Raw genomic sequence first — 114,609 nt, 5'->3', positions numbered from 1 at the left:
GGAAAACGCACAGCCTGTCGTAACTGGCGGGATCAATGCGGGCCGGGTAGAAACAGCACCGGGCGGGCATGGATATGATTCCACGGGCGGCGTGGCCCAGCCCTCTTCCGGGTTTCTTGGATTTGGCGGCAGCTAGGCCGCCACAACCTGCCCCTTAACGGGGCAGGCAGGGCTTTTTATCGGCCCTTAGCGCTTTGCGCGACCATTTGCAGGCTTTCCTGACGCAGCACATCCAACGGCAGCAATGCGCCTTCGCGCTCAAAGTGCCAGAATGTCCAGCCATTGCACGACGGCGCGTTCGTCAACTGCGCGCCCAGCTTGTGGATAGATCCACGATGCGTACCGCTCACCAGACTGCCATCGGGTGCTACAGTCGCGGTCAGGCGCTGTTTCTTGTCGCACACGACCGTTCCCGCCACGATCAGACCCTGCTCCACCAGACTGCCAAACGGCACGCGGGGGGCTTCGCGCCGATCCTGCGTTGTCTGCACGGCATCTTCGGGCAGAGGCTGCTCGCGTGCGATACGCGCCAGTGAGGCTTCGATATAATCGGGGTGGCGCTCAATCCCGATAAAATGCCGCCGCAACCGGCGCGCCATGGCGGCCGTGGTGCCCGAACCGGAGAACGGGTCCAGCACAACATCATCCACCGTGGTGGAAGACACCAGCACCCTGTGCAGCAGGCTTTCGGGCTTCTGGGTCGGGTGCAGTTTCAGGCCGTGCTCGTTCCGCAGGCGCTCGTTGCCGGTGCATAGCGGCAGATACCAGTCAGAGCGCATCTGCACATCATCATTCAGCGCCTTCATGGCCTGATAGTTGAAGCGATAGCGGCTTTCCGGCCCACGGGCGGCCCAGATCAGCGTTTCATGAGCGTTGGTAAAACGGCGGCCACGGAAATTGGGCATCGGGTTGGACTTGCGCCACACGATGTCATTAAGGATCCAGAACCCCAGATCCTGCAAAATAGCGCCCAGACGGAAGATGTTGTGATAGGAGCCGATCACCCAGATCGTGCCATCCTTACGCAGCAGGCGATGGGCCTCGGACAGCCAGGCGCGGGTAAAGCGGTCATATTCTTCCAGATCGGAAAACTTGTCCCACTCATCATCCACGCCGTCCACCAGCGTATCATCAGGGCGGCGCAGTTCACCACGGAGCTGCAGATTATACGGCGGGTCAGCAAAGATGCAGTCCACCGACCCGCTAGGCAGGCCGCGCATTACATCGACGCATTCACCACGGATGATCCTGTCGAGAGGAAGTTCCATGGGAACCGATTTTTTCATGCCGTTCATCACTGCCCTGCCGCTCCTGCCAGTTCCAATTGCCGCCTTACCGTACCGAATGTCTTCCTGTGGTGAGGTGTCACGCCCACCTGCACCAGTGCACGCCTGTGCGCCTGCGTGCCGTATCCTGCATTGCCGTCCCACCCGTATTCGGGCCAGCGCACATCCAGCCGCGCCATGATGCGATCCCGCACCACCTTGGCCACGATGGAGGCCGCGGCGATGGACAGGCTCAGCCCATCGCCCCCCACCAGTGCCTCCGCACTACAGCCGAAGGCTGGCAGCTTGTTGCCATCCACCAGCACGTGGTCGGGCATGGCGGGCAACCGCGCTACAGCGCGCTGCATCGCCAGATGGGCGGCGTGATGGATGTTCAGCCGATCCACCTCTTCAACAGAGGCGGCACCCACGCCGATTTCCACCCCCGGCACACCGGGCAGCCGGGCCGCAATGGCCTCACGCACAGCAGGTTTCAGTTTTTTGGAATCATCGATCAGGCTGGCCAGATCCTCTGGCACACCGGACGCGAACACCACAGCCGCCGCCACCACGGGACCGGCGAGCGGGCCACGGCCCACTTCATCCACCCCGGCGACACGTCCGCCATGCTGCTGTTCACGCCTGAAATCCGGCATTGCCCCTCGTTCCGTCCAACTGATCGCCCGTTTTGAGCGACTCGGCTAAAATAACCGAGTCGCTCTAACCGCGACTCCGTGGGGAAGGAGAAGCATTTTTTCACCTAGGAGCGCAAGAGTCCTGATGAAATGATTTTTTTCAGGAGCGTTTTGAACGCGGCGCCAGCAGCCAGCCCAGCACGATCCCGATAACGGAAACAACGCCCAGAGACAGCAGCGGTTTGTCGTGCACAAGCGTTACGACCTTTTCAACCACGCCTTCGCCTTCGTCATACAGATCAGCGAAATCCTGCTGCATGTGGCCAGCAAACTGGTCGAACTTGCCTTCCGCCTGCAGGCCGACATCGCCCGTCAGGCCGCCCACGGCATCTTTGAGGTGACCCTGCACATCCTTGGCGATGCCATCGGCCCTGTTTTCCAGTTTCTTGATTTTGTCATCAGCCATGACCATAGTCCTCCCTTATCCAACCGCTTGGTCCACGGTCCGCGCATTCGCGGCGTGATCCCGGCTTTACGGTTGTCTGAACCTATCAGACCGCAAAAACATAACGCTGACTAGGGTTCCCAAGCAGGCATGGTTTTTCCTACGCGTATCCAACTTACGGCACTGACTGTCTCGGCCATGTTCTTTATGGAACAACTTGACGGCACCATTCTCGCCACGGCTCTACCCGCCATCGCGCATGATCTGCATGTCGATACGGTGGCAACATCCGTGGCCCTGACTTCCTACATTATCGGGCTGGCCATTTTTATTCCCGCGTCCGGGGCGCTGGCGGACAGGCTAGGCAGCCGCACCATTCTCAGTCTGGCCATCTGTGTTTTTCTGGTCAGCTCCATCCTGTGCGGAATCGCACATACCCTGCCGTTTCTGGCTGTCATGCGTATGCTGCAAGGCGCGGGCGGTGCGCTGATGGTGCCTGTAGGGCGGCTTGTGGTCATACGCGACACACCACGCAAAGACCTTGTGCGCGCCATGGCGTGGATGATGCTGCCCGCAACCCTCGGCCCCCTGATGGGGCCGGTTGTGGGCGGTTTCATCACCACATGGTTCTCATGGCGGTGGAATTTCTATCTCAACATTCCCGTTGGCCTGCTGGGTTTGCTGATGACGTGGCGCTTTATCCCGCAGGTGCGGGAACCCTCGCCCCCGCCATTTGACTTCAAAGGGCTGGTGCTGGCCGGAGGCGGACTGGCCACCCTGTCCATTCTGGCCGAACTGTTCAGCCATAACGCGGCAGGCTGGCCGCTGCTCACAAGCCTGCTGGCAGGCGGTGTGGTTCTCATGGCCGTCTATGCCCACCACGCCCGCCAACTGGCCGAGCCGCTGCTGGATTTCCGGCTGATGCGCTTTTCCACGTTCCGCATCTCGCTGGTGGCGGGAGCCGCCACACGGATTGCCGTGGGGTCGCTGCCGTTCCTGCTGCCCACCTTCCTGCAGATCGGCGCGGGGCTGAACGCGGCCCAAAGCGGCATTGTCACGTTTGTCGGGCCGGTTGGCTCCATTGCCATCCGCCCTCTGGTGCCTGCCATCCTCAAACGCTGGGGGTTCCGGCGTGTGCTGATGATCAACAGTCTTTCCGCTGCGGTCATTTTCGCGCTGATAGCCGCCTACCGCCCGCCCCTGCCGCTCTGGACCATCTCTGTCGTGCTGGTTATGGCGGGCGCCGCACAGGCTGTGCAGTTTTCTGCTTATAATACAGTCGCTTATGCAGATATTCCGCCCAACCGCATGAGTGCGGCCACCAGCCTGTATTCCACCATGCAACAGATCATGCTCTCAAGCGGGATCTGTATCGCGGCAGGCACCCTGACCGTGCTCAACATCCTGTCCGGCCAGAGCGAGCCGACCCTGAACGATTTTTCCATCGCCCTGCTGGTTACCGGCGGTATTTCCCTGCTGGCAGCCCCCATCGCGGCGGCCATGCCGCCTTCCGCCGGAGCCGACATGAGCGGCAACCGCAGTTGATCTGAACATACCGCACGCTGGACAGACACAACGGAGCCCGCCACAATACCCCCGGCGGGCACTCCCGAGGCACTGCAAACCAGCGTGCCCCAATTTCGCCACAAGACGTACAATACAGTCCGCCAGCAACAGACCTTGCCCTCCTAGAGACACACGGTTCGCCCCATTTTATTTCTGTATTTCTGTCAGCCTTCCACAACCCCGGTCAAAAACGAGCAGCGCGCCTCATGGACGAACACAACACGGCACCTTCCACGCCCTCCTCTTCCACGCAGGCCCTCCCCCCATCCCGCACGCCTTCACGCAGGCGGCGGCTGGTGCTGATTGGCCTCGGCGTTGCTGCGGCTGGCATACTGGGCTTTGCTTTCCTGCGCCCCCATAGTGGCGATAACAGCGGCCATACCAGCCACCACGGCAGCGCCGCCAATGCAGAAAAACAGCCCGTTGCGGTGCAGACCGTCAAAGCCGGTGCCATGCCTGTTGTGCTGACTGAACTCGGCACGGTCATTCCCATTACCAACGTAACCGTGCAGACCCGTGTAGAAGGCTACCTGATGGATGTGCTGTTCAAGGAAGGACAGCATGTCCATAAGGGCGACCTTCTGGCCATCATAGACCCCCGCCCCTATCAGGTGCTGCTTGAGCAGTACGAGGGCCAGCTTGAACGCGATCAGGCCCAGCTTGATCAGGCCCGCGTGGACAATGCGCGCTACCAGAAGCTGATCCGCCAGGACAGTATCGACGCCAAGACCGCGCGTGACCAGCAGTTCATGGTCAAGCAGCTTGAAGGCACCGTCAAATCCGATCAGGCGCAGGTGGATAACGAAAAGCTCCAGCTCATCTACTGCCATATTACCGCGCCGGTTGACGGGCGTATCGGTATCCGCGCCGTTGACCGGGGCAATTATGTCGCGGCAGGCCAGTCCGGCGGATTGGCCGTGCTGACGCAGATGCAGCCGATCTCGGTCATTTTCACCCTGCCACAGGATCAACTCCCGCAGGTGGAAGACGAACTGCGGGCCCACAAGACGCTGTCTGTCGAAGCATGGAACAGCACCAATACGAGCAAGATCGCGGATGGCACAGTCAGCGCGCTGGACAGCGAGATTGACACCGCCACAGGTACAGTGCGCCTGCGCGCCATCTTCACCAATGAGGATGAGCACCTCTTTCCCAACCAGTTCGTCAATGCCCGCCTGCTGGTGCGCACGCTCGACAACGTGTTGCTGCTGCCCGCCACGGCCATACAGACCGGGCCTTCCGGCCTGTTCGTTTATGTCGTGAAAGCCGACGATACCGTAACGGTCAAACCCGTAACCACCGGCATTTCAGACGGCACCAACACCGTGGTAACAACCGGCCTGACCGCAGGCGACAGAGTTGTGACCGATGGCACAGACCACCTGCGTGAAGGCATGGCCGTTTCCATTCCCGCTGCTGCCACCAGCGGTGCCTCGCCGTGAACCCTTCGGCCCTTTTCATCCGCAGGCCAGTCGCTACCACGCTGCTGATGCTGGCCATTTTTCTGGCCGGATTGCTGGGCTACCATTTCCTGCCCATATCAGCCCTGCCACAGGTCGATTACCCCACCATAACGGTTGAGACCTTCTACCCCGGCGCCGGGCCGGATGTGATGGAAACCTCCATTACCGCGCCGCTCGAAACCCAGTTCGGGCAGATGCCGGGACTGGATCAGATGACATCGCGCTCATCGGGCGGGGCTTCGGTCATTACCCTGCGGTTTGACCTGTCCATGTCCATGGATGTGGCGGAGCAGGAAGTACAGGCCGCCATCAATCAGGCCAACTCGCTGCTGCCAACCGACCTGCCCGCCCCGCCGGTTTATGCCAAGGTCAACCCGGCGGATACGCCCGTACTGACGCTGGGCATCAGCTCATCCACCATCCCCCTGCCCGAGGTGGAAGACTATGTGGACACACGGCTTGCCCAGAAAATCAGCCAGATTTCAGGCGTAGGGCTTGTCACGCTTTCAGGCGGCAACCGCAAGGCCATTCGGGTTCAGGTCAACATTCCCAAGCTGACCTCCTATGGCATAGACCTCGACACCCTGCGCACCACCATTGGCAATGTGAACGTAAACTCCCCCACCGGCACATTCGATGGGGCGCACCGGGCGGCAACCCTGCGCGTAGACGGGCAGATTACCAACACGGACATGCTGCTCAATCAGGTCATCGCCTACCAGAACAGCGGGCCGGTACGCGTGCGGGATGTGGCGCAGGTCATTATCGGGGCGGAAAACACCCAGCTTGCCGCATGGTCGAACCTGACCCCCGCACTGATCATGAATGTCCAGCGCCAGCCGGGTGCCAACGTGATTGCTGTGGTGGACAATATCAAGGCCGCCCTGCCCACCCTGCGCCAGACCCTGCCGCCGGGGATCGACATCATACCACTGACAGACCGCACCACGACCATCCGCGCTTCCGTAGCTGATGTTCAGTTCGAGCTGTTTTTAGCCCTTGTGCTGGTGGTTGCGGTTATTTTCGTATTCCTGCGCAATATTCCCGCCACCATCATTCCCAGCCTGTCGGTGCCGTTGTCCATTATCGGCACGCTGGCAATCATGTATCTGCTGGACTTCTCGCTCGACAATCTCTCGCTGATGGCGCTCACCATCGCGACCGGCTTCGTTGTGGACGATGCCATTGTCATGATCGAGAATATCTCGCGCTATATCGAAGCGGGTGAAGACCGCATGACCGCCTCCCTCAAAGGGGCAGGCGAAATCGGCTTTACCATTATCTCGCTCACCATCTCGCTCATAGCGGTGCTGATCCCGCTGCTGTTCATGAGCGATGTCGTAGGGCGGCTGTTCCACGAATTTGCCCTGACACTGGCCACAACCATTGTCATTTCGGCCATTGTCTCGCTCACGCTTGTTCCCATGATGTGCGCGCGCATCCTGACAGAACGCGAGCACGACACCGAGGCCACCGGCCTGTTCGCCCGGTGGTCTGCCCGTATGGAACTCGCCACCGAAAAGCTGATTGCGGCCTATGACCGGATGCTGGATGTGGTGCTGGTGCATCGGCGGCTGACCCTGCTGGTTGCCGCAGGCACGCTCGTGCTGACAGGCGTGCTGGGCTGGATGATCCCCAAAGGGTTCTTTCCCGTACAGGACACCGGAGTGCTGCAGGGTATTTCCGTAGCCGCGCAGAACATTTCTTTCGACAATATGAAAGCACACCAGCAGGAACTGGCCAAAGTGCTGCTGCGCGACCCGGATGTGCTCTCACTCTCCTCCTTTGTGGGGGTAGACGGGCAGAACGCCACGCTTAATCAGGGCCGCTTCCTGATCAACCTCAAACCACATGACAGCCGCTCCACATCCGCAACCCTTATCGCCCAGCGGCTGGAGCAGGAAACCGCCTCGGTAACCGGGATCAGGCTTTACCTGCAACCCGTGCAGGATCTCTCGCTTGATACGACCGTAACCGCCACGCAGTACCAGTTCCTGCTCGAAAACCCGGACTACAACGCGTTCAAGATATGGGTACCCAAACTGCTGGAACTGCTGCACAAAGAACCGGCCCTGACCGACGTGACCTCCGACCTGCAGGCCGAAGGGCTTGTGGCGCGGGTGACACTCGACCGGCCAACCGGGGCGCGTTACTCCATCACCCCCCAGACAGTTGATAACGTGCTGTATGACAGCTTTGGCCAGCGGCAGATTTCAACCATCTACACCCAGTCCAACCAGTATCGCGTCATTCTGGAGGCCGACCCGCGCTTTCAGAGCAATATCAATGCGCTCAACCAGCTTTACCTGCCCGGTATCAGCAGCAACACAGGCGGCAGCACCTCCGGCCCCACGCGCCAGCCCACCGCCGGGCTGGTGCCACTGGCCAGCGTAACCTCCGTAAAGGAAGAAACCGCTCCCCTGCTGCTGACGCATTTCGGCCAGTTCCCGGCCACTACGATTTCCTTCAACCTGCGGCCCGGCTATGCGCTGGGTGATGCCACGGCGGCCATCCGCCGGGTGGAAAAGCAGATTGGCCTCCCCTCCTCCTTCCAGACATCGTTTCAGGGTACGGCAGCCGCCTTTGAAGGCTCGCTCAGTAACGAACTGTTTCTGGTCGCGGCGGCGCTGATTGCCGTCTATATCGTGCTGGGCATTCTGTACGAGAGCTTCATCCACCCCATTACCATCCTGTCCACCCTGCCATCAGCAGCCATTGGCGCGTTGCTGACCCTCATGATCGCAGGAACCGGTCTGGATATTATGGGCATTATCGGCATTGTGCTGCTGATTGGCATCGTGAAGAAAAACGCCATCATGATGATCGACTTCGCGCTGGAGGCGGAGCGCGAACACGGGATGGACTCCCTTCAATCCATCCGCACGGCGGCCACATTGCGTTTCAGGCCCATTCTCATGACCACGCTGGCCGCCATGCTCGGGGCTGTGCCCATGGTCATTTCGCACGGCACAGGGTCTGAGCTGCGCTACCCGCTGGGTCTGGCCATTATCGGCGGGCTGGCACTCTCGCAACTGCTTACACTGTTTACCACGCCGGTTATCTACCTCACGCTCGACACATGGGCGCAGCGGTGGAAAAAACGTAAAAATCCGCCCTCAGCCATTGAGCCTCATACGGCCTCCGGGCCTGTAAATCCGTGAACGTCAGCCGGTTTTTCATAGACAGGCCGGTTGCCACCATCCTTTTGGCCGTGGCCGCCATTTTGGGCGGCATTCTGGGTTACAGAACCCTGCCCGTAGCCGACCTGCCCAACGTGGACCTGCCGGTTATTCAGGTTACGGCGCGGCAGGCTGGTGGCTCTCCCGAGGAAATCGCGAGTTCCGTCGCCGCCCCGCTAGAGCGCAGGCTGGGTCAGATTGCCGATGTCACGGAAATGACCTCGCAATCCTCTCAGAACACCACGCGGATCACGCTTCAGTTTGCCCTCAACCGCGATATTAACGGCGCTGCACGGGATGTGGAGGCTGCCCTTCAGGCCGCACGGGCAGACATGCCCTCTACCCTGCGGCAGAACCCCAGCTACCACAAGGCCAACCCCAACGGCGCACCGATCCTGATCCTGAACCTGACCTCCGCCACCCATAGCCGCGCCCAGCTTTACGACTACGCCACCAACGTACTCATGCAGCACCTGTCCTCCATTCAGGGGGTTGGGCAGGTTGATATTACCGGCAGCGCCATGCCTGCCATCCGGGCGGAAATAAACCCTCTGCCGCTGTTCCACTACGGTATCGGGTTTGAGGATGTACGCGCGGCTCTGGCCTCGGCCAATGCCCATACCCCTAAAGGTATTATTGATCAGGGTGGGCAGCGCTTTACGCTGGATACGAACGATCAGGTTACCAAAGCACAAGATTACCGTGACCTGATTATTGCCTGGCGCAATAACCGCCCCGTAAGGCTGGCGGATGTAGCGGATGTGCGCGACAGCGTAGAAGACCTGCGTAACGCGGGCTATTACAACGGCCAGCCTTCCGTCATTGCCGTCGCTTTCGCGCAGGCGGGGGCCAACGTCATCAACACGGTCGATCAGATCAAGGCGCAATTACCCATGCTCAAGGCGGCCCTGCCCGGTGGGGTTGACCTGCATATCGGGCTGGATCGTTCCCTGACCATCCGCGCCGCACTGGCGGACACCCAGCTAACCCTGTTCATTTCCGTGGTGCTGGTCATTCTGGTGGTGCTGCTGTTCCTGCGCTCACCCCGCATGACCCTGATCCCCGCCGTAGTGGTGCCGACCTCGATTATCGCCACGTTCGGGTTCATGGCGCTGCTGGGTTTTTCGCTCGATAATATGTCGCTCATGGCGCTGACGGTCTCCACCGGCTTTGTGGTGGACGATGCCATTGTGGTGACGGAAAACATCGCCCGCTATATCGAACAGGGCATGGAGCCACGCAGGGCCGCCATTCAGGGCAGCAGCGAGGTTGCCTTTACCGTCATTTCCATTTCCATCTCGCTGATTGCGGTTTTTCTGCCCATCCTGCTCATGGGCGGGCTGGCGGGGCGGCTGTTCCATGAATTCGCCATGACCGTTGCCATCACCATCATGGTTTCACTGGTGCTCTCGCTCACCCTAACACCCATGATGGCCGCCATCCTGCTCAAACCGTCCAGCCCGGCCCCAGCTTTTTCCGGCACTGGGCGCTGGAGCCTTCTGGCACGCCTGCACCCCGGCAAACTGACCGAAAGCCTGCTGGTCGCCACACAGAGCTTTTATGTCCGCACACTCGATATTGCGCTGCGTCACAACCGGCTGGTGCTGTGCAGCCTGCCGCTGACACTGGTGCTGATCGGCGCACTGTTCATCCGTATGCCCAAAGGGTTCTTTCCCGTTGAGGATACAGGCATGCTCATGGGCCACCTGCAGGCCGACCAGTCCATTTCCTTTACCGCGCTCACCCAGAAACTGGCCTATGTACAGAATATCCTGCTGCATGACCGGGATGTATCGGGCGTCTCCTCCTTTATTGGCGGGCGCGGCACGGCCAATCAGGCCAACCTGTTTCTTGAACTCAAAGACAAGTCGGAGCGCACCGACACGCCTACAGACCTGATCGCGCGGGTAAACCGCAAGCTGCGGCATGTTATTGGGGCCGATTTTTTCCTGATCCAGCCCGGCGCGGTCCGTACCGGCGCTCGTGAGAGTAACGCCGCCTACCAGTACACACTGGAAAGCGACGATGCCTCATCGCTCTATGAATGGAGCAACAAGCTGCTGGCCGCGCTGCGCACTCACCCACAACTGACCAGCCTTTCCTCCGATATACAGGTGGGCGGCGCCGCCATCGCCACCAAAATAGATCGTGATACGGCAGCGCGTGTCAGCATCACGCCACAGCTTATCTCCAACACGCTGTTTGACGCCTTCGGCCAGCGTGCGGCCTCCGTCATTTATAACCGGCTCAACCAGTATCGCATCATCATGGAGGCTGACCCCGCCCAGTGGTCTACCCCCAACAGTCTGATGCAGGTGTGGGTCAGCGTTGCGGGTGGCTCGGCTGGTGGGGGCACAAGCTCGAACACCATCCGCGTGCGGGACAGCGCCAGCACACAGGCCACAAGCATGAGTGCGCTCTCCTTCCGCAACCAGATTGCCAATACGCTGGCAGGAGGCAATGGGGCCTCGAACGGATCGGCCGTCAGCACCTCATCCGAAGCCATGGTGCCACTGACGCTGGTTTCCACCCTTGTGCCGGGGCAGACCGCACTGGCTGTCAACCATCAGGGGCTTGTGGTGGCCAGTACCCTTTCCTTCAACCTTGCCAAAGGTGTCTCTCTGGGTGAGGCAACCCAGATCATTGATGCCACACGGCTGGCCCTGCACATGCCCGAAACCATTCACGGGCGCTTTGCTGGCAATGCCGCGCAGTTCCAGAAGGCGGTCAATAACGAGCCGCTGCTGATACTGGCGGCTCTGGTTGCGGTCTATGTCACGCTGGGTATTCTGTATGAGAGCTATATCCACCCGCTCACCATTCTCTCCACCCTGCCTTCCGCCGGTGTGGGCGCGCTGCTGGCGCTGCAACTGGCGGGGGAAGAGTTTTCCCTCATCGCGCTGATCGGGGTGATCCTGCTGATCGGTATCGTCAAGAAAAACGCCATCATGCTGGTCGATTTTGCCATCATGGCTGAGCGCGAACAGGGGCTTTCCCCTCTTGAGGCCATCCGCACTGCCTGCCTGCTGCGCTTTCGCCCCATTATGATGACATCGGCCGCAGCCGCTCTGGGTGCGGCCCCCCTGATCATTGCCAATGGTTATGGCTCAGAACTGCGCCGCCCGCTTGGTATCGCCATTGTGGGCGGGCTTATCGTCAGTCAGGCCATGACGCTGTACACTACGCCCGTTATCTACCTTGCTTTCGACGGGCTGCGCCTGCGTATCCAGAACATGCAGGCCCGGCTCCATTCCCGTTTCCACCGCACCGCCAAACAGGTTCGCTGATGGTCAAGCCTTTTTCCCGTCTCTCATCCACTGCACTCACGCGCCTTGCCCCCCTGCTGATACCGCTGGTGGCCACGGGGTGCATGGTCGGGCCGGACTACAAACGGCCCGCCGCCATCATCTCTCCTGCCTTCAAGGAACTGCGCCCGGCCCCTGGCTGGGATTATGCCCAGCCCCATCTGGCCGAACTCCCCAAAGGCAAATGGTGGGAAATCTACAACGACCCGCTGCTGAACCAGCTTGAAGAACAGGTTGCCCTCAACAACCAGACCGTGCGTGAATACGAAGCCCGCTACCGCAATGCGCGGGCGACCATCAACGCCATTCGCGCCCAGCTCTTTCCAACGCTGAATGGCTCGCTCTCTTTCAACCGCCAGAGTTCGGGGGTTGGCTCGCGCTCATCTGGCACAATCATCAATTACGGCCAGAGCGGCAGCAGCGGTAGTGGCGTAACCAACAACACCGAAAACACCTACGCCATGGGCCTGAGCGCCTCGTGGGATCTTGATCTGTGGGGCAAGATCCGCCGACAGATTCAGGCACAGGTGACAGAAGCGCAGGCCTCCGCCGCTGATCTGGCCAATGCCGCCCTGTCCTATCAGGCACAGCTTGCAACCGCCTATTTCAACCTGCGCTATCAGGATAGCCTGTACGATCTGCTTGAACGCAACGTGGCTTTTTACGAACGTTCCTACCAGATTACCAAAAATCAGTACGATGCAGGCACCGCCGACCCCACCAGCCTGATGCAGGCGAAAACCCAGCTTGAGCAAACCCGCGCTCAGGCCATTGCCACAGGCATCAACCGTGCGCAGTACGAACATGCCATCGCCATTCTGATCGGCAAGCCCCCGGCGGATCTATCCATCCCCCGGGGCGCCCTGCCCCGCACCATCCCGGCCATTCCGGTCAATGTTCCCGCATCCCTGCTACAAAGGCGGCCAGACATCGCCGCAGCCGAACGCCGGATGGAAGAATACAATGCCCAGATCGGGGTAGCGCTGGCCGCCTTCTATCCCGATGTGAAACTGACCGCATCCTACTCTTACAGCGGCGACCCCGTGGGCACGCTGGTGCAGGTTGTCAATCGTATCTGGTCACTCGGCGCTTCGGCCACGGAAACCCTATTTGAAGGAGGGGCCCGCACCGCCGCCGTGCGTGAGGCCAACACCAATTACGATTACTATACCGCCATCTACCGCCAGACCGTGCTAACCGCCCTGCAGAACGTGGAAGATCAGCTTTCCAACCTGCGTATTCTGGCCGATCAGGCCTCGCAGCAGGATATAGCACTCAGTGCAGCCAACAAAGCCGCCAGTATTTCCTTCAATCAGTATCTGGCCGGTACCCAGATTTATACAACGGTGATCACCGCAGAAGTCACGGCCCTGTCCAACGCCGAAACCGCCCTCCAGATCCAGCAAAGCCGTATGGTGGATTCCGTCAGTCTGGTTGAAGCGCTGGGTGGCGGTTGGAATGCAACCTCCCTGCCCAGCAAAGGCTCCATGCAGACGGACAACCCCTTCCTGCCAGACTTCATACAAAAAGACCGGAACTAACGCCTAGCGTCAGTTCCGGCCCTTTTCTTCCATTCCCGTTATCCCGGCAGGCAAAGCCACCGGGGTTCGGTAGTCATTTCATAACCGCGCGCCCGGCGAGCAGCGCCACCACCAGAAACACGACAAACAGGACAATGGCGATAAAGAACAGGATTTTAGCCATGCCTGCCGCAACCGAAGAAATGCCGCCAAAGCCAAACAGACCAGCAACAAGCGAAATAACTAGAAAAAACAAAGCCAGCTTAAGCACGTCCGCTCTCCTTATCCACCACCCCAGAATTACCCAAGACGCCGTATAAAAACACCAGCAAGCCCCGCTACGCCAGCGGCTAGTGCCAGCGTCATGACAGGTCGCTCAATCACCGTATCACGCACACAGTCCTTTGCCAGACTGCGCCGCTCCGGCCCGAGCGCATCATACCCGCCGACATGGCTGAAAATACCTTCCGCCCCGTCACGCAGGGGGCTGATGCCCTCCTCCAGACGATATGTAGCTCCTTCCTGCCTGCTCATACTTCTTCCTTTCCTACCTTTTGATAAGGTAACGCAGCAGACCCCCCAAAGGATGCCCAACCAGGACAAAACGCCCTCAAACCCGGCGTTACAGGTGCTATTTTCTAGTGTGCAATCAGTTCCCGCAGCCGGGCTGCACAGTGTGCAAAATCCTGTGTTTCCGGGTTTCTCTGCGCATCCGTGGGTCTGATTTCACCCACAATATGGGCAGGCGACCCACCAGCCAGCACGATAATGCGCGTAGCGAGGCGTAATGCCTCCTCAATATCATGGGTAACGAAAAGAACCGTTTTGCCGGTCTGCCGCCAGATCCGGCGTAGTTCATCCTGCAAACCTGTACGGGTAATGGCATCAAGCGCACCGAAAGGTTCGTCCATTAACAGCAGGTCAGGATCAACCGTCAGAGCGCGCGCCACGCCCACGCGCTGGCGCTGCCCCCCCGAAAGCCTGCGTGGCCACCGAGCGGATTCCTGCTCCAGCCCTACCAGCCGCAACGCCTCACGCGCCCTATTAGCGCGCTCCGCACGGTTCAGCCCCAGTCCTTCAAGGCCAAACTCCACATTACGCAGAACAGAGCGCCACGGCAGCAACCGGGCATCCTGAAACACCATAGCCCGACTACGCCTGCCGGGGTCTTGCACCGCAACGGCCCCACCCGTGCAAGCTACGCCGCCCACCTGTCCTTCTGTCGGCTGCACCAGCCCCATCAGCACACGCAGGAGCGTCGATTTACCAACACCCGAAGGCCCAAGCACCGCCACAAACTCACCACGCACCAGTGTCAGGCTGACATGCCTGAAAACAAAATGCGCACCACCATCATGCGAAAAGCCCGCCTGCTCCAGGCTTGCAACACACGTGCTGTCAGTCATGGCTGCCACTTGAGCAAATATCCCCGAACAAAGCCGAACAGAAAGTCGGTAATGGCGTAAAGCAGCGCCATCGTCAGCATGTAAACCACCACAACATCCGTGGCCAACAGGCTGGAGGCCTCCATCATGCGTGCGCCGATACCCGGCACCCCGAATAATTCTGCCGCCACAACGGACATCCAGCCCTGCCCCAGTCCGGTACGTAAGCCAGCCAGAATACCCGGCATGGAAGCAGGCAGCACAACCTTGAACAAACGCGCTGTAAATCCGCCATGGCCAAAGGCCGCCGCCAGTTCAAACAATTCCGGGTCAACACCACGCACAGCCCCGTAAGCCGCGTAGAAATTAATCCAGAATACCGAAATGGCGATAACAAATGTTGCACCCGCCGTACTGAGGCCAAACCACAGAATGGCGAAAGGCACCCACGCCAGTCCCGGCACGGGCCTGAGCAAACGGATAACGCCTTCCAGCAGGCTATCCAGCACACGGTTCATGCCACACAGCAAGCCCACCCCTGTTCCCAGGGCTGAACCAATCAGCAGTCCGAGGCAGTAATGCCCCAGACTATCCCGAATGGCCTGCTGCCAGAACCCACCCCGTACTTCAGACAACCATGCGGGGCCGAGATCCATCGGGGCTGGCACCATATTTCCCGGTAGCCAGCCGAGACGTACTGCCCCTTGCCAGCTCCCGAAAAAAACAGCCAGACCGAATACGCCAAGCCCCAGACGTAACCGCTTGCTCAGTCGCTCTTTCACTGTGTCTGCTGCCACAACGTCTGGTTAAACAGCTCACTCACCGGATCTGCCTTGTGCAGTAGCCCCAGTTCCACTTCAAAATCCTGCAGGGCCGTCACACCAGCCACAATCCGGGCAGGATCGCTGATGAAATACGGAGCCGAACGCTCAAGAGCCTTTTTCAGCACGGCATCATCCAGCATGCCACCACCCAGCGCCTTCTGCACATACGGCACGGCGTCATCAGGATGCTGGGCCAGCAGGGTTGTCGCCCGCACGAACAGGGCTGTCAGCGTTTTTGCCCAAGCCTGATGCTCCGGCGCATCTGGTTTCACCAGCGCCAGCACCGACCCCGGCTGGTCAGGCATCATATCATGCCCGCTTGCCAGCACCCGCAAATCTGGCACCTTGGCTTCCACCACCGTCAGTGCCGGTTCACGCAGCACAACACCATCCACCGCACCGGCCAGAAAGGCCTGCTGAGCCGCATCAATCCCGACCCCAACAATAGAGGCAGCCTTCGCGGGGTCAGCAAAGCCAAGCTGTTTTTTCAGCCAGTAGCGCAGCAGGGTATCGGGCACGGAGCCGGGCGGCTGCGCGGCAATACGTGGCGGGTGTCCCTGATCGGTCGTAAACTGTTCCAGAGCCGCTTTAACCGTTGCCGGTAATAGGGGTTGGCCATCATTCTTGGGCAGTTCTGAGGCCAGCTTGCCACGCGCCACAACGGAGAGTTCCTCAATCGAGGCTGCTGCCACGACCTTCACATCCACCCCATGGGCCCGCGCCTGCAGCAGCGGCAGCACCCCGGCCACATAGCCGTCAATCCGACCCGAGGTCAGCGCCTGAATGGCCTGTGGCCCGGATGTAAACCGCACCAACTCTACATCCAGCCCGGCCTCTTTAGCCCAGCCCTTGCCATCCAGCACAAACAAAGCAGATGAACCCAGCACCGGAATATAACCGATCCTGATCGTCTCTGCGGCCTTGGCCGGGCTGAAACCTGCTGCCATCAGCAGCAGCGCACCCAGCAGCGCACTGAAAAACCTACGCATCATATGATCCTCTCACTCCTACCCACGCAACAAAATCGTGCAAGGATGGAGCCTGACTATATGTTGCAATAATTAATAGTGAAATATTAATTCCACGAAATAGCACCCAAACGCATGGCGCTACCGCACAACCCAACCATGCACGCGTAAAAAAAGCTGGCTCCGTGAAGAGCCAGCTTTTCCGGTTCCGGGGCTGAATAAATTCAGGCCGCCAGTTCCTGCGAGTCATCCACCTGCGGGCGGGGGCCGCTATCCTGCCCCTTCGCGCTCACATCGCGATCAACCAGCTCGATAACTGCCATCGGAGCGGCATCGCCATAACGCACGCCAGCGCGCAGAACGCGGGTGTAACCACCGTTGCGGCCCTTGTAGCGTTCAGCCACGGCAGCAAACAGCTTGCGGACAATCACTTCATCGCGCAGCTGGGCAAAAGCCTGACGGCGGGCATGCAGGTCGCCACGCTTACCGAGCGTGATGAGCTTTTCCACCACAGGGCGAAGTTCCTTCGCCTTGGGCAGGGTTGTCGTGATCTGCTCGTGCTTGATCAGGGCCACAGCCATGTTGCGGAACATGGCTGCACGATGAGAAGAAGTAACGCCGAGCTTACGGCCGGCAACACGGTGACGCATGGTTCAGTTCCTAAATCGATGAAAAGTCAGCTCAGAACGGCTCATCAAGCCGCTTGGCCAGCTCTTCGATATTTTCCGGCGGCCAGGCCGGCACGTTCATGCCAAGGGCCAGTCCCATAGAGGTCAGGACTTCCTTGATTTCATTCAGGGACTTACGGCCAAAATTCGGCGTGCGAAGCATTTCCTGCTCGCTCTTCTGAACCAGATCCCCAATGTAGATGATATTGTCGTTCTTCAGGCAGTTGGCGCTACGAACAGACAGTTCGAGCTCATCCACCTTCCGCAGCAGATTGCGGTTGAACGGCAGGTCGTCTTCAGGCTCATCAGCCTGAACCGGACGCGGCTCATCAAAATTGATGAACAGCTGAAGCTGATCCTGCAGGATACGAGCGGCAAGAGCCACAGCATCTTCCGGCGTAACAGCCCCGTTGGTTTCAACCGTCAGCAGCAGCTTGTCATAGTCGGTTACCTGACCCACGCGGGTCGGATCAACCTTGTAGGACACGCGCTTGACGGGCGAATAGATCGCATCAACCGGGATCAGCCCGATCGGCGCATCTTCAGGCCGGTTCGCAGCAGCAGGCACATAGCCTTTACCCGTGTTGACGATGAACTCCATGCCCAGCTTCACGCCATCATCGAGCGTGCAGATCACGAGATCGGGGTTCATGATTTCAATATCATGTCCGGTCTGGATCTGGCTCGCACGCACTTCACCGGGGCCGGTGGCCGTCAGTACCATGCGCTTGGGCGCTTCGCCATGCATCCGCAGCGCAAGCTGCTTGATGTTCAGCACAATATCCGTGACATCTTCACGCACGCCCGAAACGGACGAAAACTCGTGCAGAACGCCATCAATCTGAACCGCCGTAACCGCCGCCCCCTGAAGGGAAGACAGAAGGATACGCCGCAGCGCGTTACCAAGGGTCATACCAAAGCCGCGTTCAAGCGGTTCGGCCACCACGGTTGCGATGCGCGCGGGCTCCACTCCGGATTCGACTTCAAGCTTTTCGGGCTTGATCAGAGATTGCCAGTTTTTCTGAAGGACCAACGTACCGGCCTTTCAATACGAAAAACCACTGCCTGGCAGCGATTTCTCTGAAGTGGACACAACGTCCACCCGACAGCCTTTCATTAAAAGGCTGTAAGGCGGATCAGGCGCTTAGACGCGGCGACGCTTGCGCGGCCGGCATCCATTGTGCGGAACCGGCGTCATATCACGGATGGACGTGATCGTGAAACCAACTGCCTGCAGGGCACGCAGGGCGCTTTCACGGCCCGAACCAGGACCGGACACTTCGATTTCCAGCGTTTCCATGCCGTGTTCACGCGCTTTGCGCCCGGCATCTTCAGCCGCAACCTGCGCCGCGTACGGCGTGGACTTCCGGGAGCCCTTGAAACCCTGAGCACCAGCGGAAGACCAGGAAATTGCGTTCCCCTGGGCGTCGGAAATGGTGATCATGGTGTTGTTGAACGTGGAGAGCACGTGCGCCACGCCGGAAATAATGTTCTTGCGTTCTTTTTTGCGAATACGCGGTGTTGCGGCTTTCGCCATGTCTTTTTACCTCAGTCCCTGCCCGCGCCAGCCTATGCCGGCCGGGCTTGTAGCTTTCAGGATTAACGCGTGGCTTTCTTCTTGCCGGCAATCGCAACAGCCTTACCCTTACGGGTGCGGGCGTTGGTATGCGTGCGCTGACCGCGAACCGGCAGGCCACGACGGTGGCGCAGGCCACGGTAGCAACCCAGATCCATCAGACGCTTGATGTTCATAGCCACTTCACGGCGGAGGTCACCCTCCACGCGGTAATCGGTGTCGATAACTTCGCGCAGCTTCTGCACTTCGTCATCGCTCAGCTCATTCACGCGCTTCGTTTCGGCAATGCCCGTGGACTTGCAGATTTCGGCAGCCCTGGTCGCGCCAATTCCATAAATATACTGAAGCCCGATCACAACCCGCTTGGTGGTCGGGACATTCACGCCGGCAATACGTGCCACGCTTTCTACTCCTGTTCGCCCGTCATGATAACGAACGACTCAACATGCCCTAGGTGCAGGGCGGATTTCATTCTGGTGGCCGCGAAATATACTGGCCACCGACACAAGTCAACGAAAACAGATCACTTTTGCGTGATCTTGGAGATTTCTCCAAGCGCCGCTTTAATTTCCGCCGTGACTTCAGCAGCCGGTAACATCCCATTAATGGAGTGCAAACGACCCGTTTTTTCATAGAACGGCAGAATCGGTGCGGTCAGTTTCCGGTATTCCTTCAGGCGCTCCACCACTGTTTCACGCTTGTCGTCTGCACGGCGCGTAAACTCATGGCTACCACAGGCATCACATGCACCGGCAACACTCGGCGGGTTGGACACCTCGTTATAGGTGCGCCCACAGTTGGCACAGGTGAAGCGACCAGAAATACGGTCAGCCAGAATGTCTTCATCGACATCAAGGAACAGCACCACATCAATGCTCTTGCCATCGGCCGTCAGCATCTCGTCCAGCGCTTCGGCCTGAGCCAGCGTGCGCGGGAAGCCATCCAGAATGAACCCGTTCTGACAGTCACCCTGAGCGATACGGCCTTTGAGCATGGCAATGATCAGCCCATCGGAAACGAGCTTACCCGCATCCATCAGGCTTTTTGCTTCCTGCCCTATGGCCGAGCCACGCGCCACTTCGGCACGCAGCATGTCACCCGTAGAGATCTGAACCAGTCCGTACTGATCTTCCAGTAGCTTGGACTGAGTGCCTTTCCCCGCTCCCGGAGGCCCGAGAAAAATAATATTCATCGCCTGATGATCCTCTGTTTCCGGCCACTCCGGCTCTTGCGCATCAACCCCTGATACTGGTGCGCCACAAGATGAGACTGAACTTGTGTTACCGTATCAATCGTAACCGACACGATAATAATCAGGCTCGTCCCGCCAAAATAGAACGGCACATTGTAGTGACTGACCAGAATTTGGGGCAGCAGACAGACCGCCACCATATACGCCGCACCGATCGTCGTCAGCCGCGTCAGGATCCGGTCAAAATACGCCGCCGTGGAAGCGCCGGGTCTGACACCGGGAATAAACCCGCCCTGCTTACGCAGGTTATCTGCCGTTTCTGTCGGGTTGAAGGTAACCGCCGCATAGAAATACGAGAAGAACACAATCATAACCGCATAGAACAGCATGTAGAGCGGCTGCCCCTGCCCCAGTTCCTGCCCCAGAAAGGACAGCCAGCCAGGAAGGTTCTTACCATTCATGATGCCCTGTAGCGTCACCGGCAGCAGCAGAACCGACGAAGCAAAAATCGGCGGAATGACCCCTGCGGTATTCACCTTGAGCGGCATATGGGTGGTGTCACCACCGAACATGCGCTGCCCGACCTGCCGCTTGGGATACTGGATCACCACACGGCGCTGCGCCTGCTCCATGAACACGATGAACATGATTGTGCCGATCGCCAGCACCAGAAACAGCAGCACAAAGAAGGGAGAAAGCGCACCGGTGTATCCAAGCTGGAACAGGCTCGCCAGAGCCTGAGGCAGATTGGCGACAATACCGGTAAAGATGATCAGCGAGATCCCGTTACCGACCCCACGCGATGTAATCTGCTCACCCAGCCACATCAGGAACATGGTGCCCCCGACGAGAGCCGTAACGCAGGTGATCAGAAACAGCGGTCCCGGGTTAACCACAGCCGTACCATCGTGAACATTTTCAAGACTGAAGGCGATACCATAAGCCTGCACAATCGCGATGATCACAGTCAGATAGCGCGTATACTCGTTCAGCTTCTTACGTCCCTGCTCACCTTCCTTCTTGAGAGCTTCAAGAGAAGGCAGGGCGGTGGACATGAGCTGGACGATAATGGAGGCGGAAATATACGGCATGATATTCAACGCGAATACGGTCATGCGTCCAAGCGCACCCCCCGTAAACATGTTGAACATGCCCAGAATACCACCCTGGTTCTGTGCAAGCAGTTGCCCCATGACCGTGGCATCCACTCCGGGAACCGGAATGTAGGTGCCAAGTCGATAGACAATCAGTGCACCGAGCGTGAACCAGATCCGCTTTTTCAGTTCAGTCGCCTTCGCGAATGAACCAACATTGAAATTGGCAGCCAGCTGCTCAGCCGCGGAAGCCATGCATCCGTCCTTTCACACAAACAGCGCCGCCACGAAACGTGGAGACGCTGGTATGATGGTCTGAAAAATTCCAGACAGCATTTCCAGTCGTACGCGACGAAGAGAGAACAGCTTTGATCACTGCTCTCTCCCCAGCCATACTCAGGACGCGCTGGCTTCCACTGCCACAGGCCCGAGCAGCTTGACGCTACCGCCGACCTTTTCAATGGCAACGCGAGCAGAAGCGGAAACACCCGACACCTCGAACGTCACACTCTTGGTCAGTTCACCTTCACCAAGAATACGAACGCCCGCGTATTTACCGGAGCCGACAAGACCTGCCTTCTTCAGCGCTTCTTCCGTCACCGGAGCAGCGGATTCCAGCTTGCCGTCAGCCAGGGCCTGCTCAATAGCGCCCAGATTGACCGGTGCATACACCTTACGGAAGATGTTCTTAAAGCCGCGCTTGGGAAGACGACGGTAGATAGGGAGCTGACCACCTTCAAACCCGTTGAGAGACACGCCCTCACGAGCCTTCTGGCCTTTTACACCCTTACCTGACGTCTTGCCCTTGCCAGACCCGATACCACGACCGAGCCGCTTCTTGCGATAGCGTGAGCCTTCGTTATCACGAAGTTCGTTCAGATTCATTTCAATCCTCCACCTTCACCAGGTGGGCCACCTTGCGGACCATACCCCGTGTGGACGGCGTATCTTCCAGAACCTTCTCGCGCCCGATCTTGTTCAGACCAAGCCCGATCAGAGTTTCCTGCTGGCCGGGTTTGCGTCCGTTACCGGACGCCACCTGCACAACCTTGAAGGTCTTTTTCTCAGACATCAGCGGCCTCCGCTCCGGCAGCCTGATCGCGCTTGCCAAAAATCTCGGCAACTTTCTTGCCACGACGGTTGGCCACTGCACGGGGGCTGGCACAACGCGTCAGAGCGTCGAATGTCGCCTTGACCATGTTGTGCGGGTTGCGGGTCCCGAGGGACTTCGCCACCACATCATTGATGCCCAGGCTTTCGAACACGGCGCGCATCGGACCACCAGCGATGATCCCGGTGCCTGCCTCAGCCGAACGCAGAACGACCTTACCGGCGCCGAAATGACCAGCAACATCGTGATGCAGGGTCCGGCCTTCCTTCATAGGAACGCGGATCATGCTGCGCTTAGCACGTTCGGTTGCCTTACGGATTGCTTCAGGCACTTCACGGGCCTTACCGGCACCATACCCAACGCGACCCTTCTGGTCACCGACAACAACCAGAGCAGCAAACGCAAAGCGCCGACCGCCCTTTACAACCTTCGCAACGCGATTGATGGTGACCAGCTTATCAACCAGCTCATCAGCTTCGCGCTCACGCTCACGGCCGCCTCGACCGCCTTCTCTTGGTTCACGAGCCATTGCGTGATCCTTTCCTCAGAAGGAGAGACCGCCCTCACGGGCCGCCTCCGCCAGGGCCTTGACACGCCCGTGATAAAGATAAGACCCCCTGTCGAACACGACCTGGGATACACCCGCTGCAACGGCGCGCTGGGCAACCAGCTTACCGACTGCACCGGCGCTTTCCTGCGTTGCACCGCTTTTGAGCGCGCTACGCAGTTCCTTATCCAGGGTCGACGCGGCGGCCAGGGTCACGCCCTGAGCATCGTCAATGACCTGAGCATAGATGTTCTTGCCAGACCGGAAGACCGACAAACGCGGACGGCCAGCAGCCTTGCGGCGAAGCTGGAAACGGAGACGCGCGCGCCGCCGGTTCCGCAATTCCTGCTGATTGCTCATTATTTCTTCTTGCCTTCCTTGCGACGAATGGTCTCCGTATCGTAGCGCACACCCTTGCCTTTATAAGGCTCCGGCTTACGGTAGCTACGAATGTCCAGCGCCACCTGGCCAACCCGCTGCTTATCAATACCTTCAACCACAACGGCGGTCGGCCGCGGGGTTGAAATCTTGATGCCAGCCGGGATCGGATAGATCACGTCATGGGAGAAGCCAAGGTTCATAACCAGATTGGAACCCTGCACCGCAGCACGATAACCTGTGCCGGTGATTTCCAACGTCTTGGAAAAACCTTCAGAAACGCCTTTGACAGCAGAAGCGATCAGCGCACGGGTCGTGCCCCACATCATACGGGCCTGACTGGCCGTACCGACGGGCTGCACAACAACCTTGCTTTCCTGCACTTCAGCCGTAACATGCGCAGAAATCGGCAGGGAAAGCTCACCGAGCTTGCCTTTAGCCTTAAACACGCCGTCAACGATAGAAACGGTGACCCCCGCCGGCACGTCAACGGGATATTTGCCTACACGTGACATGTATCCCTCCTTAGAACACGCGGCAGAGGACTTCACCGCCAACATTGGCGGCCCGTGCCTCTACATCGGACAGAACACCACGCGGCGTGGACAGGATGGAAACACCCAGCCCTGCACGCACCCGCGGCAGCTCTTTGATTTTGGAATAAACGCGACGACCAGGACGCGAAACGCGCTGGATTTCGCGGATAACCGGCTCACCTTCGGCATATTTCAGCTCGATGTGCAGCTGCGCGATGCCCTTGCGGACCTCTTCGCGCTTGTACCCACGAATGTAACCCTCGCGCTGCAGCGCCTCCAGAACGTTCACGCGCAGGCTGGAAGCCGGCGCAACGCAGGAGTTATGACGCGCACGCTGAGCGTTGCGAATACGGGTGAGCATATCACCCAACGGATCAGAAAGTGACATATCCCGCCCTTACCAGCTAGCTTTGACCACTCCCGGAATCTGGCCAGTCGATGCCAGATCACGGAAAGCGACGCGACACAGCTCGAACTTGCGGTAGTTACCACGAGAACGACCGGTCAGCTTGCAGCGCAGACGCACGCGAACGCGCGAGCCATTACGCGGCAGCTCAGCCAACTTCAAAGACGCTTCAAACCGATCCTCCACGGGGAGAGCCCGATCCTTCACGATATTTTTGAGAGCTGTACGCTTCTCTTTGTCACGTGCCGCCATGCGCGCGCGCTTCGCATTACGCAGGATGGCAGATGTTTTAGCCATACTCGATTACCTCCGGAACCCTTCGAAAACCTTCGACGGTTTTCCAAGATCACACAATAAAGCCAGCCTGATATCACCCAGCGAAGGGAAGATCAAACGCCTTCAACAGGGCCTTAGCTTCAGCATCCGTCTTCGCACTGGTCACGAACACAACATCCATACCGCGGACATCGTCCACTTTGTCGTAATCGATTTCAGGGAACACGATCTGCTCTTTCAGACCCAGCGCAAAATTACCACGCCCGTCGAAACCCTTGCCCGCGGGAAGACCACGGAAATCGCGGATGCGGGGCATCGCGATCGTGACCAGACGGTCAAGGAATTCATACATACGTGCACGACGCAGCGTCACCTTACAGCCGATCGGCAGACCTTCACGGATTTTGAAACCCGCGATGGCCTTTTTGGCCAAGGTCTTAACCGGCTTCTGGCCAGCGATCAGCGTCATTTCCGCTACAGCGGCGTCAAGCTTCTTCTGATCGCCCGCAGCTTCGCCCACGCCCATGTTCAGGACGATCTTTTCCAGGCGCGGAACCTGCATCTCATTGCCGTAACCAAACTGTTCTCTCAGCTTGGCACGCAGTTCGTTCTCATAGCGCTGCTGAAAGCGCGGGATGGAACGACTTTCGTTATTCGCACTCATTCCTGGTCTCTCAGCCTTCAATCACTTCACCAGTCGCCTTAGCGACACGAACCTTGCGGCCATCTTCCAGCACGCGGAAGCCAACTTTAGTGGGCTTCTTGGATGCGGGATCGACCAGCTTAAGGTTGGAGAGATGGACGGGCGCCTCACGAGCGATGATGCCGCCTTCCTCACCCATACGGCTGGCACGCTGGTGGCGTTTGGCCACAGCTACGCCACGAACAACCGCACGGTTTTCGGTCGGACGAACCTCAAGAACTTCCCCCTGCGTCCCCTTGGAGGAACCGCTGATGACGAGGACCGTATCACCTTTTTTAATACGGGCAGCCATTACAGCACCTCCGGCGCCAGAGAGATGATCTTCATGAACTTCTTCGCACGCAGTTCACGCACAACCGGACCAAAGATACGAGTACCGATCGGCTCCTGCTGCTTATTGATGAGCACCGCCGCGTTCCGATCGAAACGGATGGCGCTTCCATCAGGCCGACGGACCGGATAGGAAGTCCGCACGATAACGGCCTGGTGAACGTCGCCCTTCTTGACCTTCCCACGGGGAATGGCTTCCTTGACGGAAACGACGATCACGTCGCCGACCGAGGCAGATTTCCGCTTGGAACCGCCCAGCACCTTGATGCACTGCACCTGACGCGCGCCGGAATTATCCGCCACGTCAAGGTTGGTCTCGGGATGGATCATAACCTGATATCCTTACGTTAGGCCGACGCGCCAGCTTCCACGCCCACGGCTTCGCCGTTGCGGGAAATCACGGTCCACGTCTTACGCCGCGAAATGGGCGGGCATTCAACAATACGCACGGCGTCACCCACCTTGCAGAGATTGTCTTCATCATGCGCCGCATACTTCTTGGAGCGACGAATGAACTTCTTATACAGCGGATGCATGACGCGACGCTCGACAATAACCGTAATGGTCTTGTCCATCTTGTCGCTAGTCACACGCCCGCTCAGGACGCGCCTTGGCATCGGCTAACTCTCCTCAGGCATTGGCGGCGGATGTTTGCGCACCCGCCACTGTCTTAGCATTCTGCGCGGCAATCGTTTTGATGCGCGCAATTTCACGACGAACCGCGCGAACGCGGCTCTGCGATTCAGTCTGACCCGTGGCCTGCTGGAAACGCAGGTTCAGCTGCTCGCGCTTCAGCTCCACCAGACGAGCCTGCAGCTCGTCCGGGGTTTTTGCGCGCAAATCAGCCGGCTTGGCTGCCTTTACCATCTCACGCATCTCCAATTCGGGTCACAAACTTGGTCTTGATCGGCAGCTTTGCTGCACCGAGGGCCAGCGCTTCACGCGCCAGTTCGGGCGGCACACCTTCGATCTCGAACAGGATGCGACCTGGCTTCACACGGGCCACCCAGTATTCGGGAGAACCTTTACCGGAGCCCATACGCACTTCTGCGGGTTTTGTCGAGACCGGAATGTCAGGAAAAATACGAATCCAGACACGACCGGCACGTTTCATCGCGCGCGTAATGGCTCGACGGGAGGCTTCGATCTGGCGCGCCGTGATCCGTTCGGGCTGGAGAGCCTTCAGACCAAAGGTGCCGAAGTTCAGCGTGGTGCCACTTTTAGCAAGGCCGTGGATACGGCCTTTATGAGCTTTACGGAATTTTGTCCGCTTCGGGGAAAGCATTGTCTTTTATCCTCTCCTCAGCGCTGAGGAGCCTGTTCGGCCGCCCGGCGATCCTGAGCCAACGGATCATGGGCGAGAATTTCACCCTTGAAGATCCAGACCTTCACACCGCATGTACCATAGGTGGTCATAGCGGTTGCCGTGCCGTAGTCGATGTCGGCACGCAGCGTGTGAAGGGGCACGCGTCCTTCGCGGTACCATTCGATACGCGCGATTTCAGCACCACCCAGACGGCCGGAGCAGTTGATACGAATACCCTGCGCACCAAGGCGCATGGCGGACTGTACGGCGCGCTTCATTGCACGGCGGAACGCAACGCGGCGCTCCAGCTGCTGGGCAATGTTTTCTGCAACCAGGGTCGCGTCGATTTCCGGCTTGCGGATTTCAACAATGTTCAGCGCAACCTCAGTGCCAGCCATACGGGTCAGCTCTTTGCGCAGAGCATCGATATCCTGACCCTTCTTGCCGATCACCACGCCGGGACGTGCTGCGTAAATGGTGACGCGCGGCTTTTTGGCCGGGCGTTCGATCACCACACGGGACACACCCGCACCCGCCAGCTTGCGGCGCAGGAACGCACGCAGCTTCAGGTCTTCATGCAGCAGGCGGGAGTAGTCGGCGCCAGCGTACCAGCGGCTGTCCCACGTGCGGTTGATGCCGAGCCGCAGCCCGATCGGATTGACTTTATGCCCCATACTCAGGCCGCCTTCTGCTCGGAGGAAGCCGCTTCAGGCTCAACCGCCCGTTCGGCCACAACAATCTTCAGATGGCTGAAGAACTTCTCGACGCGCGCGGAACGACCACGACCGCGAGCATGAAAGCGACGCATCACAATGGACTTGCCAACTTCCGCAGCTTTCACCACCAGCTGGTCAACGTCCAGCTGGTGATTGTTTTCTGCGTTCGCAATAGCGCTTTCAAGCGTCTTCTTGACCTGCTGGGCAATGCGGCGCTTGGAGAATGTCAGCGTCGCGATCGCCTGAGAAGCAGGCTTGTTGCGGATAAGACCCGCCACAAGATTCAGCTTGCGGGGGCTGACCCGGATGTTACGCGTGACAGCTTGCGCTTCGGTTTCCGCGAGCGTGCGCGGATGCTTCGGCTTGCTCATCTTTGCTCTCAGCCCCGCTTAGACTTTTTGTCAGCACCATGCCCGTGGAATGTACGGGTGGGAGAAAATTCGCCAAACTTATGGCCAACCATGTTCTCCGTCACCTGCACAGGCAGGAACTTCTGACCGTTGTAAACACCAAACGTCAACCCCACAAACTGGGGGAGAATTGTCGAACGACGCGACCAGATCTTGATCACTTCGTTACGGCCCGATGCGCGGGATGCTTCAGCCTTGTTCAGCAGATACCCGTCGACGAACGGACCTTTCCAGACGGAACGTGCCATCTTCTATTGCCCCTTACTTGCCGGTCTTCCGGCGACGGATAATCAGGCTGTCCGTCCGCTTGTTGACCCGAGTTTTATATCCTTTGGTCGGCTTACCCCATGGCGTAACCGGATGACGGCCGCCCGAAGTACGCCCTTCACCACCACCATGCGGGTGATCGACCGGGTTCATGACGACGCCGCGGTTATGCGGACGACGACCCAGCCAGCGCGTACGGCCAGCCTTACCCATGTGCTGGTTCATGTTGTCGGGGTTGGAAACCGCGCCAACAGTGGCCATGCACTCACCGCGCACGACACGCAGTTCACCGGACTGCAGCTTGATCTGGGCGTAGCCCGAATCTTTACCGACCAGCTGAGCATACGTGCCAGCGGAACGGGCCAGCTTGCCACCGGCGCCCTGCTTCAGTTCGATGTTGTGCACAATCGTGCCAACCGGAATAGCAGACAGGGGCATGGCGTTGCCCGGCTTGATGTCCACGCGCGCACCGGAGATGACCGAATCGCCAACCTTCAGACGCTGCGGAGCCAGAATGTACGCCAGTTCGCCGTCTTCGTACTTCACCAGAGCGATGAAGGCCGTACGGTTGGGGTCGTATTCCAGACGCTCAACCGTGCCGACAACATCAAACTTGCGACGCTTGAAGTCAACGTAACGATAGGACTGCTTGTGACCACCCCCACGGAAACGGGAAGTGATACGACCGTTATTATTACGGCCGCCCGACTTATTCTTACCTTCGGTCAACTGCTTGACCGGCTTGCCCTTCCAAAGGTCAGCCCTGTCAATCAGAACCGTACCACGCATGCTCGGCGTGACAGGATTAAAGTGCTTCAGTGCCATTTGTTTCTACCCCTGCTCACGCCAGCTTGGCCGTAAGGTCAATGGACTGACCTTCAGCGAGCTGAATGAACGCTTTCTTCACGTCGGAACGCTGGCCCAGACGCCCCTTGAAGCGCTTGGTCTTGCCCTTCTGGACAAGGGTGTTGACACCAACAACCTTGACCCCGAACAGCGTTTCAACCGCAACCTTGATTTCAGGCTTGCTGGCTGAGATCGCAACCTTGAAAACCACCTGGTTCTTTTCCGAAAGGCCAGAAGCCTTTTCGGTGATAACCGGGGCGCGAACGATGTCGCACAGAGCCTCGCGAGACAGACGCTCGGCCTTCCTGCGCAGCGCAAGAATGTTGGTCATGCCAGGCGCTCCTTCAGTCCTTCGAGGCCAGCCTGGGTGATCGCAAGCACCTCATGGTTGAGAATGTCATACACATTCGCACCGATTGTCGGCAGAATGTCGATCCGCGGCAGGTTGCGGGCTGCACGAACGAAACCTTCGTCCACGGCACCGTCAACGATCAGCGCAGATACCAGACCAAGGCCCTTAAGCTTCTTGGCCAGCTCGCTGGTCTTGTTCACGCCGGAAGCAGACTGCAGAACGATCAGCTTGCCGTCCTTCGCCTTCTGCGACAGAGCGGAAATCAGGCCGAGGCGACGCACCTTCTTGGGCAGGTCATAGCCGTGGTCACGAACGACCGGGCCATGCACCGCACCACCGGTACGATACTGCGGAGCACGCAGCGAGCCCTGACGGGCGCTACCGGTACCTTTCTGGCGGTACGGCTTTTTGGTCGTGCCGGACACTTCGCCCATGCCCTTGACCTTATGCGTGCCAGCGCGACGCTTTGCCAGCTGCCAGTGCACAACCCGCGCCATGATATCCGCACGCGGAGCAACCGCAAAAAGTTCATCCGGCAGCGTAGCAGAGCCAGCCGTGCCGTTATCAAGTGTCTTGATTTCGATTTCCATGATCTCAGCCTTCCGCCGTCACAAGGCCGGCCGGATAGGGCGCGTCGCCATGGCGGGCTTTCTTGATCGCATCACGGATGAGAACGACACTGTTCTTCGCCCCAGGAATGGAGCCCCGAACCATGACCAGATTCTTTTCCGGATCGACCGCAGCAATTTCGAGGTTCAGAGTGGTCACGCGCTCATCGCCCAGATGACCAGCCATTTTCTTGTTTTTGAAGGTCTTGCCGGGATCCTGGCGGTTACCGGTCGAACCATGCGAACGGTGCGAGATAGACACACCATGCGTAGCTTCCAGACCGGCAAAATTCCAGCGCTTCATTGCACCAGCAAATCCCTTACCCTTACTGGTGCCCGTGACGTCAACCTTCTGGCCAACGACAAAATGAGCAGCAGACAGGGAGGCTCCGATTTCCACCGTAGCGTCGTCCGCCACGCGGAATTCCCGAACCACTTTTTTGGGCTCAACCTTCACGCGGGCAAAATGGCCACGATTGGGCTTGGAAACGTTTTTGACCTTGGCGTTGCCCATACCCAGCTGAACGGCAACATAGCCATCCCGCTCCTGGGTGCGGACATCAACCACCTGCACATCATCAATATGCAGAACTGTGACAGGCACATGTGTGCCGTCTTCCTTGAACAGCCGGGACATGCCCAGCTTTTTTGCGATCAATCCGGTGCGCATCGTCTGGACCTTAGAGTTTGATCTCGACATCAACGCCAGCGGCGAGGTCGAGCTTCATGAGAGCGTCCACGGTCTGCGGAGTGGGCTCAACAATATCAAGCAGGCGGCGATGCGTCCGAATTTCGAACTGTTCGCGGCTCTTCTTGTCTACGTGAGGTGAACGGTTAACCGTAAACCGTTCGATATGCGTCGGCAGCGGGATAGGACCCCGAACCCGCGCACCCGTACGCTTCGCCGTGTTAACGATTTCCTTCGTGCTGTTGTCGAGCACGCGGTGATCGTACGCTTTCAGGCGAATGCGGATGTTCTGGTTGTCCATTTGTTTCTTAGTCCAACACCTAACTTGTCCGGGGCAAACCCGGCCGCCAAGTAAACCCCCGACCGAACAACTCGGCCGGGGGCCACTCAGTCTCAAACCCCTTTATCGATTACTCGATAATGGAAGCAACAACGCCCGCGCCAACCGTACGGCCACCTTCGCGGATAGCGAAGCGGAGACCTTCGTCCATGGCGATCGGAGCGATCAGCTCGACTTCCATGGCGCAGTTATCGCCCGGCATCACCATTTCGGTGCCTTCCGGCAGATGCACAACACCCGTCACGTCCGTCGTACGGAAGTAGAACTGGGGACGATAGTTGGTGAAGAACGGCGTGTGACGGCCACCTTCTTCCTTCGTCAGGATGTAGGCTTCAGCCTTGAACTTCTTGTGCGGCGTGATGGAGCCGGGCTTAGCCAGAACCTGACCGCGCTCAACGTCTTCACGCTTCGTGCCACGCACCAGAGCGCCGATATTGTCACCAGCTTCACCGCGATCAAGCAGCTTGCGGAACATTTCAACGCCGGTAACGGTGGTCTTGACGGTGTCTTTCAGGCCGACGATTTCAACTTCGTCACCCACGTTGACAACGCCACGCTCCACACGGCCGGTCACAACCGTGCCACGACCAGAGATGGAGAACACGTCTTCGATCGGCATCAGGAACGGACGATCAACCGGACGCTCCGGCTGCGGGATGTAGCTGTCAACAGCGGCCATCAGGTCCAGAACGCGGTTCTCACCGAGCTCGGCATCGCCATCTTCCAGAGTCACCAGAGCAGAGCCCTTGATCACCGGAATATCGTCGCCGGGGAACTGGTAGGAAGACAGCAGTTCGCGCACTTCCATTTCAACCAGCTCGAGCAGCTCGGGATCGTCAACCTGATCAACCTTGTTCAGGAACACGACCAGAGCCGGAACGCCAACCTGACGAGCAAGCAGGATGTGCTCACGGGTCTGGGGCATCGGGCCGTCAGCTGCAGACACAACCAGGATCGCGCCGTCCATCTGCGCCGCACCCGTGATCATGTTCTTCACGTAGTCGGCGTGTCCGGGGCAGTCAACGTGTGCGTAGTGACGGTTTTCGGTTTCGTATTCCACGTGAGCGGTGGAAATGGTGATGCCACGAGCGCGCTCTTCAGGAGCCGCATCGATCTGGTCATACGCCTTGAATTCCGCGCCACCCTTCTTAGCCAGCGTCTTGGTGATAGCCGCCGTCAGAGAAGTCTTACCATGGTCAACGTGACCAATGGTGCCGATGTTGCAGTGCGGTTTATTCCGCTCAAATTTAGCCTTAGCCATTGTCTACTCCATACCCCAGAACAATCGGGATGCAGTTGTTACAAGCCAGCCCCACCACACGGGAAGAGGCAAACTTTCACGAGTTACCAGCGGTAGTGGCTGAATGCCTTGTTGGCTTCTGCCATACGATGCGTATCTTCGCGCTTCTTGACGGCCGCACCGCGGTTATTCACCGCATCGAGCAGCTCGTTAGACAGGCGATCCTGCATGGTGTTTTCGCCACGCTTGCGCGCAGCGTCAATCAGCCAACGGATTGCCAGTGCCTGACGACGGTCAGTGCGCACTTCAACCGGCACCTGATAGGTGGCACCGCCAACACGGCGAGAGCGCACTTCAACAGCCGGCTTTACGTTATCCAGCGCATTGTGGAACAGAGCGATCGGATCGGAGGCATTGCCACTCCGACGTGCCATGGCGTCAAGCGCACCATAGACGATCTTTTCTGCGGTGGATTTCTTGCCATCGAACATCAGCGCATTCATGAAACGCGTGATAACGATGTCTCCGAACTTCGGATCGGGAAGGATCTCGCGCTTTACGGCGCGATGACGGCGACTCATACCTGGACTTCCTCTTACTTCGGACGCTTGGCGCCATAGAGCGACCGACGCTGACGCCGCTTGGCGATACCCTGCGTATCGAGAACACCACGAAGGATGTGATAACGAACACCCGGCAAGTCCTTCACACGACCGCCGCGGATAAGCACAACACTATGTTCCTGAAGGTTATGGCCTTCACCCGGAATATAGCTGACCACCTCATAGCCGTTCGTCAGACGCACCTTGGCAACTTTACGCAGTGCGGAGTTCGGCTTCTTCGGTGTCGTCGTATAAACGCGGGTGCAGACACCGCGCTTCTGGGGGCAACCCTGCAGCGCGGGCACCTTATTGCGCTTGACTGCAGGCTTGCGCCCCTTGGCAATGAGCTGGTTGATGGTCGGCATGCGCCTTTCCCGATCCTTACACAGTTCGGTCGGCCAGCCTTTTTCCGGGCTGCCGACTTCCATTAAAAATATCCCAACCGGCAGATGCCGGAATGAGGCTATATTGGCATCCGGCTGTGCTTCCACCGGAAGCCTGCCGCATGCTGGAAACTCGTACAGAGAACCTGATTGCCCGAACACCACGGATGATGCTCAAAGCTGAGGGGTGCTAACTAACCTTCCCCCCCAACTAAGTCAAGCATTCCCTAGCGATTCTCTGTCAGGCATTCCCTCTACCCCATAAAAAAAGGACCGGCACGAGGCCGATCCTGTTTTTATACTGCATATCAAGAGAGTACGCGTTTACTCCGCAGCACTCCGCCCGACACGCTGGCGGTCCTGTTCGGCTGCGATTGCCCGCAAACGCTTCATGACACTGCCTGTGCCCGCAGGGATCAGGCGCCCGACGATCACGTTTTCCTTCAGGCCTGTCAGCCTGTCGATCTTGCCTGCCGTTGCGGCCTCCGTCAGCACACGCGTTGTTTCCTGGAAGGACGCGGCAGAGATGAAGGACTGCGTCTGCAGCGAAGCCTTGGTAATACCCTGCAGAACTGGCATGGCCAGCGCAGGACGTTCACCAGCGTTCAGGCACTTGGTGTTTTCCGCCTCGAACTCGATGCGATCAACCGTTTCACCAATCAGGTAGGTCGTATCGCCCGGCTCCAGAATTTCAACCTTCTGGAGCATCTGGCGAACGATCACCTCAATGTGCTTGTCGTTGATCTTCACGCCCTGCAGACGATAAACGTCCTGAATTTCATTGATGAGGTAATCGGACAGCGCCTCAACCCCCATGACCTTCAGAATATCGTGCGGCACGCGCGGACCATCGACCAGCGGATCGCCCTTCTCGACAAAGTCCCCTTCCTGAACAGAAATATGCTTACCCTTGGGGATCAGATATTCCTGCTCATCGCCGGTTTCATCGTTCTTCACGACAATACGGCGCTTGGACTTGTAGTCCTTACCGAATTCAACGCGACCTTCCATTTCGGCAATGATCGCATGATCCTTGGGACGACGGGCTTCAAACAGTTCAGCAACGCGCGGCAGACCACCGGTAATGTCACGCGTCTTGGAACCTTCACGCGGCAGACGTGCCAGCACGTCACCCGCGTTTACTTCCGCACCGTTCTCAACCGAAAGCAGTGTTTCGGGAGAGAGGAAGTAGCGCGCATCAGACCCGTTATCGAGCTTGATAACCTCGCCATTGGCGTCCTTCAGCTGCAGGCGCGGACGCAGATCAACACCTTTGCCGGCCTGCTTGTAGTCAACCACCACCTTGGCGGTCAGGCCCGTCACTTCATCCATACGCTCAACAAGCGTGATGGAATCGATCAGGTCCAGATACTCAACCTTACCGGCTTTCTCTGTGATGATCGGCAGGGTGTAGGGGTCCCACTCTGCCAGCTTCTGGCTGCGCGCGACCTGGGCACCGTCCGTCACCAGCAGTCGGGCACCGTAAGGCACGCGATAACGCGCCTTTTCCACACCGTTTTCGTCCGTCAGCAGAATTTCGCAGTTACGCGCCATAACAATCGGCACGTTCTGGCTGTTATGCACAACGTTGCGGTTACGGATCGCAATCAGACCTTCACGCGAGGCCTCGATCATCGACTGTTCGGCACCACGCTGCGCCGCACCACCGATATGGAAGGTACGCATGGTCAGCTGAGTGCCGGGTTCACCGATCGACTGCGCTGCGATAACACCCACGGCTTCACCGATATTAACCGGCGTGCCGCGTGCGAGATCACGACCATAGCAGTGACCGCAGACACCGATACGGCTGTCACAGGTCAGAACGGAGCGGATATGCACCGTTTCGACCCCGGCCTTCTCGACCCGCTCTGCATCGGCCTCATCAATCAGATGATTACGCGGCAGAATGACCGCACCCGTTGTCGGGTCGATAACATCGCTGGCAACTGTACGGCCCAGAATACGCTCGGATAGAGAGGAGACGACCTCGCCACCATCCAGAACCGCACGCACCGTCAGACCGCGCTCGCTACCGCAATCATCTTCAATGATGATGCTGTCCTGCGCCACGTCCACCAGACGGCGGGTGAGGTAACCGGAGTTAGCCGTCTTGAGCGCCGTATCCGCCAGACCCTTACGGGCACCGTGGGTCGAGGTGAAGTAATCGAGAACCGACAGGCCTTCTTTAAAGTTGGCAATAATCGGCTGTTCAATAATTTCACCCGATGGCTTGGCCATCAGACCACGCATACCGGCAAGCTGCTTCATCTGAGCCGGCGACCCACGGGCGCCGGAGTGGCTCATCATCCAGACCGAGTTGATGGGCTTGCCAACTTCCTGACGGGAAATTTCCTTGGTCATCGCAGCCTGGACTTCGTCCGTGCAACGCGACCAGGCGTCAACCACCTTGTTGTAGCGTTCGCCAGCGGTAATCAGACCATCCTGATACTGCTGCTCGAACTCCTTAACCTCGGTCGCTGTGCGATCAACCAGTTCCTTCTTTTCAGCCGGGATGATCATGTCATCCTTACCGAAGGAAATACCGGCTTTGGCCGCATGACGGAAACCGAGCGCCATCAGACGATCACAGAAAATGACCGCCTCTTTCTGGCCGCAGTGACGGTAAACTGTGTCGATCACGTCCGACACGGCTTTCTTGGTCAGCTGGCGATTGATCAGCGAGAACGGCACAGCCACATGCTTGGGCAGAATCTGCGCAATCAGCACGCGGCCCGGCGTTGTCACGGCCACTTCAACCCGACGGTTGCCATCGGCATCCACCTGCTCGAAACGCGCCCGGATCTTGTCGTGCAGTTTCAGCGCGCCTGCGCTGAGAGCGTATTCGACTTCGCTCACGGAGGCGAAAGACGGTGCACCTTCCTTGATCAGAGCGCCGGTTTCATTGTCGTATTCGCTACGATCAAGGGAAACTTTAAACTCAGGCGTTTCGAGGCTGAGGTAATACAGCCCGAGCACGATATCCTGAGACGGCACGATGATCGGCTTACCGTTAGCCGGGCTGAGGATGTTGTTGGTGGACATCATCAGCACGCGGGCTTCAAGCTGGGCTTCAAGGCTCAGAGGCACGTGCACGGCCATCTGATCGCCATCGAAGTCGGCGTTGAACGCGGTACAGACCAGCGGGTGAAGCTGGATAGCCTTGCCTTCAATCAGCACCGGCTCGAAAGCCTGAATGCCCAGCCTATGAAGAGTCGGCGCACGGTTCAGCAGAACAGGATGTTCGCGGATAACCTCTTCAAGGATATCCCACACTTCCGGGCGCTCTTTTTCCACCATACGCTTTGCAGCCTTGATGGTGGTGGCGTGACCGTATTTTTCCAGCTTGGCGTAAATGAAGGGCTTAAACAGCTCCAGCGCCATCTTCTTGGGCAGACCGCACTGGTGCAGCTTCAGTTCCGGGCCCACCACGATGACCGAACGACCCGAGTAATCAACGCGCTTACCCAGAAGATTCTGACGGAAGCGGCCCTGCTTACCCTTGAGCATGTCGGACAGCGACTTCAGCGGACGCTTGTTGGCACCTGTGATGGCGCGACCGCGACGGCCGTTATCGAACAGTGCGTCAACCGCTTCCTGCAGCATACGCTTTTCGTTACGCACGATAATATCGGGCGCACGCAGTTCCATAAGCCGCTTGAGACGGTTGTTACGGTTGATGACGCGACGGTACAGGTCGTTCAGATCGGACGTTGCAAAACGGCCACCATCCAGCGGCACCAGCGGACGCAGTTCCGGCGGAATGACCGGCACCATGTCCAGAATCATCCATTCGGGGCGTGAGCCGCTTTCCGCGAAGGCTTCTACCAGCTTCAGACGCTTGACCAGCTTCTTGCGCTTGGCTTCCGAAGTAGTTTCCTTCAGATCCTGACGCAGTTCGACCTTTTCGGCATCGCAGTCGATGCGTTCCAGCACCTTCTTGATGGCTTCAGCGCCGATACCGACTTCAACGCCTTCATCGCCATACTCGTCCATGGCGTCCAGATACTGCTCCTCGGTCAGCAGCGAATACTGCTTGAGAGGCGACGTACCGGGTTCAAGAACCAGATAGCTTTCGAAATAGAGAACTTTTTCCAGATCCTTGAGGGTCAGATCGACCATCAGGCCGATACGGCTCGGCAGGGATTTCAGGAACCAGATATGCGCAACGGGGCTTGCGAGCTGGATATGGCCCATACGCTCGCGGCGCACCTTCGCCAGCGTGACTTCAACACCGCACTTTTCGCAGATAATACCGCGAAACTTCATGCGCTTGTATTTACCGCAAAGGCACTCATAGTCCTTGATCGGGCCAAAAATACGCGCGCAGAACAGGCCATCACGCTCAGGCTTGAACGTACGATAGTTGATGGTTTCGGGCTTCTTGATTTCACCAAACGACCAGGAACGGATCTGCTCGGGCGATGCGAGCTGGATCTTGATCTGGTCGAAGGTCATCGCCTGGCCGGTCTGGCCAAGAATTTTCATGAGTTCATTCATGTGTCGAAGCCCCCAGCGGGAAACGGGAAGCCGGAGCGCACACTCCGGTCTTCCCTTTGAAATAACAATGGATCATGTCTGAGAAAGGCACCCTCAGTCGGCTCCCTGCTCCAGCTCCACGTTCAGGCCAAGGGATTTGAGTTCCTTGATCAGCACGTTGAAGCTTTCGGGGATACCTGCCTCGAAGTCGTCCTGCTCCCGCACGATGGCTTCGTACACCTTGGTACGGCCCGAAACGTCATCAGATTTGACTGTCAGCATTTCCTGCAGGGTATAGGCAGCACCGTAGGCTTCCAGCGCCCACACTTCCATTTCCCCGAAACGCTGGCCACCGAACTGCGCCTTACCACCCAGCGGCTGCTGCGTAACAAGCGAATACGGCCCGATCGAGCGTGCATGGATCTTGTCATCAACAAGGTGATGCAGCTTGAGCATATAAATGTAGCCAACCGTCGTGCGGCGTTCAAACGGCTCGCCCGTACGCCCGTCAATCAGCTGCGACTGCCCGCTCTTGTTGACGCCAGCCTTTTCCAGCATGGCTTCAATATCGGGAATGGAGGCACCATCGAACACAGGGGTTGCGATCGGCACGCCCTTACGCAGGTTGCCCGCCAGTTCTACCAGCGCCTCGTTGGTCATGGACGCGATGGAGTCATCATAGACTTTCTCGCCATAGACTTCCTTGAGGCGATCCAGCAGTTCCTGACGCTTTTCACCCGTTCTCTGGTACTCGTCCACCAGATCGCCGATGCCACGACCGATATTGGCACAGGCCCAGCCCAGATGGGTTTCGAGAATCTGCCCCACGTTCATGCGCGACGGCACGCCCAGCGGGTTCAGCACCAGATCAACCGGTGTGCCATCTTCAAGGAACGGCATGTCTTCAACAGGAACAACGCGGGAGACAACACCCTTGTTGCCGTGACGACCGGCCATCTTGTCACCCGGCTGAAGCTTACGCTTCACGGCGACGAAGACCTTGACCATCTTCATCACACCCGGCGGCAGTTCATCACCACGCTGGAGCTTTTCAACCTTGCTTTCGAAGCGGGCCTGAATGCGGGCGATAGCCGCATCAAACTCACGACGCAGGGTTTCAAGTTCCGCCATGACCGTATCGGATGCCACGACAATATGACGCCACACAGCACGGGGGTGCTCATCAAGCACATCATCCGTCAGAACCGTGCCCGACTTCACACCCTTGAACCCGGCGCCAGCCGTCTGGCCCAGCAGTTTTTCGCGCAGACGACCGAAGAACGAGCGTTCCTGAATACCACGTTCGTCGTCGCGATCCTTAGCCAGACGTTCGATTTCCGCACGCTCAATCGCCATCGCGCGTTCGTCTTTATCCACGCCACGGCGGGAGAAGACGCGCACGTCAACAATCGTGCCTGTGGTGCCGGGCGGCAGACGCAGGGATGTGTCACGCACATCGGAGGCTTTTTCACCGAAAATGGCGCGCAGGAGCTTTTCTTCCGGCGTCATCGGGCTTTCGCCCTTCGGCGTCACCTTACCGATCAGGATGTCACCCGGATTAACTTCCGCACCGACGTACACGATACCCGCTTCGTCGAGGTTGCGGAGCGCTTCTTCACCGACATTGGGAATGTCGCGGGTGATTTCTTCCTGACCCAGCTTGGTATCGCGGGCCATGACTTCGAATTCCTCGATATGGATCGAGGTAAACACATCGTCCTTGGCAATCCGCTCGGAAATCAGGATCGAGTCTTCGAAGTTGTAACCATTCCAGGGCATGAACGCGACAAGCACGTTACGACCCAGAGCCAGTTCACCCAGTTCGGTTGACGGGCCATCGGCAATGATGTCGCCCGCACGCACCTGATCACCCACGAACACCAGCGGACGCTGGTTGATACAGGTGGACTGGTTGGAGCGGGAGTATTTGCGCAGACGGTAGATATCAACGCCCTGCGTCGCACCATTGGTGTCGGTTGCCCGCACCACGATACGCGCACCATCAATCTGATCCACCACGCCATCGCGGCGAGCAACGATGGTTGCACCGGAATCGCGGGCCACAGCAGCTTCCATACCGGTGCCGACCAGCGGCGCATCGGAGCGCACCAGCGGCACAGCCTGACGCTGCATGTTCGAACCCATGAGCGCGCGGTTCGCGTCATCGTTTTCAAGGAACGGAATGAGTGCCGCAGCAACCGAAACAAGCTGCTTGGGCGACACATCGCTAGCGGTCACTTCAGTCGGGGGAACCAGACGGAAGTCACCATTCCGGCGGACGGAGATCAGATCGCCCGTCAGCGCGTTCTTGTCGTCAACCTTGGCGTCAGCCTGTGCAACGACGAGCTTTTCTTCTTCCATGGCGGAAAGATATTTCCAGCCATCCTGAAGCACGCCGTCCTTCACCAGACGATACGGGGTTTCAATAAAGCCGTACTTGTTCACCTTGGCATAGGTGGCCAGTGAGTTGATCAGACCGATGTTCGGGCCTTCCGGCGTTTCAATCGGGCAGATACGGCCATAATGCGTCGGATGAACGTCACGGACTTCGAAGCCTGCGCGCTCACGCGTCAGACCACCCGGGCCAAGCGCAGACAGACGACGCTTATGCGTCACTTCCGAAAGCGGATTGGTCTGATCCATGAACTGGCTGAGCTGAGAGGAGCCGAAGAACTCGCGCACAGCAGCAGCAGCAGGCTTGGCGTTGATCAGGTCATGCGGCATGACCGTATCAATATCCACCGAACCCATACGCTCACGGATAGCACGTTCCATGCGCAGCAGGCCGATGCGATACTGATTTTCCATCAGTTCGCCCACGGAGCGCACACGACGGTTACCGAGGTTATCAATATCGTCGATCTGACCGCGGCCGTCCTTGAGGTCGCACAGAACCTTGACCGTGCGCAGGATGTCTTCCTTACGCAGAACGCGTACGGTGTCCGGCACATCGATATCGAGGCGCATGTTCATCTTCACACGACCGACCGCAGACAGGTCGTAACGGTCGGGATCGAAGAACAGGCCCTGCAGCATCGTTTCCGCCGTTTCGGCGGTCGGCGGCTCACCGGGGCGCATGACGCGATAGATGTCGATCAGCGCTTCGTCACGGCTGGCGTTCTTGTCTACCGTCAGCGTGTTACGGATCCACGGCCCCTTGGCACCATCAATGGCCAGAACCGGCAGTTCCGTCACGCCAGCTTCTTCCAGAGCAGCCAGACGGGCTTCGGTGATTTCCTCACCGGCTTCGCCGTAGATTTCGCCAGTGTTCAGGTTGACGATATCATGAGCGATGAAGCGACCGATCAGATCGACTTCACCCACCAGAACCTCGCGGGTGGTTTCCGCGATCTTGCGCACCAGACGGGCCGTGAGCTTGGTTTCGGCATCCGCCACAACCTCACCCGTTTCGGCATCGACCAGCGGAGACAGCAGCTTGACGCCACGGAAGGAATCCGCATCGAACGGACGCGCCCAGCCTTTGGCGGTCTTGGCGAAATTCACCGTGTCGTAGAAGTAGCCAAGGATTTCGTTGGCATCCATACCACGGATTTCCATGGCATCGACATCGCCGCCTTCAGCCCGCTTGGCAGCGCGAGCGGCTACCGAGGAAGCCCCTTCCAGCGCGTAAAGCAGGGTCGTAATCGGCAGCTTACGCTTGCGATCGATACGGACGTACAGCAGATCCTTGGCATCGAATTCGAAGTCGAGCCATGAGCCACGATAGGGAATGACGCGCGCAGCAAACAGATACTTGCCCGAGGAGTGCGTCTTGCCCTTGTCATGATCAAAGAACACACCCGGCGAACGGTGCATCTGGCTGACGATAACACGTTCCGTACCATTGACGATAAACGTGCCATTATCGGTCATCAGGGGCATGTCGCCCATATAGACCGGTTGCTCCTTGATGTCGCGGATGGAGCGTGAGCCCGTATCTTCATCCACGTCCCACACGATCAGGCGCAGGATAACCTTGAGCGGCGCCGAGAATGTCAGGCCACGCTGAATGCATTCCTCGACGTCGTATTTCGGCTCTTCGAATTCGTAGCTGACGAATTCGAGACGACCGCGCCCGGCGAAATCGTTAATGGGAAAAACAGAGCGGAAAACTTCCTGAAGGCCAGTGGCCGTACGCGCGTCAGCCGATACATTGGCCTGCAGGAACGTCTCATAGGACGCACGCTGCACATCAATCAGATTCGGCATCGGAGCGATTTCAGGAATACGCCCAAAACTCTTGCGAATCCGCTTCCGTCCTGTGAACGATTTGGTGATTGCGTTCATCGTCGCTCCTGCCCCGCCTTAGTCTTCCAGACCATCAGGCCTGCGGCAAACCGCAAGCCTGAAAGTCTGAACGCCGTAACTACCGCCCTGCCCCGGATCATCCAGAAACAGGCAAACGGGCGGAGGCTGACACCTCCACCCGGTAACCCCGATCACGCGATCCCGACATATGCCGGGAACACGACAATCTTACTTCACTTCGACGGTCGCGCCGTTTTCTTCGAGAAGCTTCTTGATCTTGTCGGCTTCTTCCTTGTTCACGCCTTCCTTGACGGGCTTCGGAGCGCCTTCGACCAGATCCTTAGCTTCCTTCAGACCCAGACCCGTGATGCCACGGATTTCCTTGATCACGTTGATCTTCTTTTCGCCAGCGGCGGCCAGGATCACAGTGAACTCGGTCTGTTCTTCAGCAGCGGCAGCGCCAGCGCCAGCAGCCGGAGCGGCAGCAACAGCAACCGGAGCAGCAGCGGAAACGCCCCACTTTTCTTCAAGGAGCTTGGAGAGTTCAGCAGCTTCAAGAACGGTCAGAGCGGACAGTTCGTCAACGAGCTTAGCAAGATCAGCCATGGTTAGTCTTCCTAATATAAATACTGGTTAGCGGAACGCAACCCCCTGAACGAAGGCTGCGTGTATATCGTGAACACCCACCCCGAGGGGCGGCTGTTTTCAGGCGGCTTCGCCCGTCTTGGCATAGGCCCCAAAAACGCGAGCAAGCTGCGCGGCGGGTGCCTGCGTGACGGCCGCAATACGCGTTGCAGGCGTGGAGATAAGCCCCACGAGCTGCGCGCGCAGCGTGTCAAGCGACGGCAGCTCGGCCAGAGCCTTGATCCCGTTGGTGTCGAGCACCTGAGAACCAAGAGAACCACCAAGCACCACAAGCTTGTCATCGGTTTTGGCGAACTCAACGATCACCTTCGCCACTGCCACCGGGTCATCCGACCACGCGAGCGCGGTCGGGCCCTTCAGCAGCGGCGCGATGCCGCTGAACTGGGTCCCATCCAGGGCGAGAGTTGCCAGCCGGTTTTTAACGACTTTATAGTTCGCACCCGCTGCACGCACCTTGCGCCGCAGATCGGTCACGCTGGCTACGGTCAACCCAGCATTCTGGGTCACCACAACCATGGACGTCTGGGCGAAAACGGTGGCCAGAGAGGCGACTAAAGCCTTCTTTTCCGTACGGTCCAAATCCCGTCTCCTACTTGTTCCGTCCAGCTTGCGCCGAATGGAACGGGTTGCCCTTTGGGTGCTACGCATGCGCAACACCCGCTCGCCTGTCCTTGAAACGGAATCTGGGGCCACTGAAAAAATCAGCCTGCAACCAGCATCCCCGTCATACCACCCGCCAGCTTGCGCTGTTTAAGGCCGCCTAGCGACCGCGTGTAGTCTCGGACAGGTAACGGAAGACACCGGAGCATCTTCCATGCGTGCCGCCAGCCTCAGGCCAGCAGCACGACATTCTTATCTCAGACCGTGAAGGCCGAGACGTCAACCTGCACACCGGGCCCCATGGTGGAGGAAAGGGCGGCCTTCTTCATGTAGGTGCCCTTTGCGCCAGTGGGACGCGCCTTCTGCACGGCATCAACGAACGCACGTACGTTTTCAACCAGCTTGTCGGTGCCGAAGGAAGCCTTGCCAACGCCAGCATGGATGATACCGGTCTTTTCAGCGCGGTATTCAACCTGACCGGACTTAGCCGCTTCAACAGCGCCCTTGACGTCCATGGTAACGGTGCCGAGCTTGGGGTTCGGCATCAGACCACGCGGGCCGAGGATCTTACCCAGACGACCAACGAGGGCCATCATGTCAGGCGTGGCAATGCAGCGGTCGAAAGCGATTTCGCCAGCCTGCACCTTTTCCATCAAGTCTTCTGCGCCGACAACGTCAGCACCGGCAGCCGTGGCTTCTTCAGCCTTGGCACCACGAGCGAACACGCCAACGCGCAGGGTCTTGCCCGTGCCGTTGGGCAGGGACACGAAACCACGAACCATCTGGTCAGCATGACGGGGGTCGATGCCGAGGTTGAGGGCGATTTCCACCGTCTCGTCGAACTTCGCGGTCGCGTTTTCCTTCACGAGGGCGACAGCTTCATCCAGACCGTAGGCCTTGCCGGCGACAACCTTGGCCACCGCAGCGGTCAGACGCTTGTTCTTTGCCATATTCTCAGCCCTCCACCACATCGAGGCCCATGGCACGTGCCGAACCGATGAGCATGCGCACGGCGCCATCGATATCGTTCGCGTTCATGTCCTGCTGCTTCTGCTCAGCGATTTCACGCAGCTGAGCCATGGTCACCTTACCAACGGACGCGCTCTTGCCAACCGTGGAGCTGCCCTTGGAAATCTTGGCAGCCTTCAGCAGGAAGTACGTGTTCGGCGGGGTTTTGGTGATGAAGCTGAACGTGCGGTCCGCATAAGCGGTGATCACGACAGGAATCGGCATACCCGGCTCGAGGCCCTGGGTCTTGGCGTTGAACGCCTTGCAGAATTCCATAATATTCAGACCGCGCTGACCCAGCGCCGGACCAACCGGCGGAGACGGGTTGGCTTTACCAGCGGGAATCTGAAGCTTGATGTAGCCAACAACTTTTTTGGCCATATCCGGGACTCCTCTCTATTGAACCCGGACCGCGGTTCATACGATTCCACCTAGCGTTGCAACGCCCGGTAGAACCTCCCGCGTTCCGATCAGGAAAGGGGCGCTTACCGGTGGATACGCCCGCTGTCAAGTGGCTACGCCCTCCGGCCGCTCCCGCAAGGGGGGAAAACAGATACGAAAGCACGTGCCGCGTCCATCAGGCCCGCTTTCCACATGCACCTCTGCCTCGTGCAGATGCGCAATGGCGCAGACAAGACTCAGCCCCAGTCCGCTACCCGGCACATGGCGGCTTTTGTCGGAACGATAAAAGCGCGATAGCACGGCCTGCCGTTCTTCAGGGGCGATCCCGGCCCCTGTGTCGGTCACAGTCAGTTCCGCCTTACCACCCTGCCCGCTCACCCCCAGCATGATGCTGCCACCTTCAGGCGTGAACTTGATCGCATTATCCACCAGATTGGCCAGCAGTTCGATCAGCAGATGCCTGTCACCAAACACCTGCACGGGCGGCAGCGGCTTGAAGATAAGCAGGCGCTTGCTCTCCATCTCGGCAATGGGTTCGTACAGGTCAGATACATCCGCCACGAGGTCTCGGAGCGCCACCTGCCCGAACCCCGCCTTGCGCCGACTGTTTTCAAGTTCTGCAATCCGCAGCAACGCCGTAATGGTGCCCAGACACTGATCCAGATCATCCACAGCGCGGCTCATGGCGGCCTCAAGCTCATCTGGCCCCAAGCCGGCAGAAACAGCCCGCTCCAGCCGGGCGCGCACCCGTGAAAGCGGGGTGCGCAAATCGTGGGCGATGTCGTTCCCCACTTCGCGCATGCCGTCCATCAGTCGCTCAAGCCGGTCGAGCATGCGATTTACGCTACCCGCCAGCCGCTCCAGATCATCGCGCTCACGCGCGGCGGGCAGGCGTTCATGAATATCGCCCCCCATGATCCGGTCTATGGCCTCATGCATTTCCTTTACGCGGGAAAGGGCGCGGTGGCTGAGGACAATGCCCAGAAACAGCGCGAACAGGAAGGTTGGCACCGCCGCCACCAGCATGGCGTGGCGGAGCATGAGTTTTTGCTCGGCCAGCAGGTGAAAACTGCGCCCGAGCACCAAAATGGTGCCATTGGTCAGCGATACCGCCAGCAGGCGCAGCGGATAGGGTGCGCCCTCTTCAGGATAGATTTCGATATTATGCGGCTTGCCATCGGCTTTCAGCCCGTGCGGCCAGCTATGCAGATCACCCGCAATCAGGGCATGACCTGCATCGAACAGCCCCGCACTGCTGATGATCAGCCGCAGGTCTCCCGTGGCCCTGCGCCGGATGACATATTCCAGATGTTCAGACGACATCTGGGACAAAAGCTCGGCCTCGCCCTCAAGCAGTTCGGTGGAGCGGCGGGATTCCACTGCCTCCATCTGGGCATAGACAAGCCCGAACTGCATAACCATGACCCCCGCCATAGCGGCAAGCGCCATAAGCGTGATGCGAAAGGTGGCGGTACGAAAGAGTTCAGTCAGGAACACGCAACTGGAACCCCGTGCCGCGAATGCTCTGGATCAGCGGTTCCTCGCCGGAAGCGTCGATCTTGCGCCGTAGCTTGCCGATATGCACATCCACCAGATTGGTGCGGGGAATGAAGCGGTACTGCCAGACATCTTCCAGCAGCATCGAGCGCGTAAGCACCTGACCGGGCCTGCGCATCAGATATTCAAGCAGGCGGAACTCACGCGGGAGCAGTTCGATCTCGCGCCCGTCACGCCAAACGCGGCGTTCGATCAGATCCATTTCCAGCGGGCCGGTGCGCAGGCGGGTAGCCCGTACATCATCCGGCCTGCGCAGGAGCGCTTCCAGCCGGGCGACGAGTTCCTCCATAGCAAAAGGCTTGGTCAGGTAATCATCCCCACCCGCTTTCAGCCCGGATACCCTGTCATCCACCGCCGACAACGCCGACAGCACCAGAACCGGCGTGCGTACATCCTGCTGGCGCATGGTCTCGATAACGGACAGACCGTCCGTGCCAGGCAGCAGCCTGTCCACCACCATGACATCGGCCTCGCCCAGCAGGGCGGCCTCCAGCCCGGCATCACCCGTGGCCTCGCGCCGCACCCGAAAACCGCGCGCGCGCAGTTCCGCTGTTATTTCCTCGGCAATGGTGGTGTCATCCTCGATCAGAAGCACCATCCTGTCTTCATGCGGGCTTTCGGCAGAAAACCCGTTTTCAGGCAGTCCTTCGTCACGGACATCACCCTCATGCGGGAGAAATGTGGCGTCCTCTTTCGTCATGTCCATATCCCTGCTCATCCCAACCGTGATGCAGCCCCGTCCTGCGCCGTTCCAGTAAAATCGGTTTCAGACTCTTCCTCCGCCCCCGCCTGAGCGTCTTCCGGGGAGACTTCGAGGTCTTTCAGCCGTTTACCCACGGCCCGTGTCCGCCTGCGGGCCTCCTCAATCGAGAAGGACATGGCCTGAGCGTTTCTGGCCAGTTTTTCCAGCACGCCATCCATCCGCAGCATCTCCTGACGCGTGGCCCCCAAAAGCCGGGCAATGCTCTCGGTTCGTTCTTCCAGCGCCAGAGTGACATAGCCCAGATGAATTGTCCGCAACATCGCAGGCATGAGGGCAGGCCCCATGATCAGAACACGATACTGCCGCCCCACTTCATCCATCAGCCCCGGAATACGGGCCACCTCCGTGTACAGTCCGTCTGTAGGCAGATAAAGCACAGCGAACTCGACGGTTCGCGGCGGCATAATATATTTTGTAGCAATTTTACGTGCTTCGAGCTTCACCGTGGTTTCCAACGACTTGCGCGCGGCCTTTTCCGCCGAGGCATCACCAGCCTCTGCCGCGTTCAGCAGTCTTTCATACGCCTCGGTGGGAAACTTGCTGTCCAGCGGCAGCAGAGGCGGGCTGGCCGAGCGCACGGGCATCTTAAGCGCGAACTCCACCACATCCGCCCCGCTACCGAGCCTGACATTGCTCTCATACGAACCGGGCGGCAGCACATCATCCAGAATGGCGCGTAACTGCGCCTCGCCCCAGCCACCGCGGGTTTTGACATTACTGAACAGGCGCTTGAGATCGCTGATCTGGGCTGTCATGGCGCGTACTTCGCCCATGGCTTTCTGCATGGCGGCAAACTGTTCCAGCACGCGCTGGAAGGATGTCTGCATCTGCTTTTCCACCGCACTGTGGAGTTGCTCCGTCACGGCCTGCCGGATCGAGGCAAGTTGCTGGGCGGAGGTTTCCGCCAGGGCCTGCAAAGCCTCAGCCTGAGCCGCGCGGGCCTCCGCCTGCTCGCGCCCCATGGAACCTGACAGGGTGCCAAGCTGCTCGGCCAGTGCCGCGCGCATGCGCTCCGTTCGCTCTCCCATGCCGCGTTCGGTCTCAGCCAAAGCGCTACGCAGGCCCGCCGTTTCCGAACGCACCATAGCTACCTCGCGCTCGACCATTACATACAGGCGGGCCAGCAGATCGGCATCCGCGCCGCCCGAACGGCCACGCCCTACCAGCCAGCCCAGCACGCCCCCCAGACCCAGCGCGCCACACGCCACACACACAAGAACAATTATGGAACTCATGCCGCTGTTTTGTCGTATGTTCGGCTTGGGAGCAAGGGCCAGCCGCACCGACACATCACGGAAGGCACACCGTTTCGTGATGGCATGATTGTACCGCGAATGATATGGCCCATTCGTTACCAACAACAGAACCGCGCACCACAAGCGGCGGCACGCCAGACACCGGAGGAACATCCCTTGAACACGGCACAGCGTCTTCGTGGCATACTGGCGGGATCGGCGGGGAATCTGCTCGAATATTTCGACTGGTATGTTTATTCCTCTTTCACCATCTATTTCGCCCATGCCTTTTTCCCACATGGCAATGCCACGGCTGAACTGCTCAACGCGGCTGCGGTTTTTGCGGTCGGTTTTTTCATGCGGCCTGTTGGGGGCTGGATTTTGGGCGTGGCGGCAGACCGTTACGGCCGCCGCAGTGCGTTGACCATCTCCGTGCTGGCCATGTGCCTTGGCTCTCTCGCCATTGCCCTATGCCCGACTTACGCACAGATCGGCCTGCTCTCCCCCACCATTCTGGTCTGTGCCCGGCTGGCGCAGGGGCTGAGCCTTGGGGGCGAATATGGTGCCTCGGCCACCTATCTGGCTGAAGTCGCCACCCCGGAACACCGTGGGTTCTGGTCGGGCATACTGTATGTCACGCTGGTTATGGGGCAGCTGCTTGCGCTGGTGCTGCTGCTGTTCATGCAATATGTGCTGCTGACACCGGCCCAGATCGAAAGCTGGGGCTGGCGCATTCCTTTTCTTGTCGGGGCGGCGGGCGCGCTGCTGGTTTTCTGGCTGCGCCGGCATATGGACGAAAGCGAAAGCTTCAAGAAAAACCGCACCAAGGACAACAAGGGTGGTGTGCGTGTGCTGCTGCAATACTGGCGCGCGGTTGCAACCGTGTGCGGGCTGACGCTGGGCGGCACGGTGGCGTTTTACACCTACACCATCTACATGCAGAAATACCTTGCCAACACACTGGGTTTTCCAAAGGAAAGCGCCACACTCATTTCAGCGCTGAGCCTTGTGGTCTTTGCCGCCATGCAGCCCGTATTCGGCGCACTGTCAGACAGGTTTGGCCGCAAGCCGCTTTTGCTGTTCTTTGGGTTTGGGGCCACATTCGGCACGGTGCCACTGTTGGGTGCGCTCTCGCACGCCACCTCCGGCTGGATGGCGTTTGGGCTGATTGTGGCCGGGCTGTTTGTGGCATCGGGCTATACGTCTATCAACGCCATTGTCAAAGCCGAGCTGTTTCCTACGCGTATCCGCGCACTGGGTGTTGCTCTCCCTTATGCCCTGACAGTCTCGATTTTTGGCGGCACCACGGAATACATCGCCCTGTGGTGCAAGCAGGCCGGGCATGAACACTGGTTTGCCTATTATGTCTCTGCTGCCGCGGCCGTAACGCTGCTGACTGTCCTGCGCCTGAACATGACCGACCGCATTACCGCAGAAATGGCCACCCAATCGCAGCCGGACTGACAGGCCATAAAAGACCTTTGATAAGCCCTGAATTTGCCACATGCGCGCTCATACTGATGTCCATGACAGGAACGATGGAGCAGTCCCTTACTGCTCCGGGGAGATAAAATCAGATGCGCCGTTTGAAACAGATTCTGAGGGTGCTGCCCCTTGTTGCGGGGCTTGGCGCCGTCACGCTTTCCGCAGCACAGGCCCATCCGGGTTGGCATGGTGGTTGGGGTGGTGGCCCCGGCTGGCATGACCGCGGGGGCTGGGGCGGTGGTGGCCCTTACCGCCATCATGGCAATGGTGGCGCTATTGCCGGGGCGATCATCGGCGGGCTGGCGGTCGGCGCTCTTGCCGGGGCGGCCTTTGGTGGCGGGCCTGTCTATGCCGCACCGCCTCCTCCGCCCCCTCCGCCGCCGCCCATGTATATGGTGCCTGCGGTGCCGGTAGCGCCGCCTCCACCAGCCTATTACTACCCGCCGGGTGGCTATTACGCGCCGTGGTAAGGCCTGCGGGTGATACAGATGGCATAATGGCAATCAGCCCCCGGCCTGACAAAGTTCAGGCCGGGGGCTGATGTTTTTTGTTCACAGGCTACGGGCTGTTTCCATCACCGCATCCACGTGTCCATCCACCTTCACCTTGCGCCACACGGCGGCAACCTTGCCCTGTGCATCAATCAGATAGGTGCTGCGCTCAATCCCCATATGGGTTTTGCCATACAGGGTTTTTTCCACCCATACGCCATAAGCCTCGGTCACGCTGCCATCGGCATCGGAAGCCAGAGGAAATGTCAGGCCGTATTTTTCGGCAAACGCATCAAGCTTTTTAACCGGATCACGCGAGACACCAATAACCGTGATGCCCTCTGCCTCAAAGGCCGCCAACGCCTCGTTAAAACCGCAGGCTTCCTTGGTGCATCCGGGCGTATCCGCCTTGGGGTAAAAATACAGCACAAAGGGTTTACCCTTCATGTCCGCCAGTGCAACCCGGCGGCCCTTACTGGCCTCCATGCTGAAAGCCGGAGCCTGATCCCCCACACCGGGGCCTGTTCCTGTTGCTGTCGTAGTCATAACGTGCTCTCCCGCTGTTATGGTTTTTTCTCTGGATCAAGCGGGCCAACCAGCCGCCCGAAACACTGCTGCACGCCCCGCGCAAGGGCGCTGGATTTTTCGATCAGGGCGGCAAGGTCTGACATCCCCATCCCCCTGAGCAAGACATCGAGCGCCGTGGGAACCAGATCTTTTTCCAGATCCTGAGGGGGAACCGGCCCGCACAACAGGCGTAGCAAAGCCTGTAAACGGCGCCAGAAACCTTCAGCTTCGATCAGCGCCGCACCATCCTGCGCACTCAGTTCTCCCGCACGGATCAGACGCCCGAGAGCGAGACGGGTTTCCGGGCTGCGTGCAGCGGCGCGCCCTGCACAGAGCTGTAGAATCTGGGCGATAAATTCCACCTCCATCAGCCCGCCAGCCCGGCGTTTGACATCCCATATTGATGTCGGCGGCAGTTCCCGCGCGAGGCGGGTACGCATGGCACTGGCATCAGCCAGCAAGGTGGTGCGTGCAACCCGCTCTGGCCGGAGGGAGCCATCGAGAATACGGGCAAGATCGGCACGGAGCAGTCGCCCTATCGCCACAGGGGCCGACACAATGCGCGCGCGCGTCAGAGCCATGCCTTCCCATGTCCAGGCGGTTTCGGTGTGGTAGCGCAGGAACGCATCACGCGAGACAGCCACCGGCCCGGCTGCTCCCGAGGGACGCAGACGCATATCCACGGCGTAAAGCGGGCCTTCCGGGCCGGGCGCTGTCAGGGCGGCGATAAAGGTATGGGCCAGCCGCGTGTAATACGCACCAACCGCCAAAGACCGCGCCCGGCCCGGATCACGGACAGGCACCACACTGGCCTGAATATCCGGCGGGTGGCTATAGACCATCAGCAGATCAAGATCAGAGCCGGGCATCATTTCACGCGAGCCTGCCTTGCCCAGCGCCACCACCGCCATACCTCCGCCGGGCACCCGCCCGTAGCGCCGGATATGATCATGCTCCACAGCCTTGCGCAGCACGATCATGATGGTATCGGCCAGCAGGGTTCGGGCGTGCTCGGCGGCATCCTCGCTCAGTCGCCCTTCCAGCAGAGCGACTGACAGGCGGAACTCCTCACCCCGCAACAGGGGCCGCAGAACGGACAGAAGCCCTTCCACATCCTCGGCCTCTTCCGCCAGATGCAAAAGCCTGTCCACCACGCCGCGATTTTCCTCGGGGTCTGAATCCAGCAAACCCTCCAGAGCCGAAGGCGTATCGGCCAGATGGTCAGCCAGAAAAGCTGAGGCATCAAAAATGCTGGCGATGCGGTCGATCAGTTCCGGATTACGCTCGAACAGGCTGAGCAACTGCACCCCGGCATGCTGGCGCGTCAGCAGAGCATCGAACCGCCGCAGGCAGGCCAACGGGCTGCTGCGCTTGCCAAAGCTGGCCAGAAAGGACGAAAGCTGCGCCCGCAGGAGCGCATGGGCGCGCTCGGAGCGTAAGGCCCGCAGGCGGTTACCGCTCCAGCGCGCCAACACCTGCGAGGCTTCGGCAATTTCAGATTCAGGAAAACCGTGGCGCGCCAGCAACTCCGCCATCTGGTTGCCTTCGGCCGCACCTTCCTCAGGCACGGGCACCAGCACGCTCCCGGCCTCGCCCCCCTGATCGGGTGGCTGAATAACAAAATGCCGTTCAAAAATACGCCGTGCCTCGCGCATGCGCGGCAGCATATCCAGCGCCAGCGCCTCGCCATCGGGGTAGTTCATGAATGCGGCAAACGCCTCGAAACCTTCCTCCGTATCGGGCAGGCTGTGCGTCTGCTGGTCGGCACGCATCTGTAACCGATGCTCCGCATCACGCAGGAAGCGATAGGTGCGCGCGAGAATCTCGGCCTCCTCGCGTGGGAGCCTGCCCGAGCCGACAAGCTTTTTCAGCGCGCCAAAGGTGGTGCGCTCACGCAAAGCTGGCTCACGCCCCCCCCAGACAAGCTGGATGGCCTGCGCAATAAACTCGATCTCGCGGATACCACCCTGCCCAAGCTTGACATTATGGCCTAGCAGCCATGCGCGGCTGGCCGCCGGGTCTGCCAAAACAGCATCAGGCAGCAGAGCCAGATCCGTGCGCCCCGCCTTGCGGTAACGGTCGATACGGGCCTTCATGTCATGGATGTCGTCTATAAGCGTGAAATCAAGGTGCCGCCGCCAGATAAACGGGCGGATAGCCGCCATAAACCGCCGTCCCGCCGTCATATCTCCCGCCACCGGGCGGGCCTTTATCATGGCTGCGCGCTCCCATGTCTGGCCCAGACTTTCGTAATACAGAATGGCCGCCTGCACGGTCACCGCAGGGGGGGTGGAAGACGGGTCGGGCCTTAGCCGCAGGTCGGTACGGAAAACGTAGCCATTCGCATCGCGCGCTTCCATCAGGCTGACAAGATCGCTAGTCATACGCACAAAGACACGCCGTGCCGTGTCGGGCTGACTGTACACTGCGGGATCGTAAAGGACCACGAGGTCGATGTCGGATGAGAAATTGAGTTCCCGCGCGCCTAACTTACCCATGGCCAGCACCACCAGCCCGCAGCCCTGCGTTGGGCGTTCGGGATGAGGCAGCACGATCTGTCCGGCCTGATGCGCGCTCCACAGCAGATGCCTGACCGCCATATCCAGCGTGGTTTCGGCAAGGCGGCTCAGGGTCGCGGTGACCTCCTCCAAAGACCAGAACCCGCCCAGATCGGCCACGGCACACAAAAACGCCACGCGCTTTTTGATTTTTCGCAGGAAAGCCGCGACATCTTCCCGCCCCAATGTCGTGTCAAACGCTTCGCAGGCGGCAAACGCTTCTTCCGCGCAGCGTTCGGGCCCCTGTTCGAGCAGGGCGATAAAGCCCGCCACATCCTCGCGCGCAAGGTCGGACAGATACGGGCTGTTCCCTCCCAGGCTGGCCAGCAGCGCCACAGCACCCGGTGGCGCGAGGCTGCTGAGCGGCAGGCCGGCCTGTGTGGCCAGCGCGTGCATATCCTCGGAGAAAGCCTGCGCCGCCGGAAGGCTGGCCGGACGCGGCCAGTCCGCCCCCGGCCATGTTCGCAGGCTTTGCCCGCGTGGCTGGCGGACATCGCGAAAAAGAAACTGTTCTGCCTGTGTCATGAAAAGGCCTGTTGTGAACCCTACCCGTACCGTAACCTGTAAAGGCTTGCTGTGTTGATTACCCCCGGTCAAGAGACAGCCGCGCCAAAACGCTCCAAAACCTTACGCCGGGTTGTGGCTGTGGCCAGTGCCTGCGTGCTGCTGCCCCTGCTTTGTGTGGCGGCTGTTCTGGCCCGTGTTGCGTTTGCGCCGCTTGATATTGCGCCGCTGGCACGGCACTTCCTGCCGTTTACACTCATCCGTGATCCGCTCAGCCATAAGCCCGCAGCCCGACTGGATACGGGGGCCGTCATTCTGTCATGGCCGGTTCTGACACAGGGTACTGCCGCCCCCATTACCCTGACCCTGAACGATACCCGCCTGCTGGCAGCCGATGGTCATGAAGTCGCCCATGTCAACCGGGCGGACACAACACTGGACCCCTTTGCTCTGGTGCATGGCGGGCTTGACCTGCACACGCTCACCCTTAAAGGCGGCAGGCTATCCCTGCGCCGCACACGCCAAGGAACTGTGGGGCTGGATATAGACCTGCCCCAGACCAATAGCCCGCCAAACAGCATGGCGCTCGACCTGCGCATGCTCGGCCATGTGCGGGTTGATGACATCGCCATGACCCTGAACGATGCACAAACCGGCGCGGTATGGACACTCTCGCCCCTGCATCTGAACCTGAACAGCCATCGCGTGGGGCGTTACACCGGGCTGACCGGCACGCTGGCCTTCAGCCTTGCCGCCACAAGCGGTGGGGGCGATAGCAACACCGCCCCCACCCGCCTACAGGTCGATGCCCACAGCGAGCTGACAGACACGGGCGTAAACTGGCTGATACGGCTTGACGGGTTGAACCCCGCCACACTGGCCCCTGCCCTGTCCGCCACGCCAGACCCTGCGTTAAGCGCCATTGATATTCCGCTCAGCCTCAACGCCCGCCTGCGGCTGGCTCCCGGCCGCTCGAAGTGGCTCATGCCCGACACACTCGATATTCAGGCCAATCTTGGCCCCGGCCATGCGGTGGCGGCGGGTTCTCCTTTCATACTGGATCATGGTTCACTCGATATCGGGCTGGCACTCGATACCGCGCCCCCCAAAACGCACGGCCTGTCAGGCCCGCCCACGCTCACGCATGACATCCCCGCCCGCCTGACCCTGCGCGATGCCAGCCTGTTCCTGAACAACCCCGAAGCCCCGCACGATGCCACCCGCGCGCTCGAAGCCCATGCCAGCGGCTGGCTGGCGGTTTCAGACATTGCCAAGCCAAAACAGATCACCGGGCAGGTTGAAACCAGCATTCCCCGCGTAGCCTTTGCCGATCTGGGCCAGTACTGGCCCACACAGGCAGCCCCGGGGGGCAAAAAATGGGTCAGCACCAATATTCCCGCAGGCATCGCAACGGGCCTGAAAACCAGCCTGACCCTGAAAGGGGATGCAGGCTGGAACAGCCTTGATATATCGGGGGTGGACGGCAGTCTGGACGCCACAGGGCTGGAAGTGCACTGGCTGCGCCCCATCTCCCCCCTGCACGCCATGAATGCCCGGCTTGAAATCCATGATCTGAACAGCCTGACCATCACCTTCGATGGCGGCTACCAGCTTGTGGACAGGAAAGACAAGCATGTCGGGCTTGATGGCACCGGCCGGATCAAGGCCGGGCCGGGCAGCATGGTTATTACCGGGCTGAGCGATGCGATCCAGACCGGTATCATCCGCTCGAAACTGGAAGGGCGGCTGGAAGATGTTCTGGCCCTGCTGGCCGAACCACGCCTGCACCTGCTCTCGATCCACCCGATTGACATTACCAACCCGCGCGGCAAGGCCGTGCTTGAACTGGGGCTGAGCCTGCCGCTGATTGATCAGGTCACGGTTGATGAAATGACCATCACCACCCATGCTGATCTGAGCGCTGTCTCTCTGGGCAATGCGGTGGCCGGGCGCTCCATTACACAAGGGCGCTTCGGGCTGGACGCCACGGCGGATGGCCTGAACCTGTCGGGCAATGGCGTGGTGGGCGGCCTGCCCTCCACCCTGTCCTTTTATACGGATTTCCGGCATGTAGCCCCCAATGACCTGATGGAAAGCGCCCACCTGACCTCGCGCCTGACCCCAGCCACCCTTACCGCCGCAGGATACGACCCGGCGGATCATTTTGCTGGCAGCGCGGATCTGGATGTCGCCTACAAACAGACCGGCGACCGACACGGCATAATTGATGTCGCACTGGATATGGAACGCGCCCGTGTGCGTATTCCGCTCTGGCACAAAGCCGCCGGAAGCCCGGCACAGGTCAAGGCGAGCCTGTCCCTTCAGGCAGGCCGGATTACCGGGGTAGACCAGATCATGGCGACCGGGCCTGACCTTGACCTCAAAGGCAAGGCTATCATTCGCCCCCGCCAGTCTCCCGAACTGGTGGTATCCTCCTTCCATATCGCACGCTCAAGCGGCCGGGCGCAGCTTTCCCTACCCGGCCCGAAAGACCCGATGATTCATGTGGGGGTCGATGCCGATACGCTTGACCTCTCGCCCCTTGTCAGCGGCGATCCGAGCGACACCAAAAAACAGCCCGCCCCCGAAAAAGACACTGGCTACCACGTGCCTGAAGCCGCGACAGGCCGCCTGCATGGCAGCCCCGGCCGGGCTTGGGCCATCAACCTGAAAGCGCGCACGCTCTGGTATTCCACCACCCACGACGCCCTGCATGGGGTTGATGCCTATTTCGAGGATAACGGCAGCAGGCTCGAGGCCATGCGTTTTACCGTGCAGGAACCCACCCCCATCACCATGAACCTGACCCCACAGGGCAGCAAACGCGCCCTCCATGTCAGTATTCCCGACATGGGGGCTTTCATGGCGGCTTTTGGTATCCTGCCCGATATCAAGGGGGGGCATGCGATCCTGAATGGCACGTTTGACGACAGCCACCCCAGCGCACCGTTCTCAGGCCAGATTGACGTGACACCCTTTACCCTGACCAAGGCTCCCACGGCCTTGCGGGTTGCACGCAATATCTCGCTCTATGGCTGGCTGGCGGCACAGGATACGGCCAATTTCCAGATCAACCGCATGTCCATGCCCGTAACATTTCAGGATGGCGTGCTGACCATCCACGATGGCAGCACTGGCAACACAGCTCTTGGCGCAACCCTCGAAGGCACGGTCGATCTCGACCACAACAGCATCGACCTGCATGGCACCGTGGTGCCAATTTTCGCGGTCAACACCATGCCGGGCAAGCTGCCGGGTATTGGCAAGCTGTTCAGCCCGGAAAAAAATGGCGGGCTGCTAGCCGTAACCTTCGGTATTGCAGGCAAGCTGAACGACCCCAACCTGCACTTTAACCCCTATTCCCTGCTGCTGCCCGGCCTGTTCCGCCGCATGTTCTAAGCCTTCATGCGCCACGGCGCAGGCATAGGCCCTTACTTGGCGGCGGCACCGGCCCTGCGGTGAAGCATGTCTTCGAACGCCTTGAAAATCTTGCGCATCTGCGGACTTTTATAGGGGAAAAGGGTCGCATCATCCGCATCATGGATGACCAGCGCATTGGAGAGTTCAAACACCAACAGTTCGCCCTGCTGGGTTTCAGCGCAGTCAAAGCCCACATAATCCAGCCCGAAACGCTCATGAATAGCGGACAGGGCGGCGGCGTGCCTACGGGCAAACCCTTCATCAAACCCGGCCATAGCGGCGGCCTCCTCTGCCCGGCGCTCGGGGTGTTCCTTCATTTCCGGGTAGGGGTAATGCACCATCCAGTGCTGCGAGATACCCATATGGGCAAGGAAGGGTTTGCCGTCGATCTGCACCACGCGGTATTTGCGAAACAGCCCGTCTGGTGAAGCATAGTTGATAAAATTGGCAGCGAAGAAATCATTCCCCTCCACTTTTTGCAGATAGGCGGCAATATCGCTCAGGCTTTCAATCTTGCTCAGATTGATGCCGCCATGCCCCCCCTGCGGGCGCAGGATAATGGGAAAACTGATCTCGCCCGGACGGGTCTTCTCAAGTGCTGCCCGATCCGCCCGCCACGTGGTGGCCATGCACAGGCCCGGCGCACCGCGCAGAACCTCAAACGCCTCAGCCCGTGAAAGGGCCGGAATACGCTCGGGCGGGTTCAGCACCGGACGTGGCCAGTTTTCAAGATACCGGCCAAGCTGCGCCAGTGTTGCGCAATGGGTATCGGCCTCGCCAATCGCTACAAACAGCAGATCATGATCGGGCAGGCGCGTGGGCCACGGCAGGCCCGGCCCGACATACAGCACGTCAATCGTCATGTCCGCATGTTCGAGAATACATTCAAACGGCACGTTGGCGGTAAAATCGCCCGGTATCTTGACCACCAGCAGACGGGTGGCACCCGCCTGCCCCTGCGCCACGCGGAACACCTGCTGGCGGGCCAGCGCCACACCCAGCGTTTCCAGCCCGCCCTCGCGCTGGAAGCAGAGCTGCTGGATCAGGGCAAGATCAAGCAGGGCGTAGACATCATCATCACGCTCGTAACGGGCAATGAGTTCAGGGGCCAGACCGGTAATATCCTCACGGGCCAGAGCCGCCCGGAACAGGGGGGCCAACCCCATAACCGGCGGTGGCGATGCCAGTTCTGCACTCTCGCACAGCACGGGAGCGCCACCGGCGCCAAGGACAGAGAGATCAGGCTCGGACATAGCAGAACGTCACCATTATTTTAAAAAACCAAGAAAAACACTAGCATGAAACAGAAAAGCCTGACCACCGCACCCGCCGGAACAAACCCGGCCAGCAGCGTATTGGTGGAACATGCCCACGCCCTTTAGCGAGCGTGGCGCTGACTGGGCAGGTCATCCGCCGCCATCGCCCCTTCAGACATATCAAGCCCGCTGCCGGGCGCGGAAACGGCGGCACCCTGCCGCTGTCCGTCCGCGGATAACGGTGTCGCAGACTGAGCGGCGGCGCGGGCCTGCGCCTCTGCGTCCGCATCATCGCGGTCTGCCACACTTTCCAGCAGGCGCACGGTCTGTGGCAAACGGCCATGCGCCGTGGCACTCAGGCCGCCAGCCTGCACGAGGGCGCGCAGGGTTTCATCGTCCTCCTGCCAGCCGGTTTCCAGACCATTGCCACTGATCCGGCCTGCGGGGTTTAGGGTCAACGCGTGCCCGGCTGGCAAGGCCACAGGGCCGCGCCAACCCCGTGTTGCGGACACCACCCCGGCGGCATCAGCCCCAGCACAGGGCTCTGTAGCTGTCAGGGTTACGGTTTCGGTCGTAACCAGCGCCTGCGCCAACCCCATGACTGCGGCATGGGCCTTTCTGCCGGGGCTTTTGCCCGACACCCTGCTGACAATTCTGCCCGGAGCCTCAAACACCGTGCCAGAGGGCACAACCACAATGGCGCGCACATCCGACAGAGCAGCCACGGCAAGACAGACCGTCACCCCGGCCCCACCCGCAGCCTCCGGGGTAGCATTGGCTTGCTCCCCACCACCAAACAGAAAAACCGATAAAAACAGCGGCAACAGGGCGCTCCACCGCAGCAATGGCCTGCCTGTGTTCATACCCTGTCCTCCTTCATGCTCCTGTTCGTCTGTCACCCGTTTTTCACGGATGGGCAGGGGCCTGCGCGGTAAACCCTGCCGGACTCTCAAAGACCTGATCGGGCTGCGGCGTGCGGCTGACACTGATGGCACGCACCATAATCCGCCCCTGCTGCACCACCTGAAGCAAAATACCATCAGCCGTATAGCAGGCATCGCCTTCATGCCCCTCCGTATCCACGGTGCGCCATACCTGACAGGGCTCCCCCGCCACCACAGACTGCCCGACCCGCGCATACACGCCAGAGGCCGGATGCTGCCCCGGCAGCGTCAGATCCTGCTGGCCGGGCATGGGCATGGTGCTGATACGCCTGCGGCTTTCATCCACCACGTTCAGGGTGCGATTTTTCCATGTTGTGACCATGTAAACGCTGCCTCCTTCAGGATCGAGGCGCTGTTTCAGGCCCGCCGCCTGCCAGCGCATCCGCTGTCGGGCAGGAGCGACATCCTCCTGCGCGGGGGTCAGCACATAGGTCACATCCGCATCCACGGCGGGGGTTACGTAAGGGGCATCAGGCTGTGTGGCGGGTTGCGCACCGACCGTATCGGGCTTTGCGCTCCCTACGGAAACAGGCTGCGCCCCTGCCGCCCCGGCTCCACCCACCATAATGGCCAGCAGACACGAAAGCCCACACCCGATCCGCATCAAGTGCGGTGTCCTGTCCATCATCATGGGTGATCTCCTTCGCTGCCCTGAGGCGCAGTGGTGCGCTCCGGGCTTGCGGGCGCACCGCTCAGTGGCCCACGGCCCCCACCTTGCGCACCGGGTTCATGCTGGGGGCTGACTTCCTGAAAACCCGCAGGAGGCTGAAACGCGCTGGATGGCACCGGCGCGTAGGAAACACTTACAGCCTGCAGGCCACCATTAAGCCCATCCACATCCACACCGTCCTGACTGAGGACAAGCCCTTCATCCGTTACACAGGCATGCGCACCACCCTGTGCAGAATAAGCCTGCCACAGCGTGCAGGGCTGCCCGGCCACAGTCGCTGTTCCCGCACGGGTAAACTGCATGGACAGATCAAGCAGGAACGGGTTGCGCACGCTCTCACGCTCGGTCAGCCGGGTGTAAACGCGCCCTGCATCGAGCACCACCAGCACCTCCTGCGCCGCCCGGTTGATAATAACCGCGCCACGCGGAGGGCTACCGGCATCGCCCGTCAGGTAATTGATGCGCAGCAGCCCGCCATCACCCGCATACAGCACCTGCACATAGCGCACCTGCACGGGCTGTTTGGGCGGGCCGTTTTCACGCAGGTCCTGCTCCGTTGGGCGGGGTTCGAAACGGTAGGTGATCGTGGCATCGCGCTGGGGAGTGAGCGGGGGGTGATCCGCTGTTTCCTGCGCGGCCCATGCGGGGTTGGCTACAGCCATCATGGCCGCAAGCATGGTCATACCGAACAACCCCAGACGACACGTACCATGCCCCATCAGCCCCGATGAGCGTGCAAAAATCCTGTTCATGATGGTGGCTTTACTCCCCTCTCCGGGCCGTGGCCCGGTCTTGCGCCATGCTCCTGCGCCGCCCTGCCGTGCGGCATATCTCAGAGATGGCGTATCTCGTTCTCAATCATGTCCGTATCAAGGTCATCGCGCCAGCGGGGCTGCATGTCCACCGCACGGGCCAGAGTAGCCTTGTAGTCCGCTGCCGGAATTTCCTCGCCCCCGAACCGGGTCAGATGGCTTGTGCCAAACTGGGTATCCAGCAGGATAAACCCGCAAAGACGCAGCCGGGCAACCAGATGCACCAAGGCCACCTTGGAAGCATCGGTGGCGGTGCTGAACATGCTCTCGCCAAAAAACGCGCCGCCCAGAGCCACACCATACAACCCGCCCACCAGCACCCCATCAAGCCTGCACTCAACGCTATGGGCAAAGCCCATCTCGTGCAGGGCGCAGAAGATACGGGTAATGGGCGTGTTGATCCATGTGGTTTCGCGCCCCGGCGCGGGTGCTGCACAGCCGCGCATGGTTGCGGGAAAATCCGTATTCACACTCACCGCGAAACGCCCGGACAGCACGGTGCGGCGCAGGCGCCGGGGCAGATGAAAACCATTGAGCGGCAGAATGCCCCGTGGGTCGGGGTCATACCAGTTCAGGCTGTCGGGATCTGCCTCATCCGCCATCGGAAAATATCCGGCAGCATAGGCCCCCAGCATCATCTCGGGCGTCAGTTCTGCGGGCATGGGCTGCCGGTTCCTTTCCGCCTTGGTTGCGCGCCGTTCAGGGCTGATCGGTTATGACCTCGGCCCCGGCCCTGTCCAGCGCCGCCGCCACATCCGGCGGGGGTGCGTGATCCGTAACAAGACGGTTCACGCGGCTCAAGGGTGCTACGTCAAAAATGCCGCGTCTGGCCAGTTTGGAGGAATCGGCCAGCACGGTCACTTCCTCTGCCCGTTCAATCATGGCCTGAGCGATTTCCGCTTCCTGTGCGTCAAAATCCATGATCGTGCGTGTATCCATCGCCCCGATAGTCAGAAAAACATGTCGGGCATGAAAACGCTTGATCTGCTCAAGCACTAATGGGCCGAGCGTTTCGCCCGCATCCGGGTTGCAGGCTCCGCCCAGCAAAAACACCCTATGCTCGGCATGGCTCGAAACGATGGAAGCAATGCGCCATGAATTGGTAATGATAACCAGCGCAGGTGCCTGTACCAGCGCATGGGCAAGAGCCAGTGTTGTGGTACCCGTATCGATAAAGACAGAATCCCCTGCATCAAACAGGGTTGCCGCACGGGCCGCGATACGCCGCTTGGCCTCGGCATTATCCGCCATACGCAAGGCAAAGGGGCCTTCTGCCTGGGGTACAAGCTGGGTCGGGGCCATGCCGGGGCGTGCGCCACCATGCACCTTGCGTAAACGCCCCTGCCCGTCCAGCGCGCTCAGGTCTCGCCGGATTGTCTCGCGTGAGACATCAAGCTGGGTGGCCAGCATCTCTACACTGACATCGTGATGCTGCTGCACGAGTTTGACGATCCGGTTATGCCGGTCTGCTGGTTTCACAAAATCTCCCGCGCATTGCTGTATATGGCCACGATACCTGACAGACCCGGATTGTCCGCCCCACCCGCGCCCATGTCAATGTCCACAAAATGACCGAACGGGCATAAGCTGCCCACATACACCCCATAATAGGGCAATCCAAAATTATAAGGAAAACCAAAGGATAATGCCGTACATATGCCGCAGAAACCAATTCGATAGCAAAATGTCTTGACGGATATGCAAATCAACAATTACCGTTCGGTCATTGATATGGTCGAATGGTAAAAGCGCGTGTCCAATCCCGTCCCCCATGAGAGCAGTCCCGATGGTTTTTACGATGTCGCCATTATCGGCGCAGGTGTGGTCGGCTGCGCCGTAGCACGGCGTTTTGCACTGGCCGGTGCGCGGGTGGTGTTGATTGAAAAAGGCACGGACATTCTCAGCGGGGCCTCAAAAGCCAACAGCGCCATTCTGCACACCGGTTTTGACGCACCACCCGACAGCCTTGAACTGGAACTGGTGCGCAAGGGGCGTGAGGAATATCTCTCCATCCACCGCGAACTCGGGCTTTCTCTGGTCAGAACCGGAGCCCTTGTCTGCGCATGGAGTGCTGGAGAACATGAAAGCCTGCACGGCATAGAGCAACAGGCCCATGCCAACGGTGTGCAGGCCGTGCGCCCCCTGTCCGCAGCACAGGCCCGCGCACTGGTGCCTGCCCTGTCCAGTCGGCTGGTGGCCGCACTGGAAGTTGAGGGTGAACACGTTATCGACCCATGGTCGGCGCCGCTGGCCTATGTCACGCAGGCCATGGCGCTGGGGGCCACCGTTCTGCGCGCGACCGAACTGCTGCACGGCACGTTTGACGGCACATGGACATTGCAAACCAGCACCGGCACCCTGCGTGCAGGCGCTGTGATCAACTGCGCCGGACTGTACGGCGACAGGGTTGACCGTTGCCTTGAACTGCCCGAACGCTTTGAAATCCGCCCCCGCAAAGGACAGTTTGTTGTGCTGGACAAGGCGGCTTTCCGCCATGTGCCGCGCATTATCCTGCCGGTACCGACCGCCATCACCAAAGGGATTGTCATCTGCCCCACGGCATTTGGCAATGTGCTGATCGGCCCCACGGCGGAAGAACAGCCCGACCGCACCCGCGCCAGCCTGGAAACCGACACTCTTGAAGCACTGCTCCAGCGCGGTGCGGAACTGCTGCCCATACTCAGGACTATGCCGGTCAGCGCCACCTATGCGGGCCTGCGCCCCGCCACGGAGCAAAAAGCCTACCGCGTCTATAGCGCCCCCGCCCAGCGCGCCATCACTCTGGGGGGTATCCGCTCCACGGGATTGAGCGCCGCCCTTGGGCTGGCGGCCCACGCCCTGCATCTTTACGAACGGTTTGGCACGCCACTGACCCCGCCTCCCGGCATTCCAGACATCCGTGTGCCTAATCTGACGGAAACCGAGGAACGCGACTGGCAGCGCGCGGATCATGGCGAAATCATCTGCCATTGCGAACGGGTGACGCGCCGCGAAATTGAAGCCGCACTGGCCAGCCCCCTCCCCCCCGGAGACCCCGGTGGCTTCAAACGCCGTACACGTGCGGGCATGGGCCGCTGTCAGGGCTTTTACTGTGGCGCACGCGTAGCCGAAATGACGCAGGGCTGTTTTAGCAACCCGCCCCCTGCCGCAACCGGATCGCAGGGGGACACACCATGACCACAGCGGATGTGATCATTATCGGGGGTGGCCCCTCTGGTGTCGCGGCGGGGCTTACGCTGCGCAAACAGGGTGTGCCGCGCGTTGTGCTGCTTGAGCGCGAAGCCGAACTGGGCGGAGCCACCCGCCATTGCGCCCATTCGCCTTTTGGCATGCGCGAGTTCGGACGTGTTTATTTTGGCGCAGCCTATGGGCGCAGGCTGGCACGCGCAGCACACAAGGCCGGGCTGGACATCCGCACCGGCCACGCCGTTACCGCCGTGCAGCCTCATGGGGTGGTGCAGGTTGTCTCAGCACAGGGTTTGCAGACACTACAGGCCCGGCGGATTCTGGTCATGACCGGCGCACGCGAACGCTCCCGCGCGGCCCGCCTGCTACCCGGCGACAGGCCACAAGGCGTTATAACCACCGGCACATTGCAGGCCAGCCTTGCCTTTCATGGCCTGCGCCCTTTCCGCAGGCCGGTTATTCTTGGCACGGAACTGGTGTCGTTTTCAGCGCTGCTAACCTGCCTGACCCACGGCATCCGCCCTGTAGCCATGATAGAAACCGCCCCCGCACCGCTGGCCCGTTGGCCGCTGCGCCTGTTCCCGCGCCTGATGGGTATCCCCCTGCTCTGCGGGGTGGAGGTCAGCGATATTCTCGGCACACCAAACGTTAATGAGGTCACTGTCCGTAAGGGAGGGGCTACCCGCGCCCTCGCATGCGACGGGCTGCTGCTGACTGGCCGTTTCACGCCTGAAAGCGCGTTGTTCCTCCAGTCTGATATAGGGGTGGAACCCGCCACGTCCGGCCCGGCCATCGACCAGTATGGCCGCACGCATGACCCGCTTATTTTCGCGGGGGGCAATATCCTGCGCGCTATCGAAACCGGCGGCTGGGCCTTTCGGGAAGGCAGGGCCGTAGGCGCTGCCGTTGCGGATGACCTGCGCCAGTCACCCGAAACGGCTCCCCCTGTGCCGGTTACGTTTGATGCGCCGCTACGCCTTGTTGTGCCTTCGCTCCTGCGCCGCAGTACACGCCCGCAACGGGCATTCCCTTCCTTTCAGCTCCGCTTCGACCGGGCGGCACGCGGCGTGCTGCGCCTGACGCTCGATGGTGAGGAAGTCTGGCGCAAGCGTGGCGCATGGCGGCCGGAACGCCGGGTGCTGGTACCCCTGCCGCCACAGGCCACGCAGGCCGAGCATGTTCATTTTCATTTCGATGAGCGGAGTTGACAATGCGCGTCGCGGCCCTTGACCAAGGCACCACCTCAACCCGCTGTCTCGTGTTTGAGGATGGCGCAGACTGGCAACTTGTCGGCAGCATCCAGCATGCCCAGCACTACCCGCATCCGGGCCATGTGGAACATGATGCAGAGGAACTGCTGGCCAACCTGCGCACGCTTCTGGCTCAGGCCGGGCGGATAGATGCCATCGGCATTGCCAATCAGGGAGAAAGCTGTCTGGCATGGGATGCCCTTACAGGCGCGCCACTCTCCCCCGTGATCGTCTGGCAGGATGCCCGCACGGCAGACAGTCTGGCCAGCCTGAGCGCCGATGCCGCCGAACGTTCGCGCGCCCTGTGCGGCCTACCGCTCGACCCGTATTTTTCCGCCAGCAAGCTCGGCTGGATTGTACAGACCCTGCCCGCCGCCCGCACGGCTCTGGCGGAAGGCCGTTTGCGGCTAGGCACCACGGATGCGTTTTTTCTCGATCGGCTCTGCGGTGTTTTTGCAACCGATGCCGCCACCGCCTCACGCACGGGCCTGCTAGACCTGCAAACGGGCCAGTGGAGTGCTGAACTTTGCGCCCTGCATGGCGTGCCGCTGGACTGCCTGCCCGCAATCCGCAGCGTCAATGGCGGGTTTGGCTGCATAGACGGGGTGCCCGTCATAACCTCCATCGTCGATCAGCAGGCCGCACTCTATGGCCATGGCTGCCGCGCGCCGGGCGATACCAAAATAACGTTCGGCACGGGCGCTTTCCTGCTGACTGTTGCGGGAGAAAACCGCCCACCAGAAGGGGATCTGCTGCCCACAGTAGCCTGGCGCCTGCACGATGCCGCCCCCACCTACGCACTGGAAGGCGGGGTATATGATGCAGGAGCCGCACTGGAATGGGCGCGCAGCCTCAGGCTGTTCGACATCATGGAGGAGCTGTCTGATTTCGAGGGGCCATCAGCTCTTTCACGCGGGCTGGTCTGCGTGCCTGCCCTCTCCGGGCTAGCCGCTCCGTTCTGGGACAGGACAGCCGCCCCTCTGTTCATTGGCATGTCGCACGGCACCACCCGGCAGGACATGGTACGCGCCCTGCTCGAAGGCATTGCCATGCTGACAAGCGGACTGATTGCCGCAGCCCCTACAGGGGCCAGCATCACCTGCGATGGCGGCCTGTCACAAAGCTGGTATTTCGCGCAGTTTCTGGCCTCGGCCAGCAAGCGCACCATTATCGTGCCGGCCATGCATGAAGTCACGGCGCTGGGCCTTGCCGAACTGTGCGGAGTGGATGTTGCGCCCATCCGCAACCAGACCCGCGTTTTCCACCCCGATGGCACCGTCAGCGCGGCAGAGCATGAGCTTTTCCGCAAGGCGGTCGAACGATCGCGCCACTGGTTTGGCCCGACCGGGAATACCCCCGACTGAACACCCCGTTTGAAAGCTTTTTATCCCTAACAGCCATCCGTCTTTATTTTGTATCGTATTCGAAATAATAACCCGAATAAGGAAAGACACATGAGCAGCATACCCCCCTCCGCCCTGCCCCATGTGGGCGGGCAGGACACGCTCAAGCGTGACGTCACCGCGTTTCAGTCCTTTGCCATCGCCTTTGGTTTTGTTTCCATCGCCACGGGTATTTTCACGGCCTATGGGGCCATGCTGGCGACATCCGGCCCGATGGGAATCTGGACATGGCCCATTGTGGTAATCGGGCAGTTGATGGTGGCGTTTGTTCTGGGCTCGCTTTCCGCACGTATTCCCATTACCGGCTACGCCTATCAGTGGACATCGCGCGTGGCCAACCCGGTTCTGGGCTGGATCATGGGGTGGGTCAGCTTTACCTTTCTGGTGATTGTGCTGTGCGCCGTGGATTACACCATTGCCTCAACCGTGCTGCCCGCCATGCTGCACTACACCGGTGGCGCTTTTGACGCATGGTGGATTACCACTCTTGTCATTATCGCACAGGCCCTGCTGATTGCCTTTTCCACCAAGGCCACGCAGGCCTTCAACGCGATGGCTGTCACCCTTGAACTGATCGGTATGAGCTGCCTTGTGGTGCTGCTGTTCGTAGTCGGCTGGTATCGCCACAGTCTTGATTTTTCACTGCTGTTCAATACCGGCGCACTGAGCCGCTCGGGTTATTTCTCCCTTGGTTCGCTCACGCATGTTGGCCCGTGGTTCATGGGTACGCTGCTGGGGGCCTTTACCATTGTGGGGTTTGAATCCGCCGCCAATCTGGCCGAGGAAACCAACGAACCCGCCCGCGTGGTGCCGCGCGCCATGTGGCAGGCCATTGTCAGTGTGGGCGGACTTGGCATGCTGTTCCTGATCGCCATTACAGCACTACTGGGTGATGTTACGGCCATGACGGCGTCCCCCACCCCGATTGCCGATGTCATTACCCGCGTGCTTGGCCCTGTAGTGGGCAGTCTGTTGCTGCTGCTGGTGATTATTTCCATTTTTGCCTGCGGGCTGGTCATTCTGCTGTCCGGCACGCGGCTGGTCTGGGCCATGTCGCGCGATGAGCGCTTTCCCGGCTGGCAGATGCTGCACCGCATTCACCCCACCCTGCGCACACCGGTAAACGCCACCATTCTGGTGTCGATTGTGGGGGAAGCTATTCTGAGCATCTTCTCGCGCGATACGGATGCGCTGTTTGTCCTGTTTTCTGCCGCTACACTTCTGCCGACCATCATCTACACCGTTTCGGTGCTGATGTACGCCATCCGCCGCAACAGCCTGCCGCCCAGTCAGGGTTTTTCGCTCGGCCGGTGGGAAAAGCCGGTGGTCACGCTGGCATTGTTGTGGCTGCTGTTTGAACTGACGATCTTCCGTGATGAGTCCTTCTTCAAACCGTGGCTGTATGTGCTGATCATGCTGGCTATCGGCGCGGTCTACCTCGTATGGCTGCTGGCCACACGCGGCCGCCACGGTCTGGCCATGCCCGACATGATCGCGGTGGATGCCATTCTGGATGCAGACAAGGGGGCCGAATACGATACTGCGGAACACTAAAACATCCGCACACAATGCATGAGACGTGGCCGCTCCTTCAGGCAAAGGGCGGCCACAATTTTTTGACCACCACACGGCGTTTTTCACGGCCCCGACAGCGCCCGCCTTATGGCGATGCGGCATAAGCCTTGCTAGGCTAAAGCCATCGGAACGCGACAAACGCTGCCCCGGTCGCGTTTGCAACCGGGCGCACTCATGGTTCGCTCCCCCTGCACCTGACCCCGGAGACCGCCATGCCCACGACCGCGCCACGCCTGATCCGCTCCATCCGCCTGCTTGACGCGGCGGAAGCACGCATTGCATCGGAGTTTACCGCACCACCCCCGCCACAAAGCCCTCTGGCCACCGACGCCCTGCTGGCACTGGCGCATGAATACCAGCCCACAGCAATGCTGGTGACCCATATGACACCCCTGCGCGCCACCGATATTGCGGCCCTGCCGGAATGCGTAAAGCTGGTGGCGACCGTCAGCGTCGGGCTGGATCATCTTGACCTTGCGGCCCTGCATGCCCGAGGCATTACCGTGTCCAACACGCCTGACGTGCTGACCGACTGCAATGCAGACCTGAGCATGATGCTGATTCTGGCCGCCAGCCGCAGAGCTGCGGAATATTTCACCCTCGTCAAAACCGGCTGGACCCGCCCACTGGGGCTGGGTGACATGCTGGGCCACCGGGTTACGGGCAAACGGCTTGGTATTGTCGGCATGGGGCGGATCGGTCAGGCCGTAGCCAGGCGCGCGCGTGGTTTTGATATGGAGATTCTCTACCATAACCGCAGCCGCCTGCCGCCCGAACACGAAGCAGGCGCCACCTACTACGCGCAACTGGAAGACATGCTGCCGCAATGCGACATCCTGACCCTGCATGCCCCGGCCCAAAGCTCGGGCGCACCGCTTATGGATGAACGCACCCTGTCCCTGCTGCCGCGTGGCGCTGTGCTGGTCAACGCCGCGCGCGGCAAACTGGTGGACGAAAGCGCTTTGATGAATGCTTTGCGTTCAGGCCATCTGGCCGGGGCCGGTCTTGATGTTTACCAGACCGAACCCAACCCCAACCCTGAACTGGTGGCCATGCCCAATGTTTTCACCACTCCGCATACAGGGAGTGCTACGGTTGAAACCCGCACCGCCATGTGCATGCTGGCGCTGGATAACGTGGCGGCCCTTGCCGCAGGGCGCCCCCTGCCCTCGCGCGTAACGCCCTGAAGGAGAAGCCCGCATGACCATGCGCCTGTTCTGCGTGATTGGTATCGGCCTATGCGCTGCCGTCACATTTCTGGCCCCACCCTATGAAGGGGTGGCTGAAATTCTGGGGGTTTCCTTTTTAGGACTGGCAACCATCACAACCCTGCTGGGTCAGGCCTGACACAAAGCTGAATGAGCGGCTTAAAGCCGCTCATCCTTGGGCTGTCCACTCAGGGTATCGCGCATGGCCAGCGCCGTATCCCGCACAACGGGGCCGTGCTCACGCTCAAGCCTGCGAATGGTAAAATGAGCATGAGCCAGCGCACGATAATGGTTAAGAAACGCCGTGTTCAGCGATGCACCGCATAGCGCGCCCGCTACCGGCATAAGCTGGAGCGAAAGCTTATGCCCCAATGCCAGACCGTAATGCGAGGCCACCTCGGAAATCAGCATTACTACGGGGCGGCCACGCAGCACCGCACGGGCCGAGAAATAGCCAAGCTCGCTTTCCTCACCATTCCGCCGGTTGGGGAATGCCCTGAGCGCGAACACTTCCAGACAGGCACGGCGGGCATCCGGGTCGTTCAGGTCTTCCCCTTCCTCGCGGGCGATGCGGGCAATCTCGCGCATGATGGTCAGGGTCGTAAAGCCGATATCCGGCCCCAGGCCTGCCAGCCCCGCAAACCCGCCGACAGCCCCGGATACGGCCACCGCAGCCTGCATGGCGGGCACACGCCAGCGCGGTGTTTCTTCCATCGGGGCATCGGCGGTGCCACGCAAGCCCAGCACGGCAACATCAAACGCACGCGTAACCGCTGTTTCGACAAGGCCGTGCAGTTTTTCCTCGAAGTTCGGGGCCATACCGATACCCCGTAGCCCAAGCCGGGCTGCATGCCCGACCGCGCCCCCCATGATATCCGCCAGACGAACAAGCACGCCTCGACCCGACTCCACCTCAGCCAGAGCGGTTTCGAGTTCGTGCAGTTCCGGCCCGCTCAGCACCAGCGTGGTCAGCGCACCACCAAGAGGGTTAGCCGTTGCCCCGGTGCCCTGATTTTCCTTTGTGCTCATCTGTGCTCTTCCCACCCTTCCGCGCCGGCCACAAGTGCCCGGCCAAACAAGTAAAAACCAGCATATCAGTCATGCCGCCCGAAAAACAGCGCAGGGCACACAACACCCGCCTGCATGGGCGAACAGCGTTGTCTCCCACGCCGCAAGCCCTTACACACCAGTAAGGGAGACTCTGGCGCATGCCTGTCTCCCGTCCCGCGCTTTCAAGGAGTTGCCGTGATGGTTGGCCGTCCCCCCCGTTCCGCCCCTTTCTCATTCAAGGCAGGCACCCTTGCCAGCGTCATGCTGCGGGGCGCCCCCCTGCTGGCCATGCTGCTGACCCTGAGCGGTTGCGCCAACCCTGCGCGCAAGGCCTACCGGGTAGCGCTGGCCGATGCCCGCAACGACCCCAGCCTGTGTCAGACTGCAAACTTTGGGCCCATAGGCATCTACCAGCCCCTGATCGCTCAGGCATGGCAAAAGGCGCACTCCACAGACGGAGCCAACGCCCAGAACAACTCCCAACCCGCAAGAGAAACCCCCACCGTCACGGTGTCCGACCTGTCCAGCGCACCGGAAGTGTACATTCCGCCGTATTCACAGCGCGCCTGCCACATGACGGCAAGTGTGCCGGGACAGCCTGCGGAAAGCGGCTTCCTGTCCGTGGTGTATTATACGCATGACGGCCATGTCAGTTCATCCCTCGCCCGGTGGGATTCAGACACCAGCATTTCGAAATACTATGATGCGCTCAAGGAAAAGCTGCGCAACGGTGTGGATATGAACAACCCCACCCTGAAAAGCTGCCTGAAGCATTACCCGGCCATCGACCACAAAACCCTTGATCCTTCCATGCAGGAAGCCGCTGTAAGCCTGCGCGCCATGCTGGTACGCCGCTGCATGGCCAATCACGCCGCTTTGCAGGATCTCTATCAGGACATGTATTTCATTCACCGCTAGAACGTGGAGCTGCCGCCCGTCCTGCGGGTGGCAGCAGCGCTCCGGTTTTCCATTAATTAGGATATTCAGGCATGACCATTCGCCAGTTGACCGCTGACTTTGTCGTCTCTCCCCAAATTTCCGTGCAAGATATCGCGGCCATCCGTGATGCGGGGTTCAAGACCATTATCTGCAACCGCCCCGATGCCGAAGAACCCGGCCAGCCTTCTGCCCAGAGCATTGGCGAAGCTGCGGCCGCAGCCGGTCTGTCCTTTATCGCCATTCCGGTTGCATCGGGTCAGGCGCCCTCTTCCGACGCCATTATTGAAACGCAGGAAGCACTCAACACGCTGCCGGGGCCGATTTTCGCCTATTGCCGCAGCGGCAACCGTTCAGCCCAGCTATGGGGCGCTGCCACACAGGGCTGAACCTGTCACATTAAAGTGATACCACCCCCGGCCCGTGTGCCGGGGGCTGGCTCAAGCTGGTTCGACCCAGCCACCCAGACGGCATAGATAAGCCCAGTGTTCAGCCGAAACCGGGCAGACAGACAAACGAGACTGCCTGACCAACGCCAGCTCGGCCAGAGCCGGGTCCGCCTTGATCTGAGCAAGACTTACAGGCTCGGGCATGGGGCCTACAGTCCGCACATCCACACAGACCCATGCACCTTCGGTCGCTGTGGGGTCCGGGTAAGCTTCCCGAACAATCTCAACTACCCCCACAATCGCGCGCTGCACGTTGGAATGGTAGAAAAACGCCCGGTCTCCCGCTTTCATGGCAGCCAGATTTTTGCGGGCCTGATAGTTGCGCACCCCTGTCCAGGGTTCTACGCCATTGGCCACCTGCTCATCCCAGCTAAAGGCGTCCGGCTCACTTTTTATCAGCCAGAAAGACATGCCTAATCCGCCTGCCTGCCATCTTTAAAGACTGTGCGCAAAGGCCGGATAACCACGCTTTCAAACAGGTTCACGCCCATATACGGGTCTGCTGCGGCAAAGCCTTCCGCGGCTTCGCGGTCTGGCACATCAAGCAGGATCAGACTGCCGCAGGCATTGCCCTGCGGATCAAGCTGCGGCCCCGCAAACTGGAGGGACGCACGGTATGTTTCCAGAAAAGCCAGATGCTGCGCACGGGTAACGGCCCGCAGTTCCTGAAGACCCGGGCGATCCGTACAGATGATGGCAAACAGCATCGCATTATCCTTCCGTTGTGTTGCTGGGGCAGAACGCCCATGAACACCCGTATCGTGTCAAGAGCCGTTTAATGCTGTAAAGGCAAGCTGAGCGGTCTCCTTTGTTCGCCCCTTTCCCCCGGCGCGCGGATATGGAAAGGAGAACGACCCAAGCGCAACCAGACACACGGAGCTGACCCCTTTTGAGCGCCTCACCCACCCTTGTCGCGCGCACCGGCAGTTTCTTTCACCGTTACGCCAACCCCGGCCGGTTCCTGAAACTGGGCGCGCGCCTACAGCCATGGCTGACATGGCCCGCCATTATCCTGACCCTGACCGGACTGGGCTGGGGGCTGTTTTTCTCTCCGGCTGACTGGCAGCAGGGGGATTCCGTACGGATCATGTATATCCACGTACCCGCCGCCATGCTGGCGTCTGGCGGATATGCCGGGCTGGCGGTCTGTGCCGTACTGTCTCTTGTGTGGCGGCACCCGCTGGCTGATCTGGCCGCGGTTGAAATCGGGCCGGTGGGGGCCTGCATTACCGCGCTGTGTCTGGCAACAGGTTCGCTCTGGGGTAAACCCATGTGGGGAACATGGTGGGTATGGGATGCCCGGCTAACCTCCGTGCTGGTGCTGTTTTTTCTCTATCTCGGCCATATCACGCTCATCCGCGCGTTTGACGACCCGCAGCGCGGCTACCGTGCCGCCGCCATTCTGGCCCTTGCCGGAGCGGTTGATCTGCCCATTATCAAGTTTAGCGTGCAATGGTGGAATACCCTGCACCAGCCCGACAGCATTACCCTGACCGGCGCCCCCACCATGTCCAGTTCCATGCTGTGGCCGCTGGCGCTGTCCACTCTGGGTATTTCCCTTGGCTTTGCCGCACTGGTGCTCGCACGCACCCGCGCCGCCGTGATGGAAAGCCGTATTCAGGCGCTGCTTTCCTCACCTCGCCGTAATCAGGGGACTGCCGCATGACACACCTGCCCTATATTGCCGCCAGTTACGGGCTTGGCCTTGTGCTGACCCTTGCTCTGTCCCTCAACGCCGCATGGCGGCTGAAAACGGCGCGTGCGCGTCTGGCGACACTGGAGCGCAGTAGCCTGCGCGCCGTCCAGCCCGCCGCCAGCAGCATGGATACCCCCTCATCATGACCCGCAAGACCCGCCGCCTGTGGCTTGTAATTGCCTGCGTGGCCTGTCTTGGCACCGCCGCAACTCTGGTGCTGCGGGCGTTTTCATCCGACATCGTATTTTTTGTCACCCCGTCACAGGTTGCGGCCTCGCCGCCGCCGAAGGATCGCACCGTCAAGCTCGGCGGCATGGTGGTGGCTGGCTCCGTCCACCGCGAACGCCACGGCGAAACCCCCGTGGCCACGTTTGATGTAACGGACGGTCAGGCTGCGGTCAGCGTGCATTACGAGGGTATCCTGCCCGACCTGTTCCGTGAGGGGCAGAGCGTTGTCGCCATTGGCACCGCCAATTCCGCGCATGATTTCACCGCATCGGAAGTGCTGGCCAAGCATGATGAAACCTACATGCCCAAGGAAGTAGCCGAAGCCCTGAAAAAAAGCGGCAAATGGGACCCGCGCTTCGGCCCGCCCCCCAGTGCGGCAAGCTGGAACAGCATGACCGTGCAGGATGCCCGCAAGGATATGACTGCCCCCGCCGCAGCTCCGGCTCCGGCGCAAACCACTACACAGCCAGCCCCCTGAAGCTGTTTTTTACCTAAGCCCCTCTTTTCCTCACCGCTACCGGCGCGCGCCGCCGGTTCCGCAGACCTGACGCAGGACAGACGAACTTTCCCATGCTGAGCCCCGAACTCGGACACTACGCCCTTGCCCTCGCCTGCGTTCTGGCCGCCGTGCAGGGCATACTCCCCCTTATTGGCGCACACCGGCGCGACCCGCGCCTGATGGCGCTTGCCCCCGGTCTGGCCATAGGTCAGCTTATCGGGCTGGTTACGGCCTTTGCCTGCCTGATCCATGCCGCCGTCACGGATGATTTTTCAGTCCAGAACGTGGCCGCCAACAGTGCTGTTTCCAAACCGCTGCTGTACAAAATTACCGGCGTGTGGGGGAACCACGAAGGCTCTATCCTGCTCTGGGCGCTTATTCTGGGGCTGTGCGGGGCGGCCGTAGCCGCCTTCGGGCGCAACCTGCCTTCTGCCCTGCGGGCGCGGGTTATCGCCATTCTGGGCCTTGTCGCCACCGGGTTTGAACTCTTCTGCCTCACCACATCAGACCCGTTCGCGCGCGTATGGCCCGCCCCCATGGAGGGGCAGGGCATGAATCCGCTGTTGCAGGACCCCGGTCTGGCCTTCCATCCGCCCATTCTCTACACCGGCTATGTTGGTTTTGCCGTGCCGTTTGCCTTTGCCATCGCCGCCCTGATCGAAGGACGGGTTGATGCCGCATGGGGCCGCTGGGTACGCCCATGGGCCGTGGCCGCATGGTGCTTTCTGACCTGCGGGATCGCCATGGGGTCATGGTGGTCTTACTACGTGCTGGGCTGGGGTGGTTACTGGTTCTGGGACCCGGTTGAAAACGCCTCGCTTATTCCGTGGCTGACCGGCACCGCCCTTATTCATTCCGCCATTGTGGTGGAAAAGCGCGAAGCACTGAAAATCTGGACCGTGCTGCTGGCCATCGGCACGTTTTCCTTCTCGCTTTCAGGCACATTCCTTGTGCGTTCGGGCATTCTCAATTCCGTGCATGCTTTTGCCAATGATCCTGCGCGCGGCATTTTCATTCTCGGGCTTTTGGGGCTGGTTATTGGTGGCTCTCTGGCCCTGTTTGCCTATCGCGCACCTTCGCTGACGGCGGGGGGACTATTTGCCCCGCTCTCGCGCGAAGGCGCTCTGGTGCTGAACAACATCCTGCTGTGTTCGCTCTGCGCCGTGGTGCTAACAGGCACCATGTATCCGCCTTTCATGTCGCTGCTGTTCGACCGCACGATTTCAGTCGGCAAGCCATTTTTTGACGCGACCACCATTCCGCTTGCCCTGCCGCTGTTCATCTTCATGGGGTTTGGCCCCATGCTACCCTGGAAGCGCGCACAGCTCTGGCCCGTGCTCAACCGCCTGTGGCTGGCAGCGGGCCTGACAGTTGTGGCCGCCCTTGTCGCCACCCGCCAGCTTTCGGGCGTGCTGCCGGTGCTGTGCGCTGCCGCCGCGATCTGGATCATGGTCAGTTGCGCCACCGACATCGCAACGCGCATTCAGCTTTTCCGGGTTTCTCTGGCTACCAGCCTGCACCGTCTGCGCGGATTGCCACGCGCCATTATCGGCACGGCCATTGCCCATACGGGTGTGGCCATTACCGTACTGGGGCTTGCTGGCATGTCGCAGGCGCAGCACCGGATTGTGGAGGTACCAACAGGCTCCACCCAGACCCTCGCGGGGTATGAGTGGACGCTGACGGACGTACATAGCGAACCCGGCCCCAACTATACGGCGATGGTCGCCACGATTGAAATCCGCCGCAACGGGCAACTGGTAACGGTGCTGCGCCCGTCAAAGCGTAGTTTCAACACCCAGAACCAGACCACAACCGATGTCGCCATCCATACCAACCTGCTTTCGGATCTGTACGGCGTGCTGGGCGACAGCCACGGCACGGAAGGCCACATGACCTATGTGCTGCGCCTGCATTACAACCCGCTGGCACCGTGGATGTGGCTGGGTGCATTGGTGATGGCCTTTGGTGGCGCCCTGTCGCTGTCAGACAGGCGGGTGCGTGTGGGCGCACCCCGCCGCGCTGCTTCTTCCGTACAGCCTGCCTCCACACAGGGTAACAACGCATGAACACCTCCGGTTCCACCACCCGCCGCCGCCTTCTCATGGCCCTGCCTCTGGCCGGAGCCGGAGCCGTGGGCGTGGCGTTCTGGAAGATGCTCTCGGGCATGCAGCACGGATCATTCAACCCGCATGACATCAATGCCCCGGTGCTTGACCGCCCTGTGCCAGACTTCAATCTGCCGGGGCTGCCTCCTGCCGAAGGCTTTGGCACCGCCGAACTGAAAGCCCTTACGGCCCCTGTTCTGGTCAATTTTTTTGCCTCGTGGTGCATTCCCTGCGTTGCGGAAATGCCCACACTCATGGCGTTCAAAGATCAGTTGCCAATATGGGGCGTGGCCTACAAGGACAAGCCGGACAATGCAGCGGCCTTCCTGCGCCACTCGGGCAATCCGTTCGCCCGTCTGGGCAATGACCCGCAGGGCCGCGCAGGCATGGACTGGGGTTTGTCCGGCGTGCCGGAAACCTTCCTGATCGGGCCGGGTGGCGTTATTCGCTGGCATACGGCCACCCCGCTGAGCGAAGACATTATTCGCGGCACCATTCTGCCGCTGGCCGCACGGCTTAAAACCCCATGAGCGCCCCTTCCCCCACCCCCATTCGGCGGTTGTTCAGCCGCCTTGCCTCTGGCCTGCTAGCCGCAAGCCTGCTGCTGGCGGTGCCGCTCTATGGCCTTGCGGTAGATGATCCATCCGAAATGCTGCCCGACCCGCATGCGGAAGCCCGGGCCGAGGCTATCGGTGCGCAATTACGCTGTCTTGTCTGCCAAAATGAGTCGATTGAAGACAGCAGCGCCGGACTGGCCCGCGATCTGCGCCGCGTCGTGCGTGAGCATGTGGCACAGGGCGAAAGCAACCAGCAGATCATGCAATGGATGGTTAGCCGGTATGGCAATTTTATCCGGCTGAAGCCCGCCCTGTCTCTTGGCACCATCATGCTCTGGAGCATGCCGGTTCTGGCCCTGCTCTTAGGCTGCGGCGCTGCATTTTTCTTTTATCGCCGCCATGCGGCCGCACCGCCACCACCGCCCCTGAGCGACGATGAAAAAAACCGGCTCGCCCAACTGACCGGAAAGGACGACAGGACATGATCTGGCTTTCCATTGCGCTGCTCAGCCTCATTGCGCTGGCCCCTGCGGCCACGGCCCTATGGCGGCGCACCCGCTCCATCCGCGATGAGCGCAGCACCGCACTCGCCCTGCACGATGCCCAGTTGGCCGAACTCGACCGCGATCTGACAGTTGGCCTGATTGCCTCGGGCGAGCACAGTATTGCAGTATTGGAAATCCAGCGCCGCATTCTGGCCGCCGACATGGCCCCGTCCTCCGCACGGGAACGGAGTGCGGCATGGCCGGGCTGGCTGGCTCTCGGGCTGGCTCCGGTGCTGGCTGTCGCCCTGTATCTGACCAACGGTGCACCCATGCTGCCAGCCCAGCCACTTGGCCCCCGGCTGGTAGAACAGCATCAGCACGATGTGCGCGATGATGCCGTTATCGCCCAGTTACGCTCTGCCATTACGGCACTCCCCGCAACCGACCCCAACCGTAGACAGGGCTACCTGCTGCTCGGACAGGCCGAAGCCGGGCGTGACCATTACGAGCAAGCCGCTCAGGCATGGGGGCAGGCGCTGGATATGGGCTTTGATGCCGAACTGGCCGCCCGCACAGGTGAGGCGCTGACCCGCGCACACCATCACGTAACCCCCGATGCGCTGGCCCTGTTCCGCAAGGCGCTGGATGCCGCCCCGCAGGGTGCGCCATGGCGTGAAGCCGCACAGGCCCGCGTAGCGCAGGGCGAACATGATCAGGAAAATCCGTAAACACCCGTAAAGGGCACCCGGTCAGGCTCCTAGCCTGACCGGGTACAGGCGAATGCCTGCTTTAAAAGCCGTTTCCGCTCCGCACAAAAACGGGCCGCAGATGGGTTTGTTTACGTGTCTGCCGCCATGGAGAGGGCGGCTGGCAGGAAATAAAATACAGCCCCATGGCAAAAACAACGCTGCCACAGGCATCCGGCCAGACAATCATGGCGAAAATCATGGGAGCGCTCACGGCTTCATAAAGCTTGTAGGCCATGAAGCCGATGGACAGCACCCGCAGGCTGAGCAGCATATAACGTAAAGGATTGGCCTGCCCGACCTTGACCAGCGCTCGCATGCGCGCCGTCCCGATAAAAAAGGTCAGATACAGAACCCAGCCCAGAACGTTATACAGCATGTCTGAAATGGCGGTCATGCCAGACATGAAGAACACACCCGCAATGACAACCGCCGTCATGAGAATGGAGCCAAGCTGAAGGCTCATGCCCACATCAAACGGGCTTAACCGGTCTGGCAGGCGATCAGCCAGAGGCTGAAAGACCTTGTCCAGCAGCCAGGCATCCATGCTGGTAATACGCTCGCCCAATGTCATGGCGTGTCTATGCTCCTGCTTGCCGCCCCGTTCAGGCCGGCTTATCCCCTGCGGGGGGCAGAACCCCGTCTGGCGTTTTGCCATCGACAGCGGCGGGCAGGCAATGCGCCAGCGCCGTCAGCACACCATCGGCGGGCAGGCCGGTTTTCTGCACCATGTCATGCACGACATCGCTCCCCAGAATCGTACGAATTTCATCCGGCGTTACCGGCAGGTTGCTGTTCTGGCTCACCCACGAGCGCACCTTATCGCCCAGACCGGCCTGTTCCGCACGGTCAACCAGCGCCTGAATGGACTGCGGCTGCAAAAGCGACTGCACCTGCTGCTGGACGAATGTCTGCACATCCACCCCCAGAGCACTGCCGACCTTACCCACAATATTCTGAAAGAAATCAGACATTTCGGCTTTCCTTCCCTGCCCGGCACATCATGCGGGGCTGCCTGTGGCGGCTCTCTTGCGCACCTTTGCCGCCAGTATGGCAGACTGAGACGCGGGCATAAATTTTTTTTACTAGACCGGCCGCAACATTCTCCTGTCCGCCGATAGCTGATATGCGTTTGAACCTACAAGGAAAAACCGGACAGACGCGCTAGGCTTGCCGGCACAGTTCCCTGTGATTGTTTTCCGCGCCGCAAAACACAAAGTAGCCGCCGTGTTCAGTCTTTCATCTCTAGTGCTTGCCCGGATCGGCTCATTACGCACCCTGCGCCCGCTTGGTCGCCCCGGCAGCCAGAGCAAACTGCCGCTCGCCTGGCTGCTGGCGCCCACGCCTGCGGCGTTCGGGTTTGCCGTTTGCAGTACGATCGCCGCCCTGCTCTCGCTCGTCATCGCCCTGTGGATGGAGCTGGACGACCCGCAATGGGCGCCCATGACGGTGTGGATCGTCGCACAGGGCTCACGCGGGGAAAGTCTTTCCAAGGCGCGGTGGCGTCTTGTCGGTACCGGCGTGGGGGTGGTGATGTCCATCACCCTTATTTCCGCCTTCAACCAGCATGCGTGGCTTTTCTTCCCCGCCCTCGCACTCTGGCTTGGCGGGTGCTGCACACTGGCAACCCTTGTCCGCAACTTTCGGTCCTACGCTCTGGTGCTGGCCGGTTATACGACCTGCATTATCGCTCTAGGCGCTATCCCCGACCCTGAAAACGTGTTCATGACCGCCATGTCCCGCGCGACCTACATCGTGCTGGGGATTGTCTGTGAAAGCACGGTGGCGGGGCTATTCGCCCACAATCTCGCCCAGACCGCACGGCGCAACATGCGCGACAAGCTGCGTACGGCACTCAACAACGTCTCATCTTCGGTTTCCAGCCTGCTTTCGGGCGACAAGGAAGCCATGATCCGCTCCCGCACGCTCTTTGGCCCCATCCTCACCATCAACGACCAGATCGAGTTTTCCGAGGTTGAAATGGGCCCCCACGGGCGCGAGGGGGATCATGCGCGTGCGGCTCTTTCGGCTGTATCCGTGCTGCTATCGCGCGGGCTGGGCATGGCGGTGCGCCTGCAATATGTCCAGACCGACCAGCCAGCTTTCCGCGCCACGTCCACCCGTGTAAGCGAATTTCTGGCGAGCCTGCCCGCACGCCTGAACGGCGATGAGCCTATCCGCCTGCTCCTGCGTGACCTGCAACTGCTACGCGCTGAATGCCACCAGCAGATCGTGGATGCCCTGACCCACGAAATCGGTAGCGTATTCGATCCGTCAGATGATCACTCGCAGCTAACCGCCCTGCTTGATGGCCGCATCCTGCACAACGCGCTGGATGAACTGCTGGGCGAGCTTGAGCAGGGGCTACGCGAATATGACGCCAGCCAGCACTTTATCAAAGGCGATCAGTTTCATTTCCGCCTGCCCACACACATGGACAAGCGCGAAGCCCTGTACAACGGCGTGCGGGCTGCTGTGGCCATTACCGCCGCCGGGCTGATCTGGGAATGCACAGCCTGGGATATGGGGCTGGGCTTCATTACCTTTGTCGCCATTGTCTGCGGTCTGTTCGCCACGCGTGAAAACCCGGTGGTGGCCACCACGCAGTTCATGGTCGGCAGTTTGTGGGCGGCCTTTGTGTCGTTCTTTCTGGTGTTTTTCATCCTGCCCACGCAGGCCAATTATGAAATGCTGGTGGCGACCCTCGCCCTCCCCATGATCGCAGGGGGGCTTGCCGCCCGCAACGCCGGCACAGCTCTGCACTCGGCAGCTTATACACTGCTGCTGCCCAATTTCGTGCACCCGCTCAACCAAGGCCGCGAAAACGAGGTAGCATGGTTCAACTCCACGTTGGCCGTGTTGCTGGGGGTATGTTTTGCGGTGCTGATTTTCCGTGCCGTGCTGCCGTTTAACAATGCGGCGGAACGCTGGCGCATGCGCCGGGCTATCCTGCGCGATCTGCGCGTGCTGGCTTCAAGCGACCCCCTGCCCGAAACGCGCGAATGGATCGGGCGTAATATCGACCGTTTCTCCCGCCTCATCCGCCATGCGGGGCCAACGCCTTCCCCCACGATCGAAGGGTGCCTGCAAGGCACGCTGGCGGCCATGACCATCGGGCTGAATATCATCCGCCTGCGTGCGCTGCTCAAGCGTAACCAGATCCCACCTGCCGCGCGCCGGGCCATTGAAATTGTCATGAAACGCATGAGCAATTTTACGGGGCTTTACGGCCATACCGCCCGCGCCGCGCGGGAGGCCACCATTGCCCTGCGGACGATGGAAACCACCGAGCCGAACATCGCCAAGCGTATCGAACTCACGCGCGCGATTGCCTATCTGATCGTGGTATCGCACGAGCTGGAGGTCAACGCTGTGTTTCTGGATGCCTCCAAACCCTACAAGGCAGTCTGATCCCCCTTCGGCTTTAAGCAAAGGGGCATATCAAACCGCATACGGGCGTAGGGTTCAGGGGCTGGGAGTTTCGTCCGTAAAGGGATGGAGCGTTACCCCACCAGCCGCACGCGCCCATGCGTTGGCATCATCGGGTGTGGTGGTGCGGATGGAATCCGCCGCCCCCGCAACACCCGCCGCCAGCGTGCTGGACAGATGGCTGGCAGCCCCACCCTGTGCCGCGGCACTCTGGGCGGCGCGTGACCACAGGGCCTGCGCCTTGTCCTTCTGCCCCACGGCATCGGCACTACGGGCAGCCAGAGCCAAAGCCCGCGCCATATCATGGTAATTCCCGCCCTCACGCCGCAAGCTCGCGGCATCTTCGGCCGCACTCATGGCCTGAGCCGGGTTTGTCCGCCGGGCGACAAGAGCCTGTATCTCGCGCTGGTCAGCTTTTAAGGCGGTAGCCTGTGCGACCGACAGCGCCGCGACCACATGCGGGTTCACGGTGCTGATCATGCCGGGTACCTGCGCCAGAGCCGCCGTATCATCCTGCTGATCCGCTGCCAGCGCATAAACCAGTGCAGCACGTGTGCTTAGCAACACCGCCGAGGCATGACCCGCGGCATCAGACGCCGTTGCCCCGCTAACAGCCTGCGCGGCCTTGAGCGCAAGGTCACGCGCCTGCTCGTACAAACCCAGCCGGTAACAGGCGGCTGCATCTACGAGATCGAGATAGGGCATGGCATGGCCACCACGCAGGGCCACGGCACGCCGTGTCTTATCCGCCGTGGCGCGCGCCAGCGCCGGTTCTTCCGCCGCTAGTTGCGCCACAGCCAGATCGTACCCGCTTTCAGCAATTTCCGGCGCACTATCGCGTAGCAGAGCAAGTGACGCGGCTTTGCGATACTGGGTTTCCGCTACCGTGTAGCGCCCGAGCATGAACGAATCCCGCCCGGCGGACAGGAACTGCTGCAAAGCGACATCATACTGTTCCGCCGCAGGCTCTGGCTGAGCACCGCCACACCCGGCCAGCGGCAGCAGGGCGACCAGAGGCAGAACCGTACGCAACAGGAGGTTCGGCTGTCTTACGCATCCGCCCTTGGTAACGGGCTGAGGGCCAGTATTTCTCATGGCTGCACATGCTCCGGGTCCAGACGGTTATGCCGCGAAACCTTGTGGCCACCCAGCAGCCATGCCCCCCTGAGCTGGTCTGTCAGCTTTTCCAGCCCATACAGGGTGGTTTGCGCCTGTGCGAGCAGAGCGGGCAGATCGGCCATGCTTTCATCCAGATTGCCCGCGATATTCTTGACATGCGGCGTGGCTGCCTTGAGGTCGCCAGAGGCCGACTGCACATTGGCCATCGTCGCATCGGTCTTTTTCATAACCCCGGAAATCTGCTGCTCTATCGGCCGCAGGCGTGTGATAACCTCATCGAGCGAGGCAATGGTCGCTTCAGCCTGACGGATAAGCTGATCATTGGTCATCAGCCGCCCCACCGTGCCCTTGCCCGCGTGCATATCGGTCATGGTGGAATCAAGCTCGGCCATCATGTGTCGTGCACTGGCCAGTGCGGGCATGATCTGGCCCTGAATGCTCTCGAAGGTAGCGGTAATCTGATCCGCCGGATTGGGGGCCGGTGTGGCCTTGATAACCGCGTAGCTCCAGTCCATCGGCTCGCCCGCACCACGGCTGAGATCGAGATAGGATGCCCCGGTAACAATAAGCTGCTTGCGGATAAGAGCCGTGCTGTCCCGCCGGATAAAGGGTTTAACCTGCGGATCAAGGTCTACATTGGCATACATACTGCCAGACGGGTTGAGCTTGATGGAGCGGATAGTACCCGCATGTGCGCCCATAAGCTGCACATCGCCACCCACTGTCAGCCCACCCACCCCTGAGTCAGGCAACACCACACGCAAGCGGGCCGGTGGGGTCAGCCAGTCGCGCAGGATACCCGCCTCGATCACGGAACCCGCGAAAATGACAAGACTGAGAAGAACAAGAAAGCCCACCCATTCATCCGCATAGCGGATGGAAACAAGAGGTTTGACTTTCTGCCTTAGGCGGAGCTGGAACATTATCCCATCCGTACTGCTACGAGACCGTCATCGGCAAGCCGCCAGGTCGCTGTGACACCCGTGCGGTAACGCTGCCATACAGCAGCATTCCGCACGAGCCATATAATACCGGCCCCCCGGTCACGGGCTTCTGTCAGGGCCTCAAGGAACGGGTTCGCCAGTTCCTGCGGCCCCCCTTCCAGAGGGTCTTCGAGCAGAAGCAGGTGGGGTCGGCCCAGAAAAGCCCGCACACAGCCTGCCCGGCACAGATCGGCATCGGACATTCTGTCCGGTGCCTGTGTGGGCAGGCCCGGCAGGCCAAAAGATGCAGCCAGACGCGCGGCCTCGGCCAACAGATCATCCTGCGTGCGGGTGGTATGATGCAACTGCTGCAACATGATCGCAAGGTGCATGGGCACGAAACCGGGCCAGCTTGGCCGCCGGGCAATCCGCCCGATCCGCCCGCGCAGGGCGTTAAGCTGGCGGTCTTTCATTTCCGTCCAGTCCAGCCCCATAAAACTGACCTGCCCGGCATCAAGCGGCACCAGCCCGCTGCACATATCCGCAAACATGGTTGCACGCTGGGGGTCGCGTTCTTCCACCACAAAGCAGTCACCCGCCATCAGGCGCAGGCTCATCGGACGGGGCGGCAGACCGCTTTCTTCAAAGGACGGAACAGCCTTGTTCAGTTCCAGCAGCGGGCCTGCGGTATAGGTATCCATGCTCTACAGATCCAGACTGAACAGCACGCTGACCACCATCACGATCAGCATCCCGCGTGAAAAACCACGCGGCAGCAGGGAGCGTAGGGTGTCGTGCCGGGTGGCGGTCAGCCCGGTCAGACAACCGCCCAAGCCCACAACAAAGCCCACCGTAATGAACTTGAGCGGGATAATAGCATAATCCATTCCCGACATGGCCGTGACAACGCTATCCAGAAACGTCCAGACCGGGCTGCTGATAACCCCTGTCAGGCGGCTCATGACATAGCCCGTCACCAGAGAGGCGAACGAGAACAGGATACCCAGCGTAAAACCCGCCACGGTAAAAGCCAGCGTACGCGGCATAACCAGCAGCAGGAAGGGATCAACCCCAACCGCCTGCATGGAGCGCACCTCGCCCCCGATCGTCAGCAGGCCCAGTTCCGTGGTGGACAGCATGCCGTTACGCCCCAGCAGCAGCATACCGACCAGAATAGGGGCGATTTCGCGCACCACCACATTGATCAGGATGGAGCCGGTCATGGTGGCAAGCCCCGTCAGACCCAGCCAGTAGATAACCTGCGACACCGCAGCCACCCCGGTCAGCACCCCGGCAAACAGGGTAGCGACAAACCCGCCCCGGATAATGTCGTTCATGGTGCTGATAAACTCATACCGCACCGTACGCCGCCATGAATGTGCACGCAGGCTTTCGTAGATAACCCCCCACGATGCGCCGAGCATGATCAGCAGAAACCGAGCCTGCCGCCGTGTCAGCCAGCCAATCCAGCCCAGCCGGTTGCAGCTCCAGCCCAGCAGGGAGTCGAACCGCCCATGCGAAACTCCCGGCCGCCCTGCCAGAATGGGGTCGTTAGGGTCTTGCATATCCTCAGTGGAGGACAGTTCGGCCTGCGGAGTTTCTGGCTTTTCCGTCATCGGCTGGCCGCCAGCGTATAAGCCCGGCCCAGACCCAGATGCGGGGTAAAGAACGTGCCACGGCTGCGGAACAGGTAGCGATCACGCAGGGCGGCGTAAACGCGCTCCGTCACCTGAATGACACCGGGATCGGACGCGCCTTCGGACATCAGCTCCGCCAGCGAGACAGTCTGCCCCCACAGGTTGAAAACCTGTGGCGCCTGCCCCACCAGTCCCCCAAAGGCCGGGCCATAATCCATGCCCATAGAGAAAACAGGCTCCAGATCAACCGCTGCCAACGCGCCCATGAAGGTCTCACGCATTTTCAGCGCGGCATCGGCCAGTCTGGTCAGTGCTGTGGGGTCTTCCTCCGCCCCGCAACCCGCCATGCAGATCATGCGATGCCCTGCCACTTCCACGGCAAACAGCTGGTGTTCCAGTGCGATGCTCTGCACATGGGTTGCAAGCTGGTCGATCAGCGAAATCAGGGCTTCGGTTTCCTGCGCACCTTCCACCTCGGGGTCGGAGAAGGAAATAATCAGCACGGCCACGGCATTGTAAACATTGGCCCCGCTCAGCCCGTCCATGCCCGGCGTGTGCATGAGCATATTGTCGGTCAGCAAGGGCGGCAGCACTTTATGGGGCTGTGTCGCCAGCGGGTTTTTCTGCTGCGATGGGTCTTTTTCGCCAACACGCATAGCGGCAAAGCGCATCCCTGCGATAGCAGCCACGATGTCCACAAAATACTGCTGTTGCGCGAGCAGTCTCGGGTTTTCGAGCGCGACCATCCCTTCAATACCGCGCGGCCCATGCACCGGAAACACCGCCAGCATGGAGGTGCCGATTTCGCGCATGACCAAACGCTCAAAGCGCCCCGTCCGCTCATCGGCCGCAGCATTGATAACGGTAAAGCACGCCCCTTCATCAATCGCGCTGAAAAAGCTGCCCAACTCGGCCCGGCCCATTTCAAACCCGCCGGTATGGGTGTCCTGCTGGTGGTCGTAGGAATCCTCGCACACCATGGCCGCGCCATCGTGCAGAAAACGCCACAGGCTGGCGCGGCGGCTATCCGTCACGACAGCAAGCTGTTCGGTCAGTACCAGCGGTTCGATCGTAGGGTCGAACAGGCCGGGTGACACCGCCACCTGACGGGCCGCGGCACTTTCCTGCTCCACCTGCTGGTTCTGCTGCGACAAAGCCCGGGCACCGCGGTCCGTCCGGCGTACCTGACGGATGAACAGCCCCCCCAGCAATGTGGAAAATACAATGATAATCCCGGCAAACTGAAGGCTCTGGCGGCTGCTCTGGTGGGCAAAGCTGGCCATGTCCTTTTCTGGCACGGCAATCAGCAGTACCCATCCCTGCGAATACCGAGGCAGAGCCGAAGCCATGACAATATAGCGCCGGCTGTTCCATGTAACGCTGTGCACGCCAAAGCCCCGCACGCGGTAATGGTCATAACCAAGGGCGAAAACGGGTTCATCCTTGGGGTCTATACGCATGTTGTCGGGGTTCCAGTTGGCCGCGCGGGCTTTCTGGTCAAGGTTGCGCCCGGCCATGATCCGGCCCTGTGAATCCACAATCATGGCGCTGCCGGTCTGGCCGATCTTGATGCGGTCCAGATAGCTGCTCAGTTCATTGAGCGAAATATTGGTGGCAAAAACCAGTTCGTTGCCATCAGCTCCCTTGAAGCGCAGGGAACTGGTCATGACAAACTGCTTGCTATCCGAGAACAGGTAAGGCTGCGTCCATTTTATATCGCTGCTGCCCTTGGTGCTGGTAAACCATGGCCGAACACGCAGGTTATAAGCGCCTGCATCTTCATCATATTCAGAAACCTTCTGGCCTTTCTGATTGTACAGCGCATGGTGGAAATACTGATGCCCGTTTTTGACAATCAGCACTTCATGATCCAGCAGATCTGGGTCGGATGAGCGCGTAACCAGCCGCAGGATGCCGTCTTCTCCCCCCAGATAAAAAGACTGAAGCTGCGGAATTTTGCGCAGCATGGTGCTCGCATAGGAGTAGAACACCTTGTCCTGCACCTGCACGGGGGCGTGCTCTATCATGCCGCTGGCAATCAGGTTCCCGGCTGCGGCGGGCATGATGTAATCAGCCACTTCCTGCACGATATAGCTCTGCACCGCCTCGACCAGTTCCTGCGTCAGACGGGCAACACCTTCGCGCGTTGTGCGGTATGAACTCAGGCCAACCCAGGCAATGGCCCCCACGGCCAGAATGGTCAGGCCAAAAGGTAGGGCCAGATGCAGCAGCGCCTTGCGCATGCCGGCTTGGTTCTGGGCGGTCGGGTCAATAATTTCTTCAGAAGACACGCAACGGTTTCCACTGCCTGTTGCCGGTGACACGCACCAACCCGGCCGGATGTCACAGGTGGCACAGCCCGCAAACGTCGCCCTTCAGGGCGCCAAACGCGGTATCGTTCGGGTAATGTGCCTGCCCAGGCGTGGGTTGTCCACCCCTTGAGCAGCATGGCACGGGCCTTGCCAGCCCGGTCCATGCTGGATTTTCAGTGGGCGAGATCGAGTGCGAAGCGGGTAGGTGCACCCAGCGCCTGCCCCAGACGCTCCAGCCCACGACGGACACTTTCGCCTTTAACCGCAACCCGTGCCGAGGTGAGCGTCAGCACCAGCTCACCATCCTGCCAGGCGAGTGCTGTACCTTCGAGCAAGGATTCCGCCCCGCCCGAGAGCGAATATGCCAGACGCAAGGCCAGCCCAAGCGCCACGGCCTCGTTCCATTGCCCTTCGCTCAGCAGTTGGCGCGAGGTCGAAAGGAAAGGCATGTTTACGTCCGCCGCGTAGCGCATGGCCAACGCCAACGCCAGCCATGCACGCGACAGATGATCGAACCCAGCCCCCTGTAAGCGTAGCACTCGCCAGTATGTCTGCTCCGCCCGGTATTCGGGATGGTCGTGACTGCCGATATCCGACAGGTAGCAGGCAATATGGCGCAGGCGGCAGGTTGTCTCGCTTTCCTCTGGCAGCACACCCTGTGTCCAGTTCAACAGCACAGAAGGCAGGGTATTGCTGCGCCCGAAGCGCTCGCACATCGTGCGGGCCACGACTTCCATCGGGTCCTGTGCCAGCAGTTCCGAGGCGACATTGAGCATGTACCAGCCCTCGCGCAGCCCATCGACGCAGAACACCACCTTTTCAGGCATGACCTTGCGCATGAGCCGCCGCAGAACTGTTGCGGCAAAGGGAATATCATCCAGCCGCTTACGGGGCGCACCGGGCAGACGTTCAAGACTGCGACGGGAGCTGTTTTGCAGCCAGCCAGTCATTTCGCGGGCTTCCTGCGTATCCAGCGCGTAATAATGCACGATGTTGAGCGGATACTGCGTGCGCGCAATATGCAGCCGCGCCAGCGCACGAAAAGCGCCCCCGACAAGATAGAGCGTGCCGCCCTGTCGGCCAGACAGCCATTTGACACCATCAATATCGGTATCGGCCAGCTGGCGGGCTTTTTCGAGATCACCTCCGGCTCTGTCCGCCAGCCGGATCATACCCAGCGGCAGGGTTGTGGCATGGTGGCGACCGTCAGCCGTAAGGTTGATCAGCTCAAGAGAGCCACCGCCCACATCCGCCACCAGACCGGAGGCACCCGGAATACCGCACATGACCCCGATAGCGGAGTGATCGGCCTCTTCCTCGCCCGACAGAATCCTGATGGATACACCGGGCATGCTGTTGCGCAGCATTTCGACAAAAGCCGGGCCATTCGAGGCATCACGCACCGCAGCCGTGGCCAGAATTTCAAACGGATCAGCCTGCATGGCGCGGGCAATGGCGTAAAACCGGCTGACAACGCCCTGCGCCATGGCAACGCCATCTTCATTCAGCCGCCCTGTTTCCGTCAGGCCACGACCAAGGCGCAACACGGCTTTTTCGTTGAAAATCGGCATCGGATTACGCGATGCCCCTTCAAACACGACAAGCCGGACCGAATTGGACCCAAGGTCCACAACCGCTGAGCGACGCTGCATAAAGTCTCCCCTCACCCGAAGCGGCATGACAGAAAAGCACCCCGTGCGGCAAGCCCCAACCGCACGGGATATGTACCCCAACCCCGCATCGGATCAGACATCAATCAGCAGTTCCTGCCCCGGCGGCAGGCCCGCAGGCGGGTGCAGCGGCCGTTCATGAGCTGCCGAACCCCGGCCCGAAAGCGAAGGATGCGTCATAAACCAGTCATGCGCCGAAAACGGCCGGTTGCCCGGCGTCAGGCGCCGCCACACACCGTTCTGCTCCAGTATCCACGACTGAAGATTATCGCGGAGATTGGCCATCATGATCTGGTCAAGCACCTGTGCATGCACAGTGGCGTTGGTAATGGGCACCATGCTTTCCACCCGCCAGTCCATGTTGCGGGTCATCCAGTCAGCAGAGGAAATATATACCCGCGCTTGACGCGACGGCAGGCGGTGGCCGTTACCGAACACGAACACCCGCGCATGCTCCAGAAAACGCCCCACCACCGATTTGATGCGGATGGTCTCTGACAGCCCCGGAACGCCGGGCCGCAGGCAGCAGATGCCGCGTATGACCCCCACAATCTTCACCCCCGCGCGGGAGGCACGGTACAGGCAGTCGATCAGTTCGGGGTCAACCAGCGCATTCATTTTCAGCCAGATCGTGCCGGGACGGCCCGCACGCACATGCTCGATCTCATCCTCGATCAACTGCATCAGCGTCTTGCGGATAGTCATGGGGGCGAATGACAGCTCTTCCATCTGCGCGGGCATGGCGTAGCCGGTCACGTAATTGAACAGCCGGGCAGAATCCCGAGCAAAGGCCGGATTGCAGGTAAAAAAGGACAGGTCGGTATAAATACGCGCGGTAATGGGGTGATAATTCCCCGTGCCAAAATGGGCATAGGAGCGCACCTGCGCCCCTTCGCGCCGCACCACCAGGCTGAGCTTGGCGTGAGTCTTGAGTTCGGCAAAACCGAACACGACCTGCACGCCCGCCGCCTCAAGCGCACGGGCAAGGCGGATATTCGCCTCCTCATCAAAACGCGCCCGCAGTTCCACCATGGCGGTAACGGATTTGCCCGCCTCGGCCGCCTCGATCAGCGCCTTGACGATGGGGGAATCCCGCGAGGTGCGATAAAGCGTCTGCTTGATGGCAATCACGTTGGGATCGAGTGCTGCCTGCCGCAGGAACTGCACCACCACATCGAAACTCTCGAACGGATGGTGCACCAGCAGATCCTTGGCGCGAATGGCGGCAAAACAGTCACCATTGAAATCAATGATACGCTCGGGAAAGCGCGGCGTATAAGGTGCAAACAACAGGTCGGGCCTGTCATCCACAATCATCTGCCGCAGATCGACAACGCCGATCATGCCCGAATGCACGGCAATTTCCTCGGCGGGCAGATCAAGGTCGGAGGCAATGGCCGCCGCCAACTCGGCGGGCATGCGCTTTTCCATGTCGAGATGGATCACAACCCCCCGACGCCGCTGCTTGAGCGCGGTTTCGTAGGAACGCACCAGATCCTCGGCTTCGTCCTCGAACTCCACATCCGTATCCCGCACAACGCGCAGCACACCGCTCTCGCCCACGCTCAGCCCGGCAAACAGCCGGTCTATGAACAGGGTGATCAGGTCTTCCAGCCGGATAAAGCGGATGGCAGGCGCTTCGCCCGCTGGCTGCACGGTAGAGACCGGCAGGCGGATAAAGCGCTCTATCTGGGCAGGCAGCAGGATAAGGGCGTTCATGGCGAACAGGCCCGTTTCCGCGTACAGTAGCCGCAGACCCAGCGCCAAACCCATATTGGGGATGAAAGGCAGAGGGTGTGCGGGATCAACCGCCAGCGGTGTCAGAACCGGAAAAACCCGGTCGGTGAAGGTTTTTTCCAGCCATTCGCGATCTGCTTCGCTCAGATCCGCCGTCTCGCACAGGGTCACCCCGGCCCCGGCCAGAAGCTGGCGTAGCTCTGTCCATATTCTCTGCTGTTCGCGCAGCAGGCGCGCTGTGCGTTCGCGCACGGCCTCAAGCTGCTGGGCGGGTGTGCGGCCATCGGGCGAGGTCGCTGTCAGCCCTTCGCGCAGTTGCCCCACCAGCCCCGCCACGCGAACGGAATAAAACTCATCAAGATTGCTGGCGCTGATGGACAGAAAGCGCAGGCGCTCCAGCAGCGGGTTGCGGGCATTGTCAGCCTCATCCACCACGCGCTGGTTGAAGTCCAGCCAGGACAGTTCGCGGTTGATGAACCGCTCGGGCGAATCCATGTCGATATGCCGCTCTGCCGTCTTACGGCTGCGCGTGGCGGGCACGCGGGGTGTTTTTTCCCCCTCGGCCGTCGCCGCCTGTGCGGCCGCACTGCGCCGCGTTGTAGCCCCACGCGCCGTAGCACGGGCAGGACTGCGGCTTTTGGTCGAAGTCTTGGAAGGCGTGGCCCTGACGCTCCGTTGCGGCTTTTCGTCCTGCGTCGTCATTTAAGCTCTTCTCCCTTCCTTCTGCCGCATGGGCGGGCTTGGTGGCGCATAGCGCCCCGACCCGTCCTGCCAGCATGCTCAACATCTACCTGCGAAGCATAACGCAATCGCGCAGGGGCGGGGAAGTTCACCAGATCGGCATAAAGCTGTAATGTCATGAAACTGCAATTAATGCCCACGCGTCAGACTTACGGCTTACTCGCCCCCTTCTTCCTCCCGGTGCAGCAGCTTTTCCAGTGCAGCGGCGGCCAGTGCGCGGGTAATCCGCCCCCCTGAAACCATCACCGCCTCATCAAGCAGGGCCACATAGTCGCGCACGGCGCTGGCCCGTCTGGGCAGGCGGCGGAGCAGCCAGTCCGTTACCTGCGGCCCCATGACAAGCTGGCGCTCGGCCACAAGCCGCAAAAGCAGGCGGTGCAGCAGGTCTTCCTCCGCCTCGCCCATAGGCACCGAGGCCGTGGCACGTAGGCGGCTCAGCAGGTCAGGCAGCAGAAACGGCCAGCGCGATGGCGGTTGCCGCGCCACCATCAGCAGCGACATGCGCCGCTCACGCGCCAGATTGACAAGGTGGAGCAGATCCTGCTCACGGGTAATGGCATCGGCATTATCCAGTGCCACGGCCCGGAACCCACCATCGTGGAAAAGATCCACCACGGCGGCTTCATTCAGCCGCGCCCCCTGCATGACCGGTGCGCCATAGCGCCCCGCCCAGACCGACAGCAGATGCGTCTTGCCCGTGCCACCCGCCCCCCAAAGGGCCATGCGCCCCTCCGGCCAACGGGTAACGGCCTCCGTATCCAGCACCCAGGCCCGCGCCGCAGCATTGGAGGGAGCCGCCACAAAATCCGTTCGACCGAATCGGGGGCGGTGGGCAAACGGCAGGGCAAACTGCCCGCCAGATGTGCTCTCAGCCCCTAATTCCGCATCATTCGGGGCGGGTAAGGCCCTGTTTGTTTCATCAATCGGTGTCATGCCGCTTTGCGCGCCGCGTCTCCTGCCGTAAAGACTGTTCGCGGGAATCCTAACTCACCACGGTTCCAACATCGACCCCATATTCATTCAGACCAAGAGCGTAACCGTCATGACGTCTTCTCCTCGCCCCCCTTCCTCCGGACTTACCTACCGTGATTCCGGCGTGGACATTGAAGCAGGCGAAGCGCTTGTGGACGCCATCCGCCCTGCGGCCAAGGCCACGGATCGGCCCGGCACCATGGGAGGGCTGGGCGGTTTCGGCGCGCTGTTCGACCTCAAGGCCGCAGGCTTTCAGGACCCGGTGCTGGTGTCATGCACGGATGGTGTCGGCACCAAGCTGACCCTCGCCATCGATAACGACCTGCATGAAACGGTCGGGATCGACCTCGTCGCCATGTGCGTGAACGATCTGATCGTGCAGGGGGCTGAGCCGCTCTTCTTCCTCGACTACTTCGCTACGGGGCGCCTGTCCGTCGCCAGCGCAGCCAAGGTGGTCAAAGGCATTGCACAGGGCTGCGCACTGTCGGGCTGTGCGCTCGTCGGTGGTGAAACCGCCGAAATGCCGGGCATGTATGCCGATGGCCATTACGATCTGGCCGGTTTCTCCGTTGGTGCGGCGGAGCGTGGCGCTCTGCTGCCCACAGCCATTGCCGCAGGCGATACGCTCATCGCCCTGTCCTCCTCCGGTGTGCATTCCAACGGCTTCTCGCTGGTGCGCCGGATCGTGACGGACGCACATCTTGCCTGGACTGACCCCGCAGCCTTCGCGCCCGGCCAGACACTGGGCGAGGCATTCCTTGAACCCACGCGTCTGTACGTCAAACAGGTTCTGGCCCTGCACCGCGCTGGCCTGCTGCATGGCGCGGCCCATATCACTGGCGGTGGCCTGCCGGGCAACCTGCCCCGCGTCCTGCCCGATGGCCTGAACGCCGTCATTGATCAGGAATGGCCCATTCCGCCCGTGTTCCGCTGGCTGGCCCGCACCGGCAACGTGCAGGGCGATGAAATGCTGCGCGTGTTCAACTGTGGTGTGGGCATGGTGCTGATCACCCCCGAGCCGGAAAAGGTGCTCGAAATCCTGCGCGAAATGGGGGAAACCCCGAGCGTGATCGGCCATGTCGCAGCCGCGGCGGACCCGGCCGCCAAGCCCGACCTGATCATGCAGGCCACCCCGGATTTCCGCGCGGCATGACCACGGCGAAACTCCCTGTCGCCATTCTGCTCAGCGGCCGGGGCAGCAATGCCACGGCCCTGATACAAGCGGCGCAGGACCCGGACTTTCCAGCCCGGATCTGCCTTGTGCTGAGCAACAACCCCGATGCGCCGGGCCTGGACATGGCCCGCGCGGCAGGGCTGGCGGTCAAGGCTGTGGATCACCGTCCTTTCGGGCGCGACCGCGAGGCGCATGAGCGTGTCGTGCACGATGCCCTGCTTGAAGCAGGGGCGCAGACTGTGTGCCTTGCAGGCTATATGCGCCTGCTTACCCCGTATCTGACCCATTGCTGGGCAGGGCGTATGCTCAACATCCACCCCAGCCTGCTGCCCTCCTTTGCGGGGCTGCACACGCATGAACGCGCCTTGCAGGCCGGTATCCGCATTCATGGCTGTACGGTGCATATCGTGACCGAAGGCATGGATGAAGGCCCAGTGCTGGGTCAGGCCGCCGTGCCCGTGCTACAGGACGATACCGCCGACACACTGGCCGCGCGCGTCCTGGAGCAGGAACACGCCCTTTACCCGCGGGTTCTGCGTCATTTCCTGACGGGCGCCATACCCGCCCCCACCGGCGTGCACGCCCTTGTTGTGGGCTGACCACCGCCCGCTCCTATGCGGCGGCCCTGCCGCATTTCACCCCCCGTTCTGCCGCGCGCTTTTGCATGGGCGCGCCCCGCTTACAGCCACGGTTTGAGTTTCCATGACATCCTCCCCCCGCCCCACACGCTCCCGTCCACGGGGCAAACGCCCCATGCCCACCCCGGCGGCAGACCCCACGCGCGATGTCGCTTTCGATATCCTGTGCGGCGTGGTGGAGCATCGCCGCATGCTCGAAACCAGTCTGGCACGCTCGGCACAGACCCATGAAGCCGAACCGCGCGACCGTGCAGCGGCACACCGTCTGGCCGCCGCGACCCTGCGCCATATGGGCACATTGCGCGCCGTGCTGGAGCCGTTCCTGCGTAAGGAACCACCCGAGCCTGTCCGCGCCGCACTCATGCTGGGGGCTGCCCAGCTCCTGTTCCTTGAAACGCCCCCCCATGCTGCCGTAGGCACCACGGTTGATCTGCTCCGCAGGCGTGGGCTTGCCCCTTTTGCCGGGCTGGCCAATGCCGTGCTGCGCAAGATTGCGACCAATGGGGCCACCGTGCTGGACGGCCTTGATCAACCCCGGCTCGATATTCCCGCATGGCTGTGGAGTGCATGGTCGGGTCTGGGCGCGGGTGTACCGCGCGCCATTGCACGGGGCATCAGCACCGAAGCCCCGCTGGACATCACCCTGCGCCCCGGTGCGACACCGCCTGAAGGCGGCGTGCTGCTCCCCAATGGCTCATGGCGCTTTCCCGCTGGCACCCGCGTAGTTGATCTGGCCGGGTACGAACAGGGCGCTTTCTGGGTGCAGGATGCTGCTGCCACCCTGCCCGCCCGCCTGCTGGCCGTGCGTGAGGGCGAACAGGTGGCAGACCTGTGCGCAGCCCCCGGCGGCAAAACCGCACAGCTTGCCGTAACAGGCGCGCAGGTAACCGCCGTTGAAAACAACCCCGCGCGCATGGCACGCCTGCAGGAAAACATGGAACGGCTGGGGCTGGCCGTACACATCGTGCAGGCCGATGCCTGCGCATGGCGCCCCGATGCCCCGCTGGACGCCATTCTGCTCGATGCCCCCTGCTCGGCCACTGGCACGGCGCGGCGGCACCCCGATGTGCTATGGGTTAAACGCCCGCGAGACCTCACCGCCCTGACGGCCGCACAGGATCGCCTGCTGGCCGCAGCACGTGACATGCTGCGCCCCGGTGGCCGACTGGTTTACGCCGTCTGCTCCTTGCAGGAAGAAGAAGGCCCAGCCCGCGCCCGCGCCGCACAGGCAATGGGGCTGGTACCAGACCCTTTCACCCCGGATGAACTGGCCATGCTACCCGAAGCCCTGACCCCCGAAGGCTGGTTGCGCACGCATCCGGGACTTTGGCCGGAACTGGGTGGCATGGACGGCTTTTTTGCCGCCCGGTTCACGCGCCCGGCCTAAAGTCACACACCCCGCCCCTATACCCTGCGCCACCCTGTAGGATTACGGAACGATATAAACCATGACACCTGCGCCCCGCCCCCTGATTGCCCCCAGCCTGCTGGCGGCTGACTTTACCCGCCTGGGTGAAGAAACACGCGCCGTGGCAGCCGCCGGGGCCGACTGGCTGCATCTTGATGTCATGGACGGGCATTTCGTGCCGAATATTTCCTTCGGCCCGGCGGTGGTTAAAGCCCTGCGCCCCTGCACGGACATCCCTTTCGATGTGCATCTGATGATCGCACCGGTTGATCCGTATCTGGAAGCCTTTGCACAGGCCGGGGCCGACCAGATCCTGATCCATATCGAGGCGGGGCCGCATACGCACCGCTCGCTCCAGCGCATACGCGCCCTTGGTGCGAAACCCGGCATTGTGCTGTGCCCGGCCACCCCCGCCAGCGCCATTGCCGAGGTGATGGATCTGGTGGATGTCATTCTGGTCATGACCGTAAACCCCGGCTTTGGTGGCCAGAAATTTCTGGCCAGCCAGTTGCCCAAAATCACGCAGTTGCGCGACATGATTACGCAAAGCGGACGCGCCATCCATCTGGCCGTCGATGGAGGCATAGACCCCGGCACAGCCCCGCTGGCCATACAGGCCGGAGCCGATGTGCTGATCGCAGGCAGCGCCGTTTACGGCAAGCCGGATTACACCGCTGCCATTTCAGCACTCAAAGGCGTGTAAAATCCCTGTCATAATCCGGGCTAGCCAAAACGGCTTACTGCATTGTAATCTTTGACCGGGCCCGACTGAAATGGCTCGCCCGGACGAGCCGCACCCCGCCGCCCGCCTTCAGGAGTGCTGATCCGCCCATGTCGCTGCGCCGATGGACACAAGGAACACGCCTTTCCTACGCGCTGCGCAACCCCCGCAGCGGGTTCGGGCGTGTGCCCGATGCGCCCGCCATGATGCTGCGTGACCTGTGGCCTGGCGATGCTCTTGCAGGAGAAAGGCTGGTTCGCAACCAGACCAGCCATGACGGCATTTCCCGTCAGCTTCAACCCGGCCAGTGGGATGCGCCAGACTGGTCGCAGGCTTATTGCCGCTGGCTACAGGGCTTTACATGGCTGCGAGACCTGCGCGAACTGGGGGCTGAATCCGCACGTATCCGCGCACGCACGCTGGTTTCGCACTGGATGCGTATCCCCCCGATGGAGCGCCCCCTGTCAGACCCCGCCATAACCGGCATGCGTCTGGCATCATGGCTTGGCTGTTATGAGTTTTTCGCCGCCAGTGCGGATGACAGGTTCCGCCAGAACCTGATGACGGCCCTGATCATGGAAGCCCGCTCCATCGCCGCCCTGATGCCCGAAGCCCTGTCAGACTGGCGCGCTTTGTCCGCGCTCAAAGGTTTGCTGGCCGTGGGCGTGGTAATGCCGGATTACCCGGAGTTTCTCGAACGTTTCCTGCGCCTGCTGGATGGCGTGCTGGCCGGGCAGTTTCACCCTGATGGCAGCCATGTCAGCCGTAGCCCGGAGGTGCAGTTCCAGAGCGTGCGTGAACTGGCTGAAATGCTGTCTATTTTCCAGACAGCACGCCACCCCCAGCCCACTGCCCTGCTGGATGCCGCCAACCGCGCGGCCCCCGTGCTACGCGCCATGCGCCATGGCGATGGCCGTCTGGCGCTGTTTAATGGCAGTCTGGAGCGCGACGCCAACTTTATGGAACTCGTGCTCAACCGCGCATGCCGCACCCGCGTTGTGGCCGCCAGTGTGTACGATAGCGGCTTTACCCGCATGACCAGCGGGCGCGCGATGCTGCTGGCCGACAGCGCCGCCCCACCGCCCCAGTCTGAAACCGCGCATGCGGGTATGCTGTCGTTTGAGTTTTCTTCCGGCAAGCAGCGACTGATCGTCAATTGTGGCTCCAGCACCCGTGCGGGCTGGGAGCTGGCCCTGCGTTACCCGGCGGCTCACTCCGTGCTGGAAGCACCGGGCCTGAAACCGCTGACATTCGAGCGCGATGGCACGCTCAGCCATCTGCCACAGGTCAACCGCACACATGTTACGCATGAAGGCGCACACTGGCTTGATATGTCGCATGATGGTTATGCCCATCAGGGCGGCGGGGTTTACAGCCGCAAGCTCTATCTGGGGCGCGAAGGCCACACCCTGCGGGGCGAGGAACATTTTGGCCCCTGCGAAAAACCAACCCCAAGCCTGATCCGCTTTCATCTCCATCCTTCTGTCACGCTGGAAGAAACGCCGGAGGGGCTGCACCTGAACACGGCAGAAGAAGTCTGGCTATTCCAGTCCGATGCCGAGATCACGGTGGAAGAAAGTGTCTATCTGGGCCGGGGCGCGCCAGAGCCGTCACGCCAGATCGTACTCACCGCCCGCACGCGGCCTGCTGCGACAGAAACGACACCCCCAACTGCTGATAACGATAGCGATAGCACCGAAGGGACAGTCGCCCCTGCCCCCCTGCCGGACACCCCGGACGAGGCCTATGGGCAGGCACCCAGCGCAACCCTGACAGAGAATGCTGATCTGGCGACCGCCCCCGTTGAAACAGCGGGTGAACAGCCCGAGCCAGCCAGCAAGGCGGAAGCACCTTCAACCGACATTCCCCAACGTCCGAAGCTGGCACATACGCCCGCAGCACCCGACGTCTCGACCACACAGCGGCTCATTCACTGGGGGCTGACGCTGATCGAAACCTGACGACAGGACGAAGGGAAGCCCCTTTCAGGAAGGGGTTTTGGCGTCCGTGGTGGTTTTGTTTGCTTTGGGTTTGACAAAATGGATGCTCAACCGCGAGGGCGATGCTGCCAGACGCCCACCTGAGCGGTTTTCTTGCAGGCGGATGCGCACGCCATCGTTGTTTTCCATCAGTGAACCTGACAGACCCTGCCCGATCGTGGCCTCGCCGGAAAGCGCCCAGTAGGTACCTTCAAAATCCTCAAGCCGTTGCAGGTTATAGACCTTGCCAACGCTATCACCCGAGGAAAAACCTATAGCCGCAGCCGAAGCCCCGCTAACCTCGAACGGATACTGTTTGCCGTCATAGATCAGAACACCTTTGCCCCAGGTGTAGCCCACCCCGAGATCGGCCGAATGCGAGATAAACTTTACCTCACCCGAAACAGGCCCCAGCACCTTCTCCGCCATGGCGGGCGCGATGGTCGCACTGCACAGGGCCACGGCCACAACGGAACGCAAGTATGCTGAACGCATTAGATTAAGCCCCCTGTCCTGCGCCGGATCTTACGATCACGGCTTTGACGCCCGCGCCATGCACAGTCTTTGCGGCATACGCCACCAGTTCGTACAAATAACGGAACAATCTTGTATTTTTATTTATCGGCCTGTCGAGCATGGCATAGCCGCCATGCCCTGCAAAGCCTTTTTCAGAAACAGCAGGCCCGACCACGTGACCAGAACCGGAGCACCGGCACACAAACTGCCGTTCAGCTATTCCAGACAGGCTCTTTCAGTTTTCCAACAAAGGCTTCGTGCAAGGCCAGTTCTTCGGGAGTGGGACAAATACGGATGCTCCGCCGTTCCACAGGGGCCGCATACTGCACGCTCGGAGCCTCGCCACCGCTGGCGGTCAGGCCAAGCCCATGCTGCCGCCCCCCCATAAGCTCGACATACACCTCAGCCAGCAGCTTGCAGTCCAGCAGGGCGTTATGGGTCGTTCGGGCAGACAGATCGACGCCAAAACGGCGACACAGCGCATCAAGGCTGTTGGGCATGCCCGGAAAGCGCTCGCGCGCCATATCCAGCGTATCGACCATGCGGGCCATGTCCAGCGGCGGAAGGCCCGCGCGCTTGAGTTCCGCATTCAGAAACCCAAAGTCAAACCGTGCATTATGGGCAATGAGCGGGTCCTGGCCGATAAACTCTAAAAACTCCGCTGCCTTATCCGCGAACAGCGGCTTGCCGCGCAGATCGTCGATCGTAAAGCCATGCACGCGCGAGGCTTCCTCTGGCACGTCACGCTGCGGGTCGAGCAGAACATGGAAGGCCCGGCCTGTCGGCAGGTCACCCACCAGTTCCAGCGCTGCAATTTCTATCACGCGGTCGCCCGTGGCCGGGTCCAGCCCGGTGGTTTCCGTATCGAACAGCACTGAACGCTTCATACGCGCAACATCCTGATAAAACGGCGCACCTGACGCCGTGTTTCCTTCATGGAGCGGCCCGTGCGTAGCACCGTATCGGCACCACGCACCCGCAGGGCATCGGGGGTCTGGCGCGCCATCAGCGCCCGTGCCTCGGCCTGTTTCATGCCCCGCCGTGCCGCCACCCTACGGGCTTGCACCCAGCGCGGCGCGGACACCACCAATACATGGTCACACTGACGCTGCATGCCAGTCTCGAACAGTAGCGGAATATCCAGCACTACCCACGCAGCCCCCCGCGCCCGCCAGAACGCCAGAAACCGCGCCCGCGCCCGACGCACATAAGGGTGAATGAGCGCCTCAAGCCGGGGCAGCAGGGCGGGCTGCGCCATAACCGCCCGCCGCAGGGCTGCACGATCAAGCATACCGTTGCTGACAGCCCCCGGCACCGCGGCCTGTATGCCGTCCAGCACCGGCCCCGGCGTTGATTGCAGGCGGCGCACTTCGGCATCGGCATCGAACACCGGCAACCCTGCCTTACACAGCAGGGCGGCAACCGTGCTTTTACCCATACCCATGCCGCCGGTCAGCCCGAGAACTTTCATGCGCGCCACACGACAGCCCTCCGCTCAGCCGGAGAAACCCGCCAGCACATAGGCTTCGGTCTGGGCATCCACCTGTGGTTCAACCCCGAACCATGCCTGAAAACCGAGCCGCGCCTGATGCAGCAGCATGCCCAGCCCGCCCACGGTACGCAGGCCGCGCCGCTGTGCTTCGGCCATAAGCGGCGTTACCTGCGGCACATACACAATATCAGCAACCACCAGCCCGGCTGAAGCCTGCTGCAACGAGGGGCAGAAACCGGGTTCCGGCCCACCGTCCATACCCAGCGAGGTAGTGTTGACCAGCAGCGCGTAGTCACCCAGCGTGCTTTCCCACTCCTCCCACGGGCAGACAGACAGGCCCGGCAGGCTGGCGGCCAGTTCATCCGCCCGTGCGCGGGTGCGATTGGTCAGGCACACCTGCATACCCGCCGCCGCCAGAGAAACCGCAACAGAGCGCGCGGCCCCACCCGCCCCTAGCAGCAGCACGCGCCCAGCGGCCGCACCCTGTCCGGCACCGGGCAGGTCAAACCCGGCGGCGCGCAGGCTGGCGACAAAGCCATCACCATCGGTGGACAGACCACGGATTGTGCCATCATCCTGAAAAACCAGCGTATTGACCGACCCCGTGGCGCGGGCGGAGTCGTCCAGCACATCAGCCAGCCGGAACGCGGCCTCCTTATGCGGGATGGTGACATTCGCCCCCCGGAAGCCCGCTGCCTGAAGCCCCCGCACCGCAGCCTCGAACCCTTCGGGGCGTACGGGCAGCGGCACATAGGCGCCATCCACCTCATAACGGCGCAGCCAGTAATTATGCAGAAGCGGCGAGCGCGAATGGCCGACCGGCCAGCCCAGCACCCCGGCCAGACGCGCCTTGCCGGTAATGCGCTGCGCGGGCAGAGCCTGCGGATCGGTGGCGGCAGTCATGAGGCATCTCCGTAGCGTTCGCAAAAAATCCGCCATGCGGCAGGCAGCAGCCGCGCAAGGCGTGCCGCCCACTCCGCCTGCCCGATGGTGGAGGCAATCAGGTCCTGCCGGATTTCGATCTCGATATAAGGCAGGCCACGCCGTTCCGCGTGTTCGGGCACAGTGTAGTCGGATGTATCGGTCAGGGCATAAGGCTCATTATCCCCCACGCACAGGCCTTCATCGCGCAGCAGGTCGAGCATGATCCTCGCCAGCCGGGAGTCCCGATTATGCAGGATACCCGCATGCCACGGTCGGGCATAACCGCGCATGACGGGGGTAAAGCTGTGCAGCGCAATCAGGCAGGTGGGCTGAGCACGGGCCGCACGGGCGTCGAGTTCCGCCCGGATACGCGCATGATAGGGGTGCAGGATGGTCTGTTCACGCCAGCCGCTCTGTGTTTCGCACAGGCTCTGGTTGCCCGGCACCGCTGTGCCGTCACTCTCACGCACGATAGAGGTCGGGTGCCCCGGTGCGCGGTTGCAATCGATCACCAACCGGGAAAACACCTGCTCGATCAGCACCGCAGGCAGCGCCTCGGCCAGACCGCGTCCTACGCCGTCTATCCCGATATCCCACCCGATATGCCGCGCGCGTTCCGTAGCTGAAACACCCAGATCACCCAACGTGTCGGGAATGGCCTGCCCCGCATGGTCACTGACCAGCAGAAAAGGCCCCCCTCCGTCACGCCCGTATACGCTAAAGCTTTCCACGCTCAGGCCTGTCCCGTTTTCAGCGTTGGGTTACGACAACAATCGCCGCGAGCGGCGCTGTGGCCCGCACGGTGCCAGCATCCTCGCCACCCAGTCCTTCGGCATCCAGCCCGCTGCCATCAAGCGCGTAAACCAGATAGGCCTGATCCGCGCCATCGAGCGAGTCCTCGCTGCCTTCTTCATACTGGCGGGCGGCGGCATAATCCGGGCCTCGCATTTTTTCTTCCATCCGGCGCACGGCCTCAATGGGGCTGGCCGCGCGGATAACCTCAAGCAGCACATTCGTGCCGGGGTCGATTACGCCAAGGGTCTGAAGGGTTGCGCCTGCTGTCATGGTTCCAGAACTCCATTCGGTTTGACACGCTACCGTTTAAGCAGAGAAACCCCGCCCGGCACAGCCCCTCGCGCATGGGGGGGGCCGCATGCCTGCACCGCCGCGGCCATAAAACCACCACGAACACCGCCTGCTTCTGGCAGAATGCCACGCCGTGCCGTGCGCCCTGCCTGCGCACAACATCTGTGGCATTTGCGCAGCCCGCCCGCCCCCGGTAGGGTAAGAGGCTTTGCATTCGCACCGCGACGGTTGTAAGTCCGGGGCAGCTTGTGTCACGCGTTAAAGACGGATTTTGGCCAGAATGTCACTGAACAGCCCCCAGAGCGATACAACAACGAAGAGCGAAAGCGCCAATGTGCAGTGGGGTGGGCGGTTTGCCGGTGGCCCTTCGGACATCATGATGGCCATCAACGCCTCCATCGGTTTTGACAAGGCGCTGTGGCGGCAGGACATCCGTGGCTCGCTCGCCCACGCCGCCATGCTGGCCCATGTCGGGATCATCACCCCCGAGGACGAAGCCACCATCCGCGCGGGGCTGAACGAAATCGGGCAGGAAATCGAAGCAGGCCGGTTCGAGTTTTCCGAAGCCCTTGAAGACATTCACATGAATATCGAAGCCCGCCTGTCCGACCGGATTGGCGAGGCTGGCAAGCGCCTGCACACCGCGCGCTCGCGCAATGATCAGGTCGCGACCGACTTCCGCCTGTGGGTGCGTGACGCCATCGATGGGCTTGACCAGCAGGCGGCCTCGCTCATGCGCGCCCTTGCCCGCAGGGCCAGCGAACACGCAGCCGACCCCATGCCCGGCTTTACCCACCTGCAAACCGCCCAGCCCGTCACATTCGGCCACCACCTGATGGCTTATGTGGAAATGCTTGCGCGCGACCGGGGCCGTCTGGCCGATACACGCCGCCGCCTGAACGAATGCCCGCTGGGTTCGGCCGCACTGGCTGGCACGTCTTTTCCCATCGACCGCCGCATGACTGCCGAGGCTCTGGCGTTCGACCGGCCCACGGCCAATTCGCTCGATGCGGTTTCTGACCGGGATTTCGCGCTCGAATATCTTTCGGCCCTGTCCATCATGGCCATGCACCTCTCCCGCTTTGCGGAAGAGATCGTTATCTGGTGCTCCTCGCCCTTCTCGTTCATCCGCCTGTCGGACGCCTTCACCACCGGCTCGTCCATCATGCCACAGAAGCGTAACCCCGATGCCGCCGAGCTGGTGCGCGCCAAGACAGGCCGTATCACCGGCAGCCTTGTCGGGCTGCTGACGGTCATGAAAGGTCTGCCGCTGGCCTATGCCAAGGACATGCAGGAAGACAAGGAGCCCGTTTTTGCCGCCACGGACGCCGCCGCCCTGTCGCTTGCAGCATGCGATGGCATGGTGCGTGACATGACCGCCAACACCACGCAGATGCGCGCTCTGGCAGGCTCGGGTTATTCCACCGCCACCGATATTGCAGACTGGCTGGTGCGGGTGCTGCGCGTGCCTTTCCGCACAGCCCATCATGTAACCGGGCGTCTGGTGGCCAAGGCCGAAGAAAAAGGGATCGGTCTGGCCGAACTCAGCCTTGCGGACATGCAGGCCGAGGAACCCGGCATTACCGATGACATCTACACCGTTCTGAGTGTCGATGCCTCAATTGCCTCGCGCACCAGCGAAGGCGGCACGGCGGGCGACAACGTGCGCGCGCAGGCTGCTCGCTGGCTTGCGACACTGGGTGAAACCTCCACGCAGGACAGCCGCCCATGACCCTGCGTCTGCTCATTGGCCTTGCCCTGAGCACGGCCCTGTTCCTGCCTCTGGCCGCCTGCGGCAAAAAAGGCCCGCCCCACCAGCCCGGCCCTGCGGACAAAATCACCTATCCGCGCGTCTATCCCGCGCCCGATTAAACCGGGCGCGCACACCGCCTGCCCTTTGCTACCCATCCTATAATCCAAGGCCCGCACGCCTCATGGCTGACCTTTCCGCCCCTACCGGCTCAGACCCCACCCTGCCGGAACTGCTTCGTACCCACCCGCAGCTCAGCATGACGCCCACCAGCGGGCTGATGTTTGAAGGTGTTGCCCTGAACGCCATAGCCGATGCCGTTGGCACGCCCTGCTGGGTTATGGGGGCTGGCACTTTCAAGCACCGCCTGCGCCGCATGGATCAGGCCATGCGCGATGCGGGGCTGGATGTAGCGCTGCATTACGCCGTAAAGGCCAACGACCATCTGGCCCTGCTTTCCCTTGTCGGGCGTGAGGGACACGGAGCGGATATTGTCAGCGGTGGCGAACTGGCCCGCACGCAAAAAGCGGGCATACCCGCAGCGCGCGTGGTATTTTCAGGCGTTGGCAAAACCGATGCGGAGCTGGAACAGGCCATTGCGCTGGATGTTGGCCAGATCAATGTGGAAAGCGCTGAAGAACTCGACATCATCAGCGCAATTGCTACCCGCCTTGGCCGCACCGCGCGTGTGACCCTGCGCGTCAACCCCGATGTGGATGCGAAAACCCACGCAAAAATCACGACCGGGCTGGCCGCAAACAAATTCGGCATTGCCTTTGACGATGCCGCAGCCCTGTACGCCCGCGCCGCCAGCCTGCCCGGAATCGAGGCTCGGGGTTTTGCCACCCATATCGGTAGCCAGATCCTGTCCACCGGCCCGTACCGCGCTGCCTATGCCCGCGTTGCGGAACTGGTGCGCTTCGTACGTGCGGCAGGACAGCGTGTGACCCATGTCGATTGTGGCGGCGGTCTGGGCATTGCCTACCGGACCGAAGCCGAAGGCCAGCCCGAAGCCCTTGCCGCGGCCATCCGTGCCGAGCTGGGTGATCTGGAAGTTAAACTGGCCATAGAACCGGGCCGCTGGCTGGCCGGACCTTCTGGGGTTCTGCTCAGTAGCGTGATCCTGCGCAAGGAACACGGTATGCAGACCCCCTTCGTGGTGACAGACGCCGCCATGAACGATCTGCTGCGCCCGAGCATGTACGATGCGTGGCATGGTATCCTGCCCCTTGCGCCGCACAGTCTGGCCCAGCCCTGCGCCCCAACCCATGTTGTCGGCCCGGTCTGCGAAAGTGGAGACACCTTTGCACGTGACCGCGCACTGCCCCCATTGCCACGGGGCGCGCGCATCGCCATTCTGGACACCGGGGCTTACGGTGCGGTGATGAGTTCAACCTATAACAGCCGCCCTCTGGCGTCCGAAGTTCTGGTTGAAGACGGAGAATGGACGGTGATACGCCGCAGGCAGACCGTGGAAGAACTCTGGCAGGATGAAACCGTGCCAACCTTTACGGGCGGAACCATGTAAGCATGGGCGGCTCGCATGACAGCCTGACCGCCCGGAACCCCGACACCGGGCCGCTTTCTGCCCGTCTGGCCTCCGTGCGCCGTCATGCGGCCTTTGTCCTTCATGTTGAACGGGTTCGGCCTGTCGCGCTGCCTGTTCTGGCCGTGTTGGGGCTTTATGTGCTGGCTGGACTGTGCCGCCTGCCGCAGCACCTGCCTGATCTGGCGCGGTGGCTGCTCCTGCTTGGCGGGGCGGGTCTGTGTTATGGTCTGCTGCGCACGCGCCTGCGCTCCCTGCCTGCCATACCGCTCTGGGCCATAGACCGGCGGATAGAGCAGGCCTCAAACCTGCCCAACCAGCCGCTGGCCGTGCTGGAGGATCGCCCGGCCTCCCTCGCGGTTGATGATGAACGCACACAGGCTTTGTGGCTGGCGCATCAGGCCCGCACGCTGGCGGCCCTCAAACACCTGCGGGCGGGCTGGCCTTCCCTGCTGCCCGCGACCTTACCCGGCCGTGCCGCCATGGGGGGGCTGCTTGCCTGCCTGTTCATTGCAGGCCTGCTGGCGGGTTCGGCTGCTCCGGGGCGTATTCTGGCCGCGTTCATTCCCGGTCGGGACGACCCGGATGTACCTCTGCCGCATGTCGAAGCCTGGATTACACCCCCTTCTTACGCCCCGGATGCTCCGGTTTTTCTGGGCACGAACCAGAACCCCGCCCACCCGCCCCAAATTGCCCAATCCGCCCGGCTGAGCGTGATTGTTTCGGGCATGGCTTCCGCCCCAACCCTGCGCGGTCTGCATGGCGCGGTACTGAGCGGCCAGACCGTTCAAACCCTTGATACCCATAGCTGGAAACTGGGGGCCACCATTGAACAGGGCGGTGTTATCAGCCTGCGCGGGCGCGGACGTACACTGGCCCTGTGGCCACTGACCGTTCTGCCCGATGCCAAACCCAAAGTGGAATGGGGCGATGCCCCCGGCGCACTGGCAGGCGGATGGCGCACCCGCCTGCCCTATCAGGCCAGCCACGCCTATGGCCTGTCTGAACTCACGGTTGTCCTGCACGCCGCCCATCCGGCCAGAGGGGCCGATACCTCCCGCACGCTTACCCTGCCCGTACCCCTGACAGGACACCCACGCAGCGTCCGTGGCGCCCTGACCCCCGATCTGTCAGAAGACCCTTGGGCTGGTACCGAAGTGGCAGGCCAACTTGTCGCACACTCGCTCAGTAACCAGACGGGTGAAAGCCGCACCGTTACTTTCAAGCTCGGGGCGCGCGTCTTCCGCTCGCCTCTGGCCCGCTCTGTGCTGGATGTGCGCAGACGTCTGGCTCTTGGGCAGGAAACTACCGCTGATGCCGCCAACGACCTTGATGCTCTGGCAGGCACGCCCGGCCCCCTACAGGACAGCACAGCACTTTCGCTGAACCTTGCCGCCATTGTTGCCCTACTGGACAACCCGCATGAAGAGGCGGCCACCGCACGCGAGAGCGCCACCAATCTTTTATGGGATCTGGCGCTGGACGTGGAAGACCGCCGCACTGGAGATGCCGCCAGTGCGCAGGCCTCGCTGGATGTGCGGGCAGCACAAGCGGCCGTGGCGCAGCAACTCGCCCGCCAGCACGCCCCCCAACCCGCCAACCCGCAGAATGGCACACAGAACAACACGCAAAACAATGATGGACAGGCCGAACTGGAAGAGCGGCTTAAAACCCTCTCCGATGCCATCAGCCGCAAAATGCAGGCACTGGCCGACAACGCCCTGCGCACCCATACCGCCATACCCGACCTGCCCGGCCTGACGGCTGCGGGCAACAAGGCGTTCTCTCACCTGATGCAGCAGTTGCAATCCGATGCCGCCAACGGCCATGCCGAAGATGCCATGAAGCGCCTACAGGACATGGAAGACGCCACCGAGCGCATGCGCAACGCTACCCCGCAGGATCTCGCCTCCATGGCCCGCCAGATGGTGGCACGCCAGCAGGCACGTGAGCAAATGGCCGCACTCAAGGATGTCACCAGCCGTCAGCTTTCCCTGCTAGACCACGTGCAGGCCCGGCTGGATAAGCCCAAAACCCCCACCACCGCCCCTCAGGACGCCGATGCCGATGCGGATGACGATGGGGCACCACTCGACCTCGCTCATATGCCAACCTCGGAACTCATGCGCCGTCTGGGTCTGCCCGCCCCGCCCGGAGCAGAGGATAACCGCCCCGATACAGTCACTCCGCCCGAACGCGCCTCCGCCAGCACGCCACCAGACCCGGCTGTAGCCGAAGCGCAGGCAGCTGCCCGCCGGACAGAGCGTGGCACACAGCACGCTCTGGAACGCGCGGTCGAGGAATTGCAGAACGAAGTGCATGACCTGACCAGCAAAAGCCCCGAAGCGCTGGGCGAAGCCCGCAAGCAGATGCGGGCGGCACGCAAGGCTCTGGCCGATGGGAACGATGCTGATGCCGCAGGAGCCGAGCAGAAAGCGCTCGATGCGCTGCGTCAGGGCCGCCAGCAGATGCAGGATGCCATGAAAGGCAGCCAAAGCAACAGTTCGCCCAGTTTTCTGCCTTCTTTTGGCGGGCAGTCGGAAGGGGGCAGCCCCGGCCAGCAGGGCCAGAGCGCGCGCGGCGAAAACGGCGAAGGCACCCCGACAGATGCCGACGATGGTGGGGATGATCAGGACAACGCCAACGACCAGCGCGACCCGCTGGGCCGCAAACTGGGCGAAGGTCAGGATCAGGCCCCCGATGACGGCAGCACCCATGTGCCCGACACCGTGACACGGCAGCGCGCGCGCGAAATCGAACAGGAGCTGCGCCGCCGCGATTCCGACAGGACCCGCCCGCCTCAGGAACTTGAATATCTCGACCGGTTGCTCAAACCGTTCTGATCACAGGCCAGACGGCCTTACAATTGCAAAAACAAGAGGAATTTCATGGCACGTTTTCTAGTTACCGGCGGCGCTGGGTATGTCGGCAGTCATGTCGTGCTGGCCCTGCTGGACGATGGTCATGACGTAACCGTACTGGACAACCTGCGCACGGGCCACCGGCAGGCTGTACCGTCAGAAGCCACATTCGTGCTGGGAGACCTTGCCGACACCGCCTGCCTTGACCGCGTACTGTCCGCTGGCCCATGGGATGCGGTGCTGCATTTCGCCGCCCTGTCGCTGGTGGGCGAAAGCATGCAAAACCCGCTACTTTACATGCAGGCCAATGCAGGCTGCGGCTTTGCGCTGATTGATGCGTGCGTACGCCACGGCGTGAAACGCTTTGTATTTTCCTCCACCGCCAACCTGTTTGGCACGGCGGGCGATGCCCCCATTGATGAAGAAACCCCCATTGAGCCCGGCTCTCCTTACGGCGAGAGCAAATACATGGTGGAACGCGCCCTACACTGGGCGGACAGGATTCATGGCCTGAAAAGCGCCTGCCTGCGCTACTTCAACGCCGCCGGGGCCGACCCCGCAGGCCGTGCGGGTGAAGACCACAAGCCGGAAACCCACCTGATCCCCCTCACGATTGATGCGGCACTGGGCCGCCGCCCGGCGCTAAGCCTGTTTGGCACCGACTACCCCACGCCCGATGGCACCTGCATACGCGACTATGTGCATGTAACAGATCTGGCCCGCGCGCATCTGGCGGTTCTGCCGCTTCTGAATGAGCGCAGCGTGGTGTTTAATGTAGGCACCGGCCATGGCAACTCCAACCGCGAGATTATTGAAACCGTAGGGCGTGTCAGCGGACACCCCGTACCATGGCAGGCCGCACCACGCCGCGAGGGCGATCCGGCAAGTCTTGTCGCCAGCCCCGCGCGGCTGATGGCGGCAACAGGCTGGGCACCGGAGTTCACGCGGATTGAACAGATTGTGGAAACCGCCTTCCTGTGGCGCCAGGCCCACCCGGATGGCTACACCGATCAGTAAACCTGGCCAGGAGGTTTCGCCATGTTCGCCATGCGCCTGCACGCCCACCACACTCCGCTTGTGTGGGAGGAACTCCCCGACCCCATGCCGAGCACGGGTGAAATTCGGGTAAAGGTGCTGGCCTGTGGTGTCTGTCGCACAGACCTGCATGTTGTCGATGGCGAATTGCCCCACCCGACCCTGCCCATTATTCCGGGGCATGAAATCATCGGTCGGATCGACAAGCTTGGCCCCGGCGTGGAGGGGCTTTCCCTCGGGCAACGTGTCGGTATTCCGTGGTTGGGCCATACCTGCGGCCATTGCCCCTACTGCGCCAGCCATCACGAAAACCTGTGCGATACCCCTGAATTTACCGGCTTCACCCGCAACGGTGGTTACGCAACACTGGCTGTGGCCGATGCCCGTTTTGCTTTCCCACTCGGGGAAAATGGTTCGGATGTAGAACTCGCCCCCTTGCTCTGCGCCGGGCTGATCGGCTGGCGCGCTCTGGGCAAGGCAGGCGATGCCAGAACCATCGGGCTGTATGGCTTTGGCGCAGCCGCTCATATTCTGGCGCAAGTGCTGAACTGGCAGAAGCGACCGTTTTACGCGTTCACCCGTCCGGGCGATACGAAAACACAGGCTTTTGCCCGCTCTCTCGGGGCGCAATGGGCTGGCGGTTCAGACGAACTCCCTCCAACACCTTTGGATGCCGCCATTCTTTTCGCCCCGGATGGCGGGCTGGTACCCGCAGCCCTCAAGGCCATCCGCAAGGGCGGGCGCGTGGTATGCGCAGGCATTCACATGAGTACCATTCCCGCCTTTTCCTACGATATCCTGTGGGAAGAACGCGAGATTGTCTCTGTTGCCAATCTGACGCGAGAAGATGGGCTGGAGTTTCTCTCGCTCGCCCCGCAAATCGGCATTCGCGCAACCACAACGCCTTATGCTCTCAAAGACGCCAACACCGCACTGGACGATCTGCGGCATGGCCGCTTTGATGGTGCAGCCGTGCTCGTACCCTAAAATAACCGCCTAGGCAGGCTGCGTGGCTACGAAGGGGTTCAACTCTGCCTCGTCATCACGGTTTTCCACAGCGCAGGCCGCGAGAATAGCTGCCAGCAAACCGGGAAAACGACTATCAAGCTCTGGCTCACGCAGGCTGTTCATGTGGGTTACGCCCACAACCTCCGTACGCAGCACACCGGCCGCACGCAGCACCGCAAAATGATGCGAAACCGAGGATTTCGGCCGCCCGGCCTGCAACGGTGCGCAGGGCTGAGGCTGCAAGACAGCCAGACGCCTGACAATAGACAGACGGAACGGGTCTGACAGGGCGTGCAGAATCTGCGTGACGGTAAAATCCGCAGCGCAGGGGTGATCATACTGTTTCATCTATGGGCCTATCGTTTATGCGCTTGCCTAATCTAATAGTTCCACTATTATCGAACTATTGGCCCCGCACGGCCTGATCCTGGAGAAATCCCTCATGTCTACTCTGTTCGACTCCTTCTCACTCAAAGGTAGCACACTCCGTAACCGGATTGCAGTCGGCCCCATGTGCCAGTACACCGCACAGGACGGCGTACCCAATGACTGGCACAGCACGCATTACACGTCACTTGCCCGTGGGGGCGCTGGGCTGGTGACGATCGAAGCCACCGCCGTCTCCCCCGAAGGGCGTATCACCCCGAACTGCCTCGGCCTTTGGAACGACACGCAGGCCGAAGCTTTCGCCCCCATTATTGCTGGCATGCACAAGGCCGGAGCCGCACCGGGTATCCAGCTCGCCCATGCCGGACGCAAAGCCAGCGCCAACGTGCCGTGGGAAGGGGATAACCACATTCCCGCCAGCGATCCGCGCGGCTGGCAGCCCATCGGCCCATCCGCCATCGCTTTTGGCGCGCATCTCGACCGGACGCCGCAGGCCATGACGCTGGAAGACATTGCCCGTGTGCAGGCCGACTTTGTCCGCGCTGCCGAGCGGGCGCGTGACCTTGGCATTGGCTGGCTGATGCTCCATTTCGCGCATGGCTATCTGGCACAAAGCTTCTGGTCTGCTCACTCCAACCAGCGTACCGATGCTTATGGCGGTAGCGTTGCCAATCGTGGCCGCTTCCTGCTTGAAACCCTGCGGGCGGTGCGCGCCGTATGGCCCGAAGACCGTCCGCTTAGCGTGCGTTTCGGCGTGATCGAATTTGACGGGCAGGATGAAGAAACCCTGAGCAACTCGCTCGACCTCGTGCGACAGATGAAAGCCGAAGGACTGGACTTCATTGATGTCAGCATCGGGTTTTCCACCCCGGACGCCAATATTCCGTGGGGGCCTGCCTTCATGGCGCCGTATGCCCACCGCACCCGGCAGGAAACCGGCCTGCCTGTCAGCACATCATGGTATATCAGCGAAGGCCGTCAGGCGGATGCCCTGATCCGTAATGATATTCTGGATGTTGCGACACTGGGCCGCCCGTTCCTGGCAAACCCGCACTGGCCACACGAAGCGGCGCGCGCACTGCACGCCAAGAACGCGGGGGCGGTTCTGCCACCTTCCTATGCTTACTGGCTGAGCCGCTATCAGTAAGCTCGTGGTTCTGGCACGCTTTTGAGTATCATGACGGCGCGGCACTCTGCCGCGCCGTTTCTCTTTGTATAGCCTTGGTTTATGCCTTGCCGGCCCCCTGTTCCACCGGCATGCCAACGCACTCCTTGGCAGTAGGGAACGTGCGGGCCCGCACAGCCTGCGCGTAGTCCGCCGCAGCGCGCTCTATATCCGTGCCCAGAGAGGCAAAGGTTTTAACAAAACGTGGCGGTGTTGCGGTAATGCCCAGCATGTCGTCCACCACCAGCACCTGCCCATCGCACGCAGGCGATGCCCCGATACCGATGGTGGGGATGGAGAGTTTTTCCGTAATCGCGCGGGACAGAGGCTCCAGCGTACTTTCGATCACGACTGAGAACGCCCCGGCCTGCTCCACCGCCAGCGCATCGTGTAGCACCTGATCGGCCTCATCGCCCCGCCCTACAGTGCGGAAGCCACCATGCGCATGCACGGCCTGCGGCTTAAGCCCGATATGCCCCATGACCGGAATGCCCCTTTGCACCAGAAAGGCAATGGTTTCGGCCATTTCCTGCCCGCCTTCGAGCTTGACGCACCCGGCCCCCGTGCGCGCCATAATCTCGGCTGCGGAGCGGAACGCCTGCTGCGGGCTTTCCTGATAGCTGCCAAAAGGCAGATCCACCACCACGCAGGCCTTCTGGCTCCCACGCACGACCGCTTGCCCATGCGCCACCATCATGTCCAGCGAGACGCTCAGGGTGGAGTCCATGCCATAAACCACCATACCCAGTGAATCACCCACCAGAAGCATGTCGCAATGGGTATCCAACAGGCGGGCCATGGACGCGGTATAGGCTGTCAGCACCACAATGGGCGCATCCAGCGCGGCGATGGAGCGTGGTGTATGTCGCCTGACTGTCTGCTGCTTGCTCAACGGTCGATCATCCCCTGTTATATCATCCATCAACAACCAGCCGCAGCTTTTGCCCGAAGCTATGCCCCTGTCCACCCCGACAGGGCCAAAAAACCGTGTGCCCTGCCCCGGAACACCTGCGCAAGCTCCTTAAATCGTAGGAAATTAAAACAATGCGTCATACGGCATTGACAAGGCCCCGCTCAGGCTTTAGGTCAGTCTCCACACGATGGAGGGGTGCCCGAGTGGCTAAAGGGGGCGGACTGTAAATCCGCTGGCGTACGCCTACGTTGGTTCGAATCCAACCCCCTCCACCATGTTTTTCTGACAATTTACAATGGTATTGATTGTATCAATCAATCTTTATGGCACACCATTATTGGTGCATCATTGAAAATTGACTATTAGAAAATACCCTATATGCCCTGATTAATCCCCCCATAAAAATAAAAGCCCCCATATACTCTCAAGGGTCTTCTTCGCATGAAATTGCCAAAAAAAATAATCAATACTCCATTAGATTTTTTCAAGAAAATACCATCTTCAATACCACTCGCTTCCGGCATGATATTACTGGCATGCTTATTAGCTGGCCCCATATTTACAATACCGTATCATATTCCCCTCAACTATAATGAGGGATGGAATGCATATCAGGCTGCACGCGCAATAAAAGCGGATACGACATTGCCGCTTTACCCCCAGCCCGGCAGCATGATTTTTAACAACTACCCTCCCCTTTCCTTTCTTTTTGTCGGTTTTATCGGCCATCTCAGCGGCGACATCATCGCAAGCGGTCGGGCCATTGGCCTATTTTCGCAAATGACGTGCGCACTACTGGTTTTCTGCTGTGTCCTGCGCATGGGCGGCACAAAAACAGGAGCCGCAGCCGCTGGGTTGCTGGCGGCCTTATACTCAACCGTCTCGTTTCATGATTACGTGGCGATCAATGATCCGCAATGGCTCGCCAATATGGTCATGCTGGCCGGACTGACGGTACTGCTCCCCACACCTTCCCCCCGCCGCGTCATCTGCGCCGCGCTGCTGGTCGTGATGGGCGGCTTTATAAAACACAATCTGCTCGCATTACCCTTATCAATCTCCTTATGGCTGGCATGGAGAGACAGACAAGCCTTTCTGATCTGGTGCGCAACGGGAGCCGTAGCTGTAGCGGGAGGCTTTTTGCTCTCCACCACCTTGTATGGGCCAGCCTTTCTTGTCGATTTACTCCATCACCCACGCACATATTCGCCACAGGGACTGGCGCGGGGCCTTGGTAAACTTGTTGAACTGACAGGCCTGCTCATCGCGGCCTATCTGATCTGGAGCTACCCGGCCTCTTCTCCACAACAGCGGAG

General features: G+C 60.7%; 114 protein-coding genes and 1 tRNA gene (2 of these 115 cut by a window edge). 39 read left to right on the top strand and 76 right to left on the bottom strand.

The features are described 5' to 3' along the window. Positions 1-136: the end of an ankyrin repeat domain-containing protein gene (locus J2D75_RS01935; RefSeq protein WP_243428387.1), read on the top strand. 449 nt of this gene lie to the left of the window's left edge; 136 of the gene's 585 nt are visible here — the last part of the coding sequence; its start codon lies beyond the left edge, outside the window; its stop codon occupies positions 134-136. A 40-nt stretch (positions 137-176) separates the two neighbouring features. On the opposite strand, the gene J2D75_RS01930 is transcribed toward J2D75_RS01935, so the two are convergent. The 3 genes from J2D75_RS01930 to J2D75_RS01920 form a co-directional block, all read right to left on the bottom strand. After that, positions 177-1,286, bottom strand: coding sequence for a site-specific DNA-methyltransferase (locus tag J2D75_RS01930; RefSeq protein ID WP_408736721.1), 1,110 nt, complete (start codon positions 1,284-1,286; stop codon positions 177-179). Between the two features lie 8 nt (positions 1,287-1,294). Beyond that, positions 1,295-1,921 carry a ribonuclease HII gene (locus J2D75_RS01925; protein WP_207852187.1) on the bottom strand — a complete coding sequence of 209 codons (627 nt, stop codon included), beginning with the start codon at positions 1,919-1,921 and terminating at the stop codon, positions 1,295-1,297. Between the two features lie 139 nt (positions 1,922-2,060). After that, positions 2,061-2,366 carry a CsbD family protein gene (locus tag J2D75_RS01920; RefSeq protein WP_207852185.1) on the bottom strand — a complete coding sequence of 102 codons (306 nt, stop codon included), beginning with the start codon at positions 2,364-2,366 and terminating at the stop codon, positions 2,061-2,063. Between the two features lie 129 nt (positions 2,367-2,495). Between J2D75_RS01920 and J2D75_RS01915 the strand changes: the two genes are divergently transcribed. From J2D75_RS01915 to J2D75_RS01895, 5 genes are all read left to right on the top strand, one after another. Beyond that, positions 2,496-3,890 (top strand): MFS transporter, encoded by a 1,395-nt coding sequence (locus tag J2D75_RS01915; RefSeq protein ID WP_207852183.1) that lies wholly within the window; start codon positions 2,496-2,498, stop codon positions 3,888-3,890. A 227-nt stretch (positions 3,891-4,117) separates the two neighbouring features. Continuing rightward, positions 4,118-5,353, top strand: coding sequence for an MdtA/MuxA family multidrug efflux RND transporter periplasmic adaptor subunit (locus J2D75_RS01910; protein WP_207852182.1), 1,236 nt, complete (start codon positions 4,118-4,120; stop codon positions 5,351-5,353). Continuing rightward, positions 5,350-8,535 carry an efflux RND transporter permease subunit gene (locus J2D75_RS01905; protein ID WP_207852180.1) on the top strand — a complete coding sequence of 1,062 codons (3,186 nt, stop codon included), beginning with the start codon at positions 5,350-5,352 and terminating at the stop codon, positions 8,533-8,535. Before J2D75_RS01910 ends, J2D75_RS01905 begins: the two co-directional genes overlap by 4 nt. Beyond that, positions 8,532-11,840: an efflux RND transporter permease subunit gene (locus J2D75_RS01900; RefSeq protein WP_207852178.1), complete on the top strand. Its 3,309-nt coding sequence runs from the start codon at positions 8,532-8,534 to the stop codon at positions 11,838-11,840. Before J2D75_RS01905 ends, J2D75_RS01900 begins: the two co-directional genes overlap by 4 nt. Continuing rightward, a complete protein-coding gene (locus J2D75_RS01895) occupies positions 11,840-13,399 on the top strand; it encodes an efflux transporter outer membrane subunit (protein WP_207852176.1) in 1,560 nt (519 codons plus the stop codon). The genes J2D75_RS01900 and J2D75_RS01895 overlap by 1 nt, the downstream gene beginning before the upstream one ends. Before the next feature lie 73 nt (positions 13,400-13,472). Here J2D75_RS01895 and J2D75_RS01890 read toward each other — a convergent pair whose 3' ends face one another. From J2D75_RS01890 to J2D75_RS01675, 44 genes are all read right to left on the bottom strand, one after another. Further along, positions 13,473-13,649 (bottom strand): DUF1328 family protein, encoded by a 177-nt coding sequence (locus tag J2D75_RS01890; RefSeq protein WP_207852174.1) that lies wholly within the window; start codon positions 13,647-13,649, stop codon positions 13,473-13,475. Positions 13,650-13,678: 29 nt separating this feature from the next. Then, entirely contained in the window at positions 13,679-13,912 is a 234-nt protein-coding gene (locus tag J2D75_RS01885; RefSeq protein WP_207852172.1) for a hypothetical protein, read from the bottom strand. 104 nt (positions 13,913-14,016) lie between these two features. Further along, entirely contained in the window at positions 14,017-14,784 is a 768-nt protein-coding gene (locus tag J2D75_RS01880) for an ABC transporter ATP-binding protein (RefSeq protein ID WP_243428386.1), read from the bottom strand. Continuing rightward, positions 14,781-15,545, bottom strand: coding sequence for an ABC transporter permease subunit (locus J2D75_RS01875; protein WP_207852168.1), 765 nt, complete (start codon positions 15,543-15,545; stop codon positions 14,781-14,783). Before J2D75_RS01875 ends, J2D75_RS01880 begins: the two co-directional genes overlap by 4 nt. Continuing rightward, on the bottom strand, positions 15,542-16,579 hold the full coding sequence (locus J2D75_RS01870) for an ABC transporter substrate-binding protein (RefSeq protein WP_243428385.1): 1,038 nt from the start codon (positions 16,577-16,579) through the stop codon (positions 15,542-15,544). The genes J2D75_RS01875 and J2D75_RS01870 overlap by 4 nt, the downstream gene beginning before the upstream one ends. Positions 16,580-16,779: 200 nt before the next feature. Beyond that, positions 16,780-17,205 carry a 50S ribosomal protein L17 gene (rplQ, locus tag J2D75_RS01865; protein WP_207852166.1) on the bottom strand — a complete coding sequence of 142 codons (426 nt, stop codon included), beginning with the start codon at positions 17,203-17,205 and terminating at the stop codon, positions 16,780-16,782. Between the two features lie 31 nt (positions 17,206-17,236). Further along, positions 17,237-18,256, bottom strand: a complete 1,020-nt coding sequence (locus J2D75_RS01860; protein ID WP_141374297.1) for a DNA-directed RNA polymerase subunit alpha — start codon at positions 18,254-18,256, stop codon at positions 17,237-17,239. Between the two features lie 111 nt (positions 18,257-18,367). Continuing rightward, on the bottom strand, positions 18,368-18,760 hold the full coding sequence (gene rpsK / locus J2D75_RS01855; RefSeq protein ID WP_003622750.1) for a 30S ribosomal protein S11: 393 nt from the start codon (positions 18,758-18,760) through the stop codon (positions 18,368-18,370). 62 nt (positions 18,761-18,822) lie between these two features. After that, positions 18,823-19,200: a 30S ribosomal protein S13 gene (rpsM, locus tag J2D75_RS01850; RefSeq protein WP_207852164.1), complete on the bottom strand. Its 378-nt coding sequence runs from the start codon at positions 19,198-19,200 to the stop codon at positions 18,823-18,825. A 122-nt stretch (positions 19,201-19,322) separates the two neighbouring features. Then, positions 19,323-19,991, bottom strand: coding sequence for an adenylate kinase (locus J2D75_RS01845; protein WP_207852161.1), 669 nt, complete (start codon positions 19,989-19,991; stop codon positions 19,323-19,325). Further along, positions 19,988-21,340: a preprotein translocase subunit SecY gene (gene secY / locus J2D75_RS01840; RefSeq protein WP_207852160.1), complete on the bottom strand. Its 1,353-nt coding sequence runs from the start codon at positions 21,338-21,340 to the stop codon at positions 19,988-19,990. Before secY ends, J2D75_RS01845 begins: the two co-directional genes overlap by 4 nt. Positions 21,341-21,481: 141 nt before the next feature. After that, complete coding sequence (rplO, locus tag J2D75_RS01835) at positions 21,482-21,970, bottom strand: 50S ribosomal protein L15 (RefSeq protein WP_207852158.1); 489 nt, start codon at positions 21,968-21,970, stop codon at positions 21,482-21,484. A gap of 1 nt (position 21,971) precedes the next feature. Next, complete coding sequence (rpmD, locus tag J2D75_RS01830) at positions 21,972-22,157, bottom strand: 50S ribosomal protein L30 (protein WP_207852156.1); 186 nt, start codon at positions 22,155-22,157, stop codon at positions 21,972-21,974. After that, on the bottom strand, positions 22,150-22,725 hold the full coding sequence (rpsE, locus tag J2D75_RS01825; RefSeq protein ID WP_025860211.1) for a 30S ribosomal protein S5: 576 nt from the start codon (positions 22,723-22,725) through the stop codon (positions 22,150-22,152). Before rpsE ends, rpmD begins: the two co-directional genes overlap by 8 nt. A 15-nt stretch (positions 22,726-22,740) precedes the next feature. Further along, entirely contained in the window at positions 22,741-23,103 is a 363-nt protein-coding gene (gene rplR, locus J2D75_RS01820) for a 50S ribosomal protein L18 (protein WP_025860210.1), read from the bottom strand. Then, positions 23,103-23,636, bottom strand: a complete 534-nt coding sequence (gene rplF / locus J2D75_RS01815) for a 50S ribosomal protein L6 (RefSeq protein WP_207852153.1) — start codon at positions 23,634-23,636, stop codon at positions 23,103-23,105. The genes rplR and rplF overlap by 1 nt, the downstream gene beginning before the upstream one ends. 10 nt (positions 23,637-23,646) lie before the next feature. Further along, positions 23,647-24,045 carry a 30S ribosomal protein S8 gene (gene rpsH, locus J2D75_RS01810; RefSeq protein WP_025860208.1) on the bottom strand — a complete coding sequence of 133 codons (399 nt, stop codon included), beginning with the start codon at positions 24,043-24,045 and terminating at the stop codon, positions 23,647-23,649. 9 nt (positions 24,046-24,054) lie between these two features. Then, a complete protein-coding gene (rpsN, locus tag J2D75_RS01805) occupies positions 24,055-24,360 on the bottom strand; it encodes a 30S ribosomal protein S14 (protein WP_025860207.1) in 306 nt (101 codons plus the stop codon). 73 nt (positions 24,361-24,433) lie between these two features. Beyond that, entirely contained in the window at positions 24,434-25,003 is a 570-nt protein-coding gene (gene rplE / locus J2D75_RS01800) for a 50S ribosomal protein L5 (protein ID WP_207852151.1), read from the bottom strand. 10 nt (positions 25,004-25,013) lie between these two features. Continuing rightward, a complete protein-coding gene (gene rplX / locus J2D75_RS01795) occupies positions 25,014-25,334 on the bottom strand; it encodes a 50S ribosomal protein L24 (RefSeq protein WP_207852149.1) in 321 nt (106 codons plus the stop codon). Beyond that, on the bottom strand, positions 25,334-25,702 hold the full coding sequence (gene rplN, locus J2D75_RS01790) for a 50S ribosomal protein L14 (protein WP_025826951.1): 369 nt from the start codon (positions 25,700-25,702) through the stop codon (positions 25,334-25,336). The genes rplX and rplN overlap by 1 nt, the downstream gene beginning before the upstream one ends. Positions 25,703-25,719: 17 nt before the next feature. After that, on the bottom strand, positions 25,720-25,989 hold the full coding sequence (gene rpsQ, locus J2D75_RS01785) for a 30S ribosomal protein S17 (protein WP_207852147.1): 270 nt from the start codon (positions 25,987-25,989) through the stop codon (positions 25,720-25,722). A gap of 13 nt (positions 25,990-26,002) precedes the next feature. After that, positions 26,003-26,239, bottom strand: a complete 237-nt coding sequence (gene rpmC, locus J2D75_RS01780; RefSeq protein ID WP_207852145.1) for a 50S ribosomal protein L29 — start codon at positions 26,237-26,239, stop codon at positions 26,003-26,005. A 1-nt stretch (position 26,240) separates the two neighbouring features. Beyond that, positions 26,241-26,657 carry a 50S ribosomal protein L16 gene (gene rplP, locus J2D75_RS01775; RefSeq protein WP_048852983.1) on the bottom strand — a complete coding sequence of 139 codons (417 nt, stop codon included), beginning with the start codon at positions 26,655-26,657 and terminating at the stop codon, positions 26,241-26,243. Between the two features lie 17 nt (positions 26,658-26,674). After that, positions 26,675-27,352, bottom strand: a complete 678-nt coding sequence (rpsC, locus tag J2D75_RS01770; RefSeq protein ID WP_025860201.1) for a 30S ribosomal protein S3 — start codon at positions 27,350-27,352, stop codon at positions 26,675-26,677. 2 nt (positions 27,353-27,354) lie between these two features. Further along, a complete protein-coding gene (gene rplV / locus J2D75_RS01765) occupies positions 27,355-27,765 on the bottom strand; it encodes a 50S ribosomal protein L22 (RefSeq protein ID WP_141374284.1) in 411 nt (136 codons plus the stop codon). An 8-nt stretch (positions 27,766-27,773) separates the two neighbouring features. Beyond that, positions 27,774-28,052, bottom strand: coding sequence for a 30S ribosomal protein S19 (rpsS, locus tag J2D75_RS01760; protein WP_025860199.1), 279 nt, complete (start codon positions 28,050-28,052; stop codon positions 27,774-27,776). A gap of 13 nt (positions 28,053-28,065) precedes the next feature. Further along, entirely contained in the window at positions 28,066-28,896 is an 831-nt protein-coding gene (rplB, locus tag J2D75_RS01755) for a 50S ribosomal protein L2 (RefSeq protein WP_207852143.1), read from the bottom strand. 16 nt (positions 28,897-28,912) lie between these two features. Next, the gene (locus J2D75_RS01750) at positions 28,913-29,209 is read right to left on the bottom strand and encodes a 50S ribosomal protein L23 (protein ID WP_207852812.1); all 297 of its coding nucleotides are present in this window, start codon (positions 29,207-29,209) and stop codon (positions 28,913-28,915) included. A gap of 35 nt (positions 29,210-29,244) precedes the next feature. After that, positions 29,245-29,859, bottom strand: a complete 615-nt coding sequence (gene rplD, locus J2D75_RS01745) for a 50S ribosomal protein L4 (protein ID WP_207852142.1) — start codon at positions 29,857-29,859, stop codon at positions 29,245-29,247. Between the two features lie 4 nt (positions 29,860-29,863). After that, positions 29,864-30,547, bottom strand: a complete 684-nt coding sequence (gene rplC, locus J2D75_RS01740; protein ID WP_207852140.1) for a 50S ribosomal protein L3 — start codon at positions 30,545-30,547, stop codon at positions 29,864-29,866. 10 nt (positions 30,548-30,557) lie between these two features. Then, on the bottom strand, positions 30,558-30,866 hold the full coding sequence (gene rpsJ / locus J2D75_RS01735) for a 30S ribosomal protein S10 (RefSeq protein ID WP_007282720.1): 309 nt from the start codon (positions 30,864-30,866) through the stop codon (positions 30,558-30,560). Between the two features lie 109 nt (positions 30,867-30,975). Further along, on the bottom strand, positions 30,976-32,166 hold the full coding sequence (gene tuf, locus J2D75_RS01730) for an elongation factor Tu (RefSeq protein ID WP_207852138.1): 1,191 nt from the start codon (positions 32,164-32,166) through the stop codon (positions 30,976-30,978). A gap of 83 nt (positions 32,167-32,249) precedes the next feature. After that, positions 32,250-32,726, bottom strand: coding sequence for a 30S ribosomal protein S7 (gene rpsG / locus J2D75_RS01725; RefSeq protein WP_207852136.1), 477 nt, complete (start codon positions 32,724-32,726; stop codon positions 32,250-32,252). 14 nt (positions 32,727-32,740) lie between these two features. Next, positions 32,741-33,112 carry a 30S ribosomal protein S12 gene (gene rpsL, locus J2D75_RS01720; protein WP_003622698.1) on the bottom strand — a complete coding sequence of 124 codons (372 nt, stop codon included), beginning with the start codon at positions 33,110-33,112 and terminating at the stop codon, positions 32,741-32,743. Positions 33,113-33,454: 342 nt separating this feature from the next. Beyond that, the gene (gene rpoC, locus J2D75_RS01715; RefSeq protein WP_207852134.1) at positions 33,455-37,630 is read right to left on the bottom strand and encodes a DNA-directed RNA polymerase subunit beta'; all 4,176 of its coding nucleotides are present in this window, start codon (positions 37,628-37,630) and stop codon (positions 33,455-33,457) included. 93 nt (positions 37,631-37,723) lie between these two features. Further along, a complete protein-coding gene (gene rpoB / locus J2D75_RS01710; RefSeq protein WP_207852132.1) occupies positions 37,724-41,896 on the bottom strand; it encodes a DNA-directed RNA polymerase subunit beta in 4,173 nt (1,390 codons plus the stop codon). A 189-nt stretch (positions 41,897-42,085) separates the two neighbouring features. Further along, complete coding sequence (gene rplL / locus J2D75_RS01705; RefSeq protein WP_207852130.1) at positions 42,086-42,463, bottom strand: 50S ribosomal protein L7/L12; 378 nt, start codon at positions 42,461-42,463, stop codon at positions 42,086-42,088. A 99-nt stretch (positions 42,464-42,562) separates the two neighbouring features. Then, a complete protein-coding gene (gene rplJ, locus J2D75_RS01700) occupies positions 42,563-43,081 on the bottom strand; it encodes a 50S ribosomal protein L10 (RefSeq protein WP_207852128.1) in 519 nt (172 codons plus the stop codon). A 278-nt stretch (positions 43,082-43,359) separates the two neighbouring features. Continuing rightward, positions 43,360-44,052, bottom strand: a complete 693-nt coding sequence (gene rplA / locus J2D75_RS01695) for a 50S ribosomal protein L1 (protein WP_207852126.1) — start codon at positions 44,050-44,052, stop codon at positions 43,360-43,362. Positions 44,053-44,056: 4 nt separating this feature from the next. Next, positions 44,057-44,491, bottom strand: coding sequence for a 50S ribosomal protein L11 (gene rplK, locus J2D75_RS01690; RefSeq protein ID WP_207852123.1), 435 nt, complete (start codon positions 44,489-44,491; stop codon positions 44,057-44,059). A gap of 126 nt (positions 44,492-44,617) precedes the next feature. After that, complete coding sequence (locus J2D75_RS01685) at positions 44,618-46,009, bottom strand: ATP-binding protein (protein WP_207852122.1); 1,392 nt, start codon at positions 46,007-46,009, stop codon at positions 44,618-44,620. Beyond that, a complete protein-coding gene (locus tag J2D75_RS01680; protein WP_243428435.1) occupies positions 45,996-46,667 on the bottom strand; it encodes a response regulator transcription factor in 672 nt (223 codons plus the stop codon). Before J2D75_RS01680 ends, J2D75_RS01685 begins: the two co-directional genes overlap by 14 nt. A gap of 116 nt (positions 46,668-46,783) precedes the next feature. Next, positions 46,784-48,067 (bottom strand): DNA recombination protein RmuC, encoded by a 1,284-nt coding sequence (locus tag J2D75_RS01675; protein ID WP_207852118.1) that lies wholly within the window; start codon positions 48,065-48,067, stop codon positions 46,784-46,786. Positions 48,068-48,244: 177 nt separating this feature from the next. On the opposite strand from J2D75_RS01675, the gene J2D75_RS01670 reads away from it, so the two are divergent. Both J2D75_RS01670 and J2D75_RS01665 read left to right on the top strand, forming a co-directional pair. Beyond that, positions 48,245-49,531, top strand: a complete 1,287-nt coding sequence (locus tag J2D75_RS01670) for an MFS transporter (protein WP_207852116.1) — start codon at positions 48,245-48,247, stop codon at positions 49,529-49,531. A gap of 113 nt (positions 49,532-49,644) precedes the next feature. Next, on the top strand, positions 49,645-50,022 hold the full coding sequence (locus J2D75_RS01665) for a hypothetical protein (RefSeq protein ID WP_207852114.1): 378 nt from the start codon (positions 49,645-49,647) through the stop codon (positions 50,020-50,022). A gap of 81 nt (positions 50,023-50,103) precedes the next feature. Here J2D75_RS01665 and bcp read toward each other — a convergent pair whose 3' ends face one another. Continuing rightward, positions 50,104-50,589, bottom strand: a complete 486-nt coding sequence (bcp, locus tag J2D75_RS01660) for a thioredoxin-dependent thiol peroxidase (RefSeq protein ID WP_207852113.1) — start codon at positions 50,587-50,589, stop codon at positions 50,104-50,106. 17 nt (positions 50,590-50,606) lie between these two features. Further along, a complete protein-coding gene (locus J2D75_RS01655) occupies positions 50,607-53,693 on the bottom strand; it encodes a bifunctional [glutamine synthetase] adenylyltransferase/[glutamine synthetase]-adenylyl-L-tyrosine phosphorylase (protein WP_207852111.1) in 3,087 nt (1,028 codons plus the stop codon). 54 nt (positions 53,694-53,747) lie between these two features. Between J2D75_RS01655 and J2D75_RS01650 the strand changes: the two genes are divergently transcribed. Beyond that, the gene (locus J2D75_RS01650) at positions 53,748-57,071 is read left to right on the top strand and encodes an AsmA-like C-terminal region-containing protein (protein WP_207852109.1); all 3,324 of its coding nucleotides are present in this window, start codon (positions 53,748-53,750) and stop codon (positions 57,069-57,071) included. Between the two features lie 32 nt (positions 57,072-57,103). Here J2D75_RS01650 and J2D75_RS01645 read toward each other — a convergent pair whose 3' ends face one another. The 6 genes from J2D75_RS01645 to J2D75_RS01620 form a co-directional block, all read right to left on the bottom strand. Then, positions 57,104-58,345, bottom strand: coding sequence for an ATP-grasp domain-containing protein (locus tag J2D75_RS01645; RefSeq protein ID WP_207852107.1), 1,242 nt, complete (start codon positions 58,343-58,345; stop codon positions 57,104-57,106). 125 nt (positions 58,346-58,470) lie between these two features. Next, positions 58,471-59,211, bottom strand: a complete 741-nt coding sequence (locus J2D75_RS01640) for a hypothetical protein (protein WP_207852105.1) — start codon at positions 59,209-59,211, stop codon at positions 58,471-58,473. A 43-nt stretch (positions 59,212-59,254) separates the two neighbouring features. Further along, entirely contained in the window at positions 59,255-59,923 is a 669-nt protein-coding gene (locus J2D75_RS14400) for a hypothetical protein (RefSeq protein ID WP_243428384.1), read from the bottom strand. Continuing rightward, the gene (locus J2D75_RS01630; protein ID WP_207852103.1) at positions 59,920-60,714 is read right to left on the bottom strand and encodes a hypothetical protein; all 795 of its coding nucleotides are present in this window, start codon (positions 60,712-60,714) and stop codon (positions 59,920-59,922) included. The genes J2D75_RS14400 and J2D75_RS01630 overlap by 4 nt, the downstream gene beginning before the upstream one ends. Before the next feature lie 80 nt (positions 60,715-60,794). After that, the gene (gene aat, locus J2D75_RS01625; protein WP_207852101.1) at positions 60,795-61,436 is read right to left on the bottom strand and encodes a leucyl/phenylalanyl-tRNA--protein transferase; all 642 of its coding nucleotides are present in this window, start codon (positions 61,434-61,436) and stop codon (positions 60,795-60,797) included. A 37-nt stretch (positions 61,437-61,473) separates the two neighbouring features. Further along, positions 61,474-62,253: a DeoR family transcriptional regulator gene (locus J2D75_RS01620; RefSeq protein ID WP_207852099.1), complete on the bottom strand. Its 780-nt coding sequence runs from the start codon at positions 62,251-62,253 to the stop codon at positions 61,474-61,476. Between the two features lie 273 nt (positions 62,254-62,526). Between J2D75_RS01620 and J2D75_RS01615 the strand changes: the two genes are divergently transcribed. The 6 genes from J2D75_RS01615 (at position 62,527) to J2D75_RS01590 (ending at position 69,535) form a co-directional block, all read left to right on the top strand. After that, the gene (locus tag J2D75_RS01615; protein ID WP_207852097.1) at positions 62,527-63,951 is read left to right on the top strand and encodes an FAD-dependent oxidoreductase; all 1,425 of its coding nucleotides are present in this window, start codon (positions 62,527-62,529) and stop codon (positions 63,949-63,951) included. Beyond that, entirely contained in the window at positions 63,948-65,168 is a 1,221-nt protein-coding gene (locus tag J2D75_RS01610; protein ID WP_207852095.1) for an NAD(P)/FAD-dependent oxidoreductase, read from the top strand. Before J2D75_RS01615 ends, J2D75_RS01610 begins: the two co-directional genes overlap by 4 nt. 2 nt (positions 65,169-65,170) lie before the next feature. Further along, on the top strand, positions 65,171-66,574 hold the full coding sequence (locus J2D75_RS01605; protein WP_207852093.1) for an FGGY family carbohydrate kinase: 1,404 nt from the start codon (positions 65,171-65,173) through the stop codon (positions 66,572-66,574). A 90-nt stretch (positions 66,575-66,664) separates the two neighbouring features. Continuing rightward, positions 66,665-68,167 (top strand): amino acid permease, encoded by a 1,503-nt coding sequence (locus J2D75_RS01600; protein ID WP_207852091.1) that lies wholly within the window; start codon positions 66,665-66,667, stop codon positions 68,165-68,167. Positions 68,168-68,400: 233 nt separating this feature from the next. Then, positions 68,401-69,375: a 2-hydroxyacid dehydrogenase gene (locus tag J2D75_RS01595; protein ID WP_207852089.1), complete on the top strand. Its 975-nt coding sequence runs from the start codon at positions 68,401-68,403 to the stop codon at positions 69,373-69,375. Positions 69,376-69,388: 13 nt separating this feature from the next. Beyond that, a complete protein-coding gene (locus tag J2D75_RS01590; protein WP_207852087.1) occupies positions 69,389-69,535 on the top strand; it encodes a hypothetical protein in 147 nt (48 codons plus the stop codon). A 20-nt stretch (positions 69,536-69,555) separates the two neighbouring features. Here the strand turns inward: J2D75_RS01590 and J2D75_RS01585 are convergent, their stop codons facing one another. Next, positions 69,556-70,425 (bottom strand): EcsC family protein, encoded by an 870-nt coding sequence (locus tag J2D75_RS01585; protein ID WP_207852085.1) that lies wholly within the window; start codon positions 70,423-70,425, stop codon positions 69,556-69,558. Between the two features lie 219 nt (positions 70,426-70,644). Between J2D75_RS01585 and J2D75_RS01580 the strand changes: the two genes are divergently transcribed. Beyond that, the gene (locus J2D75_RS01580) at positions 70,645-71,364 is read left to right on the top strand and encodes a hypothetical protein (RefSeq protein WP_243428383.1); all 720 of its coding nucleotides are present in this window, start codon (positions 70,645-70,647) and stop codon (positions 71,362-71,364) included. Between the two features lie 71 nt (positions 71,365-71,435). Beyond that, positions 71,436-71,771 (top strand): TIGR01244 family sulfur transferase, encoded by a 336-nt coding sequence (locus J2D75_RS01575; protein WP_207852083.1) that lies wholly within the window; start codon positions 71,436-71,438, stop codon positions 71,769-71,771. Positions 71,772-71,822: 51 nt separating this feature from the next. Here the strand turns inward: J2D75_RS01575 and J2D75_RS01570 are convergent, their stop codons facing one another. Further along, positions 71,823-72,242: an EVE domain-containing protein gene (locus tag J2D75_RS01570; protein WP_207852081.1), complete on the bottom strand. Its 420-nt coding sequence runs from the start codon at positions 72,240-72,242 to the stop codon at positions 71,823-71,825. Between the two features lie 2 nt (positions 72,243-72,244). Beyond that, positions 72,245-72,538 carry a YciI family protein gene (locus tag J2D75_RS01565; protein ID WP_207852079.1) on the bottom strand — a complete coding sequence of 98 codons (294 nt, stop codon included), beginning with the start codon at positions 72,536-72,538 and terminating at the stop codon, positions 72,245-72,247. Between the two features lie 182 nt (positions 72,539-72,720). Here J2D75_RS01565 and J2D75_RS01560 point away from each other — a divergent pair, with 182 nt between their 5' ends. From J2D75_RS01560 to ccmI, 7 genes are all read left to right on the top strand, one after another. Then, on the top strand, positions 72,721-73,497 hold the full coding sequence (locus tag J2D75_RS01560) for a heme ABC transporter permease (RefSeq protein ID WP_207852077.1): 777 nt from the start codon (positions 72,721-72,723) through the stop codon (positions 73,495-73,497). Beyond that, positions 73,494-73,673: a heme exporter protein CcmD gene (locus tag J2D75_RS01555; RefSeq protein ID WP_207852075.1), complete on the top strand. Its 180-nt coding sequence runs from the start codon at positions 73,494-73,496 to the stop codon at positions 73,671-73,673. Before J2D75_RS01560 ends, J2D75_RS01555 begins: the two co-directional genes overlap by 4 nt. Next, positions 73,670-74,233 (top strand): cytochrome c maturation protein CcmE, encoded by a 564-nt coding sequence (ccmE, locus tag J2D75_RS01550; RefSeq protein WP_207852073.1) that lies wholly within the window; start codon positions 73,670-73,672, stop codon positions 74,231-74,233. The genes J2D75_RS01555 and ccmE overlap by 4 nt, the downstream gene beginning before the upstream one ends. 92 nt (positions 74,234-74,325) lie before the next feature. After that, a complete protein-coding gene (locus tag J2D75_RS01545; protein WP_207852071.1) occupies positions 74,326-76,323 on the top strand; it encodes a heme lyase CcmF/NrfE family subunit in 1,998 nt (665 codons plus the stop codon). Beyond that, positions 76,320-76,892 carry a DsbE family thiol:disulfide interchange protein gene (locus J2D75_RS01540; RefSeq protein WP_207852069.1) on the top strand — a complete coding sequence of 191 codons (573 nt, stop codon included), beginning with the start codon at positions 76,320-76,322 and terminating at the stop codon, positions 76,890-76,892. Before J2D75_RS01545 ends, J2D75_RS01540 begins: the two co-directional genes overlap by 4 nt. Further along, positions 76,889-77,404: a cytochrome c-type biogenesis protein gene (locus J2D75_RS01535; protein WP_207852067.1), complete on the top strand. Its 516-nt coding sequence runs from the start codon at positions 76,889-76,891 to the stop codon at positions 77,402-77,404. Before J2D75_RS01540 ends, J2D75_RS01535 begins: the two co-directional genes overlap by 4 nt. Continuing rightward, the gene (ccmI, locus tag J2D75_RS01530) at positions 77,401-78,132 is read left to right on the top strand and encodes a c-type cytochrome biogenesis protein CcmI (protein ID WP_207852065.1); all 732 of its coding nucleotides are present in this window, start codon (positions 77,401-77,403) and stop codon (positions 78,130-78,132) included. Before J2D75_RS01535 ends, ccmI begins: the two co-directional genes overlap by 4 nt. A gap of 61 nt (positions 78,133-78,193) precedes the next feature. Here ccmI and J2D75_RS01525 read toward each other — a convergent pair whose 3' ends face one another. After that, positions 78,194-78,724: a hypothetical protein gene (locus J2D75_RS01525; protein WP_207852063.1), complete on the bottom strand. Its 531-nt coding sequence runs from the start codon at positions 78,722-78,724 to the stop codon at positions 78,194-78,196. Between the two features lie 31 nt (positions 78,725-78,755). Further along, positions 78,756-79,124, bottom strand: coding sequence for a YidB family protein (locus tag J2D75_RS01520; protein ID WP_207852061.1), 369 nt, complete (start codon positions 79,122-79,124; stop codon positions 78,756-78,758). Between the two features lie 253 nt (positions 79,125-79,377). Between J2D75_RS01520 and J2D75_RS01515 the strand changes: the two genes are divergently transcribed. Further along, positions 79,378-81,561, top strand: coding sequence for an FUSC family protein (locus tag J2D75_RS01515; protein WP_207852059.1), 2,184 nt, complete (start codon positions 79,378-79,380; stop codon positions 81,559-81,561). Between the two features lie 54 nt (positions 81,562-81,615). On the opposite strand, the gene J2D75_RS01510 is transcribed toward J2D75_RS01515, so the two are convergent. From J2D75_RS01510 to J2D75_RS01475, 8 genes are all read right to left on the bottom strand, one after another. Beyond that, entirely contained in the window at positions 81,616-82,674 is a 1,059-nt protein-coding gene (locus J2D75_RS01510; RefSeq protein ID WP_243428382.1) for a tetratricopeptide repeat protein, read from the bottom strand. Next, the gene (locus tag J2D75_RS01505) at positions 82,671-83,621 is read right to left on the bottom strand and encodes an MlaD family protein (RefSeq protein WP_207852057.1); all 951 of its coding nucleotides are present in this window, start codon (positions 83,619-83,621) and stop codon (positions 82,671-82,673) included. The genes J2D75_RS01510 and J2D75_RS01505 overlap by 4 nt, the downstream gene beginning before the upstream one ends. Then, positions 83,621-84,322 carry an ABC transporter ATP-binding protein gene (locus J2D75_RS01500; RefSeq protein ID WP_207852055.1) on the bottom strand — a complete coding sequence of 234 codons (702 nt, stop codon included), beginning with the start codon at positions 84,320-84,322 and terminating at the stop codon, positions 83,621-83,623. Before J2D75_RS01500 ends, J2D75_RS01505 begins: the two co-directional genes overlap by 1 nt. Before the next feature lie 3 nt (positions 84,323-84,325). Continuing rightward, positions 84,326-85,237, bottom strand: a complete 912-nt coding sequence (locus J2D75_RS01495; RefSeq protein ID WP_243428381.1) for an MlaE family ABC transporter permease — start codon at positions 85,235-85,237, stop codon at positions 84,326-84,328. Further along, positions 85,234-87,549, bottom strand: a complete 2,316-nt coding sequence (locus J2D75_RS01490) for an adenylate/guanylate cyclase domain-containing protein (RefSeq protein WP_207852053.1) — start codon at positions 87,547-87,549, stop codon at positions 85,234-85,236. The genes J2D75_RS01495 and J2D75_RS01490 overlap by 4 nt, the downstream gene beginning before the upstream one ends. A 194-nt stretch (positions 87,550-87,743) precedes the next feature. Next, entirely contained in the window at positions 87,744-89,222 is a 1,479-nt protein-coding gene (locus tag J2D75_RS01485) for a Ppx/GppA family phosphatase (protein ID WP_207852051.1), read from the bottom strand. A gap of 93 nt (positions 89,223-89,315) precedes the next feature. Further along, a complete protein-coding gene (locus tag J2D75_RS01480; protein WP_207852050.1) occupies positions 89,316-91,679 on the bottom strand; it encodes an RNA degradosome polyphosphate kinase in 2,364 nt (787 codons plus the stop codon). A 195-nt stretch (positions 91,680-91,874) separates the two neighbouring features. Continuing rightward, positions 91,875-92,651: a P-loop NTPase family protein gene (locus J2D75_RS01475; protein WP_207852048.1), complete on the bottom strand. Its 777-nt coding sequence runs from the start codon at positions 92,649-92,651 to the stop codon at positions 91,875-91,877. Positions 92,652-92,760: 109 nt separating this feature from the next. Here J2D75_RS01475 and purM point away from each other — a divergent pair, with 109 nt between their 5' ends. The 5 genes from purM (at position 92,761) to J2D75_RS01450 (ending at position 98,592) form a co-directional block, all read left to right on the top strand. Further along, complete coding sequence (gene purM, locus J2D75_RS01470; RefSeq protein WP_207852046.1) at positions 92,761-93,843, top strand: phosphoribosylformylglycinamidine cyclo-ligase; 1,083 nt, start codon at positions 92,761-92,763, stop codon at positions 93,841-93,843. Further along, on the top strand, positions 93,840-94,463 hold the full coding sequence (purN, locus tag J2D75_RS01465; protein ID WP_207852044.1) for a phosphoribosylglycinamide formyltransferase: 624 nt from the start codon (positions 93,840-93,842) through the stop codon (positions 94,461-94,463). The genes purM and purN overlap by 4 nt, the downstream gene beginning before the upstream one ends. Positions 94,464-94,566: 103 nt before the next feature. Beyond that, positions 94,567-95,889: an RsmB/NOP family class I SAM-dependent RNA methyltransferase gene (locus J2D75_RS01460; RefSeq protein ID WP_207852042.1), complete on the top strand. Its 1,323-nt coding sequence runs from the start codon at positions 94,567-94,569 to the stop codon at positions 95,887-95,889. A 61-nt stretch (positions 95,890-95,950) separates the two neighbouring features. Beyond that, positions 95,951-96,613, top strand: a complete 663-nt coding sequence (gene rpe / locus J2D75_RS01455) for a ribulose-phosphate 3-epimerase (RefSeq protein WP_207852040.1) — start codon at positions 95,951-95,953, stop codon at positions 96,611-96,613. A gap of 128 nt (positions 96,614-96,741) precedes the next feature. Next, entirely contained in the window at positions 96,742-98,592 is a 1,851-nt protein-coding gene (locus J2D75_RS01450) for a heparinase II/III family protein (RefSeq protein ID WP_207852038.1), read from the top strand. A gap of 24 nt (positions 98,593-98,616) precedes the next feature. Here the strand turns inward: J2D75_RS01450 and J2D75_RS01445 are convergent, their stop codons facing one another. The 6 genes from J2D75_RS01445 to J2D75_RS01420 all read right to left on the bottom strand — a co-directional run bounded on the left by J2D75_RS01445 (position 98,617) and on the right by J2D75_RS01420 (position 102,607). Continuing rightward, positions 98,617-99,105 (bottom strand): hypothetical protein, encoded by a 489-nt coding sequence (locus tag J2D75_RS01445; RefSeq protein ID WP_207852036.1) that lies wholly within the window; start codon positions 99,103-99,105, stop codon positions 98,617-98,619. 233 nt (positions 99,106-99,338) lie between these two features. Beyond that, positions 99,339-100,013: a DNA polymerase III subunit epsilon gene (dnaQ, locus tag J2D75_RS01440; protein WP_207852034.1), complete on the bottom strand. Its 675-nt coding sequence runs from the start codon at positions 100,011-100,013 to the stop codon at positions 99,339-99,341. Then, entirely contained in the window at positions 100,010-100,597 is a 588-nt protein-coding gene (coaE, locus tag J2D75_RS01435) for a dephospho-CoA kinase (RefSeq protein WP_207852803.1), read from the bottom strand. The genes dnaQ and coaE overlap by 4 nt, the downstream gene beginning before the upstream one ends. Before the next feature lie 24 nt (positions 100,598-100,621). Then, positions 100,622-101,521, bottom strand: coding sequence for a shikimate dehydrogenase (locus tag J2D75_RS01430; protein WP_207852032.1), 900 nt, complete (start codon positions 101,519-101,521; stop codon positions 100,622-100,624). Further along, the gene (locus tag J2D75_RS01425; RefSeq protein ID WP_207852802.1) at positions 101,518-102,279 is read right to left on the bottom strand and encodes an N-formylglutamate amidohydrolase; all 762 of its coding nucleotides are present in this window, start codon (positions 102,277-102,279) and stop codon (positions 101,518-101,520) included. The genes J2D75_RS01430 and J2D75_RS01425 overlap by 4 nt, the downstream gene beginning before the upstream one ends. Positions 102,280-102,292: 13 nt before the next feature. Further along, positions 102,293-102,607: a hypothetical protein gene (locus tag J2D75_RS01420; protein ID WP_207852030.1), complete on the bottom strand. Its 315-nt coding sequence runs from the start codon at positions 102,605-102,607 to the stop codon at positions 102,293-102,295. Positions 102,608-102,908: 301 nt separating this feature from the next. Between J2D75_RS01420 and argH the strand changes: the two genes are divergently transcribed. From argH to J2D75_RS01390, 6 genes are all read left to right on the top strand, one after another. Then, positions 102,909-104,360 (top strand): argininosuccinate lyase, encoded by a 1,452-nt coding sequence (gene argH, locus J2D75_RS01415; RefSeq protein ID WP_207852028.1) that lies wholly within the window; start codon positions 102,909-102,911, stop codon positions 104,358-104,360. Then, the gene (locus J2D75_RS01410) at positions 104,357-104,500 is read left to right on the top strand and encodes a hypothetical protein (RefSeq protein ID WP_207852026.1); all 144 of its coding nucleotides are present in this window, start codon (positions 104,357-104,359) and stop codon (positions 104,498-104,500) included. Before argH ends, J2D75_RS01410 begins: the two co-directional genes overlap by 4 nt. Positions 104,501-104,562: 62 nt before the next feature. Continuing rightward, positions 104,563-105,906, top strand: a complete 1,344-nt coding sequence (lysA, locus tag J2D75_RS01405) for a diaminopimelate decarboxylase (protein ID WP_207852024.1) — start codon at positions 104,563-104,565, stop codon at positions 105,904-105,906. A gap of 2 nt (positions 105,907-105,908) precedes the next feature. Beyond that, positions 105,909-108,767 (top strand): DUF4175 domain-containing protein, encoded by a 2,859-nt coding sequence (locus tag J2D75_RS01400; protein ID WP_207852022.1) that lies wholly within the window; start codon positions 105,909-105,911, stop codon positions 108,765-108,767. Between the two features lie 45 nt (positions 108,768-108,812). Further along, positions 108,813-109,802, top strand: coding sequence for a UDP-glucose 4-epimerase GalE (gene galE, locus J2D75_RS01395; RefSeq protein ID WP_207852020.1), 990 nt, complete (start codon positions 108,813-108,815; stop codon positions 109,800-109,802). 21 nt (positions 109,803-109,823) lie between these two features. Beyond that, complete coding sequence (locus J2D75_RS01390; RefSeq protein ID WP_207852018.1) at positions 109,824-110,807, top strand: zinc-dependent alcohol dehydrogenase family protein; 984 nt, start codon at positions 109,824-109,826, stop codon at positions 110,805-110,807. A 9-nt stretch (positions 110,808-110,816) separates the two neighbouring features. On the opposite strand, the gene J2D75_RS01385 is transcribed toward J2D75_RS01390, so the two are convergent. Then, entirely contained in the window at positions 110,817-111,176 is a 360-nt protein-coding gene (locus J2D75_RS01385) for an ArsR/SmtB family transcription factor (RefSeq protein WP_207852015.1), read from the bottom strand. A gap of 94 nt (positions 111,177-111,270) precedes the next feature. On the opposite strand from J2D75_RS01385, the gene J2D75_RS01380 reads away from it, so the two are divergent. Beyond that, complete coding sequence (locus J2D75_RS01380) at positions 111,271-112,362, top strand: NADH:flavin oxidoreductase/NADH oxidase (RefSeq protein WP_207852012.1); 1,092 nt, start codon at positions 111,271-111,273, stop codon at positions 112,360-112,362. 79 nt (positions 112,363-112,441) lie between these two features. On the opposite strand, the gene panB is transcribed toward J2D75_RS01380, so the two are convergent. After that, entirely contained in the window at positions 112,442-113,272 is an 831-nt protein-coding gene (gene panB, locus J2D75_RS01375; RefSeq protein ID WP_207852800.1) for a 3-methyl-2-oxobutanoate hydroxymethyltransferase, read from the bottom strand. A 210-nt stretch (positions 113,273-113,482) separates the two neighbouring features. Between panB and J2D75_RS01370 the strand changes: the two genes are divergently transcribed. Together J2D75_RS01370 and J2D75_RS01365 are read left to right on the top strand one after the other, a co-directional pair. Beyond that, positions 113,483-113,568 (top strand) — tRNA-Tyr (locus J2D75_RS01370). A gap of 397 nt (positions 113,569-113,965) precedes the next feature. Then, a protein-coding gene (locus J2D75_RS01365; protein WP_207852010.1) for a hypothetical protein crosses the window boundary here: on the top strand, positions 113,966-114,609 show its 5' portion. Its footprint extends 595 nt past the window's final position; the window shows 644 of its 1,239 coding nt (coding positions 1-644); the start codon lies at positions 113,966-113,968; its stop codon lies beyond the right edge, outside the window.

The sequence above is a fragment of the Acetobacter suratthaniensis genome (genome assembly GCF_017377745.1).
Lineage (GTDB): Bacteria > Pseudomonadota > Alphaproteobacteria > Acetobacterales > Acetobacteraceae > Acetobacter > Acetobacter suratthaniensis.
Note: the sequence above shows the minus strand (reverse complement) of the source record. Positions and strands in the feature narration are given on the sequence as shown.

Coding starts and splice junctions, on each gene's coding strand:
- J2D75_RS01930 (WP_408736721.1), bottom strand. CDS start 1,286: ATGAAAAAATCGGTTCCCATGGAACTTCCTCTCGACAGGATCATCCGT.
- J2D75_RS01925 (WP_207852187.1), bottom strand. CDS start 1,921: ATGCCGGATTTCAGGCGTGAACAGCAGCATGGCGGACGTGTCGCCGGG.
- J2D75_RS01920 (WP_207852185.1), bottom strand. CDS start 2,366: ATGGCTGATGACAAAATCAAGAAACTGGAAAACAGGGCCGATGGCATC.
- J2D75_RS01915 (WP_207852183.1), top strand. CDS start 2,496: ATGGTTTTTCCTACGCGTATCCAACTTACGGCACTGACTGTCTCGGCC.
- J2D75_RS01910 (WP_207852182.1), top strand. CDS start 4,118: ATGGACGAACACAACACGGCACCTTCCACGCCCTCCTCTTCCACGCAG.
- J2D75_RS01895 (WP_207852176.1), top strand. CDS start 11,840: ATGGTCAAGCCTTTTTCCCGTCTCTCATCCACTGCACTCACGCGCCTT.
- J2D75_RS01885 (WP_207852172.1), bottom strand. CDS start 13,912: ATGAGCAGGCAGGAAGGAGCTACATATCGTCTGGAGGAGGGCATCAGC.
- J2D75_RS01880 (WP_243428386.1), bottom strand. CDS start 14,784: ATGACTGACAGCACGTGTGTTGCAAGCCTGGAGCAGGCGGGCTTTTCG.
- J2D75_RS01870 (WP_243428385.1), bottom strand. CDS start 16,579: ATGATGCGTAGGTTTTTCAGTGCGCTGCTGGGTGCGCTGCTGCTGATG.
- rplQ (WP_207852166.1), bottom strand. CDS start 17,205: ATGCGTCACCGTGTTGCCGGCCGTAAGCTCGGCGTTACTTCTTCTCAT.
- rpsK (WP_003622750.1), bottom strand. CDS start 18,760: ATGGCGAAAGCCGCAACACCGCGTATTCGCAAAAAAGAACGCAAGAAC.
- J2D75_RS01845 (WP_207852161.1), bottom strand. CDS start 19,991: ATGAATATTATTTTTCTCGGGCCTCCGGGAGCGGGGAAAGGCACTCAG.
- secY (WP_207852160.1), bottom strand. CDS start 21,340: ATGGCTTCCGCGGCTGAGCAGCTGGCTGCCAATTTCAATGTTGGTTCA.
- rplO (WP_207852158.1), bottom strand. CDS start 21,970: ATGAATCTGAACGAACTTCGTGATAACGAAGGCTCACGCTATCGCAAG.
- rpmD (WP_207852156.1), bottom strand. CDS start 22,157: ATGTCTGAGAAAAAGACCTTCAAGGTTGTGCAGGTGGCGTCCGGTAAC.
- rpsE (WP_025860211.1), bottom strand. CDS start 22,725: ATGGCTCGTGAACCAAGAGAAGGCGGTCGAGGCGGCCGTGAGCGTGAG.
- rplR (WP_025860210.1), bottom strand. CDS start 23,103: ATGAGCAATCAGCAGGAATTGCGGAACCGGCGGCGCGCGCGTCTCCGT.
- rplF (WP_207852153.1), bottom strand. CDS start 23,636: ATGTCACGTGTAGGCAAATATCCCGTTGACGTGCCGGCGGGGGTCACC.
- rpsH (WP_025860208.1), bottom strand. CDS start 24,045: ATGTCACTTTCTGATCCGTTGGGTGATATGCTCACCCGTATTCGCAAC.
- rpsN (WP_025860207.1), bottom strand. CDS start 24,360: ATGGCTAAAACATCTGCCATCCTGCGTAATGCGAAGCGCGCGCGCATG.
- rplE (WP_207852151.1), bottom strand. CDS start 25,003: ATGAGTGCGAATAACGAAAGTCGTTCCATCCCGCGCTTTCAGCAGCGC.
- rplX (WP_207852149.1), bottom strand. CDS start 25,334: ATGGCTGCCCGTATTAAAAAAGGTGATACGGTCCTCGTCATCAGCGGT.
- rplN (WP_025826951.1), bottom strand. CDS start 25,702: ATGATCCATCCCGAGACCAACCTTGACGTGGCGGATAATTCCGGCGCG.
- rpsQ (WP_207852147.1), bottom strand. CDS start 25,989: ATGCCAAGGCGCGTCCTGAGCGGGCGTGTGACTAGCGACAAGATGGAC.
- rpmC (WP_207852145.1), bottom strand. CDS start 26,239: ATGGTAAAGGCAGCCAAGCCGGCTGATTTGCGCGCAAAAACCCCGGAC.
- rplP (WP_048852983.1), bottom strand. CDS start 26,657: ATGCTTTCCCCGAAGCGGACAAAATTCCGTAAAGCTCATAAAGGCCGT.
- rpsC (WP_025860201.1), bottom strand. CDS start 27,352: ATGGGGCATAAAGTCAATCCGATCGGGCTGCGGCTCGGCATCAACCGC.
- rplV (WP_141374284.1), bottom strand. CDS start 27,765: ATGAGCAAGCCGAAGCATCCGCGCACGCTCGCGGAAACCGAAGCGCAA.
- rpsS (WP_025860199.1), bottom strand. CDS start 28,052: ATGGCACGTTCCGTCTGGAAAGGTCCGTTCGTCGACGGGTATCTGCTG.
- rplB (WP_207852143.1), bottom strand. CDS start 28,896: ATGGCACTGAAGCACTTTAATCCTGTCACGCCGAGCATGCGTGGTACG.
- rplD (WP_207852142.1), bottom strand. CDS start 29,859: ATGGAAATCGAAATCAAGACACTTGATAACGGCACGGCTGGCTCTGCT.
- rplC (WP_207852140.1), bottom strand. CDS start 30,547: ATGCGCACCGGATTGATCGCAAAAAAGCTGGGCATGTCCCGGCTGTTC.
- rpsJ (WP_007282720.1), bottom strand. CDS start 30,866: ATGGACAACCAGAACATCCGCATTCGCCTGAAAGCGTACGATCACCGC.
- tuf (WP_207852138.1), bottom strand. CDS start 32,166: ATGGCTAAGGCTAAATTTGAGCGGAATAAACCGCACTGCAACATCGGC.
- rpsG (WP_207852136.1), bottom strand. CDS start 32,726: ATGAGTCGCCGTCATCGCGCCGTAAAGCGCGAGATCCTTCCCGATCCG.
- rpsL (WP_003622698.1), bottom strand. CDS start 33,112: ATGCCGACCATCAACCAGCTCATTGCCAAGGGGCGCAAGCCTGCAGTC.
- rpoC (WP_207852134.1), bottom strand. CDS start 37,630: ATGAATGAACTCATGAAAATTCTTGGCCAGACCGGCCAGGCGATGACC.
- rpoB (WP_207852132.1), bottom strand. CDS start 41,896: ATGAACGCAATCACCAAATCGTTCACAGGACGGAAGCGGATTCGCAAG.
- rplL (WP_207852130.1), bottom strand. CDS start 42,463: ATGGCTGATCTTGCTAAGCTCGTTGACGAACTGTCCGCTCTGACCGTT.
- rplA (WP_207852126.1), bottom strand. CDS start 44,052: ATGGCAAAGAACAAGCGTCTGACCGCTGCGGTGGCCAAGGTTGTCGCC.
- rplK (WP_207852123.1), bottom strand. CDS start 44,491: ATGGCCAAAAAAGTTGTTGGCTACATCAAGCTTCAGATTCCCGCTGGT.
- J2D75_RS01680 (WP_243428435.1), bottom strand. CDS start 46,667: ATGGTGCTTCTGATCGAGGATGACACCACCATTGCCGAGGAAATAACA.
- J2D75_RS01675 (WP_207852118.1), bottom strand. CDS start 48,067: ATGAGTTCCATAATTGTTCTTGTGTGTGTGGCGTGTGGCGCGCTGGGT.
- J2D75_RS01665 (WP_207852114.1), top strand. CDS start 49,645: ATGCGCCGTTTGAAACAGATTCTGAGGGTGCTGCCCCTTGTTGCGGGG.
- bcp (WP_207852113.1), bottom strand. CDS start 50,589: ATGACTACGACAGCAACAGGAACAGGCCCCGGTGTGGGGGATCAGGCT.
- J2D75_RS01655 (WP_207852111.1), bottom strand. CDS start 53,693: ATGACACAGGCAGAACAGTTTCTTTTTCGCGATGTCCGCCAGCCACGC.
- J2D75_RS01645 (WP_207852107.1), bottom strand. CDS start 58,345: ATGTCCGAGCCTGATCTCTCTGTCCTTGGCGCCGGTGGCGCTCCCGTG.
- J2D75_RS01640 (WP_207852105.1), bottom strand. CDS start 59,211: ATGAACACAGGCAGGCCATTGCTGCGGTGGAGCGCCCTGTTGCCGCTG.
- J2D75_RS14400 (WP_243428384.1), bottom strand. CDS start 59,923: ATGATGATGGACAGGACACCGCACTTGATGCGGATCGGGTGTGGGCTT.
- J2D75_RS01630 (WP_207852103.1), bottom strand. CDS start 60,714: ATGAACAGGATTTTTGCACGCTCATCGGGGCTGATGGGGCATGGTACG.
- aat (WP_207852101.1), bottom strand. CDS start 61,436: ATGCCCGCAGAACTGACGCCCGAGATGATGCTGGGGGCCTATGCTGCC.
- J2D75_RS01610 (WP_207852095.1), top strand. CDS start 63,948: ATGACCACAGCGGATGTGATCATTATCGGGGGTGGCCCCTCTGGTGTC.
- J2D75_RS01605 (WP_207852093.1), top strand. CDS start 65,171: ATGCGCGTCGCGGCCCTTGACCAAGGCACCACCTCAACCCGCTGTCTC.
- J2D75_RS01600 (WP_207852091.1), top strand. CDS start 66,665: ATGAGCAGCATACCCCCCTCCGCCCTGCCCCATGTGGGCGGGCAGGAC.
- J2D75_RS01595 (WP_207852089.1), top strand. CDS start 68,401: ATGCCCACGACCGCGCCACGCCTGATCCGCTCCATCCGCCTGCTTGAC.
- J2D75_RS01590 (WP_207852087.1), top strand. CDS start 69,389: ATGACCATGCGCCTGTTCTGCGTGATTGGTATCGGCCTATGCGCTGCC.
- J2D75_RS01585 (WP_207852085.1), bottom strand. CDS start 70,425: ATGAGCACAAAGGAAAATCAGGGCACCGGGGCAACGGCTAACCCTCTT.
- J2D75_RS01580 (WP_243428383.1), top strand. CDS start 70,645: ATGGTTGGCCGTCCCCCCCGTTCCGCCCCTTTCTCATTCAAGGCAGGC.
- J2D75_RS01575 (WP_207852083.1), top strand. CDS start 71,436: ATGACCATTCGCCAGTTGACCGCTGACTTTGTCGTCTCTCCCCAAATT.
- J2D75_RS01570 (WP_207852081.1), bottom strand. CDS start 72,242: ATGTCTTTCTGGCTGATAAAAAGTGAGCCGGACGCCTTTAGCTGGGAT.
- J2D75_RS01565 (WP_207852079.1), bottom strand. CDS start 72,538: ATGCTGTTTGCCATCATCTGTACGGATCGCCCGGGTCTTCAGGAACTG.
- J2D75_RS01555 (WP_207852075.1), top strand. CDS start 73,494: ATGACACACCTGCCCTATATTGCCGCCAGTTACGGGCTTGGCCTTGTG.
- ccmE (WP_207852073.1), top strand. CDS start 73,670: ATGACCCGCAAGACCCGCCGCCTGTGGCTTGTAATTGCCTGCGTGGCC.
- J2D75_RS01545 (WP_207852071.1), top strand. CDS start 74,326: ATGCTGAGCCCCGAACTCGGACACTACGCCCTTGCCCTCGCCTGCGTT.
- J2D75_RS01540 (WP_207852069.1), top strand. CDS start 76,320: ATGAACACCTCCGGTTCCACCACCCGCCGCCGCCTTCTCATGGCCCTG.
- J2D75_RS01535 (WP_207852067.1), top strand. CDS start 76,889: ATGAGCGCCCCTTCCCCCACCCCCATTCGGCGGTTGTTCAGCCGCCTT.
- ccmI (WP_207852065.1), top strand. CDS start 77,401: ATGATCTGGCTTTCCATTGCGCTGCTCAGCCTCATTGCGCTGGCCCCT.
- J2D75_RS01525 (WP_207852063.1), bottom strand. CDS start 78,724: ATGACATTGGGCGAGCGTATTACCAGCATGGATGCCTGGCTGCTGGAC.
- J2D75_RS01520 (WP_207852061.1), bottom strand. CDS start 79,124: ATGTCTGATTTCTTTCAGAATATTGTGGGTAAGGTCGGCAGTGCTCTG.
- J2D75_RS01510 (WP_243428382.1), bottom strand. CDS start 82,674: ATGAGAAATACTGGCCCTCAGCCCGTTACCAAGGGCGGATGCGTAAGA.
- J2D75_RS01505 (WP_207852057.1), bottom strand. CDS start 83,621: ATGTTCCAGCTCCGCCTAAGGCAGAAAGTCAAACCTCTTGTTTCCATC.
- J2D75_RS01500 (WP_207852055.1), bottom strand. CDS start 84,322: ATGGATACCTATACCGCAGGCCCGCTGCTGGAACTGAACAAGGCTGTT.
- J2D75_RS01495 (WP_243428381.1), bottom strand. CDS start 85,237: ATGACGGAAAAGCCAGAAACTCCGCAGGCCGAACTGTCCTCCACTGAG.
- J2D75_RS01485 (WP_207852051.1), bottom strand. CDS start 89,222: ATGCAGCGTCGCTCAGCGGTTGTGGACCTTGGGTCCAATTCGGTCCGG.
- J2D75_RS01480 (WP_207852050.1), bottom strand. CDS start 91,679: ATGACGACGCAGGACGAAAAGCCGCAACGGAGCGTCAGGGCCACGCCT.
- J2D75_RS01475 (WP_207852048.1), bottom strand. CDS start 92,651: ATGACACCGATTGATGAAACAAACAGGGCCTTACCCGCCCCGAATGAT.
- purM (WP_207852046.1), top strand. CDS start 92,761: ATGACGTCTTCTCCTCGCCCCCCTTCCTCCGGACTTACCTACCGTGAT.
- purN (WP_207852044.1), top strand. CDS start 93,840: ATGACCACGGCGAAACTCCCTGTCGCCATTCTGCTCAGCGGCCGGGGC.
- J2D75_RS01460 (WP_207852042.1), top strand. CDS start 94,567: ATGACATCCTCCCCCCGCCCCACACGCTCCCGTCCACGGGGCAAACGC.
- rpe (WP_207852040.1), top strand. CDS start 95,951: ATGACACCTGCGCCCCGCCCCCTGATTGCCCCCAGCCTGCTGGCGGCT.
- J2D75_RS01450 (WP_207852038.1), top strand. CDS start 96,742: ATGTCGCTGCGCCGATGGACACAAGGAACACGCCTTTCCTACGCGCTG.
- J2D75_RS01445 (WP_207852036.1), bottom strand. CDS start 99,105: ATGCGTTCAGCATACTTGCGTTCCGTTGTGGCCGTGGCCCTGTGCAGT.
- dnaQ (WP_207852034.1), bottom strand. CDS start 100,013: ATGAAGCGTTCAGTGCTGTTCGATACGGAAACCACCGGGCTGGACCCG.
- coaE (WP_207852803.1), bottom strand. CDS start 100,597: ATGAAAGTTCTCGGGCTGACCGGCGGCATGGGTATGGGTAAAAGCACG.
- J2D75_RS01430 (WP_207852032.1), bottom strand. CDS start 101,521: ATGACTGCCGCCACCGATCCGCAGGCTCTGCCCGCGCAGCGCATTACC.
- J2D75_RS01420 (WP_207852030.1), bottom strand. CDS start 102,607: ATGACAGCAGGCGCAACCCTTCAGACCCTTGGCGTAATCGACCCCGGC.
- argH (WP_207852028.1), top strand. CDS start 102,909: ATGTCACTGAACAGCCCCCAGAGCGATACAACAACGAAGAGCGAAAGC.
- J2D75_RS01410 (WP_207852026.1), top strand. CDS start 104,357: ATGACCCTGCGTCTGCTCATTGGCCTTGCCCTGAGCACGGCCCTGTTC.
- lysA (WP_207852024.1), top strand. CDS start 104,563: ATGGCTGACCTTTCCGCCCCTACCGGCTCAGACCCCACCCTGCCGGAA.
- J2D75_RS01400 (WP_207852022.1), top strand. CDS start 105,909: ATGGGCGGCTCGCATGACAGCCTGACCGCCCGGAACCCCGACACCGGG.
- galE (WP_207852020.1), top strand. CDS start 108,813: ATGGCACGTTTTCTAGTTACCGGCGGCGCTGGGTATGTCGGCAGTCAT.
- J2D75_RS01390 (WP_207852018.1), top strand. CDS start 109,824: ATGTTCGCCATGCGCCTGCACGCCCACCACACTCCGCTTGTGTGGGAG.
- J2D75_RS01385 (WP_207852015.1), bottom strand. CDS start 111,176: ATGAAACAGTATGATCACCCCTGCGCTGCGGATTTTACCGTCACGCAG.
- J2D75_RS01380 (WP_207852012.1), top strand. CDS start 111,271: ATGTCTACTCTGTTCGACTCCTTCTCACTCAAAGGTAGCACACTCCGT.